The organism is Cupriavidus sp. GW821-FHT02F09, assembly GCF_059421605.1.
On the sequence record NZ_JBWKVH010000002.1, the window covers coordinates 57,672 to 173,014 of the forward strand.

Sequence of the window (115,343 nt, forward strand, 5' to 3'; positions counted from 1 at the left end):
CTTCTTGACAATGTACGCATCGGCCGCACCGACGCCAGCGACGAGGCGGTCATCGAGGCCTGCCGGCAAGCCTATTGCGAGGAATTCGCGCAGGCCCTGCCCGAGGGCTATCACACCCGCATCGGCGAAGGCGGGCAACGGCTCTCCGGCGGCGAGCGCCAGCGCCTGTCGATCGCGCGCGCCTTGCTGCGTGATGCCCCCGTCCTGCTGCTGGACGAAGCCACCGCCTCGGTGGACGCCGAAGCCCAGCACCGGATCCAGCAGGCGCTGTCGCGGCTGGCTCGGGGCAGGACAGTGATCATGATCGCCCACCGCCTCAACACCATACGCCACGCCGACCAGATCCTCGTGCTGGACCAAGGCCGGCTGGTCGAGTCCGGCTGCCACGACGCCCTGCTCGCCAAGCAGGGACTCTATGCGCGGCTCTGGCACGGCCAGCATGCCGAAGAGATCGACGCCGAGGTTGAGGATGCGCGTTGAGCGCCGCGGTGCACGCTGAGCCGCCCGCCGGCTTTCTGCAAGCCGATAGCGGCTTCGACGCTTTCGGGCCGGCCCACGTCGCTTTGCGCGCCACCCATTACGAGCTGCGGGCCTTTAGCGACGCGCTGTACCGCCATTACGGCATCGAGCAGCCGCCGGGTATCCGACGCGCCGTCGCAAAACGGCGTGCCGAATTCCTAGCCGGCCGCCTGTGCGTCGCCGACGCCATGGCCGCTCTCGGCGTGAATCCCGCGCCAGTGGCAATCGGCGCGCAGCGCGCGCCGGCATGGCCGCATGGGCTGGTCGGTTCGATCAGCCATGCCGAAGGCCTGGCCCTGGCTGCGGTTGCTCGCAACGATCAAGTCCATGCGCTCGGCATCGACTGCGAACGCTTGCTGTGCGCCGCTACGGTGGCCGAGGTGAGCGCCAGCGTGCTGCGCGCGGAAGAGAGGCGCTGGGCGGCAACGTTGGCGCCGTGCGCTCGGCAGCGGTTCGTCACCTTGGTGTTCTCAGCCAAGGAAAGCCTCTTCAAAGCACTCTATCCCAGCGTCAATGCCTATTTCGACTGCCAGGACGCCGAAGTCTTCGCCGTGGACGCAGACCGTTTCCAGGTCCGGCTAGCGCGCACCTTGAACGCAGGCTGGCGCCAAGGCCAGTGCTTCACCGGGCGTTATCGCACATGCGGCCAGCATATGACCACGCTGCTGGTGGTGAGCGCGGTCTGAAGCCGACAACGCGCACAGCGACAAAAACTCCCGATAGGAGCACTGACACGACGGTTTCGGGGAGTTCGCCCCAGGCCGTCGCTGCGACATTATGGGAATGATTCTTGTTTCTCATCATCTCAAAGCATGACCGCATGCCTATGACCAAGCCTACGTCAGCGCATCACGGCACAATGCCAGCCACCCGTAGCGCGCTGCAGCCGACCCTGATTGCCGTGGCGCTGGCCATCCTGCCGTCACTGGCATGGGCGCAGGCCAGCGTAGATCCCGTCACGCTGCCCGCCATCGAAATCACTGCCGAAAAGCGGAGCGCCAGAGCCCAGGACGTAGCCGTCAGCCTGTCGGTCAAAACCAGTGCCGACCTGGAAGATGCCGAGATCCGCTCCCTCGCCGAACTCTCAAGCCTGGTTCCGAATCTGAACCTCTTTTCCTGGGGCGGCCGGCGCGACACCAACGTCTTCATCCGCGGCATCGGCCCGGGACTGTTTACTGAACCCACGGTCGGCTTCTATGTCGATGGCGTCAACTACCTCGGCAACGGCTTGTTCGACCTCGACCTGCTTGACATCGAACGCATTGAAGTGTTGCGCGGCCCGCAGGGCACGCTCTATGGCGGTAACTCACTGGCCGGCGTAATCAACATCGTCACCCGTCCTCCTGCGGACACGCCGCAAGGCAAGTTGTCGGTGCAAGCCGACGATCGCGCCACGCGCGGCGTCAAAGGCGTGCTTGACGTGCCGCTGATCGCAGACACCTTGGCGTGGAACCTGGCCTTCGCCGGCACCGAGGGCGACGGCTACGTCAAGAGCGGCATCACCGGCAAGAAGCTCAACGCGCGCGAAGACTACTCGCTACGCTCCAAATTGCGCTGGACGGCAAGCCCTCGCCTGACGTTGAACTGGAGCCTGGACGCGGAGAGTTTCTCCGGCGGCTCCTATACCTACGGTCCGCTGGAGGATATGAAACGGGACCGCTACACCTCGACCACCGTCTTGAGCGGCAATGACCAGCGCGAGTCACTCGGCAGTACGCTGCATATCCGCTGGGCGGGTGATGATGTCGACCTCACCTCGGTGACCAGCTGGCGCGACTGGCGCTCCAACAACCGAATCGACCAGTTGAGTGCGTCCTACGGCTTCTACGACAGTCATAGCCGAGACACGCTGACGCAACTCACCCAGGAACTGCGCCTAGCCTCCAAGGGCGAACCGACATTGGGTTGGCTGGCCGGCCTATACGCTTATGACACCACGACCCGCTCCCGCTCGGTCAGCAACGCCGACTATACCGGCGTGGTGCTGGGCGGCCCGATCACTGACCGCTATGCCTACAACAAAGACAGTTTCGGCTACGCCCTGTTCGGGCAGATCAACTACCGGCTGACGGACACGCTCACCCTTAGCGGTGGCTTGCGCATGGATGACGAAACCCGCAAGCTTGACGCGCAAGTCAACCGCCAGAGCATGGGCACCGACTACCCACTGCAGGGGCGCCTGTCGTTCCGGAAGTGGCTACCCAAAGCCACGCTGTCGTATGCCCCCGCGAAGAACACACTGTGGTATGGCACTGTTGCCAAAGGCTACCGCGCGGGCGGCTTCGACACCTTGTACCTGGATCGTGAGCGTCCAACGTTCCGGCCCGAAGAGAGCACCAGCTACGAATTGGGCTACAAGGCTTCCTGGTTCGAACAGCGCGCCGAATTCAGCGCCGCGCTATTTCAGACCGACCTGAAAGACCAGCAAGTGCAGCGCATCATCCCCGGTGCCACCGCCTTCAATGTCGTCACCGACAATGCAGGCCGCGGCCGCAGCCGTGGGCTGGAAGCCGAAATCCGCGCGCTTCCCGCACGCGGCTGGATGCTCAGTGCAGGCGCCGCCTATACGCAGACGCGCTTTTTGCAGTACCAGTTCGACCAGGCCACCGACTATGCCGGCAATCGTTTCCCTTTCGCGCCGCAGTTCAGCGCCAACCTGGCGCTGCAGCACCGACGCCCGCTGAACGACGCCTTATACGTGCTGGCCCGGGTCGATCTGCAATACAAGGGCAAGCATTATTTCAACGCCGCCAACACCCTCAAACAGGACGCCTATACGTTGGTCAACCTCAAGCTCGGCGTTGAAGCACAAAGGTGGGATGCCTATCTCTGGGTGAAGAACCTGACCAACCGCTTTTACGCCACCGTGATCTCGCAGCAGGGACTGGTGCCGCTGGCCGAGATCGGCAGCCCTCGCACTATTGGCGCCACATTGACACTGCGCTACTGACGCGCCAAAACAGGGTTCCCCATGTTGAATCACGTTCACTCAGCTACCGTCACGCAACGCGCCGGCACGCCGGCCGCGCCCCTTACAGCGTGGTTGCGCTGTTGGCTACCACGCCCCCAGGCCCGGGTGCGCCTGCTCTGCCTGCCCCACGCCGGCGGCTCAGCCAGCTTCTTCCGCCCATGGAGCCTGGCATTGCCGGCGTGGATCGAAATGTCGGCTATCCAGTATCCGGGCCGCGAAGACCGCATCAACGAGGAACCCGCGCGTGACCTGCCAGCATTGGCCGCGCAGATCGCCCAGCAATTGCAGGCCGCGCCGCGATGGCTGGACCGGCCTTATCTGCTATTTGGCCACAGCATGGGCGCAGCGCTGGCATACGAGCTGAGCTTGGCCCTATGGCGCGCCGGCTGCCAGCTGCCGGGTCACCTGCTGCTATCGGCTAGTGAAGCGCCCAGCCGCCGACGGCCAAGCCGATTGCACGCCGGCCCGGATGCAGCGCTAATCCAGGAGGTGCTGCGACTAGGCGGCACCCGAGCCGCGGCGGGGTCCTCTCCCGAATTGGTCGCGCTGATCCTGCCAGCGTTGCGCGGGGATTACCAGGCCATCGAAACCTATGCGCCGCGCCCGGACCGCCCATGTCTGACGACGCCGATTACTGCACTAGTCGGTGACAGCGATACGGAACTGTTTCCTTGCGACGCCCAGGCTTGGGCCGAGGAGACCACTGGCGCCTTCACGCTGCGGCGTCTTCCTGGCGGCCATTTCTACCTGGTCCCGCAGCAAGCAGCGGTGCTCGCCACTGTGCTTGAGGCCGGTGTGTCGGTACCACAATCCGCGCCGTGGCCGAGCACACCTTAACTGGCCCGCCCGCATGCCCGCCGACATCGCCCTCTCCCGTCTGGACGCCTCGATGGCACGCTGCGGCGTGACCTTCGTCTGCGGCTACCGTTTCCACGGCGCCATTGACGCGGAGCGACTACATCAGAGCATCGCCGGCGTCCTTAGCCAAGTGTCCCGACTAGCGCGCTCGATCTGCAGCGATGCGCGCGGACGCGGACACTGGCAAGCGGCGCCAGCCGCCAGCGAGTACTTCTGGACCATGATGGTCTCCGACCTGGATGCCGGTTATCGCCAAGTATTCCGCGATGTCTTCGCCTTGAAGTCGCAGCGCCGCTGCGCCCCGATGTTCTTCATTCTGATGCGTACCGCGTTGTCGCCAGACGAGTTCATGATTCTCCAGTGCGGCGATCACAGCCATTGTGATGGCGGCAGTGTCGCGCTGCTCTTCAACCAGGTGATCCGCTACTACAATGCGCTATGCGCCGGGGATAGCCCGGTGATCGAAGGCATACAAGCTAGCCTGCGTCGATTGACCTCGCCTGCCCCCGACGCTATCTACGCCTTCGGTCGCGGCAAGACTTTGATCCGGCTTGGCCATGTCCGGCATCTCGCCAATCTCTGCCGGCTTGCCGCCTATCGCACGACAGACGCTGGCCAGTATGCCACCCCCTATCCAGCGATGGCCGGCCAGCTGGCACGGCACTCTCCGCAGATGGCGCAATGCGCGAGCGTAAGCTTCGATCTCTCCCGACTGATGCGCCAATGCCAGGGACAAGACCCTGACCTCACGCCTAACAGTTTGGTCTGTGCGTTGATTGCCAAGGCCTTGTATGAGCTGAACCACGGCTCGCGCAAGATCGCGCACACCGACACGATCAGTCTGCGAATCTTGATGGATATCCTGCCGCCCGCGCTGCGCCAATGCTGCATCGGCAATTACATCGCCTATCTGCCAGTAACGGTCGCCGGCGGACAAGCGCTGCACCAGATCGGACGGCAGATCCAGAACCTGCTGCTTGCCTGGCAAGCCATGGGCGCCCATCTCAGCCTGTACAAGATGCTTGAATTCGCCCTCGCCCGTGGCTTGGCCGGCGGTTTCAACGATACGACCTCGTGCACCCTGTCCAACTTTTCCAATTACCAACTGGACCGGCATCCAAACTGCCTTGCCGGCGCGCAGTGCCGCGACTATGTGGCGAGCGCCAACAGCAACCCCAAGGACCTGATCGGCGCACGGCTAAACAACCGGCCGGTCCTGTCCTTCCGCTTGTCGCCCGCCCATCGCCTGCAGCTCGGGTTTTTTCATACGCTGGGAGATCCCGGACTGAATCGGCAGGTCGCTGATCAGATAGATCGCATCATTCAACGCTAAACGCCGCAGCCGACGGCAGCGTGCTTGTTTCCGTTCTTTCTAAATATTCAAATGACCAGCACTCATGACAACAGCAAACATAAACTCTGCCCAACGCATTGTCATCATGGGCGGCAACGGGCGGGTCGGGCGCGAAACAGCACGTTATCTGCTCAAGCATACCCACCACGCTCTGGTCCTGGCGTCGCGACAGGGCGCTCCCGCAGATGACACCAGCTCGCTGCCGGTCTCGTCCCGGCTTTCCTGGATCCGGCTGGACGCGTTTGACCGCGAGGCGCTCAAAGCCATTTTGTGCGATGCCGCGCTGGTCGTCTCCTGCGTCGGCCCGTCCGGCCTGATTGGCGACCGCATCGCCAGCGTCTGCCGGGAAGTGGCGACTCCCTTGATCGACGCCGGGGGCTACGACCCCCTGCTCCAGGCCCTGGAGGCTGCCGAACCGTCGCCGGTTCCGCTGATCATCAGCGTCGGCCTGCTACCGGGGCTGTCGGGATTATTCCCCAAATACCTGATCGAGCGCAGCGCGCTTGGGCGCAGCCCGCTCAGCCTGCGCACCTACTGCATCGGCCGCGATGCATGGAGTTACAACTCGGCCTGGGACATCATTCATGGCCTCGGCGACTTCGGCCAGCGACGCGGTTTCCCCGAAATTCGCAATGGCAACCATCAACGGCTGCCATTGCACCGGGCTAGCCATCGAACCTGCTTCCCCAAGCCGGCGGGCCGGGTCACCACCCTGCTAATGCCGGCCGAGGAGCTAGCACGCTTGGCGCGTCAGCTGAACATCCCGCAGGCGCGCGCCTACGGCAGCAATATCGGGCCGCGCGCGGCCATGGTCTGCCTGCTGGCCAAGCTGTTCGCGCTCTATCGCCGCCATGAAACCATCGCGTGCGCCGCGAAATGGCTGGTCCGCGCCGCGCGGCAGGATATGCGGCATTTGCCGCCGGTATACGGCCTCAAAGCGGAAGTGCGCTACGAAGACGGCGAAAGCGCTAACGCGACGCTGATGATCTCTGACACCTACCGGGCCACTGGTGCCACCATCGCGATTGCCGCGCGCTGCTTGCTGGAAGGCCCCGCCATTCCCCCCGGCGTGTATCTATTGCATGAGGCCATGGACTGCCAGCGCTTCGTTGCGCTGTTGCAGGTCGAAGGGCTGATCGTCATCGATGGCTTGACGCAATCCGTAAGCCCCGTCAGGCAGGAGTCTGCGACATGAAGCCATTCTCGAACTTGCCGCCAGCCCGCATTGTCGTCATCGGCGGCAATGGCGAAACCGGTCGCCGCATCTTGCGCATGCTGCGCGCCCGGCACCCGACGCTAATCCTGACCAGCGCCTCGCGCCGCGCCGCCATTGGGGACCACCTTCCCCCTGACGTGCGGCACATCGCTATCGACATGCGCGACTCTGATAGTGCCATCGCAGTGCTACGCCAGTTCGATCTGGCCATCCTCGCTCTCGGCCCCATGAACGCGTTCGCCGCCACACCGCATGCGCTATGCCTGCAAGCGGGCATAGATTGCATTGACATCAACGACAACCTGGACGCCGCAGACGCGATCCTGGCCTTGGACAGCGAAGCAAGTCGCGCCGGCCGACGCATTCTCACGGGCATGGGGCTAGCACCCGGGCTATCGACACTATTGCTGATGCAGTTGGCGCGGGAACTGGCTTCGCCCAGCGGCACCTACCGCAGCCGCTTTTACGCCGGCGCGGCCTATGGCGGCGGCGAGTCCAGCCCCCATGCGATCCTGGACAGCTTCCGCTCCCAGCGCACCTGCTTGACACAGGGCCAGCGCTGCCAGGAAAGCACACCACGCCGCGATGCTCGGCATCAGTTCCATTTTCCCGGACAGCGCGAAGCGCTGCCCTTGATCCCCTACTCGAGCCCGGAAATCGCCGGGTTGGCCAGCGCGCGCGGCAGGACCGGCTGCGCCGCCATCGCCACGCTAGACGCGCGTTACCACATCCAGTTTCTGTCACCGGGCATGGCCAGCCTGTTCGCACGCCTCGACCGCGGGCGCGGTATGCGCCAGCGACTGGCACGCCTGTTCTACAGCAACGGACAGTCGATCAAACGACGCAAGAACGCCGACCCGGACTGCAGCCTATGGGTGTACCCCGACGACCGGCCGCAGGATGGCCTGTTAGTGCACGGCGGCATTTCGTCCTACGATTTCACCGCCGCGATGGCTTGCGCTGCCGTCGAAACGATGCTCGACCGCGCGCTCGATGTCCAAGCCGGGGCGCATGCGGTCGAACATTTGCCAGACACGGCGCATGCGGCGCTGAGCGCCGCGCTGCGCAGCCACGGCGTCACCTATCGGCGGGCCAGTGATCTCCAGTACCAACGCGATCCCTTGCATTTCGGCTGGTGCCAGATCGTCGCCGACAAGGGGGAAGATTGGCCGCACTATGCACAGTGCTGGTATGACATAGCCCTCCATCCGCGCATGAGCGCGTTGCAAACCCGCTACCTCACCGAGTCGGCATTGTGGCGTCAGCTCAAGGCCAGCCTGTCGCCGCTGGGCCTTGCCCGCTTCGTGGCTCGGGTGATGCTCCACTGGCGCCGCCATTACATCGCCCTGGCACCAATGCGCAAGCGGCACGCCACGCAAGCTGGGCATTGGGCACGCATTACGCGCGATATCAGCATGTTCACCGCCGGCTATAGCCAGGCTCGCGCGCTGCTGGGCCAGGAACAGGCGTTCACCCTGTACCGGCGCATGTTTCTCGACACTGGGCGCATGGAAATGCGCTGGCTCTGGCCAATGCCGGAAGTGGTCGCGGAAAGCGCGTCGCCAGAGGTCGGCATCCGGGCGTACTGGCAAGCTTTCGCCGAACGCTGTCGAGAACTCGGCCTGCTGTCTGGCAACAGCACCGCCCAAGGCTACGACGTCGCGTACTGCGCTTATGCAGACATGTTCGGCCAACTTGAGTGCCCCGAACTCGGCAATCTGGTCAGAGAGATGGAGTGCGAGGCGTTGACGTACATGGCATCGGCGTCGCGGGTGCGCATAGACTGGCGCCAGGAAGAGTACGGACGGGCCAGCATCCGCATCGAAACGGCCTCGCTTGCCGATACCGAAGCACGTGGGCGCACGACGGGCGAGGAAGCGTGTCCGCCGCCATGAACTGACCGTCACGCAACGCGCTGCTAAGGCACGAAGGGGGTGGAAATGCTGGTGACCGTTTGCCAACCTAGGCGTTGCGCACGGCGCTGGGCAACATACCGAAATGTTTGCGAAAAGCCGAACTGAAATGACTGACGTTGCTGTACCCCAGCATCATCGCCGTTTCCGTGACATTGTGCTTGCGCAAAAACTGCCTCGCTTGCCGCATACGCTCCGCCTGGAAACAGGCATAGATGCTACTAGCGAACAGACTCCTAAAGCCCTGTTTCAACTTGAATTGATTCAGTCCCACCTTGCGGGAGATTTCGGCGATGGTGGGCGGCGCACTGAGATCGTGCAAGAGATAGTCCCTCGCCTCCAGCAGTCTGCGGCGCTCCCGCAGGCAGATATCGCCATGCCCGCAGTCTGCGTGAAATGCCTGCAGATGCCAATAAAGAAATTCGAGCGAGGCGGAGGACAGCAAGAGCTTGGCATCGCGGGCCTGTTGAAAACAGTGGACCAGTTGTCCCGCCGCCGCGCTCACACGATGGCAGCCACGGCGGCTACGTGTAAAGAAGCGGTCGACGGTGATGTCGTCCACCAACGGACCGTCGCCACCGGCCAACTCCATGAGCAACTCGAAATCAACCATCAGTTCGACATCAAGCAAACTGCAGCAATGCGCTATGTCAAATCGTTCACCATTCGCGAACCCCACGTTCAAGTCGCCAGGCGACATCGCGATGGTCTGGCCCCTCACCTTGGCCTCGAACCGCCCTTGCATCAAGTAATTGAAGTGAATGTAGTCGCTCTGGTGTTGATAGGAAACCGCCTTCACAGGTTCGGACTGGCGGCTAGACGAAACGAGGTTGATGATCAGGCCGCGCTGCAACTCGACACACTCGGCCTTGATATCGAGTAGATCAATCTCCTGCTGCTCGCGATTCATGGTCTCACCCTTCCATTCAGATTGCTCCACATATGACATTGATGACGATCATCGCCCCGCTAATCCAACTGGAGACTCGACAAGCGCAGCAATACCCTCGCGCAAACGGTTCCACAGTCCAATATAATTGCTAATGCTTCTCATTACAATGCATATTCAATCCACTCGCTTCCGCCCTATCAGCTGCCTTCTCGTTTCCAACGAATGGATGCGAGGCCCGGAGCTGGGTGCTCATGCCGGCGCCCCAGCTAGTGGAGGGGCGCAGGCTATGCTGACGGCCAAGGCAGCGCTGGGGAGAACCAGGCTGCCGTGGTCCTCGCCCTCAAGCAAACGGAACTCGGCCCGCAATCCCTGCACGCCCTGCAGGCTCTGCGTGAGGGCGCGGGCAGAGCCGACCTGCTTGCGCGCCTGCTGGCGGCGCGCGCGTTCCGGATCCGCGTTCGGCACGCCTTCTTCGAGGCTGCCTGCCGTGATCAGCAAGCCGACGGGTGGCTCAAGCGGCGACGCCTGCCGCACGAAGTGGTCCCGGAATGGCAGGATGGCGCGATCGCCCCACCAGATCGACGGGCTGGCCGCAACGTAGTTCTGAAACATGCGGCTGCGGGTGAACAACGCGTACAAGGTCAGCAATCCGCCATAGGAATGGCCGAACAGAATCTGCCGTTGTGGGTCGATGGGAAGCTGCCGCGCCAGCCACGGCTGCACGTCATGCTCGATAAAGGCCAGGAAGCGATCTGCGCCGCTGCGGCTCGCTCCGGGCGTCGGGCCCGGCATCGCGGCCAGAGTGTAATCGTCGGTGCGCCCCTGCATGTCGTAAGGCCCGTCCGTCGCATATCCCAGCCCGACCACTACCGGTGTACTAGCCCGCGCTCCATCGGGGCGCGCCGCGCGGTTGCGCGCCAACTGCGCGAGCAGGGGAAACGACGCGTTACCGTCCAGCGCGTACAGGACGGGATATCCCTGCTGCGGCGCCGGCTCCGGCGGCAATGCGACGAAAATGCGCCGGCGTTGCCCGGCGATCGTCACGTCGAGCTGCCGGCTCGCAGGGACCTGAACGGGCGGCGAAGCGGCGAGGCTCGGCAAGTCACGGGACGAGGCGCCGGATCTCATGGCCGTGAGGCAGCCGGAGAGCGCGCCGCCCAGGCCCGCCAACAGCAGCGTGCGGCGCGTGATGGTTGCGGATATCGGCATGTCAAAGCCCGAGGCTCGTCCAGTATTCGCCCTGCAGCGCGACCGCGCAGAGCCGCAACAAAAATTTGCTTGTCTTTCTCACGCCGACTCCGATAATGCTAATGATTCTCATTTCATTTTATCCTGGAAAGGATGTGTGTTGTGGCGCCGTTTGTTTGGCAAAGCAACGAAATGGTTTGCGCTGCCCCGCCGGATAAGCAGTCGGCGCCGCCAAGCTCAAAGGGGTAGGCAGCATGGATGCGCGCGAAGACCGTCTTCTTGATCCCGGCAAGCCAGGATTGGCTACACACATCGCCAAGATCCGTGAGATGCGACCGGGCCTGCGCATGCACGCCGATGACGCGACGGACGAATTCAATGGCACCGTCTCCGGATGCTGCGCCCCCGGCCTGCACCTGGTGGTGCTGCTCGAGGGAAATCTGGACCTGTCGTATGGCAATCGGCGCGTGGTACTGACGACCGCCTGCCCACGCAACGCACACGAGCTATCCCAGCGGCCACCGGGCTACGCGAAGGCGTTCCTGATGAACGCCATCGAACCCGAAACCTTCAGCCGTCGATTCAGCAAAGGAACCTATGCGCGACGACTTAGTGCCGTCATCTCCGGCGAATGGCTGCAGCACCTCCAAGAGGCCAGTTGCGCAGCGATGCCCGCGCGCTTGCGCTCTCTGCTGTCTTCTCACCTGCTGGCGCAGCCCTGGCAGCCTACGCCACGCGCGATAGCCTTGGCCGAGCAGATCGTCCGACCGCCAGCCTTTGAACCGATCTTGCAGGCGATTTACCTGGAAAGCCGCATGCTGGACCTGCTGGCAGAGGCATTGGCACCGCCGCGGGGCAGCCAGAGCATCATCCACAATATCGCGCAGCCAAATGCGACAGGCCTTAGCTCAAGAGGGTATTGCCGCATGGCGGAGCTGCGGGCATTCCTTAGCGGCGCGGCAGCCAACCAGCTTTCGCTCGAGGATATGGCGCGCCAAATGGGCATGAACGCCAACACCATGCAGCGGCAATTCCGTACCGCCTACGGCACGACCATATTCGACTTTTTGCGCGAGAACTCCCTGCAGCGAGCCCGGCTGGCGCTGGAGCGCGACGCCCTCAGCATCAAGCAAGCTGCAGCACTAGCCGGCTATACCAGCCCTGCAAATTTCGCAACTGCCTACAAACGGCGCTTCGGGGTGACACCGAAACTTGCCCGGCGCAGCGGTCAGCGCTGAAGACAGTCGCGCAAACAAGTTCGTTTCTTGCACAAACACTTCACATGCCTTCAACGCAGATAATGAAAACGCGAATGACTCTCATTACCTAAATTGAAACCATGTCACATTCCTTACCCTGTTTTGTCCTCAAGTCCGCAGTGGCTGCCGGCGTCCTGGGGGCATCCGGTGCCTGGGCGCAGATACAGCCGGCGAAGCCATCAGATGGCGAGGTAACGCTGGAGGCCGTGGTCGTGACTGCCAGCCAGCGCGAGCAGGCCATCAAGGAGGCGCCGGCCAGCATTTCCGTGATCACGCGCAAGGACATCGAGGCCAGACCATACAACTCGCTGGCCGACATCCTGCGCTCCGTGGAAGGCGTCAGCGTGGTGGGCGCCGGGCCGAACGACCAAGACATCTCGATCCGCGGAATGCCAGGCGAATACACGCTGATACTGGTGGACGGCAAACGTCAGAATACCCGGGAGACGATGAATCGGAGCACGGCTGGCGTTCAAGGCAATCTGCTACCTCCGTTGAGCGCGATCGAGCGCATCGAGGTGGTGCGGGGCCCGATGTCGTCGTTGTACGGCGCGGATGCGATGGGTGGCGTGATCAACGTCATCACGCGCAAGGTCCCCGAGAAATGGGGCGGCACGGTCACCGTCGGCGGCGTGTTGCAGCAGGAGAAAAACCAGGGCGACACCCGGAGCGTCGATTTCTGGGTCGGCGGCCCGATCAAGAAGGATGTGGTCGGCTTGCAGGTGTCGGGCAAGGCGTTGCATCGCGGCGAGGACAATATCTATTACCCGCTCAATGGCACCAGCGGGGCAAATGGTCAACGCGACCTCAGCTTTGACATCAAGCTGGCGGTCAAGCCGGCGCGCAATCAGGATCTCAGCCTGAATGCGGGACGAGAGCAACTGACCTATCTCAGCACGCCTGGACGGAGTATCGCGGTCGCGACACCACGCAATGTGCCGACGACCATCGTTGAGACTCGCCATGCGCGCGAGTACTGGGGCGTCACGCACAATGGGCGATGGGACCTCGGCAACTCCACCTTGTCCCTGTATGGAGAGCGGGGCACGCAGGACCAGTGGACGGCATCGGGCCGGACTCCGGTCAAGCCGGCGATTACCGACACGGTGCTCGAAGGCAAACTTGAGGTGCCATGGGCAGGAGAGCGCAATATCCTGACCGCGGGTGGTCAGCATATCTGGTCCCGGCTGTCCGGCGTGGGAAGGCAGGATGCGGTGCCGAAGGGGCATGCGCCGAATTCGGACAGCATCAAGCGCGATGCCTGGGCCCTGTTCGGCGAGAACGATTATTTCGTCAATAGCAAATTCACGCTGACCACGGGCTTGCGGCTCGACCATGACGATCGGTATGGCAGCCATGTCAGCCCGCGCATCTACGGCGTATACAAACTCAGCCCGACATGGACGATGCGCGGCGGCGTGTCCTCCGGCTTCAAACCCCCTACCCTGCGTCAGAGCACTGCCGGCTATTGCATGACAACCGGCGGCGTGGCGGGCGCTGTCCCCGGCACCTTGTGCGGGAACGCGAACCTCAAGCCCGAAACCAGCCTCACGCAGGAGCTGGGCGTGCGTTACGACCAGGGCAAGAGTCAAGTCAGCCTCACCCTGTTCAACAACCTGTTCAAAAACAAAGTATCCAGTTATGACACGGGGGTCGCTGACCCCAGCTCCCCTGGCCGCAATATCTACGCGTACAACAATATCGACAAAGTCAAACTGTACGGCCTCGAACTTGGCGCCGGCACGCATCTGGCCACGCAATGGAAAATTTCCGGGTCGTACACGATGACCCAATCGCGACGCGAGGGCAAAGCGGAAAGAGCATTCGATGGCAGCTCGCTGAACGGTTACCCTTTGGATAAGACACCAAAACACAAGCTCAATATGCAGGTGGATTGGACACCCCTGCCCCAGCTGAATCTCTATGCCGACATCAACTACATCGGCAGGGAGCAATGGGCAGCATTCCGGAATGGCGCCCGGGGCGTACGCGAAAGACCCTCCACCACCACGTTCGATCTGGGCGGCAGGTATCGCATATCCAAGAATCTCGCACTCAATTTTGGCGTGCTGAACCTGACAAACAAGATGGTACCCGTGGACGACCGTAGTCGCGCCAACGGCTTGAGCGGCAACTGGATGGTGGATCAAGGCCGCCGCTTTGCGCTGAGCCTGACAGCTCAGATGTAAAGAGCTTCAATCGTACTCACGGCGCTACTTCCCATGAGTTCATTAATGATGCGGTCCATTTAGATTGTTCGCATGACGATTGGCTCGTTCGTCATTGCTTGGCCATGGCCAGCACAATGAAAAGCAGCCCATTGCGCATGGCCGGGATAGGTGAAAAGAAACATGGGGACCGGTATGCGAATCCTTCCACGTCAACCTAAGTTGGGGCAGAAAGAATGAATGCAATTCCTCGCGCGGAATCTTCGCTCACGACACAGATCCTCCTGGACCTATACCGACCAGATTCACGTCTTTTTCTCTCCAGCCCCAGTCATACGTTGCTGGCCCAGGATGTCATCGACGAAGTGCCTCATTCGGATGATCCGCTAGGACAGCGTGTACAGCTTGCGCTGAACCGAGCCAGCGACACGGGGCATCCGAACGCGGTGGCGGCCGGCGCGATCCCGTTCGATGTTGGCAAGCGCGCAGCGCTTGGTGTCGTCCGCGCGTTGCTGCGTGCCGGGCCCTTGACCGTTTCGCAGGCGCCGCTGCCCGCAGCCGAACGCTACGCGACGCGTGCAGTTCCCCCGGGCGACGCTTACGCGGCTGGGGTGGCGCAGGCCATAGCGAACATTCACGCCGGATATCTGGACAAGGTCGTGCTGGCGCGGGTGCTGGAATTGTCCGGCGAGCACCCGGTAGATGTGCGCGCATTGCTCACCCGTCTCGCGGCGCGTAATCCCCACGGCTACACCTTCTCGGTGAAGGTCGGCGAAGGACGCACGCTGCTCGGAGCCAGCCCCGAATTGCTGGTCAGCCGCTACCAAGGCGTAGTGCGGGCCAATCCGCTGGCTGGATCTGCCCCCCGCAGCAGCGACCCGCTTGAAGATCGCCGTCGCGCAGAAGCGCTGATGGAGTCCGCTAAGGATCTGGAAGAGCACCGCGTGGTTGTCGATGCGGTGAAGGAGAGCCTGGCTCCGCTGTGCAAGACGCTGAATGTGCCCGGGCGGCCAGCGCTGATGCATACCGAGACGATGTGGCATCTGTCGACTGAAATCGGTGGCACGACACAGGCCGATGCATTGACGCTGGCACTTGCATTGCATCCCACACCCGCGGTGTGCGGCTATCCGCGCAGTGCCGCGCGGGAACTGATTCTGCAAACCGAACCGTTCGATCGCGGCTTTTACGCCGGCATGCTGGGCTGGGTGGACGCGCGCGGCGACGGCGAGTGGATCGTCACCATCCGCTGCGCGGAAGTCGCCGCTAATACCTTGCGTCTGTTTGCCGGAGCTGGCGTGGTGAGGGATTCGCTGCCGGATGGGGAGCTGGCGGAAACGACGGCCAAGTTCCGCACGATGCTCGACGCAATGGGTGTGGCGCATGATGCCGCGAGCGGTGCGGCGACGGAGGTAGCGGCATGATGCAGGCTCATTGCACGCCCTGGCCGGATGCGGTCGCGAATGAGTATCGCAGGAAGGGATATTGGCAAGGTCAGTCCTTTCCACAGTGGTTGGCGCGACTGGCCGAGCAATATGGCACGCGTACCGCGTTGGTGCAGGGCGAGACGCGTTGGACATACCGCCAACTCGCGGATGAGGCACAGCGTCTGGCCGGCGGTTTCGTCACACTGGGGATTCGCCCGCGCGATCGCGTTGTGCTGCAGTTGCCGAATTGCGCTGCGTTCTTCGCCGTTGTCTTCGCGCTGTTCAGAATCGGTGCGCTGCCGGTCTTTGCACTGCCGGCCCACCGCAAGCAGGAGATCGGCTATTTTTGCCGGCATGCCGAAGCGGTGGCCTATATCGCGGCGGACCGTCATGCCGGATTCGACTACCGTGAACTGGCGAAGAGCGTGCAAGCGGAAGCGCCGACGCTCAAGCATGTGCTGATAGCCGGCGATGCAGGAGGTCACATCGCGCTGGACAGCTTGCCTGCACGCGTAGACGAATTGCCCGCGGCTCCCGCCGCCAGCGACGTCGCCCTTCTACAGTTGTCCGGCGGCAGCACCGGCACCCCGAAGCTGATCCCGCGCACGCATGACGACTATCTCTACAGCATTCGCGAAAGCGTGCGCATCTGCGGCCTGACCGAGGACAGCGTCTACCTGTGCGTTTTGCCCGTCGCGCACAACTATGCAATGAGTTCGCCCGGCACACTGGGCACGCTGCATGCGGGCGGTACCGTCGTGTTGAGCGACAGCGGCAACCCTGATGCGGCCTTTCTGTTGATTGCGCGGGAACGGGTGACCATCACCGCGCTGGTGCCGCCACTCGTACCGGTCTGGCTCTCGGCCGCCTGGCAGCGCCGGGATGCGCTGGCCAGTTTGCAGGTGGTGCAGGTCGGAGGCGCCCGGTTCGGCGGCACGCTGGCGCAGCGGCTGGAGATCGGGTTGGGCGCGAAGCTGCAGCAGGTGTTCGGGATGGCCGAAGGACTCGTCAACTATACGCGGCTCGATGACCCTGTTGATGTGGTGGTGCGCTCGCAAGGCCGCCCGATTTCGCCGGACGATGAAATCCGCATCGTGGATGACGAGGATCAGCCCGTCGCGCCGGGCGAGGTGGGGCATCTGCTGACCCGCGGCCCTTACACCATTCGCGGCTATTACAAGGCCGATGCGCATAACGCGCGCGCCTTTACGCCGGTCGGCTTTTACCGCACCGGCGACCGTGTGCGCATGACGGAAGCGGGCTATCTGGTGGTGGAAGGCCGCGCGAAGGATCAGATCAATCGCGGCGGAGAGAAGGTCTCGGCTGAAGAAGTGGAGCACTTTCTGATGGCACATCCCGAGGTCGTCGATGCGGCGCTCGTGCCGATGCCCGACGCCTATCTGGGCGAGAAAAGTTGCGCCTATGTGATCCGCGGCAATCCGGCGCTGCACGCGGCGGGCCTTTTGCGTTTTCTGCGCGCGCAAGGCATTGCCGCCTACAAGATTCCTGACCGGGTCGAGTTCGTCGACGTACTCCCGAAGACGGCCGTCGGAAAGACCGACAAGCAGGCATTGCGCCGGGACATTGCGAATCGGCTGGCTGCCGCTGAGGTGGCGGTCAGATAAATCACGGTGAATGAACAGCTTATAACGCGTCATTCATCGCATCAGGTAAACACTCTTATCGTTGATATGGCAATCCCAAAGATCTCCTCTTACACCATGCCTGCGGATTTTCCTGCCAATCGGGTGGCATGGCGTTTCGACGTCAGCCGCGCGGCTTTGCTGGTGCACGACATGCAGGACTATTTCCTGGATTTCTATGACCGTCAGGCGGCTCCCATTCCTGATCTGCTGGCGCACACACGGCGCCTGATCGATATCGCGCACGCCACCGGCATGCCGGTGTATTACACCGCGCAACTGCCGCAGCAGACGGCAACCGAACGAGGCCTGCTGACTGACATGTGGGGCCCGGGATTGACGGCGCAACCAACCCGCAGCGCCATTTGCCCGAGCCTGGCCCCCGCGCCTGGCGATCATATTCTCGACAAATGGCGCTACAGCGCGTTTCAGCGTTCAGAACTCGAATCCATGCTGCGCCATCAACAAAAGGACCAGCTTGCCATTTGCGGCGTCTATGCGCACATCGGCTGCTTGATGACAGCCTGCGAGGCGTTCATGAGAGACATCCAGCCGTTCTTTGTCGCCGATGCGCTGGCCGATTTTTCACCGGAGGCGCACCGTATGGCGCTTGACTATGTGGCGCAGCGCTGCGGCAAGGTCGTGCGCACGGAAGAACTGGCCGCCGGAGTCGCCGCGCGTGGCTTCGTCAAGCCGCCGTCGCTCGCCGCGCTGACGGCACAGGTCGCGCGCAGCCTGCAGATAGCGGAAACGGAACTACAGCCGCAAGACAACCTGATGGACTGGGGACTGGACTCGGTGCGCATCATGGCCTGGGTCGAGGAATTGCGCCAGGCTGGCGCGGACGTCAGCTTCGTGCAATTGGCGCAGGAGCCGACGCTCGCCGCCTGGTGGCGCTTGCTGCAAGGCGCCACCCACACGCGCGCATGAAGCGAGTGTTCCTATACACGTAACGCCCAATCTCACGAGCGAACGAGAACGCCATGCTTGTCAGTACCGCCGCAATCGCCTTGGCGCAAGCCGACAGAATCCTGTTCAAGATGTGCAAGCACTACGCCATCAAGGTGAGAGTCAAGTTTGACGAGAAGGCCGCCGCCATCGATTTTCCGTATGGCAGATGCCATATAACGCGCACGGATGACGTACTGAGCATGCGTTGCGAAGCCGAGTCAGCGGAAAAGCTGGAGAAGATTCAGGATGTCATGGACGAACATCTGGCGCTCATGGCACGCAACAAGCAACTCGTGATCGACTGGCAGCGTGCTTGATCCCCTGCCCGCTCTCTTCGCCGTCTATGCATTTCTCCCGTGGGACGCCACCTCATGCTGCAAACAAGTCAACGCATGCACACTACCTCCGCGCAATACGGCATCTGGGTAGCACAACAAGTCGATACCCACGATCCTGGCTATCTAACGGCGGAAACGATCGAACTCGGCGGCACCCTGGACATGGCTGCGTTCATGGCCAGCGTGCAAGAGGTGCTTGACCACTGCGATGCGCTGCACATGCGTTTCGAGTGGGATGACGACATCCTGTGGCAACGCCGCCAGCCGGCCTGCACGCAAGTGCCGCTGGTGGATTTCGGCGCGCAGGCCGATCCGGTGCGGGCTGCACAGGACTGGATGCAGACCTCCCTGTCCATCTGTTGCGACGTGACGTCGGACGCCTTGTATCGCACGGCGCTGTTCAGGCTCTCGGCGCAATGCCATTGGTGGTATTTGCAGGTACACCACATCGCACTCGACGGTTTCGGCTACAGCCTGATCCAGCAGGCCGTGGCTGCCCGCTACAACGCCCGCGTAACGCGCGCGCCCCTGCCGCCGTTGCCCGATTGGAAGCTGGACAACGTCGTGGCCGCGCAAGCGCATTACAGGCAAACAGGCAAGTACGACATCGACCGGGCATTTTGGCGTGAACACCTGCGTGAGGTGCCCTCTGCCGCACGATTGGCACCAGAGCAAGACTTCGGCAACACGGCGATCCGCCATACGTTGTTGCTGGATCCGGCGCACGTCAAGGTCTTGCGCGCCGCCGCCGAAGCCGCTCGGGCCGATTGGGCCGCATGGATACTCACGGCCATCGGCATGTGGCTCGGCAAGCAGGCAGGCCAGCGGCACCTGACGTTCGGCCTGCCGGTACTGAACCGGCTAGGCACGCCAGCGCTGAGTGTGCCGTGCATGGCGATGAATATCGTGCCGCTGAGCGCGCATGTGCGCGCCGAGGCGTCGCTGCAGGCGCTGGTGGCCGAAACTGTCGGCAGGCTGCGCGCGATCAAACCCCATCTGTACTATCGCTACGGATGGATACGCGGCGACCTGGGACTGCTGGAGAGCAACAAGTTCCTGTTCAACCAGGCCGTCAACCTGATGCCGTTCGATCGGCAGGTAGCCTTCGCTCATCTGTCCAGCGAAACGCGCCCCGTGAGCGGGGGGCCCGTCAAGGACTTGAACGTGACGCTGGCCGTGCGCAACGGCGCATGGCACGTGACACTGGAAGCCAATCCCAACGCCTATGACGTGACGCGGCTGACGGCGCTGGCCGGCAGTCTGTCCGAGTGGCTCTTTGCGCTGGCCAGCCACGCGCCCGATGCGGCCCTGGCGCCGTTGCTGGGCGATATGCCGTCGCTGTCGATCTGCCGGGGCGAGCCGCTGGCCAAGCCGGCACTCGACGTGATCGCGTTGCTGCAACGAATGGCGGCGCGCTACCCCAACCAGATCGCCATCGAATCGAACGGCGCTCGCCTGGACTACCAAAGCCTCCTGAAACAGGTCGAGGCGTTGGCTGCCGCGTTAGCGCAGCGCGGCATGAGCGAGCACTGCCGGATCGCGGTACTGGCACCGCGCTCGCCGGCCGCTATCGTCGCGATGCTGGCTGTCCTGTGGGTGGGCGCGGTATTCGTGCCGCTGAATCCCGAGGGGCCCGCGCAGCGCACGGCGAGCATCCTGGCCAACGCGGCGCCCGACTTGGTGCTGACGCGTATGCCGTGGCAAGGGCTGGCCGGATCGCTGCCCGTGCTGGATCTGGATCAGGCCGGCGTCGTGATCGACGGCCCCGCGCGTTGCTGTTCGCCGCAACCGCAACATCCGGCGTATCTGCTATACACGTCGGGCTCCACCGGCGAGCCCAATGGCGTGCTGGTCGGGCGCGGGGCGCTCGCGCATTTTGTGGCCAGCACCCGTGCGGTGTACGGCATCGAGCCGGCGGACCGGGTGTTGCAGTTCGCTCCGCTGCATTTCGACACCAGTCTTGAAGAGATCTTCATCACGCTTTGCCACGGCGCTACGCTAGTCATGCGCGACGATGCGATGCTCGATTCGGTGACGGTGTTCGCCGCGTCGGTGAAACGCCTCGGCATCACCGTACTCGATCTGCCCACCGCGTACTGGCATGTGCTGGCGCATGCCCTGGATCCAGACACGGCACGTAAGCTGGATCGCCTGCGCCTGACCATCATTGGCGGCGAAGCCGCCCTGCCCGAGCGGGTAGCGCGCTGGCGAGACCTGCTGCCCGGACAGGTGCTGCTGAACACCTACGGCCCGACCGAAACCACCATCATCGCGACCACCGCGCGGCTGTGCGGTCCGCAAGCCGCATGGGAGCCCGGCGATGCCGTGCCTATCGGCTTGCCTCGTCCCGGCGTCGAAGCGCGCATCGTGGACGATCGCCTGTATCCCGTGGCGGCAGGCGTGCCGGGCGAACTCGTGTTGAGCGGCGACGCGCTGGCGCTGCATTATCTGCACGACCCACAACTCACGGCCGCGCGCTTTGTCCGCTTGCCCGATTGCGGCCAGCGCGCCTATCGCACCGGCGATCTGGCGCAACTGCAAGGCGGGCAACTGCGCTTTCTGGGACGCATGGATCATCAGGTCAAGATCAGCGGACTGCGTATCGATCCACTGGAAATAGAAAACCTGCTGCTCGGCGCACCCGCTGTGCGCGAAGCGGCCGTGGTGCCGGTGCAGCGCGGGCCTGGCATATGCACGCTGGCAGCGTTTGTGGCGGGCACGGGCGACGTGCAGGCGCTGCGGGCGATGCTGGCCCAGTCATTGCCAGCGCCCGCGGTTCCGGACGCCTGGCATGTGCTCGAGCAATTGCCGCGCAACCCCAACGGCAAGACGGATCGCAAGGCCCTGTTGGCCCACGCCGCAGGCCGGATCGCGGACACGGATCTCGATGCGGACGGCGCGGGTGCGCTCGAGCGGCAGGTGATGCGGATCTGGCGTCAGGTGCTGGGCGACGTGCCGTTGACAACAGCATCGAATTTCTTCGATCTGGGCGGCAAGTCGTTGCAGGCGATGCAGACGGCCAGCCAGCTCGCGCTGGAGCTGCGCCGGGACGTGCCGGTGTCCATGCTGTTTCGCCACGGGACGGTGCAGGCGCTTGCCGACGCGCTGGCGGCGCCGCAGGCTTACCGGCCACAGGCCTTGCACGATGCCTTTGCGCCGTTGCTTCTCATCCAGACCGGCTCGTCCGCCGCCCCGGCGCTCTTCTGCCTGCATCCGGCCGACGGGCTCGCCTGGAGTTATCTGCGTTTGGCGCGCCACCTGCCCGATATGACGGTGCATGGCCTGCAGATGTCGATGGCGCAAACGCTGGAGGCGCAAGACTTCGACGCGTTGGTCGAGGGCTACATGCAGCGTGTGCGTGCGTTGCAGTCTGACGGGCCGTACCACCTGCTGGGATGGTCTCTGGGCGGCGCGCTGGCCCATGCCGTCGCCGCCAGGCTAGCGCGGCAGGGCCACGCGATTGGCTTGCTGGCGCTAATGGACAGCTATCCCGCCTCGGCCTGGGCGGGGCACCCGCAGCCTATCCTGCGCGACGCGTTGCAGATACTGCTCACCGTCAACGGCGATTTCGATACGGGAGGACTGGCGGACGAAACGCTGCGTCAGCGGCTGTTGCGCACGAATAGCCCGTTCGCCGCGCTGGGCCGGTCCGGGCTCGACGCGTTCGCGCGGCAGACGCTGCGCCAGATGCAGTTGTTCCGCGCGAGCCAGACGCCATCGTATGACGGTGATTTGCTGCTCTTCCGGGCCTCGCTTAATCCCGGCCACTTACCTGGCCCCGACAGCTGGCGGCCGCATCTGCGGCCAGGCCGCTTGCAATGCGTCGTGCTCGACTGCTCGCACGACGGCATGTCCGACCCAGCGCCCATGGCCGCCATCGGCGCAACGCTGGCTGCGCGCCTGGCATAGCCGGGCCGGCCGGCGACAGCTGCCGCATCCCCTCGTTCTACAGGAGTTTTATCGCATGGATAGCACCATCTCCGATTTCCCGGAATCCGTTGCCGTGGTAAGCGGCGCGGCCCAAGGCATAGGCGCGGCCGTGGTTCGCGCGCTCTGCGCGCGCGGCGTGACCGTCGCCGCGCTCGACATCCAGGCGGAAGTGCTGGAACAACTAGCGGCCGACGGTGCCGCAGCCGGGTATCGGATTCATCCTGTTAGGCTAGATATCGCCGATGGCGCCGCCGTGCGCGCTGCGGTGGATCGCATCGACGCGCAGATCGGCCCGATCGGCATGCTGGCCAACGTGGCGGGCATTTTGCGCGTCGCGAGCGTCGACGTCCTGCGCGACGAAGACTGGCACCGCAGCTTTGCCGTCAACATGCACGGCGTGTTCCACTTGTCGCGTGCAGTGGCGCAACGGATGATGCCGCGCCGAGCGGGCAGCATCGTCACGGTTGGCTCGAACGCGGCGTTCGTGCCACGCATGCAGATGGCAGCCTATGCGGCATCCAAGGCGGCTGCGCATCAGTTCACCAGATGTCTTGGCCTGGAGCTCGCCGAGCACGGCATTCGCTGCAACATCGTCGCGCCCGGCTCGACCGACACCCGGATGCAGCGCCAACTATGGACGGATAGGAACAGCAAGGAAGGCGTCATTGCGGGTTCGTTGCCCGCATATCGCACGGGCATCCCGCTGGGCCGCATTGCAGATCCCGAAGACATCGCGTCAGCCGTGCTGTTCCTGCTATCGAACGCATCTCGGCACGTCACGCTGCACAGTTTGTGCGTGGACGGCGGCGCCACGTTGGGCGTGTGACTCCAGCCGAATCTCGTCAGCGCCCCAGTCACTCAATCAAAACGTAGTGACTGACTTCGCTTGTTATCGCTCCCCCACCAGTACCTCTCCCTTCAGGACCGCCATGTCCACCAAATCTACCCAGACAACGTCCGCAGCCACTCTGCCCGTCGCAGAGTTGATGCCGCTATTGATCACCAATCTCACGACCATGGGCGGCAGCTACGCCTTTATCGCCGTGGCGGGCCCGATGGCCCGCCTGATGCATCTGCAGGCCTGGCATGTCGGCGCCATCATCGGCATGGTCGGTCTGGTTTGGATCGTAACCGCCCGCCTCTGGGGCCGAGCCGTGGATGCACGGGGCCGTGTGCCAGTGCTTCGCATGGCGATCGTCGGCTTCACCGTCTCCTACGTACTGTTGGCGTGTTACGTCTGGTGGGCACTGCAAGGTGGTACGCATCACGTTCCTGCCATGGGCTTGAATATTGCGGCGCTACTGCTCACGCGCGCGGCGATGGGTGGCTTCTTTGCCGGCCTGCCCGTAGCGGCCACCGCCTGGATCGCCGACCACACCGCAGCCGAGTCACGGGCTGCCGCCATAGCACGATTTGGCGCAGCTGGCGCCATTGGCATGGTATTCGCTCCGCCCTTGGCGGGTTGGATTGGTCAATACAACCTATCCGTTGCGCTGCTCGTCTTTGCGCTGCTCCCGCTCGCCGGACTGCCATGGTTGGGGCGTCTGCAAGACACGCACAAACCACAAGCTCTGCGCGCTCCGCAACGCCTGAAGATCACCGACATGCGCATCCGCCTGCCGTGGCTGAGTTCCTTTACGCTGTTCAGCGTCATCATGATGGCCAACAGCTCGCTGGGCTTTTTCGTTATCGACCGCCTGGACGTCCCGGCCCACCAAGCGGCCGCCGTTGCAGGCTATGCCCTGGGCTGCGCGGGGCTGGCCTTGATCCTGATGCAAGCGATTGTTGGCAGGCTGCCGCATGTCGCGCCCCAGCAATGGCTGCGATGGGGTGCATTGGCAGGTGCGGCGGGCTTTGCATCCGTCTTGCTGGTCGGACCAACGCAGCCGATGGCCGTGTGCCTGAGCTATTCCGTGGCCGCTCTGGGCATGGGCGCCGCGCTCCCGGCAGTTGCCGCGCTGGCTAGCAATGCTGTCTGCGCTTCCGAGCAAGGCGCTTGCGCCGGAGCCATGTCCGCCGCGCAAGGCTTAAGCATGGTGGTAGCGCCGCTACTCGGCACGGTGCTCTATGACCTGCTGCCGCACGCACCTTTTGCGTTGATCAGCATCCTGTTGCTGGTGCTGTTCGGCGCGACCTGGCGAGGCACACAGGAACATGTCGCGGCATGACGCTTGTCGCGTCCTGGTTCATTTCAGCAAGTGTGATTCCTCGCGCGTCGACAGCATGTCCATGGCAAGCCAGAATCTTTTTGAAATGGCCTCTAAATGGCGAGCATGAGCGGCGTTGCGATGGATCTCTCCATCAAGCAATCGCATGACCATCGCGCAAACGCCTTGCGCGACTCAGAATGCCCTCAGACGACAGACAGCGGCGAAGGCGCCAGATCGAGCATGATACGAAGCTCGACGTTGTCCGGATTGCGCGGCTGCCAAACGCGACCGATGACCACAAAGATGATTGGCTGTCCTGGGAACTGAATCAGGTCGCCGATCACGGGTGTTATCGCGCCGGTGTGGGGAGTCAGATCCAAGTCGATGTCTCTTGCCGCGGCTTGCGCGGCTGGGGTGAACTCAAGGGTGATCGTGAGTTTCATATGGACCCGTTCGTGGTTGAGAATATTGGATCATTGGATGCTTCCATTCTTCCACATTGCGCTGGCCCGCTCCTGCGCCACCGCGACCTGCTTGCGCGGCGCATGCGCTTTGCCGGCCTAGCTTTTCTGATTGGTGTGTTCGCCGTAGTAGAACATTGCCGAGCGGGCTGTGTGAGTTAGGAAGGATCGGCAGTCTTCGTCTCCGATGCAGATCTTGGAGCGTTCCGTCGCGGCGCCAAGCAATACCTCCTTCGCCGCGCTGTCGGCCCGATCAAGGGCGACGGCCCGTGCGCGCTGGTCGGTGAGATCGTCATCGACAAGGAAATAGCGCTTTGAGAGCAGATGCGAAAGCATGAAGTCACTCAGTGCCTCCTGTACCGATATCGACAAGCCAAACACTCTCTTCGGCATGTTTGCCGGATTAACGCCTCCCCAGTCATATGTCCCACCCTCTCGGTTTCGACGTGGGTTGACGGTGAATTTCGATGACATGGTACCGACCGCCATCACGTGAATGCGGTCTGTCGGTTGCCCCATGGACGACTGCGCTTCGTGGACCGCGAGCATGCCCGGCGCATTGGCGTACAGACCGCCGTCAACATATTGATTGTTGTTGAACGTATATCGTGGAAAGTATGCGGGCGCCGCGCTAGTCGCCATGGCGACATCTACCAGCCGGCATTTATGATCTCGCTTGAAATCCGGATGATGCGGCGTCTTGAAGATCTGCGGCCTGCCTGTCGAGTAATTGATCACCGGTATGATGACCGGATGCCTGCATGCTCCGAGGACTTGATCACCAAATATCATCTTGTCACGAAGCAGCGACTGCAAAGGTGCGGAAGAAAATGGTGCGCGCCAGATTCCCGCCAGAGACCAGCGCCGCTTGAAGATCAATCCCCCATGACTGGCGAGAAGTTCGACAATGCGCTGCGCAGGGATTTCCATCGCAATGGCCAATGCCAGGATGCCACCGATCGATGTGCCCGTGACAAGATCGAACCGAGTGGCGATTGGCGCGCCAATCTCTTCTTCGAAGTCAGCTAGCAATTTGGCCGTATAAAGGCCTCGGAAGCCTCCGCCTGACAGCGCCAGGATCTGAAACCGTCCGGAGTCTGCATTTGTCATTCGGGACCTCCTCGCCGGAATTTCGATGACACGTCTTTATCCCGTTGCGTCGCTGTGCAGCAAGAAGCATGATAATCACTTGTCGAAGCAGTTGTCAGCATTCAGAAATGCAGCCTGACGCTGGCGCCGCGCATGCAGATGGTCAACGAGGGCATGCAAGCCTAGGCCGGGGGGCGCAACAGATCAACCAAGCCCTGATAGGCATATTACGACTGCTATAGCAAGCTTATCGACGTGTATCTTGACATGCCCCCTGGATGCCGGACCATACGATATGATCGCCTTTCCGGGCGCAATGACACAAAAGCATACGTTATGCCTGCTATTCGAAGCACATCGACAGGCGATGAAATCGCTGCTGAAATCGGTGCCCGCCTGCGCTCCAAGCGCATAGAACGCAACGTCACGATCGAGGACCTGGCGAAACGCGCCGGGGTCGGCCGGACCGCTCTGGGCGACCTGGAGGCCGGACGGGATGTGCGCGTATCCACACTGGTAAAGGTGATGCGAGCGCTGAGCATGATCGGCAGCCTGGACGCAGCCTTCCCGGATACCTTGCCACCAAGCGAAGCGCTGTCTGCGCGAGGCGAAGTCCGCAAGCGCGCCTACAAGCCCAAGGAACGATAGTTTGGTGACGCAAGGGAAGCCGCGCTCGCCGCGGCGCGCCCGTCCGGTACAAGGCGTTCCCGCGAGCGCCCATGTCCTCATGCGCGGTCAGACCGTTGGCGCCGTTATAGTGGGGCGCAACATGGAGCCTGCCACCGGCCTATGACCTGACGTTCTCCGCAGGTGCGGGTTATGTGTTCAACGGCCGGGCGGCGCTGGCCCGGCTCTGGAAAGTGGCACCGAAGGAGATTGAGGCGCGCGCCGGGCGCCCGCGCATGTTTACACTCTGCGCGCGTAAGTGCAACCGTTGCCAAAGCGGCCCTGGTGCAAACCGGAGGGACGTACACGACGGTCGTGTCGCCGCGGGAGACCCGCTTCATCCACGGCGACACCTCACACCAGCTCAAGAGCGCCAGAGCGGCAGTTGCCGGGGACTTACATGCCAGCGGCTTCGAGCTCGCGGCCACGGGTTTCCGGCAGCGTCAGCGCGGCAATGATGAGCACGCCATAGGCCGCCGCGGCGAAGATGCCGATGCTGGCGCCGAGTCCATATTGCTTGGACAGCGCGCCGATCAGGAAGGGAAAGAGTGCGCCGACAGCCCGGCCGAAGTTGTAGCAAAAGCCCTGGCCGGAGCCACGCACCCGCGTCGGGAACAGTTCGGTCAGGAACGCGCCCATGCCGCTGAAAATGCCCGAAGCGAAGAACCCGAGCGGGAAGCCCAGCCAGAACATGGCGCCGTTGCTCAACGGCAGCATCGTGTAGCCAAAGGCAACCGTCATCGAACCCACCGCGAAGAGAATGAAGTTCGGCTTGCGGCCAAGCCTGTCGGTCAGATAGGAACTGACGAGGTAGCCGATCCACGAGCCGAAGATGATCATGGCCAGGTATCCCCCCGTCCCCATCACCGTCAGGTGACGCTCGGTCTTCAGGTACGTCGGCAGCCAGGTCGTGATCGCGTAGTACCCGCCTTGTGCGCCGGTCGCCAGCAGCGCCGCGCGCACCGTCGTCGACAGCAGCTTCGGGCTGAAGATCTCCGTGAAACGGGGACGATCGCTCGCCTTGCCTTGCGCCGCCTTCTCTTTTTCGTAGACGTCCGGCTCCTTCACGTAGCGGCGGATGACCACCACCAGCAGCGCCGGAAGCAGGCCGATGAGGAACAGCGCGCGCCACGCCAGTTCGGCCGGCAAGACCGAGAACAGCACGGAGTACAGGATGGCCGTCAGACCCCAGCCAATCGCCCAGCCCGATTGCACCAGGCCGACGGCCTTGCCGCGATCCTTGGCGCGGATCACCTCCCCGATCAGCACGGCGCCGGCGGTCCATTCGCCGCCGAAGCCGAAGCCCATCAGTGCGCGCGCGGCCAGCAGTTGCTCGTAGTTCTGCGCCAGCCCGCACAGGCCGGTAAAGACCGCGAACCACACCACCGTCAATTGCAGCGTCCGCACCCGGCCGATGCGGTCCGACAGGATGCCGGCGGCCCAGCCGCCCAGTGCCGAAGCCAGCAAGGTGAGCGTACCGATGAAGCCGGCGTCGGCCAGGCTGATACCCCAGGTAGCGACCAGCGTCGGAATGACGAAGGAGAGCATCTGCGTATCCATGCCGTCGAGCATGTAGCCGACCTTGCAGCTCCAGAAGGCGCGCTTCTGGCGAGACGATGCATCGCCGTACCAGGAGAACAGGTTGCCGCCGGCGTCGACAGACGCCGTTGGTGCAACGGAGGAAACCATTGCGGGATTGGCGGCGGCCGCCGCCGCGGGGGTCTTGTTGTCCATGAAACGCTCCTGGGCGCGTGGGTTGAACGGTCTTTCGCGCGGCTACCGGGGCCGGCCCATTGCCCATCGCCCATCGATGGATGAACGCAGCCCTCGGACTCGCGCGGATCTTTCGTTGGCCGCCGGTGGACTAGAACACGGCAAGCGAGGCGTTCTTGATATCGGTCACCAACATGTGGCCGGGCTTGTGCGCGATCGCCAGCGGCAACCTCGCGGCCATGATCGCGGTCTGAGGTGTGACGCCGCAGGCCCAGTAGACCGGCAGCTCTCCCGGCTTGATCGTGACGGGATCGCCGAACTCCGGCTTGGCCAGGTCTTCGATCCCCAGGTCAGCCGGGTCGCCGATGTGGATTGGCGCTCCATGGACGGCAGGGAAACGGCTGGTGATCTGCACGGCGCGAATCGCCTCGGCACCGCGCATGGGCCGCATCGACACCACCAGCTCGCCACCGAAAACGCCCGCGCGCCGGTTCGCAATCCTGGTGCGGTACATCGGCACGTTGCGGCCTTGCTCGACATGCCGCAAGGGGATGCCTTCCTGCGCCAGCATGTGCTCGAACGAGAACGAGCAGCCGATGGCGAACACCACGAAGTCGTTCTGCCACAGGTCGGCCAGCGATTCGGTCTCTTCGGCCAGCCGCCCGTCGCGATAGATGTTGTAAGCCGGCACATCGTTGCGGATGTCCACCTCGCGCCCGAGTACCGGCACATGCCATTGTCCGGGCTCACCGACGCCCAGCAACGGACACGGCTTCGGATTGGCCTGGCAGAAGCGCAGGAAATCGCTAGCGTACGCCGACGGCAGGATGGCCAGGTTGGCCTGGGCGTAGTCGCCGCAATAGCCTGCGGTGGGGCCACGGAACTGCCCGCTGCGCACGGTCCGGCGAAAGTCGAAAGGCATCAGGTCTTCGGGCATCTGCGTTCTCATGGCGTTATGACGTCGTCGTGGTTGCCTTGAACGATAGAGAGTAAAATTTTTTATCGCCAACGACTTTTTGTTGGCACCTATGTATAGAATTTCTTAACAACCTTACGGGTTTCCCCCTACCCGCACCGAGCTGGTGCCAAACCGGGATTAACGCCAACTGTCGGGATATCCCAAGCAATTTGGCGCCTTCTGCACCGATTCACTCCACAGCCGGATGAATACGCGATTCCTCGAAACCTTCGTCACGCTAGCCAAATTGCACAGCTTTCGTGCAACGGCAGCCGCGCTGCATGCGACGCCAGCTGCCATTTCCCAACGGATAAAGGCACTGGAAGATGAGCTGCAAACCGCGCTGGTCGACCGGGAGAGCCGCGAATTTCGATTGACACCCAATGGCGAGTACCTGCTCGGGTACGCAAAGGGAGTGGTAGAGGCCGCACGGCGGCTGCAGGCCGCCGCCTCTGGCGACAGCAAGATCCGCGGGCGCCTGCGCCTGGGCGTGATCGAGACCGTGGTGCACAGCTGGCTGCCGAACTACATGCGACGGCTCGCCGCGGACTACCCACAGCTGGAAGTCGAACTGACCGCCGACGTGAGCGTGGTGCTCCAGCGCAGGCTGATTGCCGACGAGCTCGATCTCATCATTCGCGTCGAAGGCAGTGACGAAAGCAACGTGGTGTGCAATGCGCTCGCCAACTATCCCGTGCACTGGGTGGCGCGCGCAGGCTTGCTGTCGCACACGCGCGGCTCGCTTGCCAGGCAGGTGCTGCAACATCCCATCCTGACGTTCGGCCGGGGGACCGCGCCGCATCGCGCGCTGGAGGACATCGTGGCCAAACTCGCGGGAGCCCACGGTGTGCCGCTTTCGGAAACCCGCATTACCGGGTCGCCGTCGATTGCCGTGATCGTGCAGCTCGTGCGCGATGGTTTCGGCGTGGCCGCGATTCCGCGCCTGTTCGTCGACAAGCTGATCGAGAGCGGCGAAGTCGTGGAGTTGCCGCTGCAGCCCGCGCCTCCGTCCATCGTGGTGTCGATGTCGCGGCGTGCCGACGCGCCGCTATTCGTGCACGGCGCAGCCACCTCGGCACGCGCAGCCTGCGCGGAATACTGCCGCAACAGCAACAGGCGGCTGGTTGAGCCGCTGTGACGGCACGTTGGCCAGCGCCCAGAGGCAGCCGACGGCCTTGCGGCTGGCGGCCTTCCCTGGTGCTTTCGCGCCCCGATTCAGCTCAGGGCTTCTTTGGCCGTACTGCGTCTGCCGTACCCTGGATGAAAGCCTGAATCTTCTCCACGTCCTGCGCGGTCAGCTTGCCGGTGAAATCCGGCATGCCCTGCTGCACGAAGGGACCGTTGAACACGATCTTGCCCAGGTTCTCGATCAGGCCGGACCCGACGTAAGCCAGATTGGGAATATTGCCGCCCTTGTCCACCCCCGGCACGCCATGACAGAACACGCAGTTGTTGACGTACAGCTTCTGCCCTTCCTGCACATGGGCGGGGTTGTACTTGACGCCGGACAACAACTCGGCCATCGGATATGCTGCCGCTTCGGCGGCCTTGGCCTTGCCGCCCACGGCAAACGTGTAGACCGTGCCGGGTGCCTTGCGGTCGGTGGCGCGTGCGCTCAGGCCGAACACGCCACCCCACCCTACCGCAATCGACACGTACTGCTTGCCGTCGACAAGGTAGGTGACCGGCGGGGCCACAACCCCCGTACCGACCGGCGCCTCCCATAGCTTTTCGCCATTAGCCGCGTTATAGGCGATGAAGCGGCCGTCCGCGGTGCCCTGGAACACCAGGTTGCCGGCCGTGGTCAGCGTGCCGCCGTTCCACGGCCCCGTATAGTCCTGGTGCCAGACCGCCTTCTGCGCGATCGGGTCCCATGCGATCAGCCTGCCAAACGGCTTGCTCGTCGGTGGCTCGGCATTGACCAGCATGCCGAGATTCCATCCTACCCCGCTGTGCGCTTCCTGAGAGTCCTTCTGGTTGCGCGCCCACGCCTTGTCGTCCGCCAGGGTCAGGGGCACGTGCTGCGCCGGAATATAGGCCAGGCCGGTGCGCGGGTTGAACGACATGGCATGCCAGTTGTGCGCGCCGAACGGGCCAGGCACCACGTCGACCGGCTTGAGGCTGGTATTGGCAAGCGGACTCTCGACCGGCCGCCCATCCTTGTCGTAGCCCGTGGCCCAGTTCACGTCGACGAAGTTCTTCGCCGAGATGAACTTGCCGTTGGTGCGGTCGATCACGAAGAAGAAGCCGTTCTTTGGCGCGTGCAGGATCACCTTGCGCGGCTGGCCGTCGATCTTGAGGTCGGCCAGGATGATGTCCTGCGTCGAGGTGTAGTCGGAATTGTCGCCCGGCGTTTCCTGGTAGTGCCAGACGTATTCGCCGGTATCGGGATTGAGCGCCACCACCGAGGCCAGGTAGAGATTGTCGCCGCCGCCGGGGCTGCGCAGCTTGCGGCTCCAGGGCGCGCCGTTGCCGGTGCCGATATACATCAGGTTCAGCTCGGGGTCGAAGGCCATGGTGTTCCACACGGTGCCGCCGCCGCCATTGAGCCAGTATTTGCCGCTCGGGTCCCAGGTGCCGGCCGCGCGGGCCATGGCCTCGTTCTCGAACGGCTTGGCGGGGTCTCCCGGCACCGTGAACCAGCGCCACCGCTGCGCACCGGTCTCGGCGTCGTAGGCGGTGATGTAGCCGCGCGCGCCGTACTCCGCCCCACCGTTGCCGATGATGACCTTGCCCTTGTACACGCGCGGCGCGCCGGTGATGGTGTAGGAGAACTTGTGATCCACCACGGTGTCCTGCTCCCACGCCTTCTTGCCGGTCGCGGCGTCGATGGCCACCAGCCGGCCGTCGAAGGCACCGACGAAGACCTTGCCCTTGTAGACCGCCACGCCGCGGTTCACCACGTCGCAGCAACCCTTGTAGCCGAGATTGCGCGGCACCTTGGGATCGTAGGTCCAGAGCCGCTTGCCGGTGCGCGCGTCGATGGCATGGACGACGCTCCACGGCGCCGTCACATACATCACGCCATCGACCACCAGCGGCGTGGCCTCGACCCCGCGCGTCGATTCCAGGTCATAGGACCAGGCCAGGCCCAGCTGCGCGGCGTTGCCGGTGTTGACTTGGTCGAGCTGGCTGAAACGCGTTTCCGCGTAGTCCAGCCCGTAGGAAGGCCAGTTGGCGGTGCCGCGCTCATTGGCGCGGATCGCCGCGCCGTCGATACCTGCGGTGATGGCACGCACCTTTTGCACAGTGAGTGCCCTGGCGGGCGCGGCGTCGGCGCCGAGCGCCGCGCCCGCCGGTGATGCCAGCGCAACCGCCGCGAACGTTCCCAGCCACAGCGCGGCTGCCCTGTCCTGCTTGCTCTTGCTCCTGCTTCTTCTCATCATGGTCTGCTTTCCTTGTCAGGTCCGGTCAAAATACTTTGAGCACGCGAAGATTGAAACGGCTGCCTTCCATCGGCCCGTTGCGCACCGAGATGTCCTGCCCATAGGTGCCCAGCACCTGTACGGTCGGCGTCGGGAACCACGCCATCCCCAGTGAAAACTTGGAACTATTGGTGTTGTCGTTGCGGGAGACGCCGTTCACCTTGCTTTCGCCGCCGGCCGTGTAGGACAGCCCGCCGCGGATGTCGAAGGTGTCGGTGACGTTGTAGCGCAGCCAGCCCTGGCCCTGGAACAGCGGGGCTTGCTTCAGGGTGGCCGAGGCCGCGCCAAACTTGTTGTTGTCGCCATAGAAGGTCACGTCGGCGATCAGGTCGAGGGTGAACTTGCCGACCAGGGGCGTGATGTAGCCCGCCTGCAAGGCAAACTTCCAGCGGTTCTCGCCAAGGTTGAGTGCCCGTTCCTTGTCGTAGCTGCCAACCGGCACGTAGAGGAACGGCGTCATGCCGAAGTACCGCTTCTGCTGCGGCTGGTTGACCAGCCATACGGTCGCGGCCAGGATCGGATCGCCCATGCCGCCACTGCTGCCGAGCCCGCTCAGCTGGTCGCGCCCGCGCAGGTTGCCGAACGGCAGCAGGATCTGCGGGTCGACGGTAAAACCGGCGATGTCCATGAAATGCACATAGCGCGCGATGCCGATATCCGAGTTCAGGTTGCCGCCGGCCACCTGCCTGCCGCTGGCGTAGACCTTGTCACGCTCCGCGTGCTGGTAGTAAAGCATGCCCAGGTTGGTGCCCGCCGGCAGCGCGGTATAGTCGCCGGCGTCCACGTCGATGGCGTGCGCGGGCGCTGCCGCCAGCAGCAGGGCCGCGATGACGCTGCCATGGCGCAGGGCCGAACGCGTCCTCCGGCGCATGGCCGGTCCTTGTTGTTGCATGTCTCCTCCATTTTTTGTTGTGCGCCCATGCCGCGGCACAGCCAGAGGGCCGTGCCGGGTCTGACGGGCAGGATGCCGCAGGCGCTCAGGCTGCCTGCTGGCGCGCGATATTGATCACGCTCAGTTGCGCATATTCGGCCAGGCCCTCGGCGGCGAACTCCACGCCCACGCCGGACTCCTTGGCGCCCACCAGGGGGATGTGCGGGCCGAAATGCAGGTGATGGTTGACCCACGCAGTGCCCACGTCGAGCCGCTGCGCCACGGCATAGGCACGCGCCTGGTCGGACGACCAGACCGAGCCGCCCAGGCCGTAGGGCGAGCCGTTTACGCGCGCCACGGCATCGTCCAGGTCTTCGTACCTGAGCACCGGCAGGATCGGCGCGAACTGTTCCTCGGCGACCAGCGCATTGGTGTCGGGCAGGTCGCGCACGATGGTGGGCGCGATGAAGTAGCCGTCGCCCTTGAGCGCGGCGCCGCCGGCCAGCACCTTGCCGTCGCGCCGGGCCGCGGCCAGGAAGCGGCCGGCCTTGTCGAACTGCATAGCGTTCTGCAACGGCCCGAGGGTCACGCCGGGCTCGGCGCCGTTGCCAACCACGGCCTGCCTGGCCAGTTCGGCCAGCGCATCGCAAAGCGCGTCATGGATGGAGGCATGCACGTACAGGCGCTTGAGCGCCAGGCATACCTGCCCGCAGTTGTAGAAGGCGCTGCCGAAGATCCTGGGCGCGATTTGCGCCACGTTGGCGTCGTCGAGCACGATCGCACCGTCGTTGCCGCCAAGCTCCAGCGTGATGCGCTTGAGGCGGGGCCCGGCGCTTTCCATCACTTTCTTGCCCGTCGCGGTGGAGCCGGTAAACGAGACCTTGGCCACGTCGGGATGCGACGTCAGCAGGCCGCCCAGATCGTTGAGATCGGTGATCACGTTGAGCACGCCTGCTGGGAAGATGCCGTTGGCGATGGCGCCGAGCTGCAGCGAAGCCAGCGGCGTGGTCGGCGCGGGCTTGAGCACCACGGTATTGCCCATCAGCAGCGCGGGCGCGATCTTGTAGGCGGCGATCAGCACCGGGAAATTCCACGCGGCAATGGCGGCGACCACGCCCAGCGGCTTGTGATGGACTTCGATGCGATGGGTCGCATCGTCCTGCACCACCGATACCGGCAGCTCCATGCCGGCGATATGGCGCACGAACGCCAGCGCGAACTGCAGCTCCTGGCGTGCCTCGGCCAGCGGCTTGCCCTGCTCCAGCACCAGCGACGCGGCAAGGTCTTCCGCGTTGGCCGCCATTTCGTCAGCGAAGCGCAGCAGCAAGGCCCGGCGCGCTGGCAGGCCGAGCGCCGCCCAGGCCGGCTGGGCCGCCTTGGCCGCCGCCACCGCCGCGTGCGCATCGCGCTCGGTCGCGCGGGATACCGTATTGAACACCTTGCCCGTGGCGGGATTGATCACGTCCAGCAGGGCCCCGCCCTCGACCAGCTTGCCGCCGATCACCAGTGCTGCATTGCTTGGCATATTGTCTGTCTCCTTTGTCTGTGCAGGCAGCGCTCATGCGCTCGTACTGCTAATTGCAAAGGCCGTGCCCAGCACACCGTGTGCGCGCTCGCCTGCCGCCGAATCCACGCCATCCCGCGCGTTGCGGCCGTTCCCCAAGCCGGATGGGCCCAGGTGTGCGTGCAAGCGGCGCCGTATTGCTGTCTCAAACTGCGCCGGTGTCTCGACACAACTGAGACATGCAGGGAAAAGAAAAAGCCCCCGATAACCGCGCACGCGATCATTGGGGGCCCTGAGAGAGGATGCTAGTCCGGCTGCGATCAGCCGGGGTTGTGGCGCGCCAGCTTGCGATACAGGGTGGCGCGCGAGATGCCCAGCGCGCGCGCAGCCTGCGAGCGATTGCCACTGAGCTGAGCCAGGGTCCTGTGGATCAGCTCGTTCTGCACATCCGCCATGACGGTGGAGTGGCCAAGGGCTGGCCGCGCCTCCAGCGCCGGTGTGCCGGCCGCCGCCGCCACCCAGCAGTCGTCGAAATGCTCGCGCCGCACGATTTCGCTATCGCCGGACAAGGCAATGGCTGCGCGCAGCACCTGGTGGAGTTCGCGCACATTGCCGGGCCAGTGGTGCGACACGACCAGGGCCATGGCATCGGCGTCGAGCCGCTTGGACCGCCCGCGCGCGAGCGACTGCAGCACGGACGCCACCAGCTCGGGCATGTCCGTGCGCTCGCGCAGGGCAGGCATGCGCACCGACATGCCATTCAGGCGGTAGAACAAGTCCTCCCGGAAGGTGCCCTCGCGCACCAGGTCGGGAAGATGGCGGTGGGTCGCGCAGATCACGGAGATATCGACCGGCACCGGCTTGCTGCTGCCGATCCGGGTCAGGCTGCGCTCCTGCAGCACGCTCAGCAGCCGGGTCTGCAGCGCCAGCGGCATATCGCCGATCTCATCGAGGAAGAGCGTGCCATGATTTGCCTGTTCTATCTTGCCCGCGCTGCCGCCCTTGCGGCTGCCGGTAAATGCACCGTCGGCATAGCCGAACAGTTCGGCTTCGGCCAGGCTTTCGGGAATCGCCGAGCAGTTGAGCGAGACGAAGGCTTCGCCCGGCCGGCTGGCCTCGTGCAGGGCGCGCGCCAGCATGCTCTTGCCGGTACCGGTCTCGCCCAGCACGATCACCGGCACCTGCTCGCGGATCACGGTCACGGCCTTCTCGACGGTGCGGGACAGCGCCGCATCGGCAATCACGCATGACCCGTTGTCGGCCGGCTTGGCGCCATCGCTGCCATGCTGCTGACGCCCGCGCCTGGGCGCCGTTGGCTGGTCAAGCGAAACAAAGAAGCGCTCGCCGCCGAGCGCGCTCAGCGATCCATGGCTGGATACCACCGTGCCATGCAGACCGCTGGCGAAGACCTGGCGCAACTCAGTACCGGCACCGCCAGCGCCGCGCAGTTTCAGCATCTGCCGCGCGGCACGGTTGGCGGCCACAATCACGTCATCGCCCGAGATCGCGACAATGCCCTCGGCCGGCGTGTGCAGCATGCGATGGTCATGATGCAGATGCAGGATGCGGCAGCCATGCAGCCTGGCGTACAGCCGGTTCTCGATCGACATGGCGGCCGACTGCACGAGGCTGAGCGCGTAGCTGGGCAGGTCCACGCCGAAACCGGTGATGTCGATCACGCCGATCAGCTGGTCGTGGCAGTCGTAGATCGGCGCCGCCGCGCATACCACGTCGACAAGCTCATTGAGATAATGCTCGCCGCGCCGAATCTCCACCGCCCCGCCGCCTTCGATCAGCACGCAGGCCGGCGCGTTGGTGCCGAGCGAACTCTCGCATACGCGCTTGCCGCCCCGGAGCACGGCCGCGGCAGCCGGGCCAATCCCGGCACGGGCGCCCGCGTTGGAGCTGACGATCATGCCGTCGGCGTTGGTGCAGAACACGAGCCAGTGCTGCGCGGGAAACGCGCGCGCCAGAATCTCCATGTCCTCGCCGGAGGCCTCGATCAGCACCCGATGTTCATCTTCGATCCACTGCAGCTGCGTGCGCGAGACAGCAGTGCTGAACAGCGCCTGATCCTCGGGCCGCATGCCAGCGTTAGAGGCGCGTTGCCAGCTCCTGGCAATCAGGTCGGATACGGTCCCGGGAGGAATGCGCTTCCCGTCGAAAAAATTCCGTCTCGCAAGCTGCACGTCTGTTGCCGGGCCAATCGATGCATGCCTCATTCAGTCGTCTCCGTACGGTCTTGTTCTGATGGCGCTAACTGCCGCTGCTGCCGCGGCGGGGGGCGCGCGCTGGAGAGGAACTGTAAGTGAGGCACCCCCCGTTTTCAAGCGCATGACGGTGCGGAACATGGTTTTCACCTAGCGCGCAAGCACGAGGCCGGCTCCCCGCCCACGAAACGAGCGGCACACCGTCTCAATTTGAGACAGTGCCGGCCAATGCGGGCCAATTTTGCCAGGAACACTACAGGTATGGCCGGCACCACTAGACCCGCTTTGCCAGCCGCCGTTGCGCCAGGCAGTCGCCATTTTTGACGTGGCCTCCTGGTTGGCCACGCAGGCCGGATCCACTTCAGGCAGCAAAAATGCATCCCAGCGCCTAGTCTTTCCTTGTGGCAGCAGCCAGGAGAGCGCAATGAACGAAGAAACCTTCAACCTCAGCATCCGCAAGTTCCTCAAAGTCGTCGGCGTGAGCTCGCAGCGGGAAATCGAGCTGGCGGTGTCCAAGGCGATCGCCGCCGGCACCATCACCGGAACCGAACGCTTCCCGGTCGTGGTCACGCTGGAACTGGCCGCCTTGCAGGTCAAGGTCCAGTTCGACGGCGAGATTCAGCTCGAGTGAAGTCGCTTGCCAATGCACTGGCGCCACCATCAGTTGGATGATCCCGCTCGACGGGCGAAGCCCATGCGTTGATGTCGATGGCCGTTGAGTGAGCGAACTGCGATCCACCATGCAGATCGCGGTCAATGCCGATACTACGGCTGGAGAACCTCACGGCGTTTGCAGCGACACCCCGTACTGCGCGAAGATCTGCTGCAGCTCGCCGCTGCGGCGGATCGCGTCCAGCGCGTTCTGCAGTGACTCGGCGAGTTCGCTCTCGTGCGCCTTGACCGCCATGCCAATGGCCCAGCCGCGCGCCGGCAGCAGCGGCGAGGCAACGTCCACCGCGGCGAAACGCGCGGCGGACTGGCCGGCCGCCTTGAGCGCGCTTTCGTATTGCGAGCGCGTGACCATTGCCGCGGCAATCTCGCCGGCAAACAGCGCGCGCAGCGTTTCGTCTGGCCCGGCATAGATCTTCACCTTGTCGCGCAGCGCGCCCTGCGCTCCGGACAACAGGGCATTGGCACCGGCGGAGCCCGCTTCCGCGCCGGTAGGCTGCCCGGCCAGATCCTCTAGCTGGCGGACCTCGGGGACGCGCTCACGGTCGTGTACCAGCACGAACATCTCGCGGTGATAGGGCGCAAAGATCAGCGCCTTGTCGTTCGCGCGCATGAACGCACGGTCCACCGGCACATGCAGCATCACATCCGCCGGGCCATAGCCCAGGTAATGGCCACGCCAGACCATGTTGCGCAGGTCGTCGGACATGTTCTCGTCAGCGTCAAACGGCAGCAGCGACACCGCCAGCCCCATCTGCTTGCTCAGGGCCTTCGCCAGCGCCACGTCGATGCCCGGCAACGGGTTGCCCGCCGCCGTGGAGAATGGCGGCAGGCTCTTATAGACGGCCACCTTCAAGGTCCCGCTCTGGCGGATCTTGGCCATATCGGCCAGCGACGGCTGGGCGCAGGCGAGCGCGGCAACCGCCAGCAGTGCGCCGGCCAGGCGACGGGGGCCAGCCGGGACTGGCATGGAGGGAGCGAGGCCGCGGAAAGAGCTGGCGCGCATGGGAGGTCTCCTGTTTTTTTGATCTTTGTGGTTGTGAATCCGGGGGTACGGGAATCCGGGCAAGCGCGGGCAGCCCCCCTCCTCCCCTTACTCGTGGCGCGATTCGAGGTAAGTCTTGATGGACCAGACGGCTTCCTGGCTCAGCACCCCGTCGAACGGCGGCATGTAGACCCGGCCGTCGCGCGTACGCCCCTTGCGCACGGTGGCGGTGAAGTATTGCGAGACCTCGCCCATGCATTCCTGCTTCTTCTTCGCGTTGGCCAGCGCCGTGCAATCGCCATCGAGCTTGCGCAGATCCGGCGCGATGCCGCCGGACACCGCTTCCAGCCCATGGCAGCGCGCGCAGTTCTGGTTGTAGGCCGAGGAGCCGATACGCAGTGCTTCCTGCTGCGCATCGCCGGTCCTGTATGGATTATCCGGACGCCATTCTTCACCGAGTTGCGGTAGTGTCTTGGTGTCCACAGCTTGCGGCGTGACGTCGCCATGAGCCGATGCGGCTTGGGGTAGCGCTGCGGCCAGGAGCGTGCAGATGGCAATCAGGGCAAGTGTGCGGCGTGGTGTTTTCATCAGTGTCACCTCCAGTTCCAGTTGTTGAACTCGTTTTGAAGGTGACTTCCGCAAAAGCCATACCAAGCGCAAAGTGGGCCAAAAACCGGGCCGGGCCCCGGCAAATGGTTAGCGTGTGACACAGCAGGCCAACACCAGTGCCCTGGAATGCAACACCCTGGCAAGCGTTTTGCTTCATGACGCAACACTTCCGGGCCATGTCGATCACGCCAGGACCCGGAACGACCCGCGCACAGATCGCGGGCGACTTCCACAGGAGACAGAAAAAATGACATTCCAAGCGGCCGCTGGCCCGCATGTGCCCGGCGTCTCGCCGGCGGTAACGGGCAACCCGGCGGAGGGCGACCGGCCCGGCCTGATCGCCCAGGCCCACCAGCGCTCCGAATCCTATGGCTTGCGGCCCTATGAATCGCCGGACTTCTGCCCGGTGCTCCAGAACGAGCTGAAAACCCAGATAGAGCGCAGCCAGTCGCTGTTTACCTACGCGCTGCCGGTCATGGAGACACTCTATGACCAGATCGTCAACACGCAGAGCATGGTGATCCTGACGGACGCTGCCGGCCTGATCCTGCACTCGCTGGGCGATGACGATTTCCTGGCCAAGGCCAGCAAGGTGGCCTTGCAGCCCGGCGCCCTGTGGTCCGAGGAAAGCCGGGGCACCAACGCCATCGGCACCGCGCTGGCCGAGAACAAGGCCACGCTGGTCCACGGCGCGGAGCATTTCCTGGAGGCCAACCGCTTCCTCACGTGCTCGTGCATGCCCATCCTCGATGCCTACGGCAAGACGGTCGGCGCGCTCGACGTGACGGGTGACCAGCGCGGGTTCCACAAGCACACCATGGCGCTGGTGCGGATGTCGGCGCAAATGATCGAGAACCAGCTGTTCGCCAATGCCTTCCAGGACATGGTGTGTGTCCGGTTCCACTCGCGCGCGGAGTTTATCGGCACCCTGGTCGAGGGCATCGCCTCCTTTACGCCGGGCGGACGCTTCCTGTCGGCCAACCGCAGCGCGCAGTTCCAGCTTGGGATGTCGGTCGGCGCCTTGCACGCGCACACCTTCTCCTCGCTGTTCGGCCTGTCGCTGTCGCAGTTGTTCGACGCCGAGCGCAAGGTCCAGGGGGGGGTCGTGCACTTGCCGCTGCCAAGCGGCGTCAAGGTCAGCGCACGCATCGAGTGGAAAGCGCCCGCCGCTTCCGTTCCGGCGGTGGCCATCGACCGTGGCAGCGCGCAGGCCCAATGCAGGCCTGAAGCCACCTCCCTGCCCCACCGTGCTGCCACGCAGCCAACCCAGCCCGGGCTGGACGACCTGGACACCGGCGACGCCCAGATCCAAGGTGTCATCACCAAGCTGCGCAAGGTGATCGGCAAGGATATTCCTATCATGGTGTTGGGGGAAACCGGCACCGGCAAGGAACTGCTGGCCCGCGCCATCCACGCCGACAGCCCGCGCCATGCCGGGCCCTTCATCGCGGTCAACTGCGCCTCGATACCCGAGACGCTGATCGAATCCGAACTGTTCGGCTACGAGGAAGGCGCCTTCACCGGCGCCCGCAAGAAGGGCGGCATCGGCAAGATGCTGCTGGCCAATGGCGGCACCCTCTTCCTCGATGAAATCGGCGATATGCCCTTGCACCTGCAGGCGCGCATGCTGCGAGCGCTGCAGGAGCGCGCGGTCACGCCGCTGGGCAGCAGCAAGGTGATCCACGTCGACGTGTCCGTGATCTGCGCCACCAATCGCAATATGCGGGAACAGGTCGCCAATGGCTTGTTCCGGGAAGACCTTTACTACCGCCTGAACGGCCTCGTGGTACGGCTGCCGGCATTGCGCGAGCGCAGCGACCTCGATGTGGTGGCCAACAAGCTGTTGCGCGAGGGCCAGGCCAGCGGGGGACCGCGCATCAAGGATGCGGTCATGGCAATGTTCCGCAGCTATCACTGGCCGGGTAATATCCGCCAGCTTGGCAACCTGCTGCGCACCGCGCGGCTGATGGCCGAAGGCGAGCCGGAGATCACCGAGGACCACCTGCCCGACGATTTCCTGGAAGACCGGCTGGCGCGCCAGGCCACCCACCCCACGCACGACGCCACGGTGGCGGCAGACGCCGCACCGGACGGCGAGCGCGCCGCGGGGGCAGCGCCCCGCGCCCAGCCCACCCGCCTGTCCGACGTCGAGGTGCTGACCATCGCCGCCGCGGTCAAGGCGCACCACGGCAATATTTCCGCGGCGGCCAAGGCGCTCGGCATCTCGCGCAATACGGTCTACCGGAAGCTGGACGAGGCCAACGCGCTGCCGCAGCAGGATGGCTGAGACGGCAGCCGTGCGCGCCGGCTGGCGCTCAGGCCAGCGGCTCGCCGTTCATCCACAGGTCTTCCAGTTCGCGCCAGGCGTGCTGCACATTCAAGGGATGGCGCGAAGCGAAATAGCGCCAATGGCGGTACGGCTCGGCGGCGGCAGGGCTGAGCACGCGCGCCGCATCGCCCCCTGCTTGCAGTGCGGCGGCAACACCGCCGGCCAACGCGTCCAGGTAAGCCAGCGTGGGCGCCAGCGTTTGCACAGGCGTGCCCGGCGCGGTGCCCACCACGATATCGGCGGGTAGCGCGGACACGGCGCGCAGCGCGCGCCGCCAGCCTTGCAGGGAAGCCTCCTGCATCTCCGGAACGCGCTCGCGGTAGGCCAGGCTGCCCACGCATAACAGCCGCCGCCGCGGCGCATACAGCACAGTATCCGAAGCGCTATGCGCCCCCGCGTGGACCTGCACCTCCCATGCGGTGGCGCCGGTCTGCAGGCGCGCGCCATGGCGCAAGCCGGGTTCAGGCAACACGATCTGCGTGCCACGCATCGCCGCTGGCCCCAGTTGCGCGGCCAGCCGGGCCAGGCACGCCTCGCAGCGCTGCCGCATCAGGCCAGCGGTGGCGGCAGAGGCCAGGAATGCGGGGCGCGGCCGCAAGCGTGCGAACGCCGCGTTGGCCAGCACGTTCTCGGGATGCGCATGGGTATTGACCACCCAGCGCACCGGCTCGGGCGTCACGGCCCGGATCGCCGCCAGCAGCCCGTTCCCCCAGGCCAGATGCGGGCCCGGGTCGACCACCAGCACCCCAGCTCCGGTCACATGGACCAGGGTCGGCACCACCTCTGCGGCATTGGCCCGCGCTACCTCGGCATTGGCCGCGCTGGCTACATACACACCAGGCTGCAACCTCACCAGCACCACGCGGCCAAATGCCGCGGCCGGCCCGGCGCCGCCGAGCGCCATCGCCAGCAGGCCGCCCATGAATCCGCGCCGGGTGGGATCCGTCACCGCTGCCGGCCCGCCGCGCGAATGGCGGCCCGCAGGGCCTCGGCCATGGCACCGACAGGCAAGTGTCCGCCAGGCACCCAGACCAGCCGCGCCTGGGGCATGACCGCCTGCAAACGCACGGCGTTGGCCGGCCGGCAGACCGCATCGGCACGGCCATGCAGCAACGTCACCGGCACGTCCCGCGCGCCGATCTGCGCCGCTGCCTTCAGCAGCGCCGGCTTGCCCAGCCCGGCGCGGCGGCGCAGGTAATGCGCCTGGACCCGGTATTTGTCCACCGTCGCCATGCGCTCGCGCCACGGCTGGCGCACCAGCTGCGTCCGGCCAAGACCCAGCATCCGCCGTTCGGCGCGCTGCCACTGTCCGGCAGTGTCCAGTTTTTGAACAGTCGTACCACTTTGCAACACTCGCGACACAGTGAGCAGGCGGGCCCGGGCATCGGACGACCGCTCGCCCCTTGCCATGACGCGCCGCAACATTGCGCCGCCGCGCGGAGAAAAAAGCCGATGGATATCGTCGCGGCCAGTCAGGAAAGCGCCCCGCAGGACCAGGGCCGCCACCGCGTCGGGATAGCGCGCGGCATAGGCCAGCGCCAGCGCTGCACCCCAGGATCCGCCCACCACGCTCCAGCGCTGGACGCCAAGCGCTCGGCGCAACTGCTCCAGGTCTGCCAGCAGCGCGCCCGCCGTATTCCGGCGCAGCGTCCCGGCGGGCCGCGAACGGCCCGCGCCACGCTGGTCAGGCATCACCACGCGGTGCCGCAACGGATCGAACCACGCCACCATCGACGGGCTGCAGCCGCTGCCCGGCCCGCCGTGAAGCACCAGCCAAGGATCACCCGTGGCCGGGCCAGCCTGTCGCACATGCATGCGATGGCCATCCCGCATACAGAGGAAAGAACAGTGGGACGGCGGCGGCGCTGCGGGCATGGATGTTGCCTCGGAAAGAACGCGGCGATCTCCGCCGCAAGACAACACAATGCATTCACTAACTATGCCACCCCTGAGGAGGAGACATGAACTGGACCACCCCCGCCTACAAAGAACTACGCCTGGGTTTCGAGATCACGATGTACATCGCCAACCGCTGAGCCTCTTTGCCTGAACGCGCCAACCTGGCAAGGCCCGCTCCCCGCGGGCCTTTTTTCTCGCTGGCGGGCTTTTTGCTCTTCGACTCTGTCACGAACCCTATCGATACGCGCCATGACAATACTCCGGGTCCTGGGATCGGCCGCAGGCGGTGGCTTTCCCCAGTGGAACTGCAACTGCCGCCAATGCGATGGCGTACGCAACGGCACGCTGCGCGCCACGCCACGCACGCAGTCGTCGATCGCCTTGAGCGACGCAGGGCAGGACTGGGTGCTGGTCAACGCCTCCCCTGACATCCTCGAGCAGCTGCGCCAGGCGCCAGCGCTGCAGCCGGCGCGCCAGCCGCGCGACACTGGCATTGCCGGGGTGGTGCTGATGGATGCGCAGATCGATCACGTGACCGGCCTCTTGATGTTGCGCGAGCATCGGCAAGCGCTGCCGGTCTACGCCACCGCGGCGGTCCTGCAGGATCTCGGCACAGCGTTCCCGCTGACACGCATGCTGTCGCACTACTGCGGGCTGGACACGCACACGCTGGCCCTGGACGACGCGCCCTTCACGGTGCCACCGCTCCATGGCGTGATGCTCACGGCGGTGCCGCTGGAGAGCAAGGCGCCGCCCTATTCCCCCAACCGCAACGCGCCGCAGCGTGGCGACAATATCGGGCTGCGCATTGTCGATGCCGCCACCGGCCGGCGCGCCTTCTATGCGCCCGGGCTGGGCCGCATCGAGCCGCGCGTGCTCGACGAACTGCAGCGCGCCGACGTGGTGCTGGTGGACGGCACCTGCTGGCGCGACGATGAGATGCAGCAGCTTGGCTTCTCCGCCAAGACCGCCGCGGACATGGGGCATCTCGCGCTGTCCGGCCCGGGCGGCATGATCGAGACGCTCGACCGCCTGCCCGCGGCGCGCAAGATCCTGATCCACATCAACAACACCAACCCGATCCTGGTGGACGACTCGCCGCAGCGCGGCCTGCTGGCGGACCACGGCATCGAGGTGGCCTACGACGGCATGGAAATCTCGCTATGACACAAGCCACGGCCTGGAGCCCCGCCGAATTCGAAGCGCGCCTGCGCGCGAAAGAGACGGGCTATCACATCCACCACCCGTTCAACCTGCGCATGGCGGCCGGGCAATGCACGCCGGCGCAGATTCGCGCGTGGGTGGCCAACCGCTTCTACTACCAGACCAGCATCCCGCTCAAGGACGCTGCCGTGCTCTCCAACTGCCCCGACCGCGCCACGCGCCGCGAGTGGGTTGTGCGCATCCTGGACCATGACGGCACAGACACCCAGGAAGGTGGCATCGAAGCCTGGCTGCGGCTGGGCCAGGCGGTGGGACTCACGCGGGATGCGCTGTGGTCGCACCGGCACGTGCTGCCCGGCGTGCGCTTCGCCGTCGACGCCTATGTGAACTTCGCGCGGCGCGCGCCCTGGCAGGAGGCCGTGTGCTCCTCGCTGACCGAGATGTTCGCCCCGGAAATCCACAAGGAGCGCCTGGCCGGCTGGCCCGGGCACTATCCGTGGATCGAAGCGCAAGGCCTGGATTATTTCCGCTCGCGCATTCCGCTTGCGCAGCGCGACGTCGATCACGGCCTGCGCGTGACGCTTGGCTACTTCCGCACGCCGGAGCAGCAGCAGCGCGCGCTGGACATCCTGCAATTCAAGCTCGACATCCTGTGGTCGATGCTCGACGCCATCCAACTCGCCCACCCATGACCCCGACCGAAGCCGACCTGACCAAGCCGACGCTGCACCGCACCTTTCGCCTGCAGTGGGAAGACGCCCAGCAGAGCTGGATCCTGCTGTATCCGGAAGGCATGGTCACGCTCAACGACAGCGCGGCTGCCATCCTGCAGCGCTGCGACGGCAGCCACACTCTCGACATGCTGATCGACGACCTGCAGTCCGCCTTCGGCGTGCAGGGCATCGCACCGGAGGTACACGCCTTTGTCAAACATGCCATCGAACGCGGCTGGCTGGTCTGAGCCGCCAGCAGCCATGGCGCCGCCGGGGCCGCCGGGGCCGCCGCTATGGCTGCTGGCGGAACTGACCTACCGCTGCCCGCTCCATTGCGCCTTCTGCTCAAACCCGGTGGACTATGCCCGGCATGATGCCGAGCTCGACACCGCCCAGTGGCGCGACGTCTTCACCCAAGCGCGCGCACTGGGCGCCGTGCAACTGGGCCTGTCGGGCGGCGAACCCCTGCTGCGCAAAGACCTGGAAACACTGGTCGAACATGCCCACGGGCTGGGCTTTTACACCAACCTCATCACCTCCGGCATCGGCCTCACGGATGCGCGGCTGGCCGCCTTGCGCGTCGCCGGGCTTGACCATATCCAGCTATCGTTCCAGGACTCCACGCGCGAACTCAACGATTTTCTCTCCAGCACCCGTACCTTCAACCTGAAGCAACGCGTGGCCCGCCTGATCAAGGCGCACGGCTATCCGATGGTGATGAACTGCGTGCTGCACCGGCATAACCTGCCCCATGTCGGCGCCATCATCGAGATGGCGCTGGAGATGGGCGCCGAATACCTGGAACTGGCCAACACCCAATATTACGGATGGGCCTGGGAGAACCGGCAGGCGTTGATGCCCACGCATGAGCAGCTGCGCGAAGCCGAAGCGGTCGTGAATGCATACCGCGCACGCATCGGCAACCGGTGCAAGATCCTGTTCGTGGTGCCCGATTACTTCGAGCAACGGCCCAAGAAATGCATGAACGGGTGGGGCACCACCTTCCTTGGCGTGGCGCCCGACGGCGTCGCGCTGCCCTGCCACGCGGCCCGCATGCTGCCCGGGCTCGACCTGCCGAACGTCACCACGCAATCGCTGCGTGAAATATGGCGCAACAGCGACGCCTTCCAGCGTTTTCGCGGCACGCACTGGCTGCCGGAGCCTTGCCGCTCCTGCGACTCGCAGGCGCAAGACCATGGCGGGTGCCGCTGCCAGGCGTTCCTGTTGACCGGCGATGCCGCCGCCACGGATCCGGTGTGCGATCGGTCGGGAGACCATGGGAAGGTCATGGAGATCGTGCTACAGGGCAGGCTGGCCGAGGCACAGGCGCGCGGCCGGGAGCACGGGATGGTCTTCCGCAGCGATGGGAATTCGCTCAGGCTAAGCAGCGAAGCGGACTGCGCTGGCAGTGAAAGAGGTAAATAGAAAATCGAGAACAGAAAAATCAAAGACGTTTCACACCGTGCCTGGGCAGCCATGCGGGCCGATGTGAAACGTCCTTGCGAATCCTTCCTTCGTCTCCGGTTTTTATCCGACCGTCAGGTCTGACACCGGTCTCCTCCAATGCTCATCCGATACTCAGAACCCACTCTGCCAGCTTCCTGGCATCCGTCTCACTGAGCTGATCGTGTGGCGGCATGGGAATCCGTCCCCAAACGCCTTTCCCGCCCTCACGGATCTTTTTCGCGAGCCGCTCGGGTGCTTCCCCGTCGCCCTTGTACTTGCCCGCTACCTCGGCAAAGCCTGGCCCGACTACCTTGGTCTTCATGCTGTGACAAGAAAAGCAGCCGCTCTTGTCGGCCAGCGCCTGCATATCGGGCGCCGCTTCGACCCGGGTGGCACACAGCACCATCGCCACCATCGCGACCGTGGCCGTGGCCGTCAACGGCAGGAATCCTTTCGCCTTCTGCATATCTACGTCCCAATGCTCTGATCATCGACCCGCCCTTGCGCGTGCCGGCGCCGGTGTGCGATGCCGGCACGCGCAGGGCAGCTACGCTACATGGTGTCCGGCAACATTCAGCTCTTGTGCAGCTTGAACACCCACACCGATCCGCCCTGCTCCAGGAAATTCACGCGCTTGGCGACTTCCCCGCCCCACAGCGGCACGGCGCCGCCCCAGCCCGACACCACCGCCACATACTGCTCGCCGCCCTCCTCCCAGGTAACCGGAGGCGCCACCACGCCGCTGCCCGTCTGGAACTTCCACAGTTCCTTGCCGGTCTTGGCATCCGCGGCCTTCAGGTAGCCCTCCGGCGTGCCCCAGAACACCAGCCCGCCGGCAGTGGTCATCACCCCGCCCCACAGCGGCGCGTAGTTCTTGACTTCCCACTCGATCTTGCCGGTCTTGGGGTTGATCGCGCGCAGCGAGCCGATGTAGTCCTCGTTGAGCGGATGGATGGTGAAGCCGGCGCCGAGGAAGGCGGCGCCCTTCTTGTAGCCCACGGGTTCGTTCCAGATATCCATGCCCCATTCATTGGCTGGCACATAGAACAGGCCGGTCTGCGGGCTGTAGGCCATCGGCTGCTGGTTCTTGCCCCCGAGGAAGCCCGGCGCGGCGAACACGGACTGGCCCTTCTTCGGATCGCTGCCCGCCGCCGGGTCGCCCGGCCGGCTTTCCGCGACCATGTTGGGTCGTCCGGTCTTAAGGTCGATGCTGCTGGCCCAGGTGATCTTCTTGACGAAGGGAAAGGCGTTCACCAGCTTGCCGCTGGTGGCGTCGTTGACGTAGAAGAAGCCGTTGCGGTCGGCCTTGCCGCCCAGGCGCTTGCCGTCCTGGTCGAAGGTCACGAACTCGTTGACGCCGTCAAAGTCCCAGCCATCGTTCGGGGTGTTCTGGTAGTGCCAGACAATCTTGCCGGTGGCGGGGTCGAGGGCAACGGTCGAGGCCGAATACAGGTTGTCGCCCTTGCGCATGTGGCTGTTCCACGGCCCCGGGTTGCCGGTGCCGAAGTAGGCAAGGCCGGTCTGCGGATCGTAGGTGCCGCCAAGCCAGGTGGCCGCGCCGCCGGTCTTCCAGGTCTCGCCGGGCCAGCTGGCGTTCTGGGTGCCGGTCACACCGTTCTCGGTCTTGTTGCCGTCCTTGTCATACTTGTAGCCCATATGGCCTTCCACCACTGGCCTGGACCACACCATCTGCCCGGTCTTGGCGTCGCGTGCCTCGACCCGTCCCACCACGCCGAACTCGCCGCCCGAGACGCCGGTCAGCACCATGCCTTTGACGATCAGGGGGGCCGCCGTGTAGGAGTATCCGGCGGCATAGTCTTCGATCTTCTCCTTCCACACCACCTTGCCGGTCTTCTGGTCCAGCGCCACCAGTTGCGCATCGAGCGTGCCGAAGATCACCAGGTTGTCGTACAGGGCCGCGCCACGGTTGACCACGTCGCAGCAGGGCATGATGCCCTCGGGCAGGCGGTGCTCATATTTCCACAGCTTGGCGCCTGTCTTCAGGTCGAGCGCGTAGATGCGGGAATAGGAGGCGGTCACGAACATCTTGCCGTCGTGGATCAACGGCTGCGCTTCCTGCCCGCGCTGCTTCTCGCCGCCGAAAGAGAACGACCAGGCCGGCACCAGCTGGCTGATGTTCTTGGTGTTGATGCGGTTCAGCGTGGAAAAGCGCTGGCCTTGCGGGCCCATCCCCCACGACAGCACGTCGCCCGGCGACTTCGCGTCGTTCTCGATCATGGCATCGGTCACCGCGGCCTGCGCCACCAGGCTCGCGGTTGTCGCCGCGAGCACCATCATCACGCGTAACGTCCTCATTGTCTGCTCCTCTCTCTTGTTGTCGATCTTCGCCGGTGTGCCACGCACACCAGACAGACTCTTGGCAATTCCCATGCCAATGGAAAACACCCGCATCCGGGCCCGCGGCAGCCTGCCAATGCCTGGATGGCGTACCAGCGCGGAACACTCCGCTGCCGTTGTTGCGGAATTGAACAGCACACCTGCCCTGACTCAGCGTCCCAACGCGGCGTCCTCATACGCCGGGTAGAGGTGCGTCACATTGCGCAGGTACTCCGCCGGCATGGCGCCCCAGCGTGCATATGCGTGCGGCACCGGCATGGCGATCACCTCGGCCAAGTCGCGCCCCTGGGCTGCCGCCTGGGTCATGCGGGTATCCAGCCACTGCAGGTAGCCGCGTGTCTGCGCGACGGCATCCGCGCTGCCGAGCGCCGGTCCGTGGCTGGGGATCAGCAGCCGCGCGCCGCTGTCGCGCAGCAGCACCTGCAATTGGTCCAGGCTGGCCAGCCAGCGCTTGAGATCCGCGTGGGGTGTGGTCGGCACGCGCTCGCGAAACGCCACGCCGCCCGCGAACACAATGCCGGCGCTGCGGTCCACGATCACCAGGTCGTCGGCGGTGTGGCCGTCCATCCGGATCAGATCGAAGGTGTGCCTGCCGATCGTGCGCCGGCCCGGGGTCAGCACGTGGCGCGGCGGCGCCGGTTCGGTGTCGCGCATCCAGTTGCCGCACAGGCGATAGAGGTTGTCGGCATAGGCAGGCCCTTCGCGCCGGGCGCCGTCGATGGTGCCGGCCAGCGCGCTGCCGCCCACGTCGACATAGGCCTGGTTGCCGAAGAAGTAGTCCGGATGCAGGTTCAGATTGAGCACCAGCCGTACCGGCGCCGCCGTGACCGAAGCAATGGCACGGCGCTGCTGCTCGCCATATTGGCGCGACGGCCCGGTATTGATCACCACCACGCCATCACCCGTGTCGATAAAGGCGGTGTTGATGATGTTGCAGCCGTTGTCCGGCGCGAAATCCGCATTCGCCCCTTCCAGCAGCCACACGTCGGCGGCGACCTGGCGTGGCGCCAGGCGATAGTCCCCTGCCTGCGCCAGCGCCGCCTGCGCTGCCAGCCATAGCAGGATGCCGAGCACGCGCTTCATGGCGTCACCTGCGCCGCGAACCGGTTGCCGTTGTTATCGCGCCCGGTCACCGTCATGCCGCGCTCGCTGGCCCCGCGCAGGTCGAAGGAGAAGATCGGGTTTTCAGCGACCGGTTCGTATAGCGTCAGCCGCAGCATCGCTTCCCGCGTGGCGTCGAGCAGGTTTAGCGACTCCACATGGAAGGCGGGGATACCGGCCACCAGCCCGGTGTCCATCGGGTGCATCACACGTAGCCGCACCCGGCCACCGGCGCCGCCGAGGCCGGGGAACACGCGCGATTCGACCCGGTTCAGCGTGGTGCTCCATGAGCCGTCGCGGCGTGTAGCGCCCGGCACCGTGCAGCCGCCGCCGCTGGCATCCACCATCACCCCGCCCACATGCCACACGCCGTCCGGCGTGCGGGCCGCCACGCGCACCGGCGAGGCCTGCTCCAGCTTGAAGCGGAACGACAGCGAGGGGCGCACCTTGAGCGGCTCGAACTCCAGCACCTTGCGGATCGGGTTGCGGTCCACCACCACCACGATGCGATCCACCTCGCCGAGCGCCGATGCATCGAAGGCGATCGGCACCCGCATCGGATCTTCGGCAAAGGCCGGCCCGGTGACCTTGACGCGGCTGTCGAACATGAACGGTGCCTGCTGCAGCGCTTCCTTGTGCACCAGCGGCCATTGCGGCGACTGCAACGGATCGCGGCTCTCCAATGCCCACGCGCCCGCTGCGGCCAAGGCCAGGCAAGCCGCCAGCGGCACGGCATGCCTCATGCCGCCCCCCCGGCCTGGCGCACGCGGCGCACCATCCCGCGCTGCGGGTCGTAGCCGAGCAGCGCCAAGGCGAAAAACACTGCCGTGCAACCGGCCACCACCGCGAGGCTGACTGGCGCGGCCTGCCCGTACAAGGCGAAGCGGATCGCTTCCACGGCATGGGTGAAGGGATTGAAGCGCGCGAGCTGGTAGACCACGGTGGCGCCGGACTCCTCCAGCTTCCAGAGCGGATACAGCGCCGAGCTGATGAAGAACATCGGGAAGATCACGAAATTCATGGTGCCGGCGAAGTTCTCCAGTTGCCGCACGTGCACCGACAGCAGCAAACCCAACGCCCCCAGCATCAGCGCGGCCAGCACCATCACCGCCAGCGCGCCGGGCAGGCATGCCGGCGCGAAGGTCACGTCGAAGGCCATGGCGACAAGCAAGAAGGCGATCATCTGCAGCAAGGAAAGCAAGGTGCCGGCGGCCAGCTTGCAGGCCAGCAGCCAGGCCCTGGGCAGCGGCGCGGTCAGCAGCAAGCGCATCACGCCCATCTCGCGGTCGTACACCATCGCCAGCGAGGACTGCATGCCGTTGAACAGCGCGATCATGCCAAGCAGGCCGGGCGTGACAAAGACCTTGTATTCGACATAGGTGTCATAGGGCGGCACGATGGCAACGCCGAGCGCGTTCTGGAAGCCGGCCGCGAAGACCAGCAGCCACAGCAGCGGCCGCACGAGGGACGAGAACAACCGTCCAGGCTGCCGGAAAAACTTGTGCAATTCGCGCCCGGCCACCGCGCGCAAGGCGCGCCAGGCGTGGATCAGGGTGGTAGTCATGGCTCGGGCGTCGCCTCCTTACTTGCCTGGCCGGCACGCGGTGTCGGCGGCGTCGGCGCCCAGCGTGTCGAGATTGTTCTTCGGATGCAGCACGCCCTCCACCGGGGCCACGCCGACCACGCCGTCGGGATGCGCCAGCAGGACCGGCTGGCGCAGCTGGCGGTCCCAGCGCCGGAAGGACAGCGGCGGCCCCTTGAAGCCATCCACCACCACCGCTTCGGTGACCAGGGCCTCGGCTTGCCCGGCAAAGCCGCCCTTGGGCTGCCGCGCCACGCTTTCGGCGATCGCCTTCACAGCCACCCATGCGGCCCAGTCGTATCCGGTCATGGGACGGCCCGTTGCCTTGATAAAACGCCGGTTCAACTGCGGCCCGCCGTTGCGCTCCCAGGCCCAGTGCCAGGCCTGAGCGGTCAGGCCGCTGGCACCCACCACCGGGCGCGGCAACTGGGTGGCGTAGGGCACGCTGCGTGCGAACTCGCCGTCGGCATCGGCCACCACCACCACGTCGTAGTCCACGCCGGTGGTCAGCAGGCTGAGATTGCCCAGCTCGCGCTCGCGCGGATCGTTCGACAGCTTGAACGCGCGCTGCGCCGACCACGTAATGCCAAAGCGGCGGGCTGCCTGCGTGAGCACGGCGCGCTGCGCCGCGTCTTGCGGCGACGGCCCGCTCAGCAACAGCGCACGGCGCCACTTTCGCAGTGCCAGGTATTGCATCAGCGCATCCGCCTGCATGCGCTGGCTGGGCAGCGTGTGGAGCAGGTGCGCAGCGCAGCCGGCGCCGCGCAGTTCATCGTCGGCGGCGGAAACGTTGAACAGCAGCGCTTCGCCGGGCTTGACCGCGCGCGCCGCCAGCCTGACCGCCGGAGCCGGCAGGTCGAGCAGGATAAAGCGCGTGCCCTGGCGCGCCAGCGCGGCTACCATCGGCCCCACCTCGGCTTCGCTGCCGGCTTCCTGCGCATCGAGCCGCAAGACCTGCCCGGCGGCTTCCAGCGCAAAGCGCGATTCCGCCGCTGCCACGCGCGCGCCGTCCACGGGACGGCCTTGCTGCTGGCCGGGATAGCGTTGCTCCATCCGCCTGGGCGCATAGCGCGCATCGTCGGCCATGGAAACCACGGCCACCCGTACGTCAGCCGCGTGCGCGGTGGCCGCCAGCCACGCGAACACGGCCAGCCAGCGCAGCCCGGTCGCCGGGCTAGTCATCGATCGCCACCGAATGCGGCACCCTGCCCGCCTTGAGCGTGGTCACGGCCTTGCGGCTTGCGGTGTCGACCACGCTGACGTCATCCGACAGCCCGTTGGCCACGTAGAGCAAGGCGTTATCGCGTGTCAGCGCCAGGCCCCAGGCGCGGCGGCCCACCAGCATGTAGTCCAGCACCCGGCGCGAAGCCACATCGACCACGGCCACGTGATTGGCGCGGCCCAGCCCGATATAGGCGCGCTTGCCATCGCTGCTGGCGACCAGCCCGACCGGGGTCACGTCCTCGGCCCGGAAGCCCTTTGGCGTGAAGGCGATGGTCTGCACCACTTCCAGCGTATCGGTGCGGATCACGCTGACGCTGGCGGCCAGTTCGTTGGTCACCCACAGCTCCTTGCCGTCCATGGCCAGCAGCAGGCGGCGCGGGCGGTTGCCGACCTGGATATTCCTGATCAGCTTGCGCGATGCCACGTCGATCACATGGACCAGATTGGCCACTTCCGAGGTGACGTACACCCGCTTGCCATCCGCGCTGGCCTTCACGCCCTCGGGCTCTTCACCCACCTTGATGGCAAACACCTTCTTGCCGGATGCGATGTCGTAGGCCGACAGCAATCCGTCCTCCTCGTTGGAGACGTAGAGCGTGCGGCCGTCGGGACTGAGGTCGAACAGTTCCGGATCGTCGCCGACCGGCAGCGAGGCCACGGTCTTGCGGCTCGCCACGTCGACCACGTCCACCCGGTTATCGTCGCTGCAGGCCACGTAAAGGCGCCGCCGGTCCGGCGACAGCTGCAGGTGGCGCGGGCGCTTGCATTGCCGCCAGACGGCGATCAGTTGCCTGCTGGCGGCGCTATAGGCGGCCACGGCATCGTCTTTTTCGCTGGAGACGAAGACCTGCCCGGTGGCATTGCGGCTTTCGGCGGCACCGGCCACGCCGGCGGCAATCAGCAGCAGCATGGCGGCCACGGTGGCGCAGGCGATAAAGCCAAGGGTGGGCGGCTTGTTCATGCGGGGATGCGCTCGGTGGCTCGCTCGGTGGCACGGACAGGCGATGCGGGGAAGGTAGTCAGGGCCAGGAAGGCCTGCTCCAGGCTGTCGCGCTCGGCTGCGCCGCGCAGCGCGGCCGGGGTGCCATCGAAGCGCACCGCGCCGCGATGCAACACGATCACGCGATCCGCCTGCTCCACCTCCTGCACCAGGTGCGTGGCCCACAGCACGCCGGCTTGCGCCCGCGCGGCAAGCCGGCGCGCATCGGCAACGAGCTGCGCGCGCGAGGCCGGATCGAGCCCGACAGTGGGCTCGTCCATCAGCAGCACGGCAGGCTCGTGCAACAGCGCGCGCGCCAGCTCCACCTTGCGCCGGTTGCCGCCCGAGAGCTCGCGCACGGCCGCCCCGGCCCGCTCGGCCAGGCCGAAATCCTCCAGCAGCCGGGCAATCCGCCCGGCGGCAACGCGGCGCGGCAGCCCGTGCAGGCCAGCATGGAAATGCAGGTTGGACAGCACCGACAAGTCCAGGTCGATGGCCGGCTGCTGGAACACGATGCCGAGCCGGGCCAGCGCGCGCACCGGGTGGCGCCGCATATCCATCCCCATGACCGTGACCCGCCCCGCGTCGGCCACGAACAAGCCGCTGAGGATCTGGAACAGCGTGGTCTTGCCTGCGCCGTTGGGGCCCAGCAGCGCAACGAATTCGCCGCGCCGCACGTCGAGCGAAACGCCGTCCAGCGCATGCTGGTTGCCAAAGCGCTTGCGCACGGCCTCACAGCGCAGCGCCAGCTGGGATTCCGGGGCCATCACAGGTGCTCCTTCGGCAGCGCCGTGCCCACCCTCTCGGCAAAGCGCCGCTCAACGTCCCAGGCGCGCTGCAGGTAGGCTTCGTACCGGGCGGTGTTCAGGTAGGTCAGTTCCTGGTCGTACCTGGCCAGCTCGGCCACGTGGCGAGGCTGGTACATGGCGATGCGGAACGCGTCGTGCAGGCGGCTGACGATCAGCGGGTCGGTTCCGCGCGGCACGCCGATGCCATAGGGCGAGTTGTGGATCGCGTGGTCGAAGCCCAGCTCGCTGACGGTCGGCACCTCGGGCCAGCGCGCCGAGCGCTGCGCGCTGAACACGGCCAGCAGGCGCATCCGAGCGCTGTCCACGAAGGGCGCGAAGCCGGTCGAGTTCACGCCCGCCATCAGCGAGCCATTGGCCACCGCCAGCATCTGGTCCGCGGTGCCGCGGTAAGGCACGTGCACATAGCGCACGCCGCTGCGCCCGAGCACATCCTCCATGGCGAGGTGCGCGGTGGTGCCGATGCCGGTGGAACCCACCGTCAGCGCCCCGGGATGGGCACGGCCCCAGGCAATCAGGTCATCCAGCGTGTGGAAGGGGCTGTCCGCGGGCACCACGATGCCGAACGTGTAGCCGGAGATCATCAGCACCGGCTGGATGTCGCGCAGCGGCTGCCATGCGGTTTTCTGCTGATGCGGGAAGCGATAGACCGTCAGCGGCAACTGGCCGATGGTGTAGCCATCCGGCCGCGCGGCGGCAAGCGCGCCGCCCACCAGCGTGCCGCCGGCGCCCGGTTTGTTCTCTACCACGATGGGCTGGCCGAGCTCGCGCCCGGCCAGCTCCGCCAGCACACGCATCGAGATATCGGTGGCACCGCCCGCCGGCCATGGCACGATCAACGTGATCGGGCGCACCGGAAAGCGTTGCGCGTCCTCCGCCGGCGCGGCCAGCGCATTGGCCAGCCCATGGGACAACCCCAGGCAGAGCAGCAGCGCGAAAGCAAGGCGACGAAGCATGGCGTGGCAGGAGGTGGAAGTGTTCATGCCGGTTAGAGGAGCAAGGCCGATACCATCTGCGGTGCAGCATGAGCGCTGTGCGCCGCCAGGCCTTCTCCCGCATCGTCCTGGAGGGCACCTGCCAATCAAGCAGGGACGCGCGTTGTGCAGTGCGCTGGCGAGCGTTGTACCGCCACGGAACACGGCTTGCGCGCGCGGGGCAGCGCTGTCCCGTTTTGACACAGAGGCTCAGCCGAAGCCGTGCTCCACCGCATAGCGATGCATTTCGACCCGGTTGGCCAGGCCCATCTTCTTGCGGATCAGCGTCTGGTAGTTCGCCACCGTCTTGGTGCTGAGGTAGAGCTGCGCGGCCACTTCCTCGATCGCCGTGCCGCGCGCAAACAGGCGGAACAGGTCGAACTCGCGCGGCGACAAGGCCAGGTGGGGCGGCAGCTGACTGCCGGCATCGACCAGGCCAGCGACATCGTCGGACAGCGCCTGCCGCCCGTTGGCCACCTTGCGCACCGCATCCACCAAGGCCTCCGGCGCGCTGCTCTTGGTCAGGTAGCCGGCGGCGCCGGCCCGCATGGCCTGGCTAACGATGGCGGCGCTGTCGTGCATGCTGAACACCAGGATCCGCAATGCGGGCACCCGCGCGCCCAGCCGCTGCAGCACTTCCATGCCGCCGCGTCCGGGCATCGACAAGTCCAGGATCAGCACGTCGGCGGGATGCTGCGCCAGCCAGGCGTAGGCGGCATCGCTATCGCCGAACTCGGCCACGACGCGCACCCCTTCCTCGAGTTCGAGCAAGCGCCGGTATCCGGTGCGCACTACCGCGTGATCATCGGCAAGGACGACGTCGATCGTTTTCATTCGCTCTGGCTCCCATGCGGTTGAACCGGTTGAACCGGCTTGGCACAGGCCTGCGGCACCAGCGGAAAGCTCGCACTCAGGCGGCAGCCGGGTGTGGCGAGGGCCGCAGCGCAGGCAGGTTCGATGTGCAGCGTGCCGAGATGGGCCCATGCACGCTCCTGCATGCCCCGCAGGCCATGACTGCGCTGCAGGGCCGCGGCGACGTCGGCAATGCCCTGGCCGTCGTCCTCCACGCTCCAGCGCACCGCTTGCCCGGCGGCCGTGGCAGCAATGCGGATCGCCACGCGGCGTGCGCCGGCATGGCGCATCACGTTGGTCAGTGCTTCCTGCGTCATGCGGTACAGCGTCAGGATCAGGTCCGGGCCCGGCGCCACGCCGCCAAGCGCCACCGCATAGTCCACCTGCACCTGCTGGCCCGGCTGGTCGCGCCAGGCCTGCACCAGGTCCTGCAGCAGACGCTCCACCGAAGCCAGCCGGCCGTCGGGCTGCACGCCGTGCGGCCGCAGCCGGTGCAGCAGATGGCGTACCTCGTGCTGGATCCTGGCGCAATGCCCGGCCAGGTCGTTGGCAACGAGTTGCAGCACGGGCTCATGGACGCTCTTGCGCACCAGGTAGGCCGCATCGGCGCGCATCGCAGTGAGCACCTGGCCGAACTCGTCGTGCAGTTCTCGCGCCAGGCGCGCGCGCTCGCTTTCCTGGGCGGTCAGCAGCTTGCGGCTCAACGCGCGGCGCTCTGCCTGGGTTTCGTCCAGCGTGCCGGCCAGGTGGTTGAGCGCGCGGCGGAGCTGGTCCATCTCGCGCGTGCGCATGGGCGGCAGGCGGGCACTGTAGTCCTTGTCTTCGTAGCCCCGGATAGCCGCCAGGATCTGTTGCAGGGGCGCGAGGGCCCGTCCCAGGGCCCAGTGGATGCCAAGCAGTAGCAGCGCGCCATAGACCGCCAGCACGGCGAGGTTGGCGGCCATGTCGCCGCTGGCTTCCCGGATTTCGCTCTGCGGATTCCAGCGCAAGGCGGCGCGGTAGGTGGCGCCGTCGCGGGTGTGGATCTGCCAGCTGCTTTCCAGCCGCGCCGCATCGGCACCCAAACCCGGAAGCGCAAGCAGGCCGCCCAAGGGGGAGCTATCCCGTGGCTGCGGCGCGCTCACCAGCACCTGGCCCGTTGCATCCTCCAGATGCAGCCACAAATGGCGCATTTGCGCCGATGCGTTGATGGTGCGCAGGGCGGCAAGATGCGCCTCGCGTTCGGCCGGCGCCGCCGTCTGCAAGGCCGACAGGCGCGGAATCAGCTGCGCCATGGCGTGCGCGCCACGCCGCTCGTCGTCGATGGCGCGCACCGCGAGCCATAGCGCCACCACCAGCGCGCAGCACAGGCAGGCCGCGCAGATCCAGATGGCGCGGCTTAACAGATAGCGAGACATCGTCATGGCAATGACGCCCCCGGGAGGTTGCAGTGGACGGTAGAGATGGCCTGCGGATCGGGAGGTTTTCCCGAAGCCCGAGGTACGGAACCTGCTCCCCGTCCCTCAAGTTGTTTCCCCCAAGCCGGCACCCAACGCAGGTGCCCCGGCCAATCATTCCGAGGAGATGCAAGATGCCAGCCAACCTACCCCCACCCAGGCGCAGGACCCCGCCGGGACGCGCGACCCTGCGCCGCGGCGCGCCACGGCGCGGCGCGGCCACTGCCATCGCACTGGCCGTGGCATTGCTGGCCGCCCTGCCCGCTGTTGCACAACAGGACAGTGGTGTGCAATCCGGGGACAGTGCCACGCTGCCCGAAGTCATGGTGGTAGCCACCGCACCGCTGCCGGGCATTGGCGTGGACCGCGACCTGGTGCCGTACACGGTGCAGACGGTCAGTGGCGACGACCTGAACGGCACGCGCACCGGCACCCTCGCCGAATACCTGGCGCGTAACTTCACCGGCGTCAACGTCAACGACATCCAGGGCAGCCCCTTCCAGACCGATGTCACCTACCGCGGCTTTCGCGCCTCGTCGATCCCGGGTGTGCCGCAAGGGCTATCTATCTACCTGGACGGGATCCGCGTCAACGAGCCCTTCGGCGATGTGGTGAGCTGGGACATGATTCCCGAAGCCGCCCTGGAAAGCGTCTCGCTGGTTTCCAGCGCCAACCCCGCCTACGGCCTCAACACGCTCGGCGGCGCGCTGGCCATGACCACCCGCTCTGGCCTCACTTCCCCCGGTTTCACCGCCGATCTCTCCTATGGCAGCGGCAACCGCAAGCGCGCCGACCTGTCGGGCGGCATCCGCAGCGACAGCGGCTGGCACGCCTTCGCCGCCGGCACCCTGTTCCAGGAACACGGCTGGCGCGATCATTCCGAAGGCCGGCTCGGCAACCTGTTCCTCAAGGCCGGGTTTGAGGGCGAGACCAACAGCTGGGACGTCTCCATGCTGCACGGGCGCAGCACCCTGATCGGCAACGGCCTGGTGCCCAGCTACCGCGCTAGCGGCAATGCCATGCTGCCCGGGCTCTACGAGAGCAATCGCGGCGCCGTCTATACCTATCCCGACAAAACCGAGAACATGGTCACCCAGGCCGCCTTCAACGGCCGCCACTGGTTCGACGACAAGACCAGCGCCGCCGTGCTCGCCTATGTGCGCACCAGCCGCCGCGATACCACCAACGGGGACGTGAACCCGGTCTACGACGCCTACGCGGAAGACTGCGAAGATGGCTTCAAGGCCGACGGCAGCCCGCGCAAGTCCCGCTGCGGCTACACCCGGAGCGAAGGCGCGGCGCTGGATCCGGCGGTGCTGAACACCACGCACATGTGGCAGCAGTCCGTCGGCATGGCGTTCAGCTTCGCCAAGGAGACGGAAAAGCACCTGCTCAACGCCGGGCTGACGTTCGACCGCAGCCGTCTGACTTACTCGCAGTATGAGCAGCTAGGCACCTTTACCGACGACCGCGGCGTGATCGCGGACCCGAATGCACCGAACGAACTGTTCTCCGGCGTCAGCGGCACCTCGCGCGCGATTGGCGTGTACCTGTCGGACACCTGGGCCGTGACGCCCAGCACCTTCGTGACGGGTTCGGCCCGCTGGAACCACGTGGCCGTGAACAATACGCTGCGCAACAGCGACGGCAGCGAGCAGCCGAGCGAGAGCTTCACCTACCGCCGGCTCAACCCCGCGCTTGGCATGACGCAGAAGCTGGGCGCCGGGGTCTCGCTATTTGGCGGCTATGCCCAGAACAACCGCGTGCCGACGGTGCTGGAGCTGGGTTGCGCCGATCCCGCCCAGCCCTGCCGCCTGCCCGCCGGCCTGCAGGCCGACCCTTACCTCAAGCAGGTCGTCTCGCACTCCTATGAGGTGGGCGCGCGCTGGCGGCCCTCGAAGGACACGGAAGTATCCGGCTCGTTCTACCGCATTGATAACCACGATGACATCCTCTTCTTGCGCGCACCCAACACGCAGCAGGGCTACTTCGCCAACTTCGACCGGACCCGCAACCAGGGCTTCGACCTGTCCGCCCGGCAGCGTTTTGGCAATGTCACGCTGCGCCTCGGCTACAGCTATCTCGAAGCCACCTACCAGGCCACCGGGCAGCTCGCGGTGGGCGAACGGACCATCGACGTCAAGCCGGGCATGCGCATGGCCGGCCTGCCGCGCCACACCATCAAGCTGGGCGCGGACTGGCAGGCACTGCCCGAACTGACCTTGGGCGTCGACCTGGTTGGCGTGTCAAGCAGCGTGACCAGCGGCAACGAAGACGGCCTGCGCGCCGACCCGCAGCCCGGCAAGGCGCCCAAGTACGCGGACTGGAGCACGCCCGGATACGCCACGGTGAACCTGCGGGCGTCCTACCGCGTCAACAAGCATTTCGAGATCTACGCGCGCGTGGCCAACCTGTTCGACCGCCGTTACGAGACCTATGGCCAGATCTCTAACGATCTGTTTCCCAACGGCAACTTGCTGCGTCCGCACGTGACGCCGCAAGACAACGCCAGCGCACTGTTCGTCGCGCCCGGCGCGCCGCGCAGCGCCTGGGTCGGCGTGGTCTACCGCATGTAATCCGACGATGGGAGCGCACCTGGCTACGGTCAATGGGCGATGCCGGCTTCAGGCCATTGGCGGTTAGCCGGGGCGTCTGCGCGCAGACTTCGACCACATGGAGGCTGGCCGTGACGCCCGCCCGGCGGCATCGGGCGGATCACGGCGCGGGTCAGACCAGATGCAGTTCAACCTGGACGTTGCCGCGCGTGGCTTTCGAATACGGACAGATCTGATGCGCCGCTTCAACCACCGCCTGCGCCACCTCCTGGTCGAGACCCGGCAGGCTGACGTTCAGGCGGGCCTGCAGGAAAAAGGCGCCATCGGTGGTGCCGAGGTCCACCTCGGTATCCAGTGCAAGGTCCGCTGGCAGCTTGATCTTCATCTGGCTGGCGGCGCGGCCCATTGCCCCGATAAAGCAAGCCGACCATCCCGCGGCAAACAGCTGCTCAGGGTTTGTGCCGGCGCCGCTGCTGCCCGGTGAGGACAGCGTCAGATTCAGCCGGCCATCGTCGCTATGGGCTTGGCCATCGCGGCCGCCGGTGACGTGGACTTTGCCGGTGTACAGGACGTTCTCGATGCGGGTCATGATGTTTTCCTTGAGATGGGTTTGCGCTGGGCATTGCGCGGCCGGAGATCGCTTCGCATGTGCTCGGCATCGGGCCACGGAACGTATTAAAGGCGGTCGACGTATCAGGCACGTAGCACGTCGCGGCCGGTTCTGTCTGGCTATGTATCCCGATTGCCGCGTGATACAGACGCATACAAAAAACCTGCGCCAGGTAGCGCAGACGCGACACGGGACCGCGATGCGTGATGTGGCTTTGTATCGCTCTGTATCCGGCGGCCTGCCGCATACGCAACGTTTCAAATCAGAGGGTTCGGGAAACAGGCGCGATACGTCGGTCGCCGATGCTTCCCATCGGCAGCATTCCCAATGGAGAGAACCATGTCCGAACCGATCAATCAAAAACGGCGCCGCCTGTTTGGCTCGGCCGCGCTCACGCTGGCCGCCGCGCCATTTGGCTTATCTGACCTGGCGCACGCGCAATCCAGCAAGACGGCAGCACGCCTGCCAACCGCGCGGCCGGGTACGCATGCCCGATTCACGACGATCAAGCAGGTGACTGCCGGCGAACTCGATATCGGCTACGCCGAAGAAGGTCCTGCCGATGGGCCTGCCGTCATCCTCCTGCATGGCTGGCCGTATGACATTCACAGCTTTGTCGACGTCGCGCCGGCGCTGGCGGCGGCGGGGTACCGCGTGATCGTGCCGTACGCACGCGGCTATGGCAGCACACGCTTCATTTCCGATGCGACGTTTCGCAATGGCGAGCAGGTGGCGCTCGCGCTCGACACCCTCGCCCTGATGGACGCGCTGGGCATCGGCAAGGCGATCCTCGCCGGCTACGATTGGGGCGCGCGGACGGCGTGCATCATCGCGGCGCTCTGGCCGGAGCGCTGCAAGGCGCTGGTTTCCGTCAGCGGCTACCTGATCGGCAGTGTCGAGGGCAACCGAAAGCCGCTTGCGCCGCAGGCCGAGCTCCAATGGTGGTATCAGTTCTATTTCGCCACCGAGCGCGGGCGGATCGGCTATGAGCAGCACCGGCACGCGTTCACGAAGCTGATCTGGCAACTCGCCTCGCCGACATGGAAATTCGATGACCGCACGTTCGATCGTAGCGCCGTGGCTTTCGACAACCCGGACCACGTGAGCATCGTGATCCACAACTACCGCTGGCGGCTCGGCCTTGCCGAGGGCGAAGCCCGATACGCCGATCTGGAACGGCGGCTTGCTGCGTTTCCGAGCATCGGTGTGCCAACCATCACGATGGAAGGTGACGCCAATGGCGCGCCGCACCCGGAACCGAGTGCCTACGCCAGCAAGTTCTCAGGCAAGTATCAGCATCGGCTCATCACAGGCGGTATTGGCCACAACTTGCCGCAGGAAGCGCCGCAGGACTTTGTCAGCGCCGTGATCGACGCAGGCCAGCTCTGACGGCAGGTTGCCTGGTCAGGCACGTTGCCGCGAGCGTGGCCAGGCTGCTTAGAGGTGGACAGCGACACATGGAAACCGGGGCCCCGCCGAGCCACCGAGCAGGCCTGCCCCCTCTCCTTTGATCAGCCTAGCCTGACGATCGCTGCCAGCCCGCCCCCTTCACGGTTGCATAACTTGAGCGAGCCGCCGATGGCCACCGCAAGCTGATGGGCAATCGCGAGGCCCAGGCCGGAGCCGCCGGTCTCGCGGCTGCGCGAGCTTTCCAGCCGGACGAATGGCTGCAGCACGGCTTCGAGCTTGTCTTCCGGGATGCCCGAGCCGCGATCGAGCACCTCGATGATCACGGTGTCGTGCTCGTGGTCCACGCGCAGTTCCGCCGCGCCGCCAAACTTGATCGCGTTGTCGATCAGGTTGGTCAGGATCCGGCGCAGCGCATGGGGGCGCGTCACGATGGCGCCGCCGATGTTCTGCAGGATGCTCACTGTCTTACCGGTGTCCTGATAATCGTAGGCCAGGCTCTCGATGAACGATCCGAGGTCGATTCGCGATGGCTTCTCGCCATCGCCATGCGTGGCGCGCGCGTAAGCCAGCCCTTCCTGCACGAGCCTTTCGATCTCGGCCAGGTCCTGCACCATCTTGCGCTTGCCCTCGGAGTCCTCCGCCAGCTCGGCGCGCAGTTTCATGCGCGTGATCGGCGTCTGCAGATCGTGCGAGATGGCCGCCAGGATCTGCACGCGCTCCTCGATGAACTGGGCGATGCGCTCGCGCATGGCATTGAACGCCCGCGCGGCGCGCGTCAGCTCGGTGGGGCCTGTTTCAGCCAGCGGCGGTGACTTCATGTTGGGATTGAGCGTATCAGCGGCATCGGCCAGTGCCACCAGCGGCCGAATCGACACGCGTACGGCGAACCAGCAGCACACAACCAGCAACAACAGCTGGATCACCAGCACATATGGCAGCCACTGCGCGATCGGGAGCATGCGCGGATGCACGTCGATGGTCAGGGCGCTGCCATCGCTCAGCGTCAGGTGCGCCTGCAGCTGCTTGCCGTCGCCCGGGATCGACTCCACCGTGACGGGAAAGCGGCCTTCGCTGGCTTGGGTGATCCGCTCGGCAATATCCTTGCCGCGTGGCGTCATCTCGGGCACGCCAGGTGAGCCCGGCCCCAATATGTATTGATAGTTGCCGCGATTCACGCGCGGCAGCCATTGCGCACGCTCGGCGGCGGGAACGCGGTCGAGGATGGCAATCGAGGTGGCCACATCGGTCTCCAGCGTGCCGAGCATGACTTCGCGCGCTGTCATGTATCGCTCGGAGAACAGCACGCCAAACGACAAACCATGCGCGACCACCAGCCCGGCAAGCAAGATCAGGAACAGGCGCGAACCCAGCGAGCGCGGCCAAGGCCAAAAGCGCGTGCTCGTTGTGCTCATTGGCGGGCCTCCTTGATCTGCACCGGCATCGCAAGAACGTAGCCCTCGCTGCGCACGGTCTTGATATAGCTGGGTTCGCGTGCGTCGTCTCTCAGGCGCTGGCGCAGGCGGCTGACCAGCAGGTCGATGGAGCGCTCGAACATGTCCGCCTCGCGGCCCTGCGTGAGGTTGAGGAGCTGGTCGCGGTTGAGCACGCGCTGCGGATGGTCGACGAACACGCGCAGCAGCCGGTACTCCGCGCCGCTCAGCGTGACGATGGTGCCGTCGCTGTCGATCAGGTGGCGCGCGGTAGTATCCAGTTGCCAGTGACCAAACGCGAGCATCTGCCCTGCTTCGGTAATCTGCAGATTGGGCGGCAGCATCCTGGTGCGGCGTAGCACAGCCTTGATGCGCGCCAGCAGCTCGCGCGCGGCAAAGGGCTTGGCGAGGTAATCATCCGCGCCCATTTCGAGGCCGATGATGCGATCCGTTTCATCGTCGCGCGCGGTCAGCATCAGCACGGGCGTGGCCTTGTGCTTTCCGGATCGCAATTCGCGGCACAGCACCAGGCCGTCATCGCCGGGCAGCATCAGATCGAGCACGATCAGGTCGACGGTATTGGCCTCCAGGAACGACCGCATGTGGCGGCCATCCGGCGCCACCGTCACGCGCAAGCCGTTCTTGGTGAGATAGGCCGAGACGAGTTCACGGATTTCCCGGTCGTCATCGACGATCAAGATATGGTCGATGTGCGCTTCCATCGGGTTCACCTCGGCAGGATTGGGCGTGTTCGGCCAGTCGGTTTCGTCGCCATTGTATGGCGGCCTTCGGCCCCGCGTGTATCGCCATGTATCCGGCCGCCGCACTGGCACACAGAGGTACATACCCGCTTGTTTGCCACACATCCAGGCGATGTCCGCGGTGCCTGATGGAGGGCTTGCCCAGCCGCACCTCCCGAAGCCGGTTGAGCGCGTGATGGATTCCCAAGCCCCGATCTCTCCGCCCAAGGCGGCTTATCGGCTGTCCTGCGCACCGGGGACTGAAGCGGGATTCGACTGCTTGCGAATCTCGGTGGTCGTGCGGCCCCCGAAACCCCAGTTGTCGGTATCCACCTCCTCGATCGCGATGTGCGTCCATTCGGGCGGTTTGTGCAGCACGCGCTCCAGGGTCTCGGTCACTTCCTTGATGACCTGGGCTTTCTGCTCGGCGGTGGTTCCCTCGCGGGTAATGCGAATGCTGACAAAAGGCATGGCGGCCTCCTGCATGGATTGACGTTTCGAGATGAGCGCGATGGATTCCGGGCCGCGGCAGGACACACGTCCGGCCGCGGCTGCCGGCTTCAGCGGCCTGCGCTGAAGCCGCCGTCCACCGGCAGCACGGTGCCGGAGACAAAGTCGGCCTTGGCCAGGTAGAGCACGGCGTCGCTGATCTCGGCGATGTTGGCGATGCGGCCCAGCGGGTGCAGGCTGCCGAGTGCGGCATGGGTTTCGGCGGCATGCATCGGGGTGTCCACGACGCCCGGGGCGACCGCGTTGACCGTCACGCCGTGGGGCGCCAGTTCCAGCGCAAGCGCGCGCGTGGCCTGGTTGATGCCGCCCTTGAGGGCCACGGCCAGCAGCGCTGGCACGCCGCCGTGCGGCTGAAGCGCCAGAGACGCGGTGATGTTGATAATCTTGCCGCGCTTGCGTTCGCTCATGTGCCTGGCCGCTTCCTGGGACGGATACAGCACGCCCTTCAGGTTGGTGGAGATCTGCTCCTCCACTTCGTCCGGCGTGAACTGCACGAAGGGCTTGGCCGTGAAGATGCCCGCGTTGTTCACCAGCACGTCGACCTTGCCGTACTTGGCAATGGCCTGCGCGAAGACCTGGCGCGCCGATTCGGGCTTGCCGACGTCGCCCGCGACACCCAGGAAGCGCTCGCCGGCATTCAGCCGTTCAGCGGTGGCTTGCAGGCGCTCGGTGGAACGGCCGGTGCCGACGACGTTGTAGCCCGCCTTGAGGAAGGCTTCGGCCAAGCCCAGGCCGATGCCGCTGGTGGCGCCGGTGATGATGACGGTGTTGTCGGTGTTGTCGGTGTTGCTCATGATGGTCCTCCGATGGATCCAAATTCAGGTTCAGATTCAGGTTCAGGGTCCGGTGCCGGACTCCAGAGCCGTCACCGGTGTGGAGGGACTATATTGCTGCTGTTGAGCGCAATAAACGGGGTTTGCTACACTTGTCCTATTACATGACGTAAAGAATATGCATCGGCAATTCGACGACATCCTGCTCGGCAGCATCGAGCTCTTTTGCCTGGCCGCCGAGGCCGGCAGCTTCACGGCGGCTGCCAATACCGCAGGCGTCACGCCTGCCGCCGTCAGCCGCTCGATCTCGCGCCTGGAAAAGCGCCTGGGCGTGCGCCTGTTCGTGCGCTCCACGCGCAGCATCCGGCTGACCGAAGGTGGCAAGGAATACTTCGAGCAATGCCGCGCCGCGCTCAATCAGCTGGTCGAAGCCGAGCGCAAGGTCACCGGCGAGCAGGTGCAGCCCTCGGGCACGATCCGCATCAGCGCGCCGACCACCTATGGGCACCATCGGCTGTTGCCGCTCCTGCCCGCGTTTCGCGCCAAGTACCCGCTGATCAAGGTGGAAGCCCACATCAGCAACCGCAACGTCGATTTCCATGAGGAGAACTTCGACGTGGCGATCCGCTTGCGTGCGCAGCCGGACTCGATGATGGTCTCCCGGCACCTTGAAGACGCGGCACTGGTGGTGGTCGCGAGCCCCGCCTATCTGAAGCGCGCCGGGGTACCTAGAATGCTGTCGGACCTGGACCAGCACGAGTGCATCCAGTTCGATCTACCGAGCAGCGGGCGGCAGATCTCCTGGCTGTTCAAGGAAGGTGAGCACGAGAAGGAGATCTTCTCGACGGGCAACTACATGTGCGCGGAAGACGTGCTGGCCGGCGTGACGCTGGCCAAGGCGGGCGCGGGGCTGTTCCAGACCTACCAATTCGTCGTCGAGCGGGACCTGGCGCAAGGCGATCTGGTCGAGGTACTGCAAGCTTTTGCCGGGCGCATGCGCCCCGTCAGCCTGATGTATCCGCACGGCCGTTTGCTGCCATCGCGCGTGCGTGCGTTCGTCGATTTCATGATGGAACAGGCGCGTCCGCCGACGGCTGATCAACACGGGGCTTGATGACGTTGGCAGCCGTATTGAGCATGATTTTCGGTGCATCGGTCGCGCCTTTTTGCTCACATTCCGCAGCGAATCACCCAAACGCCACAATCCTCGCGCCCAACGATCCCAGCCCCCCACAGGGGCGTAAGGAAATGTATCCAGCGTTGCGAGCTTGTGCGTCTCGATAGAAAGTGTGTTGGCATTTCCATGACGCAGCCGCTGGCTGTAAAGCAAGCAGCCCATCCCCTTCGCCGGAGACGAAGATGCTCAGCCCACATGAAATCGCCGCCTTGATGATACTCAAGAGTGCAAACGAGAATCTTGATTTAGACCCCGCTGACCTCAAGACTCTTGAGCGACAGCGGCTTGTAAAACGGCATCGAGCCGCGCAAGACCTGGGACAAGTTCGCCTCACGAACGAGGGGCGAGACTATCTGGACACGGTCGCCAAAATGTGTTGACGCGTGGCCTGTGCGGGCCACGCCCACTCGCCCGTCAGAATATCGTCTAGGAACAGAGGACGGCCTGGCCGATCCGGCGGCCTACTGCCAGCAACCGGGCGCCCACCTCACCGCGCTCGCGCCCGATCGACCACGGCGGCGCGCCATCGCGCGCCCGTGGCTGGTGGTCGAGAAGATCCTCGCAGAGAAGGAGACGCTGCGCGCGGACCGGCGTGCCCGACCGCTACCAGGGCGCCGAGGACCGGGATCTCAGCCTGGTCGATCCCAACAACCGCCGTCCCGTGGATTTCGAGTCGCTGCGCGCCCGGCTGGTTGACACATCTGGGTGGCCCGAATGGCTTGCCAACTGGCAGAACGGCCGCGTCAAGCTGCAGTTGATCCGCAGCGGCTTGGCCGCATGGCAGGCACATGCGGGGTTGTTTGTCGCCGGCGACTATGACCCCATCGCGCTGGCCGGCCTGCTCGCCGCGCACGCGCTTGCATTCATGCGCCGTCGTGGGCAAGAGCAGGCATTGGTGGCCGGCACCCGACTGGCCGCCCGGTTGGCCGAGAGCGACCGGTCCATTCTCGCGCCAGCACAATGGCGCGACACCGTCCTGCGAGTCGGACACGGGGACGACAGTCATTGGGTGGATGTCCTGACCAGCCGCCCGCTGGACACGCGCGCCGGCCGCTTGGCCTTGGCCAAGGTGCTGGAGATGCTGCCAGTGGCGCTACTGTTGCGCACCCGGTGACGCGCATCTGATCTGCGGCATTGGGAAAATGCCGCATGGCCCTTGCGACGTCGGCCGGCTACCAATTCAAATGCACGTTCCGATCACCCATCCGCAATTGGGTGTGCTTTTCTACGCCATTGTAGGTTGCCACGACCTGATAAGTCGCCCTTGGTGCTTTGATGAGGCAGCGCGGCCCACTCGAACGGAAGGATGCAACCTCGACTCCGTTGCGCGAAAGGGTGATTGCCACATCGGATAGATACTCACCGCGCGCGCCCTCAGTGAATAACAGTCCCATATCAAAATCCTTCGATTCCGATTTGATTGCCTGCTGCTCGTCCTCACCAACACCTCCGCAAACGTAGCTGACCGGGCCTATGGTCTGGCGCGCAAGATCGGTTGCGTGTGCGCCAGGGCTCGCCAACAAGGCAACAAGTGCGCCGGCAGTAAGCGCGCAGAGGCTGTTCTGCTTGAGCGTCGGCCTGCCCATAGGGAACAGGCGGCGCCATACATGAATATGACGAATGGCTTGCATGGAGTATCTCCAACTATATCCATACAAATTTGACGACTTTACATTGGAATTGTTCTTCCTTATTTTAAATTACTTAATTCTATTAAGTACATTAACCAATAGATAATAATTATACTTAATCATGTGTGTTTCGTTGTCAAAAATCGACAAGCTGACCCGAACCGACAGATTATAAAATAGTGGAATATCCACTCGTTGACAAATCGATGCACGCCGCCGATCGCTCCCCGAATCGAAGGCATGGCGAGCGGCGGGTTCCCGATCATGTTGGTGCCACACCCCGGGAGTTTCCCCGGGGCGGGCCGGTTGCGGACTAGCGCGATAACACCTTCAGCTCGTCGTTCACCGAACTCACCCCCTCGACATTACGCGTAGCATCGATTGCGATCTGGTGCTGTTCCTTCGTCGGCACCGAGCCGCTCAGGTTGACCGTGCCGTTTTTGGTCTTCACGTGAATGCCCGTGGACTTCAAGTCCTTGGTGGCAAGCAGCTTAGTCTTCACCTTGGTTGTAATGGCGCTGTCGCTGACGGATTGCTCGGCCTTCTCTGCGCTCATTTCAGTAGCGGCCACAAGCCGCTGGTCGCGGTCACCCTCGGCCTGGCCCGGCATGACAGGGGCCGGGCTGGGTGGCGCAGCCATGGTGGTGTCGGTGGCGACGCGCATGATGCCGCCCGTATCGAGCGCGAACGCGCCGCCAGCAGCTGCCGCCATCGCTGCAGCGACACAAGTCATACGCAGGGTAAGTGCCGGAATCTTCATCGCTCTCTCCTGATGGTGTGGTCACACGGTTCGTCATGAGGACTCGCGGGAGATGCATGCATCGAAACCACCAGTTCTCGTGAGCCGCAAGAACATGAACCGCAAGGAGCATACCTGCCGACAGGCGCGGGAAGCCGCGGCGACCTGCTGCGTTTGCCACGCTCGGGCCACGCCGCTATGTGTAATTTGGAGCCGGATTTTGTAATTTCGGCCAACACATAAGCGAAACCAACACCGCTTCTGCACGCCGAGGATTGCTATCCCAGGCACCAGAGGAGCGACATTTACGTGGCGCCCCGGCCGGGTTTCGGTAACCGCCCGGCAGGGTTAAATAGGAGTGCCGTCCGGGCCACGGTATGCGCTGTCAAGGGGCGGAGCGATGTCGGAGCTATTCGCCGAAGGCGACGCCGTCGCAGTCCTATGCGAGCAGGGTGTTGACTAGTGCGAGCGGCTTGCCTCCTTGTTTGTCAAGCGCGTTCGCGCGGCCTTGCGGGCCGCTTCGGAGCGTACAGCCGGCCCCTTGGTGCTAGCGGCCTTTTTGGCGGAAGCTGAACGATCAGCAGCAGTGCGGGTGCTTGCCGCGCGCTTGGCCTGGGCGGACAGCGCCTGACGTGACACGCCTGCTGTGCCCTCGCGCTTGAGCGCCTTGATGGCAGCGCGCGCGCGCGTGGCCTTGCTTTCTGAGCTGGCCCGTCGCGGCGTCACCTTGCCGTTGCCACCCTTGCCGGCGGATTTGGGCGCTGAACTGGTGCCTGCGGGCTTGGCCTGCGTCCTTGTAGCGCCCTTCTTCGGCGGCACCTCAATGCCAGCGCGGCGTGCCTCCGACAACCCGATCGCTATGGCCTGCTTTGCCGAGCGCACGCCGTGCTTACCCCGGCGCACTGCTTCGATCGCATCGTGAACGAAATGGCCTGCCTGCGTGGTCGGTGCCTTGCCCGCTCGCTGGTCTGCTCTGGCCTTGGCTATGCTTGATGCTCTGGGCATGGTCGTCTCCATGACTGTCCGCGGTCATCCGGCAACGGGTCATGGCAGATGCGACGTCCGCGGCGCCGATATCGGAGCCCGCCATCTGCCAGCGGGCTAAGAATGCTCGACGCAATTGCCGTTCCAGGCTCGCATCCGTGGGACCGCTGGGAAGCACTGCGTCCGCAGCACAGCAATTGTGTTCCCTGGCAGCATAGGTCGCCGGGCACTCCGAGAATCTTGCCGATCTCACTGCCTTCCCGGCACAGAGCCCCTCGCTGCCTCCCGCTCAGCCATGGTGGGCCGCCGGCAAGAGACCAGGCGAGTGCTGACAACTAGGTAGGACGGTGTCCGATGGCGAGTTTTTACCGCCTTTCCTACCCTGTAGTTACCGTCTCCAGAGGAGTTCAGATGCGAAGAGACATTATGGTTTGTGCCGTGCGCGCCGGTTGGATCTTGAAAACCTGTGGTGCGGCCACCGCAATCTTGGAATTCGAAGGCAAAGACGAAGCAATCCACATTGGTCAGTCCCTGGCATCACGCTACGGCGTGAATCTCATCATCGAAGAATCGCACGGTACGTTGCAGTTCGCTCGCCCGGCTTTGGAATTGGCGGCGTGAGCGATGTCCTGTAGAAGCCTCCCCCGCGTGGGCAGGTCCGCATGATCCTGCCAGCGATTTCGCCCCGTCGTCCCATCCCTGCGTCGGCGGGGCGCTTTTCCTGTGAAGGGTACGCCCTGATATCTGCGATGGCTATTTCTCGACCTCCAGGCCGTCCACCACGGATTGCACGCCCTCCACTGCACGGATGGCGTTCAAAGCTGTCAGCTTCTCTGAATCGTTTCGAACCTTGCCATCGAGATGCACAACACCGTTTTCGGTTCTCACTCGGATCGCGGTGGGCCGGAGTCCCTTCGTGGCAAGGAGCTCGGCTTTGACTTTCGTCGTGATCGCGTTGTCACTGAGCTTCGTCGCTAACTCGGTAGGCGGTGCCATGCTGTCAGACTCGGTGCGCACCGGCGTTCCAGGCGAGCTGTTCATGAGCAAAGCGCCATCCGTTGCGGCTAGAGTTCCGGCACCCGCCAAACTAGTAGCAGCCGAAGCGGCAAGCAAGCCGGCAACACTAGCAAAGCATATCCTTTGAATTGATTTCATCACTGTCTCCTGCTGTTATTCGCGCAGGCCGCGACACATATCCCCCGGGCAACGCGCCCCTGCAATTGCTCCTTCTCCTATATAAAAGGGACCATCCAGAAAAACAGTGAGTTCCGCAGTGACGTGGCTACGTTACACACGGAAATAGGTATTGCGATTCGGTCACAATGGAAGGCTCTAAGACGCGTGAAAAAGTGTATTGGCTGGAGCCTCTAACCTGGCGTGATCGCTGCCGTCGATCTGGATCAGTTCGCTGAGACACGTCCGACGGTTGCGCGGCTGGTGAAGCTTGGGCGGGCGCTGCCTGTGCAGTACCCCGAAGCCTGCGTCGACCATGATCCGCTGCACCGTCTCGTTGTCCAAGTGGACGCCGTGTCGCTCGCGCAGCTTAACGCAGGGCCAGCGCCGGGCCAAAAATCGGCGGAGCGATCATCAGTGCGACATGTTTTTGTATGCCGTGAGTCACTTGGCAACATGTGGCCGGCCCGACACGACTGAGTCTTCTTAGCGTGGCGAAGGCCCGGCACCGGCCGCAAGCCGCGGTACGGCGCATTCGCCGATAGCCGTCGTCGCAAAGCGACCGGGCTAGCCACGGCCCCGGGGTAACCAGAAATGCTGCAACCCTGCGAATGTCCTATTATGCACTACAGTGAATTCGGAATTTTTCGGGTACTTCTGCCGGTTATCAAACCTTGGGATATTTGCCTTTCTTCCCTTTTGGAGCGGACCCTACGAGAACAATGACGTGCAGGGAACTCGGCGGAAAATGCGACCAAAAGCTGTCGGCCAGTTCTTGGGATGAGATGATCAAGGTCATGACGAGACACGTCCTGGAGAAGCACCCGGACGTAGCAAAAATGATGGAGAAAATGCATAACGAAGATCCTACGAAATGGGGCAAGGAAATGAGGAAAAAATGGGATGCGGCTCCGGAAACCTAATGCGGATAATATCGCCCAGACTTTGCCAAAAATCCTTGCTGCTTGACACAGCGCGGGACTTTTTCCACGGGTTGCTAAGATAAGACATAGGAGATATGTCAATGAAAACGCCAAAAAACATCGACGTGCTTTTCGTCGCCGGTTTTGGCCCGATCGTTCGCGACCCGGCCGCAAGCCGAAAATTCTATTCCGAGGCATTGGGACTGTCGTTCCAGGAAGATGCCAACGGCTATCTGCATACGGGAGGGCTAGATGGCGTGAAGCATTTTGCCCTGTGGCCGTTGGCGCAGGCGGCTGAATCCTGTTTTGGCACGGATCAATGGCCTGGCAATCTTCCCGTGCCACAAGCGTGGATCGAATTTGACGTGGCGGATATCGAAAATGGCACAGCGGAACTGAAGTCGCAGGGCTACACACTGCTGGTTGCGACGCGAGCGGAACCCTGGGGTCAGACCGTCACGCGGCTGCTGGGACCGGAAGGTCTGCTGGTGGGCATAACCCATACGCCCTCGATGCGCAAGTGAACTCGTGCGCCCTCACTCTCCGAGTCCATTCCAGAGCGATCATGCCCGAGATGCCATCTCGAGCGAACAGCAGGCTTTTGGTGCGTTCCCATTGCGTTTCCGGACGTGTAGCGTCCGCCGCGCCGCAACAAGACCCACTCGGCATGCCCAACCACGGAGTACCGTTCATGCGACATCACCTCGGGTTCGGCGTGGGCCGATGGGGCGGCCGGCATCACCTGTTGCATCTTGCACTTTGCATGGCCTTGCTAGTGGGCATCGCCCATGCGGCCCATGCCCAGGAGATTTACGTGCTTGGCGGGCTGCAGCAAACGCCGTCGCTGGGAGAGAAAACATACGGCTACACTTACGAGTACGCCCATAACCTGACCGACAACGTCTACGCCTCCTTCTCGTACCTGAACGAGGGCCACGTCACCAACCATCATCGTGACGGACATAGCGCGCAGTTATGGGGACGATTGCTGTCGACGGACCGGCGGTTTGCCTTCTCGCTTGGGGTCGGTCCCTACCGCTATTTCGATACCACGGTGAGAACGGCCGAAGGCGGTGTCAATGACCAGCATGGCTGGGGAATCCTGATCAGCGCGGCGGCCAACTGGTATATCAACGGCGGCCCTTGGATCGTCCAGGCCCGATACAACCGGGCGCAGGCATTTGGCAGCATCGACACCAACACCTTCCTGATTGGCGTGGGCTATCAGCTCGATCGAGGGAGCAGGGATGGCCCGGTGGTGCCACCGCCTTCGTACACCCTCAACACGACCAGCAACGAGCTCACGGTCTTCGGCGGCACCACCATTATCAACAACTTCGATTCACCCAGCGGCACCGCTTTCGCGGTGGAGTACCGCCGCGGCATCCTGCCCTATGTAGACCTCACTGCCACCTATCTGAACGAGGGCGATGCCCGGGTTGTACGCCGGCAGGGTGTCGCAGCGCAGGCCTGGCTGGTGCGGCCGTTCTTCAATGACCGTCTGACGCTGGGGATCGGACTGGGCCCTTATGTGGCGCGGGACCGGGACGAGGGCGGCGGCATCACGCACACGCTCGGCCTATTCACCATGTCGGCGAGCTATCGCATCAGCCGGTCCTGGACCACCCGCTTCTCCTGGCACCGCACCGTCACGACCAATAGCCGCGATTCCGATGTGATGGTGCTCGGCCTAGGCTATCGGTTCTAAGATCCCGGCTGATCAATCAAGGATGGGCGATATAGACTGACTAGACTGACGATCGCTGTACGTTGACGGGCTTGTATGAGGTTGATTGTGCCTCAACGGTATGTCACTTCACGATGCCGGGACCATGCGGGCTGTGGAAGACGGCTAAAGACTGGTGAACACTATGGAAAGCTTCCTGGTACGGCAGGCCACGCGCAGACAAGCAATGCTTGCCGGTATCACTGCGCTACTTATCCTGTGCGTCTTCGCGATCGCCGTCCCTCGGGCAACCCAGGTGCTACCCGCGGTTCCCACCTTCATGCCGATGTGCGCGCTGACGGTATTCACCACCGCCTGTATCGCCAGTTTTTTACTCGGCGCGCAATTTACGGTGACCCGGCAGCCGATCCTTGGAGCACTGGGTGGGGCATACGCGTTTACCGCATTGGCGGTGGCTTTGCAGCTGCTAACGTTTCCCGGTGTTTTCACCCCTGGGGGCCTCTTTGGCGCCGGTCCGAATAGCGCCGCGTGGATGTGGGTCTTCTGGCATGGCGGCTTTCCGTTTTTTGTGATTCTCGCAGTGGCGGTGCGCAGTTTATCCATGAAAGAGCTGATCCGCCCCAAGAATGTCAGCCTATGGGCATGGGGGCTAGTCGGTGGGCCCGTCGCAATTGGTGTGGTGTTGTGTGGGCTGGCTCTATACGGTGATCTGCCATCCGCCCTGAACGCAGCGGGAGACGCCGGGGCCTACGAGAAAAATGCAACCGCGCTGGCGATATGGTCGCTCAATGTCGTTGCCATTGCTATCGTGTTGCTGAGCGGTCGCCTGCGGGCCGTACTTGACATATGGCTATCGATTGCCTTGCTCGCTTGCCTCATCGATACCAGCTTGAACCTGCTGAGTGCCACCAGGTTCAGCGTGGGCTGGTATCTCGCCAGGATTTTCAGCATGTTTGCCCCGGGTGTACTCGTGTGCGTTCTAGTATGGGAGGTCACCGTTCTGTACCAGCGTCTATTTGCGGCCCATGCCAGCCTGCTGCAAACATCTGTCCATGACGGGTTGACGGGGATCTATAACCGGAGCTATTTCAATGAGCACTTCACCAAGGAATTCGACCGTGCGAAGCGCAAGAACTTGCCACTATCGCTAATCATGATCGATGTCGATCATTTCAAGCTCTACAACGACACCTTGGGCCACCTAAAAGGGGATGCTTGCCTTGTCGCAGTGGCGACTGCTCTTGCTGGGGTCGTTCGCCGGCCGGCGGACCTAGTCTGCCGTTACGGCGGAGAGGAATTTGTGATAGTTCTCCCGGATACAGACCGTCGTGGCGCTTCCGAGGTCGCGGCGCAAGCGCTCCAGATGGTGACGCAGTTAAAGCTCGACGCTCCGACTCCGGTTGGCTATGTCACAGTCAGCGCCGGCTGCGCAACCCTTCGGCAAGAACGCTTCCCCGACGAGCTTGTCGAGGCGGCCGATGCTGCGCTGTACAGAGCGAAAGGCGCTGGGCGAAATCGTGTTTATCTCGCGAAGACTGAATGAATGTTCCTCCGTGCCCTGTCGCATTGGTCGCTTCACATTGATGGGTGAATGCGTTTAGGCGCAGCCTCTAAATACGCGCCACGCGCGGCAGTGGATTCAAGATCGCGACCGTAAAAGAGCACAATAGTAACGACGCGCCTGCGCCAGGCATCGATCTTTGGCTAGAGACCGGATAGCACGCCATCTGCACAACCATATCCGGTGTCTTGCCGATCGCATGTGGAAAGCCTCGGCAAACCTATCTCCTCCTGTCACCAGCCTCCCCGGTCGGGGGGATTGTTTGCCGACGATAAAACGCTACCATATGAGGATCACAACAACGCCAACATCATCTTGCATGCCGGCATGACAAGGATCTCTTTCAGATTGCGACGCATTGCACAGTGGGTTGCCGCGAGCATCGCGATTGTTGTCGTGGTCGTTATCAATGACCGAAACTCTGTCGATATTCACGCGGGTACCTCTGACGATGAACAACCAGGTTCCATTGGCGACCTCTGGCATCTGACCGTCGCGAAGGCAGAGTCGAATGACCCGGCAGCGCGTGAATATTTTTCCTTTACTAGCCAGCACGAGTGCGAGAAGCTTCGGCGAGAACTGCAGCTAGAGAATGCTGGCATAGTATCGGTATGTAGGATCAGCACCATGCGGAATATTTAACGGGGTTTCTAGCCGGTCACGCTTGTCTGATGCCTGGCCGTGGTCGGGCTCCCGTATGGCTTGGCAAAAATCGGGATAAATACTCGATCGTTGAGGCCTGACCTGGCAACTCGAGCGTGCAGTTTCTTTGGTCGACCCCGGGGAGCGCAGCGGCGTCTGTCTCAGGCTTGGTTCCCCTCATTACCACGAGCTTCAGGCCCCAGTTATCGAGTCAGCGCCTCGCGTGCTTGGCGGACCTTCCGGCGCGCCCTCCTTTTCGGCTAGCGTACAATTTGCACTCGCGTGCGTGGCTGTGTAACGGCCCAAGAATCATCCCGATGGCCTTGGCCTACGACAGACAAGTGATTTTAAAGTACCCCAACCTTTTCATGACAGCCAGCGTTGGCCTTGCTATGGCCATCGCCACCATTGGAGCCGGGGCGCTCGTTGAGATGCGCCAGGACGCATTTGCGCGCGCGCAAGAAGCATCCTCCAACCTCTCACTCATCCTTGAGCGAGATATTGCCCGCAATCTGGAGATCTTTGAGCTGTCGATGCACTCCGTGATCGACGGCGTCAAGGATCCGGAAATTCTCCGGTTGAATCCCGCCATCCGCCAATTGGTGCTGTTTGACCGCTCGACGAACGCAACCGACATGGGCTCCCTGTTGGTGACGGACGAGCAAGGCAATCTCGTTCTCGATTCACGCTCCACCCCTCCCCGCCCCGTCAATGTCGCTGACCGCGACTACTTCAAAGTGCATCACGATTCGGCAACGGCTGGGTTGTTTATCAGCCAGCCGTTCCAGCCTCGCTTGACGGAGCAAGCCCAATCGATCGGTTTGAGCCGGCGGTTGTCACATGCGGACGGTAGCTTTGCCGGCATCGTCGTCGGCACGCTGCGCCTCAACTATTTCAAGAGGCTCTTCGAGGGGACGAAGCTCGGCCCTGGGGGCACCATCACATTGCTGCGTGACGATGGCATCGTGTTGATGCGCCGTCCGTATGACCCTGCCACCATCGGCCGTAGCATTGCCGCCAGCGCATCCTTCGCGCCGGTTGCGCAGGCACAGGAAGGATCATTTGTCGGCATTGCCGCGCTGGACGGTAACGAACGGTTATACGATTTCCGCCACGTTGCCGGTTTCCCCCTCGTGGTTGTTATTGGCCTGTCGACCGACGATATTTACGCGGAATGGCGAAAAAGGGCATGGCTGCTCGGCGGACTGATTCTTACGCTAGACATCGCGATCCTTATCCTCTCCATCCTGATTTCCCGGCAGTTCAAGCGCAGGCAAGCGATGGAAGAGCACCTTCGACTGATGGTCAACACGGACGGGCTGACAGGCATCGGAAGCCGGCGTGCCCTGGACGAGGCCGCGGACATCGAATGGCGCCGGGCATGGCGCAGCCAGCAGCCCTTGTCGTTGCTGATGATCGACGTGGATCATTTCAAGAATTTCAATGACCGTTACGGGCACGCGGGCGGAGATGATGCGCTGGCTGCGGTCGCCCGATGCATTGCCAGCAACATCCGCAGGCCGGGCGATTATGCGGCCCGCTACGGTGGCGAGGAGTTTGCTGTGCTGCTACCCAACACGGGTTTGGACGGAGCTATTGCGGTTGCCGAGAAGATCCGGTCGGCCGTCGAGGATCTGGTTATCCCGAATGCGGGAAGCGCTAACCGGATACTCACGGTCAGTATGGGCGTGGCTTGTGCGGACGGCCGTGCACGTTTCCCTAGTCTGCGGTTTTTCTTCAATGCAAGTGACGAGGCGCTATACAAGGCAAAATCATCCGGACGCAACCGGGTAGCTGTCGCAGAAACGCGGCCGGAGATTCAAGCCCACCGCGAGATCCCGGAGCACTAGGGCCACGGGAAACCACGCGGTCCGCCGGGCGGCCTCGGACAACCGCATCAGCGCCTGGTTGTTCTGTTCGGCGCCGCCGGCCTGCGCCTGCATGCCCTCCTGGCTATTTGCACCCGCGGAGCCAGCGACTGCACCTGGCCGATGAGCATGGGCCGCTCGTAGGGATGGAGGCGGCTGCGCCATCTGCATCATGATGGCGCTGCCCTACCTCGGCGATCCGCCCGGTCAGCCGCTTCAACTCGTCACTGCGGCAGCGCCGGATCAGGAATGCCACCGATTCTGGCATCGACTTGAGGATCAGCGGGATCAGCAACACGGGGAGTCCCGCGGCGATGAATACGGATTGCCATCCGTAGGTCTCGAACAGACCCTTGCCTAGCAGGGCGGCGAGCATGCTCCCGATCGAGTAGCCGCTGAACATCAACGCCACCATCGTGCTGCGCACGCGCTGCGGTGCGTACTCGGTCATCTGCGCGATCACGTTTGGCATGACGCCGCCGATGCCAAGCCCGGCCAGGAAGCGCGCCGCGCCGAACGAGACCGCCGGCATGCCATTTTTATTCCCGGAACCGCGACCTGAAATGGATCCCGTGCTGATTCCGCATGGCAAGCGCCGGCCGTGTGGCCAGTGCACCTCCCATGGCAATCGTCTTCACGGGCAATCGTGTGCGGCAGGAAGATGAGTGAGTGTGGGAACGGGAATATCTGGCAACGGAGGGACGTCTACGCATTGCATACTAGAGAAGATGGCCTGCGTCCGACTGCCGGGTTAGCCGTTCGGCAGCCGCTGTGCCAGAAGTTCTCTCCATGTTGAGCATCAAGGGGAAGGAAAGTGCAATCAATCATGCGCCGCTTGCAACTCGGATCGGGTGTGGTGCTGCTGATCTATCTCTTTCTCCATCTGGCCAATCATGCACTCGGGATCTGGTCGCTGGATCTTGCCGGGCGCGGTCTCACGCTGGCTCTGCGGCTCTGGCATAGCGTGCCCGGAACGATCCTGCTGTACGGTTCGGCCTCCCTGCATTTTGTACTGGCGCTGCGCACAGTCTATGGGCGCCATCACTGGGTGCTGCCGCCCACCGAATGGATCCGCCTCTGGGCGGGACTCAGCCTCCCTCTATTACTTATCCGCCATGCGGTGGCGACCCGGCTTGCCGCCTCTCTCTACGGCTTCGAACCGAACTATGAGCGGATCGTGATTATGCTGATCACGAGCGGCACGCAGGGCCTGCAGGTTGCGTTGCTTGCCCCGGGCTGGGTACATGGTTGCCTGGGGCTGTGGATCCGCTTGCGCCACTACGCGATAGTGCGCCGCGCCAAGCCTGCACTGCTCGCTCTGCTCGTGTTCGTGCCACTCCTGTCGGCGGCCGGCCTTGTCCGGATGACCCAAGCCGTCGTGGCGAGTCGAGCAAGCCTCCCGGCGCCCGATCCGAAACTGGCTGCGCACCAGCTCGCTCTCGATGCGTGGCGTCACAATCTCCTAATCCTCTACTTGCTGCTGATCATCAGCGCCTTTGTGGCCGGCCAGCTGCGCAATCGACTTGAACGTCGAAAGATCGCGCGAAACATCGCTCAACGCTTGATTCACAGCCCTGAAGAAAACGCGCATACGGTCGAATGATAGGCACTATGTCCACCCTTGAATTTTCTTCCGTGGGCATTAGTTCACCTATAGGTAGTAAAAGAAGACCGATGATAGTGACGCCAACGGCGTTCCGAAACGTGAACTGGTCGCACTTCTTGACCCCACCCGATCCGGATTGGTACATCGCAAAAAAACCGTTCAACTGCCCCCGCCAACCGCATCTTCTTTCGAGAGGCCGTATGGGACCTGCGCGCGTAGTCAAGGCACCTGCTTCGCTCGCCGCCCTAGCCTAGTCGTCCGGCATCCCCTCGACCGCTGACGGCAACACCCATATCGCCGGGCCGCGCGATCCTTACACGGATGGCGCGAAAGCAGGCAAGTTCCACGTTCATTCCGACGGCGCAAAAATCACGGATCGGCACGATCCGTTCACCGACGGCGCGCACAGCTAAGACGCTGCCAGATCCTCCGGCGCGGCTGCGGCCCGTCCGCAACGTGAGTATTTCGGGGCGCATGATCAGCAACGTAATCGCCGTGCTCATACGCAGTTGCCCTTTGGGTGCATCAGGTAGGGTTATCCGGGGATTGCCTGGCTCCTTCCAGGTAATCCCATGCTCAACCGGCAGCCATCGTATCGTTAAACTCGTTGACCCAGGCGTGTTCGTTTGGTCCCGGATTGGCGCGCATGCTCACGGCGGAGCCCACCAGTATTTCGTTGGCTTCTGTGCCCAGTTGTTCGATCGCGCCCGCGATGAATGCTTCGAGAGGCATCGCGCGCTCCTCCTCGCTGCTGTTCATCAGCTCGGTACGGACCCAGGGTGGCGCGATCTCGATGACCGAGACCTTGCTGTCCCGAAGCAGGTAACGTTGGGAGAGCGTGTATGAATGCAAGGCCGCCTTGGTCGCGCTGTACACGGCCGTGATGGCCATGGGCACAAAGCCAAGTACCGAGGTGACATTGGCCACGACGGCACCCTCTCGCGTCTTCAGGTGCTCGATTAGCGCCGAGGTCATGCGTATCGGCCCGAGCAGATTCGTCTCGACGGTGGAGGTCAGCAGGTCGTCGCCGACCGGGCCGCCAGCGCCATCGGGCAGCATGATGCCTGCGTTGTTGATCAGCACGTTGAGCCCGGGATAATCGGCAATCAACCTGGCAGCGACCTTTGCGACATTCGCCGGATCGGTGATGTCGAGCGATACCGCCTGCATGCCGGGGTTCGCATCGATCGTCGCTTGCAGACGGTCCGCGCGTCGGCCGGAGATGATGACCTGGTTGCCAAGCTTGTGGAGCGCTTGCGCGAGACCGCGGCCAATGCCCGAACCGCCGCCGGTGATAAATACGGTGTTACCTGTGAGATTCATGATGCCTCCGATGGAGATGACGGTTGGAGTCAGCGCGGAAAGCTGTTCCCGAACATGGGCAGGCCGCTTCTCGATTCAGCCTCGGTTGCCTCATCCTGCAGCACGTCCCAATGCTCGGCGAGCACGCCATCGGCAAGCCGCAGGATGTCGGCGGCAATCCAGGCGACGGGACGGCCATTGCCGGAAAAGCGCCCGTGAATAATCACGTAATCGCCATCCGCCACGATCACACCGGGTTCGTATCGCAATGTTGGAGGCAGGGTCTTGATCAGGTTGAACAGACCGTCGCGGCCCGGTTCGATATGGGCGCTGTGCTGGATATAGTCGGGCGACCAGAATCGTTCGGCGGCGGCGTAGTCGCGTTGATTGAAGAGCGTGTCGAATGCTTCGAGCACGAGAGCCTTGTTGGCGGCTTCGGTGGTAGTGATCAAGTGACTCTCCTGAGGGGCGGGTGGCGTGGCTGCGCGTCATGCCCGCACAGCCTGAATGGCGGGATAGTCGGTACGTGCGGGCGGGCCGGTGCAAGTTCCGGATTCGCCGCACGCATGCGCGTCAGCGGCGCCATGGCGATGCGGTTTGGCAACTCCAGGCCCCCGAGCCGGATCGCCTTGAGCAAGCGTTGGTGACTTTCGATGTACATCGATATCTCCTACGAGACGGGCTCGCTCAAACACAATTGTGATTGACATTGAGTTTTGTTGACCGAGCCATAGAAGTCAAGGTCAATCACCATTGTCTTTCTCGAGGGCGGCTATACTTGAGGCGACAACCGCACAGAGGAGCATTGAGCGATGGGGGTCTCAAAACAGCAGGCGGCAGAGAACCGCAAAACCATCATCGCGGCATCAGAGAAGCTATTCCGCGAGCACGGAATCGATGGTGTCGGCCTGAGCGCGCTGATGAAGGCCGCAGGCTTTACCCAGGGTGGCTTCTACAACCACTTCGAATCGAAGGAGGCGCTAGCGGCCGAAGTCGTGGCGACTGCGATGGACAAAGCCAACCACGATCTGAAGGAAGCCATCGCAGCGCCAATTGCACCTGGCGGCAACCGTTTGAGGCGACAGGTCGACTTTTATCTGTCCAGCACGCATTGCAGTGATATCGAGCAGGGTTGCGCGGTAGCCGGTCTCACCGCGGACGTCCGCCGGCTAGGCCACGAGGCGCAAGCGCGCTTTGCGAATGGCTTGCAGGAGATGATCGAAACCTTGACGGGACTCGTCGCGGAGCAGCGTGCCGAAGGCAGAGACAGCCAGGAAGCGCGCCGGGAGGCAATCGCGTTCTACAGCGAGATGGTAGGCGCGCTCATCCTTTCGCGCGCGGTAGCCGGCGCCAATCCCAGGCTCGGGCAGGAAATACTGAACGCAAGCCGGCAAATGCTTCTCAGGGATTTCGCACTGGAGCTGACGGAGGGCAAGCGGTAGAAGATGCCATGCCTTGACCGGCTTGCGGGCGATGACGTCAGGCAGCGTAAGCGTCGGCCCGCGCGAAACGACGCCGACGCCCAATCGCACCGGCGGTTCGCCCGGCCCGGCCTGCGATCCGTTCCAGTACCTGCTCAAGCTCGCGGCGATCTGCCTCTCAGGCAAGGTGATCTGATAGGTCGGTTGCAGGCATCCGCCGGGCACCAGCGCGCGCTTGCACCGGCCCAGATCGACACCTTGGAGCGGCACATGCGACAGCCACACATGCCGATGGCGTTCGGCCAAGGCCAGGAACAAACGCTTGGCCTTGATACTGCGGCAATGGCGCAGCAGCATGCCGGCCCGTTACGGATGCAGCGTGGTCATCGCCTGCATCAAGGCATCGGCCTCGGCTTCCTCAACACCACCCTGCCGAGGCGTAGTGAAGTTTTTCCAAGGGAGAAAGCGCCACCCATTTCCCTCAAGCGGTTGAAGCGCCGCTTGCCCACCGAGCCAAGAATTCCGCAACCTTTTCTTCGATGTGGCTCTCTACGGTTTGCAATCGGAGCAAGGGGATTTCGCTTTTTCTCAGGATGCTGTCTTTCAACGCATCCCGCTCGGCCTGCGGTGCCTCGCCATGAGACCCACCATCGACCTCGATCACGCCCAGCGGCGTTTTCCCCACCTTGAAATACAGCACAAAATCGCAACTGGCACGGTTTCTCATGAAATCCCGCTCCCGCGACGTCATTGCCTCGTTGGCCGATGAGACCAACTGGATCAGGGCGATCTGGGCGTGGAACGTCATCGCCCGATAGGCCTCCTGGGACAACGCATCACGCAGTATCTGCGCCACGATCTGCTCGGACTTGTATCGCGAATCGCCTGAGCGCAACCTGGCATTGAGCCTTTCCAGAGATTGATCGTATTCCGTGTAGAGCAGGTCGAAGGCCGACACGACGGGGGCGCGATGGATCAGCTTTTCATCCGCGTAGTATTCGATGTAACGCACCAAGGCGGCAATATGCCCGTTGTTCGCGGCAAAGACGTCGTCGCCCGTCACCAGGGTGAATTTGCTCCTGGCCCGCGATACTGCCACATTGACCAAGTGGGGATCATCCACAAAGGTCAGGCCTCGCTGGCTACTGCGCTTCTTGTCCAGCACGGTGGAAAAGACAATCTCGTCGCACTCCCGGCCCTGAAACTTGTGCACTGTGTCCTTGACGAAATCAGGCGGCAAATGCGCGCGAGAAAGCGCGACCTGAGCGTTGTAAGGGGCAATGAATCCCCGGCCATTCTCGCTGTCCCAGTCGCTCTCTCCATCCCATTTGAGCGTCTCGAGCAGTGAATCCAGCTCTCTCCGATTCGAGTTATTTCGCGTGTGGTTTCCCTTGGCAGTGACGAGCAGCTTCAGCGACTTTTCGCCAGCGTCTTGCGTCATTGGAACGAGCCGGTTGTCGTAAAACTGCTGGTTGCAGAACTGGATGATTCTGGGGTGGCACCGGTAATGCTCTTTCAGCAGCGTCACCGGGATCGAGTCATTGAAAACGCCGACGCACGAATCGAGCAGGCTGTATTTGTCGCAATCGTAGAATTCAGCGGGCGGTGCGATGCCCAGATTCGCCGGAATGTGCGGGAGCTGCTTTCTGTCGCCAACGATGATCAGGTTTCTGGCGCAGCCCAGCGCCAGTATCCCCGGGACGATATCCTGCTGCGAAGCCTCGTCGATGATGACATAGTCGAGCATCGCACCGCGGCCGATCGAGTTGACGATGGAATGCGTACTGCTACCGATAATTGGAAAACGCTTCACAAACTCACCGAACTTCGCGCGGTAATTTTCCGAATCGAATTCTTCCTGACGCGGGACATACTGATGAAGATGGTGTTTAAGATGTGCCATCGACCCGGCGGCGAGATCATTCAGCAACGCCTTGAAGTTGCCACGCTCCAACGCCTCCCGATAAGCTGCCAATGCCGATTCCTTATCCCGCAGCGCATTCTCGTAGTAGTGAAGCTGCAAGGCATAGATCATGGATTTTCGCTTTTCCCAATCATCGAAGGGTTTCGTACGCAGGATCTTGAAATTCAACAACAAATCGATCCTGTCCTTGAGCCTGATGCGATTCGTGGCAAGATAGGCCAAATAAGCCATCAGGTCCGAGGATTTTCGTGGGGACAGACTGTACTTCGCCAGAGGGACTGGCGCCACCACCATGTTTTCGCGCTGCCATTGCAGCAGATAGCGCTGCTCTATGGTCAATTCATCGATCTCGGCCTGTAGCCGTGCCACCGCGTCCTGGGCATGAAGATGCTGCTTCAGCTTCTGCAGAACGGCTTGAATATGATCCATGGAGGGCGCAGGTGCCGGGGTTTCTGAGGGCACGGCCGGTACGTCTTTGAAGAAGTCCGCTCGAATCTGCTTACTGCCCAGCTTGGCGACCACATAGTCCAGCCCAACCTTGCCTAGTTTTTCATAAACGTTTCCCACAGCAGCATTGTTATTGGACAGGATAGCGACGGAGTTTCCCCGCAACACGATATTGGCGATAATGTTCAATATCGTTTGCGTCTTCCCCGTACCAGGGGGTCCTTCGATCAGACTGATTTGGGAGGTGAAGGCCTGCTCCACTGCGTTGAGCTGGCTTTCGTTGACGCCGAAAGGGTAAATAAAACTACCCGGCCGCTCCCGCGGTCGGTTCTGTCCTGTGCAGTAAGCGTGCAGCGCGGTGTCCTCGTGAGGAAGCACCATCTCCAGTTGAAGCCGCACATTCTTGGAAATGGGCTTGTCCTGCTGATTGGCCTGCTCTTCCCGGGCTTTTGCCACGACGCCGAAGTAGCGGAATATGGGCTCGTCCTTGATCGTCGTCTCCGGGCAGAACGCAATACGATCCGCGTTCATTACGTAGATTTTTTGCTTCCCGCGATACTGAACGGCGGCATACTTCCCGCCATAGATCACCGCCCTGTCGATGGCACTGAATACCGCGCCTCCTTTTTTTGACAGGAGCTTTCCTTGCACCACCTCGGTAGGTTCAATTTTGCAACTGCTGAGCGGACTGTCGTAAGACTTGCCGGAGGGAAAACGGCAAGTCAGCATCAACTCCCCCTGTTGAGAGTTCCACCATATCTTCCAGTCGCTGATTTGCCTGGTTTTGTCTTTACCGTTCACACAGATGGAAACCATATGCCCCTTATGCAAGAGTTACTCCAAGCATAAAAACATCAAATGTTTTCCATTCTAAACGCCACCCAACCCAAAAGACCCGCCGGCATGTACATCCCCACCTGCTAAGGCGAGCTAGTACACGCTTCATAAGACGAGCGGGCCTTGCCCGTAGGCGCCCCTCAAAGATACGACTGTAGATTGAGACCGGCGTACACGTAGCTTGCTGGAAGCTATCCTCTGCCACCGCGATCCAACGCCGGCCCCCTGCCTACAGGCACGTTTTTGCAACGTCAACTAGTACTTGAAACTAGCAAAGCCCTGGATTGTCAATGGCGCACTGCTGAAATGCCTGCAGGGCTAACGCGCCAGGCGGGGCGGCAGTGCGCCCGCCTCACCGCTTCCCGCACTCCCACCGCGCCACCACCGCAAACGCATCGTCTTCCACCTCCGGCAGCAAAGCCAGCACTGCCTGCGCGGTCTCGTCGCTGATCATCTTCGCCGCCTCATCATCGGGTTCCGGCAAGGCATCGGCAAGCACGCGCTCCAGTCCGGCCCGCATCGCCTCGGGCAGATACCCCCGCAAGGCCTCGATGTTCGCCGCCACGCACTGTACCGCCTCGGCGGGGCTGTAATCGTCGTCGAGCAGATGCGAGAAGTCCGCCGCGCTGCGCACCAGGGCCTCATAGACGAAGGCCGCGAATGAGACGGCTTCGATCCGGCTTGTGCCGCGGTCGTGCCAGACCAGCGCCACGCCGATGTCGCCGTTGGCTAGCGGCGTCAAGCAGTAGGCATCGCCCGCCCCGGTCTGCGCGAACGGCAGGAAGCGCCTGCCGTGCTGGAAGGCCGGATTCAGCCATTTGGCGATGAACTCCCCGGCCTGCTTCGCGTCGATCCACTCCAGATCATAGACGCAGGAAAGCACCGGTTGCGCAGCCAGCGTATGGGCCTTCCAGTCGGTGCGCCAGGCCTCGATGTCGGCGCTGTAGTCGGTGCGCCCTGTGTCAATCAGTTGCCTCAGGATAGCTGGCAAGGTGATGCCGCTGGCGTCCGCTAGTGCTGAAAAAGTGTCCATCCGTGATCTCTCCGTGGGATGCTGCCGGTCGATGCCAGATATCTGGATGCGCCCAGACGTAACTAAGCCCGCGGAATCGCGGGCTTAGCTCACTGACTGCCTCTTATTGCAAGGTGTTGCACTTCAGATTTGAGGCCGCCGGGAAAAAAAGATTGCCCTAGCCTTTATCCAGCCATGACGCATAACCCTAACTGGCTGAAGCCGCCGCATTGGCCCGCGCCTTATGCAGTTTTTTGTAACTGTCGATCAGGCGGTGGTGCCTATCGAGGCCCTCCAGTTTCATACTCGTTGGCGTCAACCCGAAGAAGCGCACGCTGCCGTCCACTGACCCCATTACGGCGTCCATCCGAGCGTCGCCAAACATCCGACGGAAATTGACCGCGTAGTCGTCTAGTTCCAGGTCGTCGTCGAGCAGCACCTCCAGCACCACATTCAAGGCCTGGTAGAACAATCCACGCTCGACCGTATTGTCGTTGTATTGCAGGAAGGCGCCCACCAGTTCTTGCGCCTCCTCAAATTGCCGCAAGGCGAGATGAATCAGCAGCTTCAACTCGAGAACTGTTAGCTTCCCCCAGTCCGTATTCTCGTCAAATTCGATGCCGATCAAAGTGGCAATATCGGAGTACTCATCCAGCTCACTGTTCTCCAGCCGCTCAAGCAGATCTGCCAGGCCGGCATCGTCCAGGCGATGCACATTCAGAATATCGGCGCGGAACAACAGTGCCTTGTTTGTGTTATCCCAGATCAAGTCCTCCACCGGGTAAACTTCCGAATAACCGGGCACTAAAATGCGGCAGGCCACGGCGCCCAACTGGTCATACACCGCCATGTATACCTCCTTGCCCATGTCTTCGAGAATGCCGAACAACGTGGCGGCTTCCTCGGCATTGGAGTTTTCACCTTGGCCAGAAAAATCCCACTCCACAAAGTCGAAATTCGCCTTGGCGCTGAAAAAGCGCCACGACACCACACCACTGGAGTCAATGAAGTGCTCAACAAAATTATTTGATTCAGTCACGGCGTTACTGACAAAGGTGGGCTGAGGTAAATCATTCAGGCCCTCAAAACTGCGCCCCTGCAGCAATTCCGTCAGACTCCGTTCCAGCGCCACCTCGAAGCTTGGGTGCGCGCCGAACGAGGCAAAGACACCGCCTGTCCGCGGGTTCATCAAGGTGACGCACATCACCGGATAGGTCCCACCCAGCGACGCGTCCTTTACCAGCACCGGAAAGCCCTGCTCTTCCAACCCCTGAATCCCGGCCAGAATGCCAGGGTATTTCGCCAGCACTTCGTGCGGCACATCAGGCAATGTGATTTCACCTTCCAGAATTTCGCGCTTTACCGCCCGTTCGAAAATTTCGGACAGGCATTGCACCTGCGCTTCAGCCAGCGTATTACCGGCACTCATGCCATTGCTGACGAACAGGTTTTCGACCAGGTTGGACGGAAAATACACCATTTCGCCGTCCGACTGCCGCACATACGGCAGCGAACAGATACCGCGCTGCACATTGCCGGAGTTAGTGTCGTACAGATGCGAGCCATACAACTCGCCATCGGGATTATAAATTTGCAGGCAGTACGCATCCAGAATTTCGGCCGGCAGCGCATCTTCAGGGCCAGGCTTGAACCAGCGCTCGTTCGGGTAGTGAACAAACGCCGCATTGGCGATGTCTTCACCCCAAAACGTACCACCATAGAAATGGTTGCAATTCAGGCGCTCGATAAACTCCCCCAACGCCGATGCCAGTGCGCTTTCCTTGGTCGCACCCTTGCCATTGGTAAAACACATCGGCGAGTGCGCATCGCGGATATGCAGCGACCACACATTGGGAACGATATTGCGCCATGAAGCGATTTCAATCTTCATGCCCAGATCCGCCAAAATGCCCGACATATTGGCGATGGTTTGCTCCAACGGCAGATCCTTGCCCGCAATATAGGTGCTGGCGTCAGATGCCGGCGTCAACATCAGCAACGACTGAGCATCGGCATCCAGGTTCTCTACTTCTTCGATGACAAACTCGGGGCCGGCTTGCACCACTTTTTTCACCGTACAACGCTCGATAGAGCGCAAAATACCTCGACGGTCCGCCTCCGAGATATCCGCCGGCAACTCAACCTGAATCTTGAAAATCTGTTGGTAACGATTTTCCGGATCAACAATATTATTCTGCGACAGGCGGATATTCTCGGTAGGAATATTGCGGGTTACGCAGTACAACTTCACGAAGTAAGCGGCACACAAGGCCGATGAGGCCAGAAAATAATCAAAAGGACCAGGCGCCGAGCCGTCGCCCTTATAACGGATAGGCTGGTCGGCCACTACGGTGAAGTCATCGAACTTAGCTTCAAGACGTAGCTTATCGAGAAAGTTGACTTTAATTTCCATGGGGGAATTCTGAAAATGGTGCACAAAATGACGTAGCCACTACTATCCGCCGCCACGCTGGTGCCGTGCAATGCATCGAAGCTTTCGCAAACGCTGCCGCATACGGATAATTTTTCAGGCGAACGCCATGGCGCAGGACATGGCTGGGATCGGCGAGCTTCCATGTGCCACGCCGACCTCCACGGCAGCGCCAAGTGCCGTTGTACCAAACTGAATCGCCACGAGTTCCTCCAACACTCTCCAGAATGCGAGAACTACCAGGCGACAATCCGAAATATAAAGCCCTGTGAAAACAGGGCTTTAATAGTCAATCAACTAGCGAATCATGTTTCCCAACGGGAATTCCACCCCCACTCCATCATCAACAGGCCGCCCAGACCCGCGTGGTTAGGGGATTGGCAGCGATTAGCATGGGACTTTATCGTCGCTTTTACCGTCGGCCGCGCTGAACTTTTGCTGGTGCGGGAGATGGAGCGATTTGCGGGGCGACGACGCTGGCCACGCCATTATAAATCAACCCAGAGGATACAAAAGGTGCCGTGCCCTGCCCGCCCTCCGCCGACCTGCTGGGCTACGCCAATCGGGGGACACAGATACGGTCTGATCACGATCGTGGTATCGACGGCACGCCAAGAGTGGCATCACCTATTTCCGGAGAAGGCGGCCCGAGTTTTGAAGACGAAGTCGCGGTGAGTGCCGAGGCCACAGGCCAAGTCGGCCTGCCCCGGGAAAGTCCGTGGATTCGTCGCCAAGTAGTCTCGCAGATGCGCTTCCATCACGAACAGGCTGGATCCGTATGGGTCCGGACTCGCATCCATGGCCTCTCCTTGAGTGGTAAATGTGGGGATCGAATTGACGGCTCGTCATATCCCCGTGCGTTTGCACTCAACCCTTGGGTATGTTTAGCCTGCCGCGTACGAGGCCAAGCCCTCAGCAAAACGCCCCATCTGCCTGTCCGGTAGAACTTTCCTACTACACCTGCACTACGACGTCCATTCTCCGAACTGGTCGACGGTGGTGGGAGCCTCCTCCTACCTCTTTGCAACAAGCCGAGATCCACCAATCAACGCACGAATCAACGTCGGAGGCAGCTTGCCTTCCGCCCACTCCCGACCCGGCGACTTACCGTCCATCATGAATGTCCATCACGACGAGTGATCGCTTGGAGCTCCACCTGCAAGCTCACGCGCCCCAACTTCACCGCACTTGCAAGACGATACTGGCAGAGCCGCGCTCTCATTGCAGCGGAGTGATCTTGCTAATCGCACAGTTGCCAGCATCGGCCACGTAGACGTTGCCGCCGGCGTCGATCGAAGTACCAAAAGAGGCTTTAAACGAAGCGGCGGTACCGGTACCATCGGCCGACCCAGATGTTGTCGAACCCTCCAGGGTCGTGACTATGCATTCGGATGTCCGGTCCGCAGCAGACACGCGACGGTTCGCCGGCCCGGCCGCCGTTATACTTCGGTTTGCGCAGCCGTTTCGAGCGCGTCGTCCACTTCGATACCAAGGTAGGCCTCGCTAACCGGCTCCGCGGCGAGTCACTGGGCATGCGCGATTTGGGCTGGGGCAAATCCCAATCGCGCCAGTCATCTTTGTGAAAAAGTGCTTCTTCGATAATTCGCGTATGGGAACCGAAGGGGCTATATGCACCTGACTTTCGATGTGGGCACCATTATTCTTCTGCACAACACCTCGTTGATTGCAGGCGCCGCGGCGATATTGCATAGCCGCAAGCGTTCGTCCCGGCCCACGGGTCTAGGGCGTCTCGCCGTTGCTTTGATTGCCTTGGCAATCGGTGCAGTGCTGGCTGCGTTTGGGGAGCGGGCCGCCTTACCGCTTTGGCTGTGGACGCATTTGAGTCTTCTTTTAGGGACGATCGCCTATCCGCTGCTCTGGGACGGCATACGGCGCCTAAGTGGTCGCCGCCGGAGCCATTACTGGATTGTCATACTCGTGCCGGCGGTGTGGTTCATATTTGGCATAGTGTCGGGATTCCCGCTTGTGAATTCTCAGCGGGCGAGCGTCTTTCACCTGACCGCGGTAATGTCCCTGGCGGCTTCGGCAGTCGAGATATGGCTGGACCGACATAGCGAGCCACTGCCTGCGCGTCGTCCGTTGGCTGCGTGCCTCCTGGTGAGTGCGCTGATCTATGCGGTTCGCCTCGTTTGCATCGTTCTCGATATTCCATCGGAATTTGACTTTTCGGCTGCCTTTTTTCTTCAGATATTCTTCAATTTCTGGATTGCGCTGCTGGTTGTGACGCTCGTCAGGGAGCGGCGCGAGGCGGGTCTTCAGCTTGCAGCGGACACCGATGCACTGACCGGCGTCGGTAACCGCCGCTGGTTCCTGGGGCGCCTTCCCCCAGCGCCGCTCGCAAACAGCGCTCTCGCAATCCTGGATGTGGACCACTTCAAGCAGATCAACGACAGATTCGGACATCCTGTGGGGGACCTCGTACTGGCGTCGGTGGCTACAGCTGTCCGAGATGGATTGCGGGAGGGAGACGTCCTTGCGCGATACGGGGGCGAGGAGTTCGCGCTCTTTCTTCCGAACGTCGACGAGCAAGATGCCAGAGCGGTCGCTGAACGGCTTCGCAAGCGAATCGAAGCAATGTCCATTGTGATCGACGGCGGGCGCGTTAGCGTTAGCGTTACCGCGAGCATCGGTGTGGCCTGGAGCGACCGGAATGGCGGGGCGTGGGAAGCCTGGATAAAGACAGCAGACAGTGCTTGTTATGCGGCGAAGGGCGGCGGGCGCAACCTCGTAAAGACGAGCGCCGTGTAGATCCAGCCACCCCAAGCCGAGGTCGGGAGCGGCATCGAGACGTCTTAACGACGCCACTCATCGCGAGATGCAATGCGCGATCTTGCCGTCCGGGTGCGTGATATCGACAATGTAGCCGAGTCCGATGAATGCAGTGTTTGTCATGGTCTGTGTCGAACCGTTGCGGTGAGGTGGCCAGCATGGTCTCTGGCCACCTGAGATGTCAAAGCGGCTCTTCTACGGCCAAAACCCAGGGACGCGCCTCACGCAGCGCCGCCTGGTACGCCTCGATCTCGGCCCGGCGCTTCAAAGTCAGGCCAATGGCATCGAGCCCTTCGAGCAGCAGGGTGCGTTCGCTCGGGGGTACGATGAACGGCAAGCAGCGGCCCTGCGGGTGCTGCACCGTGCAGGACTCAAGATCGACGGTCAGCTCCAGCACCTCCCGCTCGGCTTCGGCGGCCAGCACGGCAATTTCATTCGCGGGCAGCACCACCGGCAGCACGCCATTGCGGTAGCAGTTGCTCTGGAAGATCGCGCCGAACGACGGCGCGATGACGCAGCGAAGGCCAAACTGCCGCACCGCCCAGACGGCGGCCTCGCGCGAGGATCCGCTGCCGAAGTTCTCGCCGGTCAGCAGGATCGTCGCCCGGCGGTAGGGTTCGCGATTGAGCACAAAGTCGGGGCGCTCGACGCGCTGTCCGTTCCCGCTCCCGCTGGCTTCATAGCGCCAAGGCGCGAGCAGCTTCTCACCATAGCCATCTCGCCCGGGTGAGTTGATCTCGCGCGAGGGAATGAGAAGGTCGGTATCGATGTTGGCTCGCATCAGCGCAGCGGCGATTCCCTTCAGTTGGATGAACTGTTCCATGTGATGCTCCCTAGCGCAGCAGCGGGCGTGGATCGGCGATGCAGCCGGCGACGGCTGAGGCGGCCACCGTTGCCGGGCTAGCCAGGTGAGAGCGCACGCCCGGGCCCTGCCTGCCCTCGAAGTTGCGGTTGGTGCTGGTGATCACGCGGCGCCCCGGCTTGCCAGGCTGGTCGAAGTTATCGCCGCCGGCGAAGAAGCACAACGAGCAGCCGCTTTCGCGCCACTCGAAGCCAGCTTCCGTGAACACGCGATCCAGGCCCTCGCTTTCTGCGGCATGCTTCACACTGGTCGATCCGGGCACCACGATGGCCTTTACGCCAGGGCGCACGCGTCGTCCTCGCACCACCTGCGCGGCGGCGCGCAGGTCGGGCAGGCGGCTATTGGTGCAGGAGCCGATGAAAGCCGCATCGATGGGAGTCCCCAGCATCGGCTGCCCGGGGTGCAGCTCCATATAGCGCAGCGCGCGCTCGGCATCCGCGTCGGCGGGAGGCGGCACTGTGCCGGTGATGCCCACGACCTGGCCGGGATGGGTTCCCCAGCTCACCTGGGGAACGAGCTCCGCGCAGTCCAGCTCCAGTTCCTTGTCCCAGTGCGCGTCGTCGTCCGAGCGCAGCGCGAGCCAATCCGAAACCGCTGCATCCCAGGCGGCACCTGAAGGGGCGAAGGGTCGCCCCGCCAGCCATTCGACGGTACGCACGTCTGGCGCCACCAGACCAGTCCAGGCGCCGAACTCGACGGCCATATTACATAGGGTCAGCCGCCCCTCAACGTCCAGCGTCCGCACTGCCTCGCCCGAAAATTCGATGGCATGCCCGTCGCCACCGCTGACGCCGAACTTGCCGATCAAGGCCAGCACCATGTCCTTGGCCGACACCGCCGGCCCGAGGCTGCCGTGGAACGATACCCGCATCGTCCGTGGCTTGCTTCGCACCAGACACTGCGTGGCGACAGCGTGCTCGCCTTCGGTAGTGCCGATGCCCCATGCCAGCGCGCCAATGCCCCCAACAGTGCAGGTATGGCTGTCGCAGCAGACCAGGGTGGTGCCCGGCAAGGCGATGCCCAGTTCCGGAGAGATCACGTGCGCGATGCCCTGACGTGGAGTGCCCAGGTCGAACAGGCGGATGCCCGAGCGCCGCGTGGCGGCGCGAAAGGCCTCAATGAAGCTGCGCCCGCCCCGAACCAGCGTGTCGTCGCCCCGGCCCGGCTGAGTGTCGACGATGTGGTCCATGGTGCCGAACACAAGGCTCGGATGCGCCACGCGATGCCCCCCCTCCTCCAGGCCGGCCAGCACGCGCGGCCCGGCGCGGTCGTGCAGGAAGACCCGGTCGACATGTAGCAGCGCCTGCTCGCCCTCCAGCTGGCCCACAACGTGCTGGTCCCAGATCTTCTCGATGATGTTGCGCGGTGATGCATACATAATGCTCACCTCACCGTGCGGTGCCGGGATGCTGCAGCCCGGCCAAATAGCGCTGCTCCAGCGCGAACACCTCCTTGAAGCCGACCAGCTCGAGCTGCTCGCGAAAGTCCGCCAACCGCGCGCCGGGACCACCGGCGTAACCGTTGGCACGCAGCGCCGCCAGCGCGTCGCGCATGCCCTGGATGGCCGCCAGCATCAGCGTGGCGGGCAGGCTCACGCGCGCGATGCCGATGCCCTGCATCTCCTCGAACGTGAAGGCTTCGGGCGACTTGCCGCCTTCGACCACATTGATCGCCACTGGCCCGCGAATTCCCTGCACGGCCTGCCGCGCCAGCTCCTTGGACGTCATGCCGTCCACGAAGATCATGGTCGCCCCCGCCTCCAGGTAGGCATTGCCGCGACGGATCACTTCCTCGATGCCGCCTACGGCAAGCGCGTCCGTACGCGCGTTGATCACGAAATCCGGATCCGTGCGCGCCTCGGCGCAAGCGCGAATCTTCTGCACTGCTTCGTCCAGCGGCACGATGGATTTGCCCTCCAGGTGGCCGCAGCGCTTGGGCATGACCTGGTCCTCGATATTGACGCCCGCGCAGCCAATGCGCTCAAAGGCCTTGACCGCATACCAAGCGTTGACGGCATTGCCGAAGCCGGTATCGCCGTCGGCCATGACCGGCAGGTCGATGGCGTCGACTATCTGCTGCGTGGCCGCGACCATATCGGACAGCGAGAGGAAGCTGTAGTCCGGCAGTCCCAGCCGGCTCACGGAAATGCCGAAGCCGGAGCACTGCACCGCGGGAAAACCCGCCTCCTGCGCGATGCGGGCGGACAGGGGGTCAAAGGCACCGGGCATGACAAGGAGTTCCGGCGCGTGGATCAGTTTCTGGAGTAATGCAGTCTTTCGCATGATGAGTCTTGGTGGTCGTGGTTCGCACAGTATGTATGCATGTTTTTATATTTTCAAGAAATAAAGTAATCATGAAGCATTAATTACGATAACATGCATACATACAGAAGAAAGGAGACCTGCACATGCCAAGCCTGAAATCCCTACGCCGGACTCGCCCCGTCCTGCTGCTCACGCTCGTCGGCACCATCTGCCCCGCCTGCTGGGCGCACGCCGAAACGAGCGTTGCATGGCCCGCGCGACCGCTCTCGCTGGTCGTGCCATTCCCTGCCGGCGGGACCACCGACACGATCGCCCGCCTGCTGTCGAAGAACCTGTCCCGGCAGTTGGGCCAATCCGTGGTGGTGGAGAACAAGAGCGGCGCCAGCGGCACGCTGGGTGCCGCGCAGGTCTTGCGCGCGCCGGCGGACGGCTATTCCCTGCTGCTGGGGACGCCCGCCGAGCAGATCAACGCGCCCTTGCTGATGGCGCGCCCGCCCTACGATCCGGCGCGCGACTTCACGCCGGTCGGCTGCGTCAGCCGCGGCCCGAACGTGCTCGTCGTCAATGCGGCATCGAAGGCGAAGACCTTGGCGGACCTGCTGCGCATGGCACGGGCGCAGCCCGGGCAGATCAATTTCGGCAGCGCGGGCAATGGCAACACTTCACACCTGTCTGGCGAACTGTTCGCGCAGGCGGCCGGCGTCGTGCTCACGCACATCCCCTATCGCGGCAATGCTCCGGCCATCGCGGACACCATCGGCGGCCAGGTGCAGATGATGTTTTCCAATCCGGCCACCGTGCTGCCCCATATCCGCAGCGGCACGCTGCGGCCGCTCGCGGTGACGTCGCGCGCGCGGATCGCGTCGCTGCCGGACGTGCCCACGCTGACGGAGGCGGGCATCCCGGTGGAGATCTATAGCTGGACCTGCCTGTTCACGCGGGCCGAAACGCCGAAGGAGATCGTCGGCAAGCTGCATGGCGCTCTCGCGCAGGCGCTCGATGACGGGCAGCTCGCCCAGGCGATCGAGGCCAGCGGAGCAGAGAAATTCCCCTCGACACCCGAGCAGACCAGCCGGTTCCTTGCCGGCGAGCGGACAATGTGGGGTAATCTCATCCGCAGCCGACACATCCACACCGACTGAATCCTAAATCCAGAACGATGTCTTCACCCGAAACTTCCCGGACCCGCGCGCTATCAGTCGCGGATACCCTGCGCAACCGCATCTTCGACGGCGAGATTCCGCCCGGGTCCCACTTGATGGAGGTCACACTGGCCCAGGAGTTGGGCGTCTCCCGCACGCCGGTGCGCGATGCGCTGGCCCGGCTCGCCGACGAGGGCTTGCTGGTCTACCAGCCCAATCGCGGCTTCCTGGTCCGCCGCTTCCAGCCCAAGGACATCAAGGACGCCTTCACCGTGCGGGCCACGCTCGAGGGCTTGGGCTGCCGGCTGATCGGCGAGCGCGGCTTGCTGCATGCCGAACAGGAGCGCCTGGGCGGCCTCCTGGCGGCTCAGCGGCGGGTGCTGCACGAGCAAGAGTGGAACGACCAGCAGGCCCTGCAGTGGCAGAACATGAATCTCGACTTTCACTACGCGCTGCTGGAGTTGGCGGACAACAGCTGGCTGACCGACGCCGTGCGCCGCGCGCGGCAGTTGCCCATCATCTTCGACAGCAAATCGCATCCCCACGACCATGACGCCCTGATGCTGCTGTACCAGCGCGACCACAGTCGGCAGGCGCTCGCGGAGCACTACCGCATCGTGGACGCGCTGGCGCTGCGCGAGGTCGGCCGCGCCGAGGCACTGATGCGCGAGCACATCCTGACCAATCGTGACGTGCTGATCCGCGCCCTGGGGACGAACAGGCTGGGCGCAGCGGCGCAGGTGCCCGGCAGCGGCTCCGATCAAGCCGTGTGCGGCACATAGCACGCCAATCGCCGAAGGAACATTTGTCCGTCTATGTCGTTCACACTTATTCGACCGGGCATAAGGAATGGGCGGTATCCACAAGCGCGGAGTACGCTCCGGTTGGCGCCTCCTTTTCCGATGCATAGGCACCGCAGTCCCTCCTTCTCGCGTGCAGTAACGCGCGCCGCGGCGTGTTGACACCCCCGACGGCGCGCCGCCCGGTCTGCGTCGCACAGTAGTCCAGGGTCTGACGCAGCACCGTATCCACGCTGCGCAGCGAAATGCCATGGCGTGCAGCCACTTCCTCGCGGGTCAGTTCCTCCAGGCGCAAGCCCACCAGCACGCGCCGGTGGCGGCCCGGAACGTTCTCCAGCGCGCGATCGAGCGCCGCCAGATCCGAGCGCGCTTCCACGACGGCTTCCGGCCCCGGTCCTTGGTCGGCAAGATGCTCGAACACGGTGTCTGCATCGAGCGGCGATGGCCAAATGCGACGGTCACGCAACTGATCCGTCGCGAGGTTGCAAGCGACGCGATACACGTAAGCCTCGGCGCTACGTACCGCGTCAGGAAGTGTCGCGCTCCCCAGGCGCAGCCACGCCTCCTGCAGGCTGTCGCGCGCCGTATCGGGGCAACCAACATGGCGCGTCAGACGTCGACGGAGCTGGTCATAGTTCGATACCAGGAAGTCGCGCAGGACGACCCCGGACTCACCGGCATGGGAGGCCACACCGGCCGCGCCGCCAGTTGTCCCGAGCGCCTTGACGCAATGCGCAATGCTCGTATCCATGAGACGTCTATCTCCGTGTTCCACTACGAAGTCCTCAACCGCACAGGTGATTCCAGCGCGAACGCTCCCGCCTCGACGACGCAATGCCGAACGCTGAGAGGAGTTGGAGAAGGCGATGCCACGATAGACGCGCATGCCGCTCGATTGGCTGCTACCGGATCTGTTTCAGATTGCGGCGCTCGTCGTCGGTCAGTCGCTCCAGCTGGGCAGGATTGAACCGCCCGCCCAGGCCGACGAACTGCACTGGACTCGCCGGATCGTATGGCACGCTGGATTGGAGGCCGCCAGCAGGCACCTTCTTGCTCTCGCCGTCAGCGGGCGACGACGACTCCGTGCCAGCGTCGAGCATGCGCACCGTGAAGATCGAAGGCAGGTTTTGCCGCTGCGCCGCGCGATCCCGCGACATCGCATCCTGCGCAGCGGCGGCAGCTTGCGACGCCGTTGAACTGGCATTGGTCATCGCCCCCACATTCACGGTGGCGACCACCGGCAGCCCTGTCGATTTCCCCTGAACCTGCACGTTGGCCGCGTTTACCACCTGCAGCGCCGCGAAGTTGACATTGCCCGAGACCCGGATGCCCGCCTCACCGGCATCGATGGTGCCCAGCGGCGCCACCAGGTCCACGTCGCCGGGCGGCACCTCAGGAATCGGGCTCAGCGTGGCGATGCCGGCGCCCGAGGACGGCACGTTCGGCGACACCGTGACATTGCCCAGCGCGTCGTAGACCCGCTTGGGCGGGGTGTACACCACCGTGGTCTTGGAGCCCCGGCCGGCGTTGATGTCGCCTTCCGACGACCAGCCCTGGATGCTGCCGCCAAAGGTCGTCATGATGCGCGACAGGCCCAGCAGGATGCTGCCCTTCGCGTAGAGCGCGATGTCCCCCGCACCCTGCGTCAGCAGGCCGGCGCCGGCTCCCGCCGGCACGCCCTCCACGCCGACCAGCGTCTTGCCGCCCGGGTTGAGCATCTGGATGTCGCCGCCGAAGTTGGTATGCACGCCGGCGTCGGTAATGACTGGCACCGTCTGCCCGTTGACGGTGGTGGAACCCGTGATACTGCTGAACATGGTGATGTCGCCCTGGTAGGCGATCGCCTTGCCGCGCGCATCCGTGGCCGGGAACAGCGCCGCGATCGCCTCGCGCCCGCGCAGGTAGCTGCCATAGCGCGAACTCGCCGGATCGTTGTACTCGCGCCCGCCGAGCAGCAGTTCCTGGAAGTAGGCCTGCCGCGCGAAGACGCCCTGCTGCTCGCCGGGCAGCGCCAGGAAGTACGCCAGCGCATCGGCCGCCGCGCCCTTGTAGCCGAAACGCTGCCGCAGCCAGGCCAGCAGCTCTGCGTCGTAGGCATGCGCCACCTTGCCGCTGCCCGCCAGCGGCGTGCCTGCGTTCAGCTGGTTCGCCGCGTCGAAGTAGAGCCTGGCGAAGCCCGCGTAGTCGGGGCCGTTCGCGCCGGCACCGGCCAGCACCGTGATGCCGGCCCCGCCCGACTTGTTCGACGGGTTGACGATGTCGCCCACACTCGTCAGCGCGCCGTAGTAGCTCTGATTGAGGTTGCGTCCGGCCTGGGCCTGCAGCAGGCCGGGGCCGGCGACATTGACCGACTGATAGAAGATGTCGCGGCCCGCCTGCATCACGGTGATGTCGTTCGCCCCCACGTTGAGGAACACGCTCGGCGTCGGGCCCGTCCCCACGATGTCGCGGCCCGCGAGCACTTCGAACGGCTTGGCCGCGACATACCACGTGCGGTGCGTCGGCATGAACTGGCTCGAGGGCGACCAGTTCCGTGACAGCGCTTGTCCGATCTGCAGGTCATCGATATCGATGCCCGCATAGACCAGGGCCGGGCGCGGATCCTGGGCATGCAGGTTGCTCGTGGGGTTGTCTTCGCCGAAGGCGATCGGGTTGGATGCGTTCACGCGCACCGCGCCATCGGCGGCCGCATTGCTGGGGCCGCCCGGGCCCGAGGTGGTTTGAAAGAGCGGTCGCGCGGGGGTCGCCAGGCTGGCCATGTCGGCGCCCGACATCGACACGGTAGAGCCCGAGCCATAGATCGACCCTGCCGCCAGCAGCTCCAGCTGGCCGGTGGGCGACGGAATCAGCTCGATGACACCTGGCAGGGCACCCGCGGAGTCCGTGTCGCGTAGCCGGATGTCACCGTTGGCCGCGGCAACGGACAGGCTGCCGGGAAAGAAGCCATTGCCGTTCTGACTGCCGCTGCCCGACAAGGCGCCGTTCAACGGCGCGACATCGCCGCCCGCGGCAAGCAGGCGGATCGCCGTCGAAGGCCGCCACAAGGTGAACTGCGCATTGGCGCCCTTGACGATCGCGCCAGGCACCGTGTAGTACATCCCGGCGCTGTCCGCGAGCGCCGTCATCCCGGCATCGCCGGCGCCGCCCAGCACCAGGTCGCCGCGCGTGGACACCATCACGATGCCGTCGCCCGGCACGACCGTCGGACCGGGCGTCTGCATCGAGCGCTTGATCGTCGAGACATCCAGCACGCGGGGATCGTACGACGTCCAGTACGACGGTCCCGTATTCTGCGCGATCACGCCCACCGCCCCGGCATCGATGGCGATGTCGCCCCTCAGCGCGGTCACCGAGCCGAAATAGTCCGTGGAATAGCCGTTGGAACCCTGGGCCTGGCGGCCATTGAGGACGCCCCCCACCTTGACGGTCAGGTCACCGCCGCCGGTCTGCACCAGGGTGCCATCCGCCATGACCCGGCCGGTGGAGGCGACGGCGAGATCGAGACCGGTCGAGCTGAAGCTGGCGCCGTCCGTCGTCACGCCGGCATGGCGTCCCGCGACCACCGTCAGGTTGCCGCCACCCAGTGTCCCGATGCCCTGGAAGCCGATCAGCCCCAAGGCGGAACTGTTGGCATTGGTCTTCGCCATGGATCCGAAGTTGATCCACCATGCGGCAGGATCGGGGCTGACCCCTCCGCCGCCCTGGCGCCACAGCCAGTTGCTGGTCAGGTTGCTGTCGACGAAGCGCAACGTGCCGTCGGCGAGCTGGATGTTGCCGGTCACGTCCTGTTGCGCCGTCAGCAGCAGGTCGCCGCCGTGCTCGGGGTACCACGCCTGGGACACGCCGCCGGTGACGGTCGCTGCAAGATCGTAGGGGTTGCGGCCGTCGGCCGTCCTGAGCGGCGCCGACTGCGTACCGGCGGTATAGACGCCGTAAGGCGTGGCCTCGCTGAAGCTGCCGCCGGCCAGCAGGTCGAGGCTGCCGGTGCCTGTGCGCAGCACGCTGAAGAAGGTTCCCGTCAGGTCGGCGTTGTAGGCCGGGTCGTTGAGCGTGAGGTTGCCGCTGCCGCCGAGCGCTTGCGTCGCCTGCAGTGCGCGCTGGTCAGCCGCTGTGGTATCCGCGCCAGCGACCAGGCGCAGCGACGCCGACAGCGAACCGGCCGCCAGCATGTTCGCCCGCGCCGAGGTCGCGGCAGCCGCGGGGCTGCCCGGATCCGTCTGCAGCGACAAGCCCGTGACCTTGCTCTCCAGGCCGACCGCAATATAGAGGCGCTTGAGTTGCGTGCCATTCGGGATGACGGTTCCCGAAGCATAGGTGGTACCGTCGAGCGCTTGCGGCCGGAAAGACATCGGCAGGCCCGCGCCGGTGGCGAGCGTGGGCACGGTCCAGCCCCCTGCCGCGGTCACCGCCACGGTGTTACCGGCGACCAGGCGCCACAGCAGGGCGCCCTGCGCGGCGAAGTGGACCTTATCCGTGGACAGGGAAGACGGCAGGATGGCGGCAAAAGTGGGCGCGATGGATGCGCCGGCCTGGAATCCGTCCGAGATGCTGCCGCCGATGGTCAGGTTGCCGCCCGCGCGGACCACGAGGGCCATCGGTTCACCGGCGCCGTAGGTCGGCGATGCCGGGCCGCGATCCGCGCCCTGTCCGTAGCGATACCCGGCCAGGTCGATATCCCCCGAGGTCGAAAGATCGCCGCTGGAAGCGATCTCGATGCCCGGCCGCAGGTGGAAGGCGCCGCCAAGGGCCGACAGGCCCGCCATGCGTGAAGCGAGTGCGGCATTGCCGAGCGCGGTGTGGATGAAGTCCGTGCTGGCCGCGTCGTAGCCGTCGAGCGTTGCCTGCGAAATGGTACTGCCGCCCGGCAGGTTGTAGGTCCAGAAGGCATTGAGCGCGAGGCTGTTCGCGCCCTTGATGGCGAGCGGACCGCCCGCGCTGATGGCAATGTCGCCCGAGGTCTCGCCGGCGCGCCGCGCATTCAGCACGATATCGCCATGGGCCACGCCATCCGGAGTGGACAGGTCGATGGTGGCGCCCGGCTGCAGCGTCAGGGTACCTCCGGCGGCGGTGAGTTCGACATGCCCGCGGTTCTTCGCCTCGATCGGCTGGCCGTAGCTGTCGACCTGCAGCACGGTGCCGTGCGCATCGAGCACGGCGCTCGATGCCAGCGTCAGCCCGTGGGCGGCCGACAGCCGGATCGTGCCCGGCGCCGCGCCCGATGCGTCGATGGTGCCGCTCACGGTCAGCTGCCCGCCGTCCGTTGCGATCGACACCTGGTGCGCCTTCACACCGTCGCCGACCACCAGGTCCCCCTGCCTGGCGGTGAAGCTGCGGGCATCGAAGAAGCCGCCCCGGGTCAGCGCAGCGTTGAGCCCGGCAAAGTCGGCGAACGCTCCTGCCCGGGCACTGAAGTCGCCGCTGGCCTGGCCGTCGGTCGCGCCACCGTTCAGCGTACCGTTCAGCGCGACCTGCCCGTTGCCGGCATCGATCGTGATCTCGCCGGCGTTCGCATGGATCGCCGAGACGTCGATCAGCGAGCCGCCAGCCTGCACCACGCCGCCCTGCGCGCTGTGGAAGCTGGCCGTGCCGCCGAAGCCATAAACCGTAGCCCGCTGGATGGTCGACGGCTGGCCGCTCAGGTCAATGCGGCTGCCCGCGTCCAGCGCGATGTCGTGGGTGGCGTTCACCACCAGCTTGCCACTCGGCAGCAGGATGGTGCTGCCGATGGCGACGCTGTCGCCGCCCAGGTCGATCTGCGCGCCTGCGATGGTCGAGCTAGCCTGGCTCGGCGCCTGGCCTTGCGGCGCCACCACGTTCAGCGCCCCACCCGCCGTATAGGCCATGATCGACTTCTGCATGCCGGTCAGCAGCGGCGTTGCCAGTGTCAGGTTGCCACCCGTGCCGCTCCGGCCGAACACGGCCGCCGGATCCGCGCTGGGCGCCTGATAGACAAAGAGCGAGCCGTTTCCGGCCGACACGATCTTCTCGCTGGCCGTCAGGTTGACGTTGCCGAAGCCATAGACCGTGCGGCTGGCCTTGCTATTGTCCAGCGACAAGAACTGGCCGAGGTCGATCTCCCTGGCCACCAGGTCCAGCGTGCCCGTGCCGGTGCCCGGGCCGCCCGCGCCCAAGGCCGCCGGCGAGGTGCCTGGCACCACGCTCCAGGCGATCCTGTCCGCGGCGAAGGTCGCGCGGTCGCCGGCGTTGCCATAGCCGTAGATAGCGGGCGTCGCCAACTGCAGGTCGACACCGGAACCTGTGGCATCCAGCCCCGTGGTACCGAAGGTGTTGATGGCGTTGGCCGCGCTCAGGGTGAAGCGCTGCAGCGCGGGCGCGCCATGGTCCGGGTCGCCGTGCAGCAGCGTGTTGAACAGCGCCTGGTCGATCAGCAGGCCTGCGCCCGCGCCCGCCGCCGCGACGGCGCTGCCGGCGCCCACATTGAGCGTGCCCACAGCCAGCGTGATGTTGCGCGCGCCGAAATGGGCGCTCGGATCGAGGCTCGACTGCCCGTTGGTGGCAAAGGCCAGGGTGCCTTCGGCGTACAGCGACGATCCGGCGCCGACCGCGATCGAGCCGTTGCTGTTGGCGGAGCCGACCAGGTTCACGTTTCCGTTCGACAGGGCGAGCACGGTCACCGGGTCTGCCAGGTAGCGCAGTCCCGTCGAATCGGAGTCGAACGGCACTGCACCCCGGCCGACCGTCGACAGCGTGACCCCGCTGCCGACCGCGATGTTCCCGCCCACCAGGAACATCTCGCCCGCCTTGAGGGTCACGCCGTCGCGGATGAAGAGATCTGCGCCATTGTTGCCGAAGAACTGCAGCGAGCCGTTGGCCGGCGCCAGGAAGGCGTTAACGGTCAGGCGCGGCGCGCCGATGGCGTTGATGCTGCCGGCGCTCACCGAAATGCCGGAGAACCCGGCGGTCGGTGCCTCGTTGAACACCTCGCCGACATTGCGCAGGGCCACCTGGCCGCTGACGCCGCCTTGCGAGGGGGCAAACAGCACCGTCCCGCCGAAGTTCAGCGCGGACGGCGCCGGCGTGGGCGACGGCATCGGCATGTCGCTGGCCGCATTGAACTGCACGTCCAGGACCTTGCCATCGATGGGCAACAGCGGGCGCAGGCTGCCGGAGAGCGCGGCTTGCGCCGTCAGGAAGTCGCTGTAGCCCTGTTCGCTGTAGTGGGAATACGAGCGCACGGCCGTGCCCGGGGTCACCAGCACGGTGGTGGGCAGCTGGCTGCGGATGCCGGTGTTGGCGATCCCCGTGACGCCGGAGGTGAGATAGCTGCCGCCGCCGATGGCCGTCGCGCCGCCCGCCACCTTGGCGCCCCTCGCGCCGAGTTCAACGCGGTAGGCGCCGGGCAGCAGCGCGTAGTTGGAGGGCAGCAGCGTATAGGTGCCCGCGGGCAGGCCGGGCACGCCGGCCGCCAGCGTGATCTGCTGGCCGATGTCCGGGTCGCCCGCGCCGTTCTCGGGCGCCACCGGCGCGTAGCCGGAGGCATAGCCCGGCAGGATGGCGTAGACCTTGTCGCCCGCCTTGCTGAACCGGTTGGCCGGGTTGGCATTGATCAGCGGCGTGCCGAGGATGTTGACCGAGCCGCCCCGCCCGGAGACGAAGCCTGCGCCGGTCAGCGTGCCGCCGCCGGACAGGTCGATGAGCGCGCCGTCCCGGACATTCACGTTCTGGCTTTGAAGCTGTACGCCGGACTGGATGCCGTTCATGTTATACCCGGTCAGACTCGAGCCCAGGACCGCGTTGCCGTTGTAGTTGTATGTGACGCCGTCGATCGTCCCGCCGTAGGGAATCGTCAATCCGGCCATCGATACCGACGTCACACTGCCGGGCAGCAGATCGACCGTCTGCGCGAGGATCGAGTACGGATTCCCTCCGATATCGATACGCCCGAACGGAGCACGGACGATCCCGCCTTGTTCGATGATGGGGGCAACCAGGCTGAGATGACCGAAGACCGACAGCGGAGCGTCCGGCACCGTGGCCGTGGTGCGGCCGATCCTCAGCGTGGCGGCATAGCCGTTATTGCTCTGGCCGGCGATGACGCTGGCGACCGCATTGGTGGCCGGATAGACCTGAGCCGCTTCCAGGTCCAGGTCCCATGCCGATGCCAGCGTCGTGCCCTGCTGGACCGTGGTGGGCAGGAAACGGATATCGCCCTGGCTGACCAGCTTCGCCGAACGGAAACCGGGGGCCGGAGAGTTGAGATAAGTATTCTGCGCGGGATCGTAGTAGCTGTTGCGGGCCGAGAAGACGACCAGGCCCTGGACATCGATCTGGTTCGCGTCCACCGCCAGGGTCGCCGTGGTCGGCGAAGGAGCGGCCCCCGGGTTGTAGATGGTGCCGCTCCGGCTGCCGTCGCGGACGACGACCGGCGTGCCACTGAGCATGACATACGGCGCCGCCAGGCGGACGGCGCCACTGCCTGGCGTCAGCGCCGGGTCGGTGCCCGGAACCCGCGGTCCGGAGGTGAACGCTCCGGCATTGAGCTTGAGACTCCTGTCCAAGGATAGGGCGACGTCGCCGGAAAAGACGATGTAGTCGCCGGAGGACAGGGACAGGGCGCTGAAGCCGCCCTGCTTGACCATGTCGGCGCTCACCGTCGCCTGCCCGAACGGCAGCGTGGCCACCGGGGCGCCCGGCTCGGACAAAGCTGCCGCAGCCACACGCGCTTGCGTTACCGTCATCACGCTGGGCACCAGCACGCTGAACGGGATCTGCGCCAGCAGATCGGGGAAGGCGGGCGTGATCAGCGCAACGGACAGCTCCCCGCCCGCGACCCCCTTTCCGCCCGCTGCGGCATGCAAGTTGCCGCCCAGGTCCAGGCCGCTCATCGAGGACAGCGCGATGCCGCCCCCATTGCCCGCCAGCGTGATCGTGCCGGCGCTGGATTGGCCCGGAACGGTCGAGGCATCGACGGTCACGGCGCGGCCATCCGCGTTCAGCTCGGCGCCAGGACGGATCACCACAAAGGCCGTGCCGCCGCCCAGCTTGATGGTGCCGCCATCCGTGACCGCGCCATAGCTGCGGCCCAGGGCATCCACCGCCGTGTAGGCCTGGCCCGAGACATCGAGCCTGCCGTGCGGACCGACCCAGACCGACACGCCGCGGTTCGCCCCGGCCGCATCGAAGTTGCGCGCCAGATCCGTGCTGCCGTCCGTTTCATTGGTCAGGCTGATGCTGCCGCCGCGCGCGGTCAGACTGCCATCGACCGTCACCTGGCCGAAGGCATCGAGCCGGATGCTCTGCCCCGCATCGACGGCGATGCTGGCATTGCTGCCGATCACGATGGCGCCGCCCGAGGGGTCCCCGCTCGCGGACTTGGCCAGCGAGCGCAGCGCCAGGCTGGCACCCCCGCGCTGGCTCAGCGTTGCGCTTTGCGGGTGTTCGGCGAATAGCGGCGGGAGCCACGAGGACATCGCCGAAGAGGGATTGCTGCCCGCGCGTACATTGAGGCTGTCGGACGTGAACCGGTACACGGGCATGGCCGGCGCGATGGCCGCCCCATCCGTCATCAGCACGCCGCGGCCGCCGTTGATATCGTAGTTGGAGAAGCCGGCGCGGAAGAAGGCGCCATCGAGCGAGGGCAGCGGCACGACCGACACGGTCTGGCCCAAGGCCACGCCGACCGGGATCACGGTACCGGCCTGGTAGGTCATGTCCCGGCTCTGGACCGAGCCCGCAGCATAGACGAGATGGTAAGGGTTGATGGCAATGCCATTCGGGAAGACGCTCGAGGGGATAACGGTGCCGGCCGGGATATGGTCGGGGCCACCAACGATGCGCGTCCCGGCCGGCACCACGTCACCGGGACTGTAGTAGACCAGCAGGCCATCGATCCCTTTGGAGGACAGGTCCACACCGTCCGGGACGACCCAGTCCGCGGCGGTCGGCGCACTGGGCCAGTTCACCAGGGAGATGACGGTGGGAGCAGGGACATCCAGCGTCAGCTTGGCAAACGTCTGCGTCTGCGTGAAAGGCAACGGTTGCCCCGCCCGGATCGTCAGCGGCTGGCTCAGCCTCAGCGGCGTCGAAGCCGGCGTGCCGCTTGCCAGCACGCCACCGCTGAGCATCGCGTTCTCGCCGATCAGGACACTGTCCGGCGATGAGACGGTCAGCGTGCCGCCGCCGTTGACACCGTAGGCGCGGATTTCGCCCTTGATCGCCAGCGTCCCGTCGCTGCTTTGGTTGATCGAGTCGCCGGCGATCAGGGTGACGTTGCCGCCCTTGCCGCCCATGGTCTTGCCGCTGGCGAGGATCGCGCCACCGGACGACACGTCGATCAGGCTGCCATCGCCCAGCATGAGGTCGCCCGACGAATCGAAGGTGACGTTGCCACCGTTAAGATAGGCGAGGCCCGTGAGCGTATCCGGATCGGTGCGCGCGTTGACCCACACCCCGCGCGCATCGATCGTCGCCCCCGGCGCCAAGGCAAGTGCGGAGGAACCGTCGGCCGCCGTCAGCGTGATCGGGGTCTTCGCTCCGGCCTGCAGGAACAGGTTCGACACGTTCACCGTGCCGCCGTGCGCCGTGATATTGGCATTGACGTCGACATTGGGCGCCACCAGGCTCAGCTGGCCGCCATCGGCGAGCACCAGCGGCTGGCTCACCACGATGCGCCCGCCGCTGGCCAGGTCCAGCGCGCCGAGCTGGAAACCGTTCAACATGCCTGCGTCCAGCCACACCGTGTTCTGCCGCTGCGGGTCGAGCGCGTCCGCCGCCCCCATGCCCGGCGTCACGCCCACCTCCGTGCCGATCTTCACCTCGCTGGTGAACACCCCCGTGCGCCCCGGCCCCGTGTACTGCCCCAGTGCCAGCCCGCCCGCCTGTGCCACGGCGTACTGCCCCTGCTTGTAGCCGTCGGCGAGACCGGCCGCGCGCGCCTGCGTCTGCTGCGCCCCGTTGAAGACCCGGGCTACCACCTCGCCTTCGAGTACCGCCGTCGGTGCGCTCACCTGCAGGCGACCCGCGTCGCGGCCCACCGTGTAGCCGTTCTGCAGCACCTGCTGCGGCGCGATCAGCGGGCTCGCATACGACTGCGTCGCCGTCTTGCCCCAGCGCGGGTGCTCGTCGTCGAAGCCGGTGTAGACCCCCGTGTACAACACCCCCGCCTGCGCGTTATTGGCGTTGCTCAGCGTCCCGTCCGCCCCCTTGAACCACGTCTGCCTCAGGTATCCCGTCTGCACGTCCAGGCTGCCGCCCGACAGGTTGATCGACGAGCCCGCCTGCGTCACCACCTCCTTGCCGCCCAGCGTCACCGTGCCGCCCTGCGCCGCCCACTCGCCGATCCGGTGTCCCTGGTTGCCCAGGTAGCCGCCCACCTCCAGCAGCCCGCCCCCCGTGTACCAGCGCTCGGTCGCGTAGCCGCCCACGCCCGCCGGCACGTACACCAGCCGGCGCCGGTCGATCCACACGTTCGCATTGAGCAGGTTCCCGCTGTCGCGGTTGCCCGGCGCATCGCGCTGTTCGTTGCCCTGCACATTGACCCTCACGTTGTTCGTGTCCATCGCCAGCGCCACGCCCACCGCCCCCGACACATCCAGCTGCGCCCGGTTGGCCACGAAGCTACGCCCCGTCGCGCTCACCGCGATCTGCCCGCCCGTGGCCAGCGTCAGTGAATCGCCCTGGAACAGCACGTCGCCCCCGCTGACGATCTCCACCCGCGACTGGTCGCGCCGGTCCGACAGCCTCGACAGGTTGTCGAACAGCCCCGATGCCGCCCCCCCGCGCAGCAGGTCCTGCGCCGCCGAGTCCTGGATCAGCGCGTCACGCTGGCTGTCCAGCGCCGTGGTCTTGCCGTCATCGTCGATCAGCACCGCCGTCACCGCGCCCGGCCCCAGCGTCACCCGCCCCTGCGTGTCCGCCGCCGAGTTCAGCAGGTGCACCGTGCCGCGCGTGTTGACCGTAGTGGTCGCCACCGCCACCCCGAGCTGCTGCACGTCGCGCCCGGCCAGCGTCACGTCGCCCTCCGTGGCCAGGATCAGCCCGCTGTTGGCCACCTTGCCCGCCCTGCCTGCACTACTAGCGCCGGCCGCGAACCGCGGCGAGATCTCGTTGCCGCGCGTGGTCGACGCGGTGTTGCCGTCGGTGCCCACCCCCCGCCGGATCACAAAGCTGTCGCCCGCGGCCAGCGCCGCCTGCCCGCGCGGCGTGGCGATCGTGCCCGCATTGCCGACCTCCGCGCCCAGCAGCAGCACATAGCCCCCGCCCTGCGTCACCGTGGCCGGCGTGCGCGTAGCAATCCGCGCGCCGGCCTGCACCTCCACCTTGCCCAGGGCATCGGTGAAGCTTGGCGTCGTGCCATTGAGCCCGTAGATGCCGTTGCTCGTGAACTGGCTGTCGCTGATGCGCGCGGCGGCCGCCACCAGGTTGCGCGTGTCGACCTGGCTGGTGCCGCTGAAGATGACGCCATTGCGGTTGACGATCATCACCGTGCCATCACCCCGGATCTGCCCCTGGATCTGGCTCGGCCGTGCCTGCGGGTCGTTGACGCGGTTCAGCACCGCCCAGTCCGCCTGCTGCTTGAAATCCACCGTGGTGTTGCGCCCGACGTTGAAGGTCTCCCAGTTCAGCACCGCGCGGTCCGCGGTCTGCTGGATGGCCACCGTCGTCTTGCCGTCGGCCACCGTCTGCGCCGGCGCGTTGGCGTTGACCCAGCCCTGCGTAAGGCTGTTGGTGTCGATCTTCAGGCCGCCCTCGGCCAGCCCGTCCGGCACCGTGGCGTTCGCCGCCGCGGCGGCCGCGCGCGCGCTGGCCTGCGCCGCCTGCATCGCCGCGATGCCCTGTGCGGCCGTGCCCAGGTTGGCCAGCGAGCGCTGCAGCTCGGCGTTGGCCTGTTGCTGCTGCGCCGAGGGGCTGGCCAGCGCCGACACCGGCATGCCGTTGGGCAGGCGCCCGGTCTGCTGCGCCGCGCTCTGCGCCGCGCCCTTGGACGCAAACCATGCACTGCTGAACGCCTGCTGCGCCTGCGCCGTGCCCCAAACCCCGCCAGTGGCAAGCAGCATGGCAACGGCCCGGGTCAGCGGCGCCGTGCGCAATGGCCATGCCGCCGGTGCCAGGTGTCGTGATTTCGCTATTGCGCACTTGCGCCCGCGTGTGCTCATCTGAAGTCCTGCCCAATAGTTGAGTCGATTCCGCTACGGCAGCCCGCCCGGTGCCGGGCTGCCACGTCCTTCGAGTTTTGTTTGGTTCCGCTTCGCAGTAAGCGGCAACAGGAACTCGCTGAGACAAGACGAATGGCTACCGCCAGATCCCTCAACTATTTTTTGACTTTGCACTTTCTCGCCGGGCTACAGCGGCGAACCTCGTGAGGCGGTGGGCATTCCACACCCGATGCACTTTGCGCAGTGCGAAGGCCAGCCCTCGTGCCGGAAAGATCAACTCAGGACCAGCAGTCCTCCTGGCAAGGACGTGGCTTCAAGCTTGTAGGTACGCTCGATTTGCCATAACACCGCGTCGAGAGACGTAACCAGGAATCGACCGCTCACCAGATGGGCGCGAACAGCGGCGTTCACCAGCACGACACGGCCGGGGCGATAGCGGTTGATTTCTTCGACCACCTCGGCAAGCGGCGTATTGCGGAATACCATTTCTCCGGTGCGCCAAGCCGACACTTCCTGCGGATCAGCGCCGGCGACGGGGCTGACGATACGATCGTCGTAGATTGCTTGCTGCCGAGCCAGGAGTGCGCGAATCCCCGAGGGATGCTCCACGCGTGCGGCGCCCTCAAGACAGGTGACACAGACCTTGCCGTTGAGAGACTTTACGTCGAGGCGTCCCGATTCGGCTACGCTTCGGCCGGCTCCCGCCGTCACGACGAAGCGCTGGCCGTCCCGGGACAGGTCGACGGCGGCCTGTCCATTGATAAGTTCCAGGCCGACCATTTCGCCATGGTCCATCTGTCGTCGAACGCTGGTCCGCGTGTTGAGCGTAACCAGAACACTGCCGGCACGCCCGATTTCCTGCCGCTCGCCGGCGGCGGTACGGTAGTCCGCCCCCCACTCCGTGATTGCTGGCCAGGCCCCGAGGGGTGGGTACACCGCGGCAACGGCCGCTACGGCCGCAGCACTCACCGCCGCGCCCATGAATGCACGACGGCCCGACTGCATGGGGCGTCGTGCATGGCTGTGTGCGGCGGCGATCCCCGGATTGGCACGCAGCAATTCCCCTGCCGCCGGCTTCATCGCAGTCCAGAGCCGCCTGGCTTCGTTGAACGCTTCCTTATTGGCCGGGCTGCTCTGCAGCCAGCGTTGAAATCCTTGCGCATCCCATGCATTGACTTCGCGCGAGGTGAGCAAGCGCACCCAGGCCCGCGCTTCCTCCTGGAGCACGTCGTTGGAGACGGCATGTAGGTCGATGGGTTTCTTCACGATATCGAATCAAGCCACCATGACGACACGCGCTGGATAGAGTCGGCGAGCGGCGCGCAGCTTCGGCGCGGATTGCGTTTCACGAGTAAAGACGAATGACAATGCTCAAATCCCTCAACTATTTTTGTCTGCTCGACATTTGGGCACAGAAATCGTGCGCGCGCTTCAATTCATTCTCGACCGTGCGTATCGAAACCCCCAGTCGCTCGGCCACTTCCTTTTGCGGCAATCCTTCCCAGCGGACCAGCAGCAAAATTTGCCGCCGGCGCTCTGGCAAGCGCGCCATGATTCTGCTCAAGGCCTCAAGCTCGGCACGGTCTTCAACCACCTGCGCCGGACCGGGTGCGGGATCGGACAGCGCCATGAGAGCGTCAACGTCGTCTGTCGACAAGTTGCGGCTCTGCCTGCGCTGGATATCGACGGCGATATTGACCGCCATGCGCAGCAGATAGGCACTCGGGCTCAGGATCGGCCCGCGGCTCTCCTGGCGCTGCAACCTCAGATAGGTATCGTGCAAAGCATCGCCGGCCAGATCATCGCTGCCCAGCACCCGCACGAGACTGCGCTTAAGTTTGGCGTAGCGATTGGCCAAATGGTCCAACAAGGCCGGCTGCACGTCGTCGGACATAGCTAGGATGCCCCCCTGCCGCAGCGAAGCGTGCCATTCTGATCCCCGGGGACTATCAACATAATTAACGGTTGTTGCACCATATCCAGCGGCGGCGGAGGGACCTGAATCGTTCTCAAGGTCTCCATCAGCGCCACGTCACGTTGGGGCTCCCCCGTCGAACCCAGCAAGCGCACCCCTTGGATGCGGCCATCGGCGCTCAATTGAAAGCGCATCAGCGCGCGGTAAGTCCCGGGGGCGGTCCGTGGGGTGCTACAGAGCGCCTGCCAGATGCGGGATTGAACCTGGCCAGGATACCGTCGATCACTGACCAGATTGTCGATCCCGGCATAGGGTGCCGGTGCAGCGTGCTCATCGGCTTGCATCAAGACAAAGGCACTGCCGCCTCCCCCTGCATCGTCTCGTTCTGCGACGAGGCCGGTGCCCTTGAGTAGCTGGTTCAGCGCGACTTCGGGCAAGAAGCGCCCCTGCACAGCTGACGACATGCGCCCGGTCACGAGTTCGCTTCGAAAAAGCACCGGCCGTCTGGACTGCGCCGCATAGCGGTCAAGTGCGGAATCCAAGGGTAGCGCGGGTATGTCGAAATCGAAAAACCTTTCATTTCTCCCCGCCGCGAGGCTGATGGCCGGCGCATCCGCCAACGGCAATGTGGCAGCGGTGGCCTGTCCATGCAGAGGCATGTCCGACCGTGATGGCCCGCCCGACGTACCCGTCGACTGCGCACGCACCATCCCAGTCGCAATCAGGAGCCCCAAGCCACTCAAGAATCCTGTCAGCGCAAGCACGCTGACCGATGCCGAGTTGCCTGTCATTTCAAACGCATGAGTCGCCGGAGTTTTTGGAAATAGCGGGGTGGATGCTTCGCCAGCAATGTCGTCGAATTTTGTGAATATTTCATGACGAACGCCTATTTTTCCGTGCGGCTTCCATCTACACAGAAAGGAAGTGCGCCCTGCTGGACGCAAAAAAAACTATGCCGAACGGCCGGGCCAAGAATCCCGGTTAGGTTAGCAATAGCACCGGCGGTTCACCCGGCCCGGCCTGCGATTCGCTCCAGTGTCTGCTCAAGCTCGCGGCGATCTGCCTCGCGCTTGGCCGCGGCACGCTGGGCCAGGTTATGCAACTTCCGCCGAACACCCGGCAACTGACTCGCATGAGAAAGCCCGAGAATGCCGAAGTCTGGCTTCTCGTCTTCTACTGACCGAAGAAATGCGCACGAAGGCTTGTCCAGCCACCCTGCCCCGCGTGCCAGCAATCGCTCACGGCTCTCCCGCAAGGCCTCCGCGCTGATTGGCTCGGCCGTCAACCGTGGCAGATCGTGTTCGATCAGGTTGATCGCCCTCTCACCATGCAGGCTGGCGACGGCATAGACCTGTTTCACGATGTCGCGGACATGCACCGCGGTGGCGGGCGCACCGCGCACCTTCACCTTACCGCACAGGGCGCGCAGGTCATCAGCGGTGATTTCATTGAGCATCCGGTTCTGGAAGGCCGGCAGAATGTCCCGATCGACGATGCTCTTGCACATCGCCTCGGTGCTGTCGGCAATCCGGGCATCCACCAGCCACTTGTCGGTCACGTCGCCAAAGGTCTTGGCGGCGGTCAGTCGGCGCTTTTCGCGCTGCTTCTCGTGGGCTGGGGACTTGCCTTGGGCGACGGCCTTCTTGGCGTCGAGCAGCTCTTCTCGAACCATCGCCAGCGAGATGCCGGACGGCCCGTGGCGGCCAATGGTCAGCGTCTCGCGCCGGCCATTGAGACGGTAAACCTAGCGGAAGGTGACGGTACCGGTGGGCGATACCGTCACATACATGCCATCGCGGTCGGAAGCCTTGTATGTCTTGGATTTAGGCTTGAGATTGCGCAGTGCGGTGTCGGTAAGCATCGAGGTTTTTCCTCCTGTTCATGACGGCTTTTACCGTCAGGGGCCAGGAGACCTGCTGATGCCGGGAAAACCGCATAAAGCCAGCTTTCCCGAAGAGACTTTTACCGTCAAAGACCGATTTGGTCTGGATAGTAAGCGGGAGGGCCTTAATCCGGCCTCCTGGTTCTACTGCCACTTCTACCGCCAACCAGTTCCGCTGGCCGGCGATGGTGACCGATAGCCGTCGCAACCCATTTCTTTTTAAATCAATACGTTACGACGATTTTTCGATAGCTGGCGATAGTCCCCGAAGGACCCGATTTCACTCCCACTCGATCGTTGCCGGCGGCTTGCCCGACACGTCATACACCACGCGATTCAACCCCCGAACCTCATTGATGATGCGGTTCGAGCAGCGGCCC

General features: G+C 64.2%; 90 protein-coding genes and 4 pseudogenes (2 of these 94 cut by a window edge). 41 read left to right on the forward strand and 53 right to left on the reverse strand.

Going from position 1 to position 115,343, the window contains the following annotated elements:
* From AC07XB_RS03045 to AC07XB_RS03075, 7 genes are all read left to right on the forward strand, one after another.
* Positions 1–480: the 3' end of an ABC transporter ATP-binding protein gene (locus tag AC07XB_RS03045; RefSeq protein ID WP_492826263.1), read on the forward strand. Its footprint begins 1,353 nt before the window's first position; the window shows 480 of its 1,833 coding nt (coding positions 1,354–1,833); the start codon falls outside the window, past its left edge; the stop codon is at positions 478–480.
* The gene (locus AC07XB_RS03050; RefSeq protein WP_492826265.1) at positions 477–1,205 is read left to right on the forward strand and encodes a 4'-phosphopantetheinyl transferase family protein; all 729 of its coding nucleotides are present in this window, start codon (positions 477–479) and stop codon (positions 1,203–1,205) included. Before AC07XB_RS03045 ends, AC07XB_RS03050 begins: the two co-directional genes overlap by 4 nt.
* 215 nt (positions 1,206–1,420) lie before the next feature.
* A complete protein-coding gene (locus AC07XB_RS03055; protein WP_492826267.1) occupies positions 1,421–3,469 on the forward strand; it encodes a TonB-dependent receptor in 2,049 nt (682 codons plus the stop codon).
* A gap of 21 nt (positions 3,470–3,490) precedes the next feature.
* On the forward strand, positions 3,491–4,327 hold the full coding sequence (locus AC07XB_RS03060) for a thioesterase II family protein (RefSeq protein WP_492826269.1): 837 nt from the start codon (positions 3,491–3,493) through the stop codon (positions 4,325–4,327).
* Between the two features lie 13 nt (positions 4,328–4,340).
* A complete protein-coding gene (locus AC07XB_RS03065; protein ID WP_492372520.1) occupies positions 4,341–5,681 on the forward strand; it encodes a hypothetical protein in 1,341 nt (446 codons plus the stop codon).
* Positions 5,682–5,745: 64 nt separating this feature from the next.
* On the forward strand, positions 5,746–6,897 hold the full coding sequence (locus tag AC07XB_RS03070; protein WP_492826271.1) for a saccharopine dehydrogenase NADP-binding domain-containing protein: 1,152 nt from the start codon (positions 5,746–5,748) through the stop codon (positions 6,895–6,897).
* Complete coding sequence (locus AC07XB_RS03075) at positions 6,894–8,813, forward strand: saccharopine dehydrogenase NADP-binding domain-containing protein (protein WP_492826273.1); 1,920 nt, start codon at positions 6,894–6,896, stop codon at positions 8,811–8,813. The genes AC07XB_RS03070 and AC07XB_RS03075 overlap by 4 nt, the downstream gene beginning before the upstream one ends.
* Positions 8,814–8,880: 67 nt before the next feature.
* Here the strand turns inward: AC07XB_RS03075 and AC07XB_RS03080 are convergent, their stop codons facing one another.
* On the reverse strand, positions 8,881–9,741 hold the full coding sequence (locus AC07XB_RS03080) for a helix-turn-helix transcriptional regulator (protein ID WP_492808484.1): 861 nt from the start codon (positions 9,739–9,741) through the stop codon (positions 8,881–8,883).
* Between the two features lie 231 nt (positions 9,742–9,972).
* Positions 9,973–10,932 carry an alpha/beta hydrolase gene (locus AC07XB_RS03085; RefSeq protein ID WP_492372516.1) on the reverse strand — a complete coding sequence of 320 codons (960 nt, stop codon included), beginning with the start codon at positions 10,930–10,932 and terminating at the stop codon, positions 9,973–9,975.
* A gap of 308 nt (positions 10,933–11,240) precedes the next feature.
* On the opposite strand from AC07XB_RS03085, the gene AC07XB_RS03090 reads away from it, so the two are divergent.
* The 9 genes from AC07XB_RS03090 to AC07XB_RS03130 all read left to right on the forward strand — a co-directional run bounded on the left by AC07XB_RS03090 (position 11,241) and on the right by AC07XB_RS03130 (position 24,795).
* A complete protein-coding gene (locus tag AC07XB_RS03090; protein ID WP_492826497.1) occupies positions 11,241–12,149 on the forward strand; it encodes a helix-turn-helix transcriptional regulator in 909 nt (302 codons plus the stop codon).
* A 101-nt stretch (positions 12,150–12,250) separates the two neighbouring features.
* Positions 12,251–14,359 (forward strand): TonB-dependent receptor domain-containing protein, encoded by a 2,109-nt coding sequence (locus AC07XB_RS03095; protein ID WP_492826275.1) that lies wholly within the window; start codon positions 12,251–12,253, stop codon positions 14,357–14,359.
* Positions 14,360–14,574: 215 nt separating this feature from the next.
* The gene (locus tag AC07XB_RS03100; protein WP_492372514.1) at positions 14,575–15,762 is read left to right on the forward strand and encodes an isochorismate synthase; all 1,188 of its coding nucleotides are present in this window, start codon (positions 14,575–14,577) and stop codon (positions 15,760–15,762) included.
* The gene (locus tag AC07XB_RS03105; protein WP_492826499.1) at positions 15,762–17,390 is read left to right on the forward strand and encodes a (2,3-dihydroxybenzoyl)adenylate synthase; all 1,629 of its coding nucleotides are present in this window, start codon (positions 15,762–15,764) and stop codon (positions 17,388–17,390) included. Before AC07XB_RS03100 ends, AC07XB_RS03105 begins: the two co-directional genes overlap by 1 nt.
* Before the next feature lie 96 nt (positions 17,391–17,486).
* A complete protein-coding gene (locus AC07XB_RS03110; protein WP_493688048.1) occupies positions 17,487–18,338 on the forward strand; it encodes an isochorismatase family protein in 852 nt (283 codons plus the stop codon).
* 53 nt (positions 18,339–18,391) lie between these two features.
* Positions 18,392–18,676: a DUF2218 domain-containing protein gene (locus AC07XB_RS03115; protein WP_492372512.1), complete on the forward strand. Its 285-nt coding sequence runs from the start codon at positions 18,392–18,394 to the stop codon at positions 18,674–18,676.
* A 75-nt stretch (positions 18,677–18,751) separates the two neighbouring features.
* On the forward strand, positions 18,752–22,606 hold the full coding sequence (locus AC07XB_RS03120; RefSeq protein WP_492826277.1) for an amino acid adenylation domain-containing protein: 3,855 nt from the start codon (positions 18,752–18,754) through the stop codon (positions 22,604–22,606).
* 55 nt (positions 22,607–22,661) lie between these two features.
* Positions 22,662–23,453, forward strand: coding sequence for a 2,3-dihydro-2,3-dihydroxybenzoate dehydrogenase (locus AC07XB_RS03125; RefSeq protein ID WP_492808491.1), 792 nt, complete (start codon positions 22,662–22,664; stop codon positions 23,451–23,453).
* A gap of 160 nt (positions 23,454–23,613) precedes the next feature.
* Positions 23,614–24,795, forward strand: a complete 1,182-nt coding sequence (locus AC07XB_RS03130) for an MFS transporter (RefSeq protein WP_492826501.1) — start codon at positions 23,614–23,616, stop codon at positions 24,793–24,795.
* A 185-nt stretch (positions 24,796–24,980) separates the two neighbouring features.
* Here AC07XB_RS03130 and AC07XB_RS03135 read toward each other — a convergent pair whose 3' ends face one another.
* Both AC07XB_RS03135 and AC07XB_RS03140 read right to left on the reverse strand, forming a co-directional pair.
* On the reverse strand, positions 24,981–25,220 hold the full coding sequence (locus tag AC07XB_RS03135) for a hypothetical protein (RefSeq protein WP_492808495.1): 240 nt from the start codon (positions 25,218–25,220) through the stop codon (positions 24,981–24,983).
* Between the two features lie 117 nt (positions 25,221–25,337).
* A complete protein-coding gene (locus AC07XB_RS03140; protein ID WP_492372507.1) occupies positions 25,338–26,348 on the reverse strand; it encodes a CBASS cGAMP-activated phospholipase in 1,011 nt (336 codons plus the stop codon).
* A 315-nt stretch (positions 26,349–26,663) separates the two neighbouring features.
* Here AC07XB_RS03140 and AC07XB_RS03145 point away from each other — a divergent pair, with 315 nt between their 5' ends.
* Positions 26,664–26,975: a helix-turn-helix domain-containing protein gene (locus AC07XB_RS03145; protein ID WP_492372506.1), complete on the forward strand. Its 312-nt coding sequence runs from the start codon at positions 26,664–26,666 to the stop codon at positions 26,973–26,975.
* Positions 26,976–27,389: 414 nt separating this feature from the next.
* Here the strand turns inward: AC07XB_RS03145 and AC07XB_RS03150 are convergent, their stop codons facing one another.
* Together AC07XB_RS03150 and AC07XB_RS03155 are read right to left on the reverse strand one after the other, a co-directional pair.
* Entirely contained in the window at positions 27,390–28,682 is a 1,293-nt protein-coding gene (locus AC07XB_RS03150) for an MFS transporter (protein ID WP_492372533.1), read from the reverse strand.
* A gap of 175 nt (positions 28,683–28,857) precedes the next feature.
* A complete protein-coding gene (locus AC07XB_RS03155) occupies positions 28,858–29,631 on the reverse strand; it encodes a putative hydro-lyase (protein WP_492808677.1) in 774 nt (257 codons plus the stop codon).
* Between the two features lie 238 nt (positions 29,632–29,869).
* On the opposite strand from AC07XB_RS03155, the gene AC07XB_RS03160 reads away from it, so the two are divergent.
* On the forward strand, positions 29,870–30,802 hold the full coding sequence (locus tag AC07XB_RS03160; protein WP_492808498.1) for a LysR family transcriptional regulator: 933 nt from the start codon (positions 29,870–29,872) through the stop codon (positions 30,800–30,802).
* Positions 30,803–30,884: 82 nt separating this feature from the next.
* On the opposite strand, the gene AC07XB_RS03165 is transcribed toward AC07XB_RS03160, so the two are convergent.
* From AC07XB_RS03165 to AC07XB_RS03180, 4 genes are all read right to left on the reverse strand, one after another.
* Positions 30,885–33,050 carry a PQQ-dependent dehydrogenase, methanol/ethanol family gene (locus AC07XB_RS03165; protein ID WP_492826279.1) on the reverse strand — a complete coding sequence of 722 codons (2,166 nt, stop codon included), beginning with the start codon at positions 33,048–33,050 and terminating at the stop codon, positions 30,885–30,887.
* 25 nt (positions 33,051–33,075) lie between these two features.
* Complete coding sequence (locus AC07XB_RS03170) at positions 33,076–33,981, reverse strand: transporter (RefSeq protein WP_492372504.1); 906 nt, start codon at positions 33,979–33,981, stop codon at positions 33,076–33,078.
* Between the two features lie 85 nt (positions 33,982–34,066).
* Positions 34,067–35,485 (reverse strand): aldehyde dehydrogenase family protein, encoded by a 1,419-nt coding sequence (locus AC07XB_RS03175; RefSeq protein ID WP_492808504.1) that lies wholly within the window; start codon positions 35,483–35,485, stop codon positions 34,067–34,069.
* A 299-nt stretch (positions 35,486–35,784) separates the two neighbouring features.
* On the reverse strand, positions 35,785–37,686 hold the full coding sequence (locus AC07XB_RS03180) for a sigma-54-dependent Fis family transcriptional regulator (protein WP_492826282.1): 1,902 nt from the start codon (positions 37,684–37,686) through the stop codon (positions 35,785–35,787).
* Between the two features lie 412 nt (positions 37,687–38,098).
* On the opposite strand from AC07XB_RS03180, the gene AC07XB_RS03185 reads away from it, so the two are divergent.
* On the forward strand, positions 38,099–38,305 hold the full coding sequence (locus tag AC07XB_RS03185; RefSeq protein WP_416048726.1) for a DUF6494 family protein: 207 nt from the start codon (positions 38,099–38,101) through the stop codon (positions 38,303–38,305).
* A gap of 150 nt (positions 38,306–38,455) precedes the next feature.
* Here the strand turns inward: AC07XB_RS03185 and AC07XB_RS03190 are convergent, their stop codons facing one another.
* Together AC07XB_RS03190 and pedF are read right to left on the reverse strand one after the other, a co-directional pair.
* Entirely contained in the window at positions 38,456–39,349 is an 894-nt protein-coding gene (locus tag AC07XB_RS03190) for a substrate-binding periplasmic protein (protein ID WP_492826284.1), read from the reverse strand.
* Between the two features lie 87 nt (positions 39,350–39,436).
* The gene (gene pedF / locus AC07XB_RS03195; protein ID WP_492372500.1) at positions 39,437–39,916 is read right to left on the reverse strand and encodes a cytochrome c-550 PedF; all 480 of its coding nucleotides are present in this window, start codon (positions 39,914–39,916) and stop codon (positions 39,437–39,439) included.
* 268 nt (positions 39,917–40,184) lie between these two features.
* Between pedF and AC07XB_RS03200 the strand changes: the two genes are divergently transcribed.
* A complete protein-coding gene (locus AC07XB_RS03200; RefSeq protein WP_492372499.1) occupies positions 40,185–42,224 on the forward strand; it encodes a sigma-54-dependent Fis family transcriptional regulator in 2,040 nt (679 codons plus the stop codon).
* Positions 42,225–42,252: 28 nt separating this feature from the next.
* Here AC07XB_RS03200 and AC07XB_RS03205 read toward each other — a convergent pair whose 3' ends face one another.
* Positions 42,253–43,188, reverse strand: a complete 936-nt coding sequence (locus AC07XB_RS03205; RefSeq protein ID WP_492826286.1) for an MBL fold metallo-hydrolase — start codon at positions 43,186–43,188, stop codon at positions 42,253–42,255.
* 23 nt (positions 43,189–43,211) lie between these two features.
* Positions 43,212–44,141 (reverse strand): alpha/beta fold hydrolase, encoded by a 930-nt coding sequence (locus AC07XB_RS03210; protein WP_492826288.1) that lies wholly within the window; start codon positions 44,139–44,141, stop codon positions 43,212–43,214.
* Between the two features lie 86 nt (positions 44,142–44,227).
* On the opposite strand from AC07XB_RS03210, the gene pqqA reads away from it, so the two are divergent.
* From pqqA to pqqE, 5 genes are all read left to right on the forward strand, one after another.
* Positions 44,228–44,302 carry a pyrroloquinoline quinone precursor peptide PqqA gene (gene pqqA / locus AC07XB_RS03215; protein WP_006161450.1) on the forward strand — a complete coding sequence of 25 codons (75 nt, stop codon included), beginning with the start codon at positions 44,228–44,230 and terminating at the stop codon, positions 44,300–44,302.
* Between the two features lie 112 nt (positions 44,303–44,414).
* The gene (pqqB, locus tag AC07XB_RS03220) at positions 44,415–45,332 is read left to right on the forward strand and encodes a pyrroloquinoline quinone biosynthesis protein PqqB (protein WP_492826290.1); all 918 of its coding nucleotides are present in this window, start codon (positions 44,415–44,417) and stop codon (positions 45,330–45,332) included.
* Positions 45,329–46,021, forward strand: coding sequence for a pyrroloquinoline-quinone synthase PqqC (gene pqqC, locus AC07XB_RS03225; protein ID WP_492826292.1), 693 nt, complete (start codon positions 45,329–45,331; stop codon positions 46,019–46,021). The genes pqqB and pqqC overlap by 4 nt, the downstream gene beginning before the upstream one ends.
* Positions 46,018–46,290 (forward strand): pyrroloquinoline quinone biosynthesis peptide chaperone PqqD, encoded by a 273-nt coding sequence (gene pqqD / locus AC07XB_RS03230; RefSeq protein ID WP_035862268.1) that lies wholly within the window; start codon positions 46,018–46,020, stop codon positions 46,288–46,290. Before pqqC ends, pqqD begins: the two co-directional genes overlap by 4 nt.
* Positions 46,262–47,467, forward strand: a complete 1,206-nt coding sequence (gene pqqE / locus AC07XB_RS03235; RefSeq protein WP_492826294.1) for a pyrroloquinoline quinone biosynthesis protein PqqE — start codon at positions 46,262–46,264, stop codon at positions 47,465–47,467. Before pqqD ends, pqqE begins: the two co-directional genes overlap by 29 nt.
* A gap of 142 nt (positions 47,468–47,609) precedes the next feature.
* Here pqqE and AC07XB_RS03240 read toward each other — a convergent pair whose 3' ends face one another.
* The 11 genes from AC07XB_RS03240 to AC07XB_RS03290 form a co-directional block, all read right to left on the reverse strand.
* Positions 47,610–47,903, reverse strand: a complete 294-nt coding sequence (locus AC07XB_RS03240; protein ID WP_492372530.1) for a c-type cytochrome — start codon at positions 47,901–47,903, stop codon at positions 47,610–47,612.
* Positions 47,904–48,061: 158 nt separating this feature from the next.
* Positions 48,062–49,804, reverse strand: coding sequence for a PQQ-dependent methanol/ethanol family dehydrogenase (locus tag AC07XB_RS03245; protein ID WP_492826296.1), 1,743 nt, complete (start codon positions 49,802–49,804; stop codon positions 48,062–48,064).
* Positions 49,805–49,996: 192 nt separating this feature from the next.
* Positions 49,997–50,929 carry a quinoprotein relay system zinc metallohydrolase 1 gene (locus AC07XB_RS03250; protein WP_492826298.1) on the reverse strand — a complete coding sequence of 311 codons (933 nt, stop codon included), beginning with the start codon at positions 50,927–50,929 and terminating at the stop codon, positions 49,997–49,999.
* Positions 50,926–51,690 (reverse strand): quinoprotein dehydrogenase-associated SoxYZ-like carrier, encoded by a 765-nt coding sequence (locus AC07XB_RS03255; protein WP_492372491.1) that lies wholly within the window; start codon positions 51,688–51,690, stop codon positions 50,926–50,928. Before AC07XB_RS03255 ends, AC07XB_RS03250 begins: the two co-directional genes overlap by 4 nt.
* Positions 51,687–52,511, reverse strand: coding sequence for an ABC transporter permease (locus AC07XB_RS03260; RefSeq protein WP_492826300.1), 825 nt, complete (start codon positions 52,509–52,511; stop codon positions 51,687–51,689). The genes AC07XB_RS03255 and AC07XB_RS03260 overlap by 4 nt, the downstream gene beginning before the upstream one ends.
* An 18-nt stretch (positions 52,512–52,529) precedes the next feature.
* Positions 52,530–53,711: an ABC transporter substrate-binding protein gene (locus AC07XB_RS03265; protein ID WP_492372489.1), complete on the reverse strand. Its 1,182-nt coding sequence runs from the start codon at positions 53,709–53,711 to the stop codon at positions 52,530–52,532.
* On the reverse strand, positions 53,704–54,714 hold the full coding sequence (locus tag AC07XB_RS03270; protein ID WP_492372488.1) for a PQQ-dependent catabolism-associated beta-propeller protein: 1,011 nt from the start codon (positions 54,712–54,714) through the stop codon (positions 53,704–53,706). Before AC07XB_RS03270 ends, AC07XB_RS03265 begins: the two co-directional genes overlap by 8 nt.
* Positions 54,711–55,499 (reverse strand): ABC transporter ATP-binding protein, encoded by a 789-nt coding sequence (locus AC07XB_RS03275; RefSeq protein ID WP_492826303.1) that lies wholly within the window; start codon positions 55,497–55,499, stop codon positions 54,711–54,713. The genes AC07XB_RS03270 and AC07XB_RS03275 overlap by 4 nt, the downstream gene beginning before the upstream one ends.
* Entirely contained in the window at positions 55,499–56,494 is a 996-nt protein-coding gene (locus tag AC07XB_RS03280; RefSeq protein WP_492826503.1) for a tripartite tricarboxylate transporter substrate binding protein, read from the reverse strand. Before AC07XB_RS03280 ends, AC07XB_RS03275 begins: the two co-directional genes overlap by 1 nt.
* A 228-nt stretch (positions 56,495–56,722) precedes the next feature.
* The gene (locus AC07XB_RS03285; RefSeq protein WP_492372485.1) at positions 56,723–57,346 is read right to left on the reverse strand and encodes a response regulator; all 624 of its coding nucleotides are present in this window, start codon (positions 57,344–57,346) and stop codon (positions 56,723–56,725) included.
* Complete coding sequence (locus tag AC07XB_RS03290) at positions 57,343–58,767, reverse strand: histidine kinase (RefSeq protein WP_492826305.1); 1,425 nt, start codon at positions 58,765–58,767, stop codon at positions 57,343–57,345. The genes AC07XB_RS03285 and AC07XB_RS03290 overlap by 4 nt, the downstream gene beginning before the upstream one ends.
* A 167-nt stretch (positions 58,768–58,934) precedes the next feature.
* Here AC07XB_RS03290 and AC07XB_RS03295 point away from each other — a divergent pair, with 167 nt between their 5' ends.
* Positions 58,935–61,376, forward strand: a complete 2,442-nt coding sequence (locus AC07XB_RS03295) for a TonB-dependent receptor (protein WP_492826307.1) — start codon at positions 58,935–58,937, stop codon at positions 61,374–61,376.
* 151 nt (positions 61,377–61,527) lie between these two features.
* On the opposite strand, the gene AC07XB_RS03300 is transcribed toward AC07XB_RS03295, so the two are convergent.
* Entirely contained in the window at positions 61,528–61,944 is a 417-nt protein-coding gene (locus AC07XB_RS03300) for an organic hydroperoxide resistance protein (RefSeq protein WP_492372482.1), read from the reverse strand.
* Between the two features lie 360 nt (positions 61,945–62,304).
* Here AC07XB_RS03300 and AC07XB_RS03305 point away from each other — a divergent pair, with 360 nt between their 5' ends.
* Positions 62,305–63,354 carry an alpha/beta hydrolase gene (locus AC07XB_RS03305; protein ID WP_492826309.1) on the forward strand — a complete coding sequence of 350 codons (1,050 nt, stop codon included), beginning with the start codon at positions 62,305–62,307 and terminating at the stop codon, positions 63,352–63,354.
* Positions 63,355–63,476: 122 nt separating this feature from the next.
* Here AC07XB_RS03305 and AC07XB_RS03310 read toward each other — a convergent pair whose 3' ends face one another.
* From AC07XB_RS03310 to AC07XB_RS03325, 4 genes are all read right to left on the reverse strand, one after another.
* The gene (locus AC07XB_RS03310; protein ID WP_492826311.1) at positions 63,477–64,787 is read right to left on the reverse strand and encodes an ATP-binding protein; all 1,311 of its coding nucleotides are present in this window, start codon (positions 64,785–64,787) and stop codon (positions 63,477–63,479) included.
* Entirely contained in the window at positions 64,784–65,527 is a 744-nt protein-coding gene (locus AC07XB_RS03315; protein WP_492372480.1) for a response regulator, read from the reverse strand. Before AC07XB_RS03315 ends, AC07XB_RS03310 begins: the two co-directional genes overlap by 4 nt.
* 252 nt (positions 65,528–65,779) lie before the next feature.
* A complete protein-coding gene (locus AC07XB_RS03320; RefSeq protein WP_492372479.1) occupies positions 65,780–66,016 on the reverse strand; it encodes a tautomerase family protein in 237 nt (78 codons plus the stop codon).
* An 89-nt stretch (positions 66,017–66,105) separates the two neighbouring features.
* Positions 66,106–66,849, reverse strand: a complete 744-nt coding sequence (locus tag AC07XB_RS03325) for an SDR family NAD(P)-dependent oxidoreductase (RefSeq protein WP_492372478.1) — start codon at positions 66,847–66,849, stop codon at positions 66,106–66,108.
* Positions 66,850–67,006: 157 nt separating this feature from the next.
* Here AC07XB_RS03325 and AC07XB_RS03330 point away from each other — a divergent pair, with 157 nt between their 5' ends.
* Complete coding sequence (locus AC07XB_RS03330) at positions 67,007–67,942, forward strand: LysR family transcriptional regulator (protein WP_492826314.1); 936 nt, start codon at positions 67,007–67,009, stop codon at positions 67,940–67,942.
* A 655-nt stretch (positions 67,943–68,597) separates the two neighbouring features.
* Positions 68,598–69,119: a hypothetical protein gene (locus tag AC07XB_RS03335; RefSeq protein WP_492826316.1), complete on the forward strand. Its 522-nt coding sequence runs from the start codon at positions 68,598–68,600 to the stop codon at positions 69,117–69,119.
* A 58-nt stretch (positions 69,120–69,177) separates the two neighbouring features.
* On the opposite strand, the gene AC07XB_RS03340 is transcribed toward AC07XB_RS03335, so the two are convergent.
* The 3 genes from AC07XB_RS03340 to AC07XB_RS03350 all read right to left on the reverse strand — a co-directional run bounded on the left by AC07XB_RS03340 (position 69,178) and on the right by AC07XB_RS03350 (position 71,380).
* The gene (locus AC07XB_RS03340; protein ID WP_492826505.1) at positions 69,178–69,591 is read right to left on the reverse strand and encodes a hypothetical protein; all 414 of its coding nucleotides are present in this window, start codon (positions 69,589–69,591) and stop codon (positions 69,178–69,180) included.
* Between the two features lie 358 nt (positions 69,592–69,949).
* A complete protein-coding gene (locus AC07XB_RS03345; protein ID WP_492826317.1) occupies positions 69,950–70,396 on the reverse strand; it encodes a BON domain-containing protein in 447 nt (148 codons plus the stop codon).
* A 438-nt stretch (positions 70,397–70,834) separates the two neighbouring features.
* Complete coding sequence (locus AC07XB_RS03350) at positions 70,835–71,380, reverse strand: DUF6496 domain-containing protein (protein ID WP_492826507.1); 546 nt, start codon at positions 71,378–71,380, stop codon at positions 70,835–70,837.
* A 390-nt stretch (positions 71,381–71,770) separates the two neighbouring features.
* Between AC07XB_RS03350 and AC07XB_RS03355 the strand changes: the two genes are divergently transcribed.
* Complete coding sequence (locus tag AC07XB_RS03355; RefSeq protein WP_492372473.1) at positions 71,771–71,980, forward strand: DUF2188 domain-containing protein; 210 nt, start codon at positions 71,771–71,773, stop codon at positions 71,978–71,980.
* A 132-nt stretch (positions 71,981–72,112) separates the two neighbouring features.
* Here the strand turns inward: AC07XB_RS03355 and AC07XB_RS03360 are convergent, their stop codons facing one another.
* Entirely contained in the window at positions 72,113–72,514 is a 402-nt protein-coding gene (locus tag AC07XB_RS03360) for a BON domain-containing protein (protein WP_492826319.1), read from the reverse strand.
* Between the two features lie 1,042 nt (positions 72,515–73,556).
* On the opposite strand from AC07XB_RS03360, the gene AC07XB_RS03365 reads away from it, so the two are divergent.
* The 5 genes from AC07XB_RS03365 (at position 73,557) to AC07XB_RS03385 (ending at position 79,195) form a co-directional block, all read left to right on the forward strand.
* Positions 73,557–73,979, forward strand: coding sequence for a VOC family protein (locus tag AC07XB_RS03365; protein WP_492372470.1), 423 nt, complete (start codon positions 73,557–73,559; stop codon positions 73,977–73,979).
* 167 nt (positions 73,980–74,146) lie between these two features.
* Positions 74,147–75,163, forward strand: coding sequence for a TonB-dependent receptor (locus AC07XB_RS03370; RefSeq protein ID WP_492826321.1), 1,017 nt, complete (start codon positions 74,147–74,149; stop codon positions 75,161–75,163).
* Between the two features lie 163 nt (positions 75,164–75,326).
* Positions 75,327–76,685 carry a sensor domain-containing diguanylate cyclase gene (locus tag AC07XB_RS03375; protein WP_492826323.1) on the forward strand — a complete coding sequence of 453 codons (1,359 nt, stop codon included), beginning with the start codon at positions 75,327–75,329 and terminating at the stop codon, positions 76,683–76,685.
* A gap of 219 nt (positions 76,686–76,904) precedes the next feature.
* Positions 76,905–77,345 carry a hypothetical protein gene (locus tag AC07XB_RS03380; RefSeq protein ID WP_492372467.1) on the forward strand — a complete coding sequence of 147 codons (441 nt, stop codon included), beginning with the start codon at positions 76,905–76,907 and terminating at the stop codon, positions 77,343–77,345.
* A gap of 317 nt (positions 77,346–77,662) precedes the next feature.
* Positions 77,663–79,195 (forward strand): sensor domain-containing diguanylate cyclase, encoded by a 1,533-nt coding sequence (locus tag AC07XB_RS03385; protein WP_492826325.1) that lies wholly within the window; start codon positions 77,663–77,665, stop codon positions 79,193–79,195.
* Here the strand turns inward: AC07XB_RS03385 and AC07XB_RS03390 are convergent.
* Together AC07XB_RS03390 and AC07XB_RS03395 are read right to left on the reverse strand one after the other, a co-directional pair.
* Positions 79,118–79,341: pseudogene (locus tag AC07XB_RS03390) on the reverse strand (hypothetical protein); the annotation flags it as partial. The gene AC07XB_RS03385 and the pseudogene AC07XB_RS03390 overlap by 78 nt on opposite strands.
* A pseudogene (locus tag AC07XB_RS03395) lies at positions 79,320–79,736 on the reverse strand (MFS transporter); the annotation flags it as partial. The pseudogenes AC07XB_RS03395 and AC07XB_RS03390, both read right to left, overlap by 22 nt.
* Before the next feature lie 303 nt (positions 79,737–80,039).
* Here AC07XB_RS03395 and AC07XB_RS03400 point away from each other — a divergent pair.
* Positions 80,040–80,816 (forward strand): hypothetical protein, encoded by a 777-nt coding sequence (locus tag AC07XB_RS03400; RefSeq protein WP_492372465.1) that lies wholly within the window; start codon positions 80,040–80,042, stop codon positions 80,814–80,816.
* A gap of 579 nt (positions 80,817–81,395) precedes the next feature.
* On the opposite strand, the gene AC07XB_RS03405 is transcribed toward AC07XB_RS03400, so the two are convergent.
* The 3 genes from AC07XB_RS03405 to AC07XB_RS03415 are packed head-to-tail and all read right to left on the reverse strand — an operon-like array spanning position 81,396 to position 82,782.
* Positions 81,396–82,142, reverse strand: coding sequence for an SDR family oxidoreductase (locus AC07XB_RS03405; RefSeq protein WP_492826327.1), 747 nt, complete (start codon positions 82,140–82,142; stop codon positions 81,396–81,398).
* Positions 82,143–82,171: 29 nt separating this feature from the next.
* A complete protein-coding gene (locus AC07XB_RS03410; RefSeq protein WP_492826329.1) occupies positions 82,172–82,573 on the reverse strand; it encodes a nuclear transport factor 2 family protein in 402 nt (133 codons plus the stop codon).
* A complete protein-coding gene (locus AC07XB_RS03415; protein WP_492826331.1) occupies positions 82,570–82,782 on the reverse strand; it encodes a hypothetical protein in 213 nt (70 codons plus the stop codon). Before AC07XB_RS03415 ends, AC07XB_RS03410 begins: the two co-directional genes overlap by 4 nt.
* A gap of 151 nt (positions 82,783–82,933) precedes the next feature.
* Between AC07XB_RS03415 and AC07XB_RS03420 the strand changes: the two genes are divergently transcribed.
* Both AC07XB_RS03420 and AC07XB_RS03425 read left to right on the forward strand, forming a co-directional pair.
* Complete coding sequence (locus tag AC07XB_RS03420; RefSeq protein WP_492826333.1) at positions 82,934–83,563, forward strand: TetR/AcrR family transcriptional regulator; 630 nt, start codon at positions 82,934–82,936, stop codon at positions 83,561–83,563.
* Between the two features lie 13 nt (positions 83,564–83,576).
* On the forward strand, positions 83,577–83,738 hold the full coding sequence (locus tag AC07XB_RS03425; protein ID WP_492826515.1) for a hypothetical protein: 162 nt from the start codon (positions 83,577–83,579) through the stop codon (positions 83,736–83,738).
* Here AC07XB_RS03425 and AC07XB_RS03430 read toward each other — a convergent pair.
* The 4 genes and pseudogenes from AC07XB_RS03430 to AC07XB_RS03445 form a co-directional block, all read right to left on the reverse strand.
* Positions 83,723–83,953 (reverse strand): annotated as a pseudogene (locus AC07XB_RS03430) (type IV toxin-antitoxin system AbiEi family antitoxin domain-containing protein); the annotation flags it as partial. The gene AC07XB_RS03425 and the pseudogene AC07XB_RS03430 overlap by 16 nt on opposite strands.
* Before the next feature lie 70 nt (positions 83,954–84,023).
* On the reverse strand, positions 84,024–86,714 hold the full coding sequence (locus tag AC07XB_RS03435; protein ID WP_494752784.1) for an AAA domain-containing protein: 2,691 nt from the start codon (positions 86,712–86,714) through the stop codon (positions 84,024–84,026).
* 388 nt (positions 86,715–87,102) lie between these two features.
* Positions 87,103–87,783, reverse strand: a complete 681-nt coding sequence (locus AC07XB_RS03440) for an SMI1/KNR4 family protein (protein ID WP_492826337.1) — start codon at positions 87,781–87,783, stop codon at positions 87,103–87,105.
* 187 nt (positions 87,784–87,970) lie between these two features.
* On the reverse strand, positions 87,971–90,175 hold the full coding sequence (locus tag AC07XB_RS03445; protein ID WP_492826339.1) for an OsmC domain/YcaO domain-containing protein: 2,205 nt from the start codon (positions 90,173–90,175) through the stop codon (positions 87,971–87,973).
* 1,647 nt (positions 90,176–91,822) lie between these two features.
* Here AC07XB_RS03445 and AC07XB_RS03450 point away from each other — a divergent pair.
* The gene (locus AC07XB_RS03450; RefSeq protein ID WP_492372460.1) at positions 91,823–92,962 is read left to right on the forward strand and encodes a GGDEF domain-containing protein; all 1,140 of its coding nucleotides are present in this window, start codon (positions 91,823–91,825) and stop codon (positions 92,960–92,962) included.
* Between the two features lie 202 nt (positions 92,963–93,164).
* On the opposite strand, the gene leuD is transcribed toward AC07XB_RS03450, so the two are convergent.
* From leuD to AC07XB_RS03465, 3 genes are read right to left on the reverse strand one after another with little or no spacing between them, the layout of a single operon-like run.
* Positions 93,165–93,806: a 3-isopropylmalate dehydratase small subunit gene (gene leuD, locus AC07XB_RS03455; protein ID WP_492372459.1), complete on the reverse strand. Its 642-nt coding sequence runs from the start codon at positions 93,804–93,806 to the stop codon at positions 93,165–93,167.
* A 10-nt stretch (positions 93,807–93,816) separates the two neighbouring features.
* On the reverse strand, positions 93,817–95,223 hold the full coding sequence (locus AC07XB_RS03460; RefSeq protein ID WP_492826341.1) for a 3-isopropylmalate dehydratase large subunit: 1,407 nt from the start codon (positions 95,221–95,223) through the stop codon (positions 93,817–93,819).
* Between the two features lie 10 nt (positions 95,224–95,233).
* Entirely contained in the window at positions 95,234–96,127 is an 894-nt protein-coding gene (locus tag AC07XB_RS03465; protein ID WP_492808568.1) for an isocitrate lyase/PEP mutase family protein, read from the reverse strand.
* A 125-nt stretch (positions 96,128–96,252) separates the two neighbouring features.
* Between AC07XB_RS03465 and AC07XB_RS03470 the strand changes: the two genes are divergently transcribed.
* Together AC07XB_RS03470 and AC07XB_RS03475 are read left to right on the forward strand one after the other, a co-directional pair.
* On the forward strand, positions 96,253–97,251 hold the full coding sequence (locus AC07XB_RS03470) for a Bug family tripartite tricarboxylate transporter substrate binding protein (protein WP_492372456.1): 999 nt from the start codon (positions 96,253–96,255) through the stop codon (positions 97,249–97,251).
* Between the two features lie 17 nt (positions 97,252–97,268).
* Complete coding sequence (locus AC07XB_RS03475) at positions 97,269–98,033, forward strand: GntR family transcriptional regulator (protein ID WP_492372455.1); 765 nt, start codon at positions 97,269–97,271, stop codon at positions 98,031–98,033.
* Between the two features lie 46 nt (positions 98,034–98,079).
* Here AC07XB_RS03475 and AC07XB_RS03480 read toward each other — a convergent pair whose 3' ends face one another.
* The 7 genes and pseudogenes from AC07XB_RS03480 to guaA all read right to left on the reverse strand — a co-directional run.
* Entirely contained in the window at positions 98,080–98,802 is a 723-nt protein-coding gene (locus AC07XB_RS03480; RefSeq protein ID WP_492826344.1) for an RNA polymerase sigma factor, read from the reverse strand.
* Positions 98,803–98,953: 151 nt separating this feature from the next.
* Complete coding sequence (locus AC07XB_RS03485) at positions 98,954–111,166, reverse strand: filamentous hemagglutinin family protein (RefSeq protein ID WP_492826346.1); 12,213 nt, start codon at positions 111,164–111,166, stop codon at positions 98,954–98,956.
* A 273-nt stretch (positions 111,167–111,439) separates the two neighbouring features.
* The gene (locus tag AC07XB_RS03490; RefSeq protein WP_492826348.1) at positions 111,440–112,432 is read right to left on the reverse strand and encodes a FecR family protein; all 993 of its coding nucleotides are present in this window, start codon (positions 112,430–112,432) and stop codon (positions 111,440–111,442) included.
* A gap of 118 nt (positions 112,433–112,550) precedes the next feature.
* Positions 112,551–113,060: an RNA polymerase sigma factor gene (locus tag AC07XB_RS03495; protein ID WP_253927749.1), complete on the reverse strand. Its 510-nt coding sequence runs from the start codon at positions 113,058–113,060 to the stop codon at positions 112,551–112,553.
* Positions 113,061–113,062: 2 nt separating this feature from the next.
* Positions 113,063–113,872 (reverse strand): TonB C-terminal domain-containing protein, encoded by an 810-nt coding sequence (locus AC07XB_RS03500; protein WP_492826350.1) that lies wholly within the window; start codon positions 113,870–113,872, stop codon positions 113,063–113,065.
* Between the two features lie 518 nt (positions 113,873–114,390).
* Positions 114,391–114,942, reverse strand: a pseudogene (locus AC07XB_RS03505) (tyrosine-type recombinase/integrase); the annotation flags it as partial.
* 301 nt (positions 114,943–115,243) lie between these two features.
* On the reverse strand, positions 115,244–115,343 hold the final stretch of the coding sequence (guaA, locus tag AC07XB_RS03510; RefSeq protein ID WP_043346901.1) for a glutamine-hydrolyzing GMP synthase. The gene runs 1,520 nt beyond the window's last position; the window shows 100 of its 1,620 coding nt (coding positions 1,521–1,620); its start codon lies beyond the right edge, outside the window; its stop codon occupies positions 115,244–115,246.

Coding starts and splice junctions, on each gene's coding strand:
- AC07XB_RS03060 (WP_492826269.1), top strand. CDS start 3,491: ATGTTGAATCACGTTCACTCAGCTACCGTCACGCAACGCGCCGGCACG.
- AC07XB_RS03065 (WP_492372520.1), top strand. CDS start 4,341: ATGCCCGCCGACATCGCCCTCTCCCGTCTGGACGCCTCGATGGCACGC.
- AC07XB_RS03070 (WP_492826271.1), top strand. CDS start 5,746: ATGACAACAGCAAACATAAACTCTGCCCAACGCATTGTCATCATGGGC.
- AC07XB_RS03075 (WP_492826273.1), top strand. CDS start 6,894: ATGAAGCCATTCTCGAACTTGCCGCCAGCCCGCATTGTCGTCATCGGC.
- AC07XB_RS03080 (WP_492808484.1), bottom strand. CDS start 9,741: ATGAATCGCGAGCAGCAGGAGATTGATCTACTCGATATCAAGGCCGAG.
- AC07XB_RS03085 (WP_492372516.1), bottom strand. CDS start 10,932: ATGCCGATATCCGCAACCATCACGCGCCGCACGCTGCTGTTGGCGGGC.
- AC07XB_RS03090 (WP_492826497.1), top strand. CDS start 11,241: ATGCGACCGGGCCTGCGCATGCACGCCGATGACGCGACGGACGAATTC.
- AC07XB_RS03095 (WP_492826275.1), top strand. CDS start 12,251: ATGTCACATTCCTTACCCTGTTTTGTCCTCAAGTCCGCAGTGGCTGCC.
- AC07XB_RS03100 (WP_492372514.1), top strand. CDS start 14,575: ATGAATGCAATTCCTCGCGCGGAATCTTCGCTCACGACACAGATCCTC.
- AC07XB_RS03105 (WP_492826499.1), top strand. CDS start 15,762: ATGCAGGCTCATTGCACGCCCTGGCCGGATGCGGTCGCGAATGAGTAT.
- AC07XB_RS03110 (WP_493688048.1), top strand. CDS start 17,487: ATGCCTGCGGATTTTCCTGCCAATCGGGTGGCATGGCGTTTCGACGTC.
- AC07XB_RS03115 (WP_492372512.1), top strand. CDS start 18,392: ATGCTTGTCAGTACCGCCGCAATCGCCTTGGCGCAAGCCGACAGAATC.
- AC07XB_RS03120 (WP_492826277.1), top strand. CDS start 18,752: ATGCACACTACCTCCGCGCAATACGGCATCTGGGTAGCACAACAAGTC.
- AC07XB_RS03125 (WP_492808491.1), top strand. CDS start 22,662: ATGGATAGCACCATCTCCGATTTCCCGGAATCCGTTGCCGTGGTAAGC.
- AC07XB_RS03130 (WP_492826501.1), top strand. CDS start 23,614: ATGCCGCTATTGATCACCAATCTCACGACCATGGGCGGCAGCTACGCC.
- AC07XB_RS03135 (WP_492808495.1), bottom strand. CDS start 25,220: ATGAAACTCACGATCACCCTTGAGTTCACCCCAGCCGCGCAAGCCGCG.
- AC07XB_RS03140 (WP_492372507.1), bottom strand. CDS start 26,348: ATGACAAATGCAGACTCCGGACGGTTTCAGATCCTGGCGCTGTCAGGC.
- AC07XB_RS03145 (WP_492372506.1), top strand. CDS start 26,664: ATGCCTGCTATTCGAAGCACATCGACAGGCGATGAAATCGCTGCTGAA.
- AC07XB_RS03150 (WP_492372533.1), bottom strand. CDS start 28,682: ATGGTTTCCTCCGTTGCACCAACGGCGTCTGTCGACGCCGGCGGCAAC.
- AC07XB_RS03160 (WP_492808498.1), top strand. CDS start 29,870: ATGAATACGCGATTCCTCGAAACCTTCGTCACGCTAGCCAAATTGCAC.
- AC07XB_RS03165 (WP_492826279.1), bottom strand. CDS start 33,050: ATGATGAGAAGAAGCAGGAGCAAGAGCAAGCAGGACAGGGCAGCCGCG.
- AC07XB_RS03170 (WP_492372504.1), bottom strand. CDS start 33,981: ATGCAACAACAAGGACCGGCCATGCGCCGGAGGACGCGTTCGGCCCTG.
- AC07XB_RS03175 (WP_492808504.1), bottom strand. CDS start 35,485: ATGCCAAGCAATGCAGCACTGGTGATCGGCGGCAAGCTGGTCGAGGGC.
- AC07XB_RS03180 (WP_492826282.1), bottom strand. CDS start 37,686: ATGAGGCATGCATCGATTGGCCCGGCAACAGACGTGCAGCTTGCGAGA.
- AC07XB_RS03185 (WP_416048726.1), top strand. CDS start 38,099: ATGAACGAAGAAACCTTCAACCTCAGCATCCGCAAGTTCCTCAAAGTC.
- AC07XB_RS03190 (WP_492826284.1), bottom strand. CDS start 39,349: ATGCGCGCCAGCTCTTTCCGCGGCCTCGCTCCCTCCATGCCAGTCCCG.
- pedF (WP_492372500.1), bottom strand. CDS start 39,916: ATGAAAACACCACGCCGCACACTTGCCCTGATTGCCATCTGCACGCTC.
- AC07XB_RS03200 (WP_492372499.1), top strand. CDS start 40,185: ATGACATTCCAAGCGGCCGCTGGCCCGCATGTGCCCGGCGTCTCGCCG.
- AC07XB_RS03205 (WP_492826286.1), bottom strand. CDS start 43,188: ATGGGCGGCCTGCTGGCGATGGCGCTCGGCGGCGCCGGGCCGGCCGCG.
- AC07XB_RS03210 (WP_492826288.1), bottom strand. CDS start 44,141: ATGCCCGCAGCGCCGCCGCCGTCCCACTGTTCTTTCCTCTGTATGCGG.
- pqqB (WP_492826290.1), top strand. CDS start 44,415: ATGACAATACTCCGGGTCCTGGGATCGGCCGCAGGCGGTGGCTTTCCC.
- pqqC (WP_492826292.1), top strand. CDS start 45,329: ATGACACAAGCCACGGCCTGGAGCCCCGCCGAATTCGAAGCGCGCCTG.
- pqqD (WP_035862268.1), top strand. CDS start 46,018: ATGACCCCGACCGAAGCCGACCTGACCAAGCCGACGCTGCACCGCACC.
- pqqE (WP_492826294.1), top strand. CDS start 46,262: ATGCCATCGAACGCGGCTGGCTGGTCTGAGCCGCCAGCAGCCATGGCG.
- AC07XB_RS03240 (WP_492372530.1), bottom strand. CDS start 47,903: ATGGTGGCGATGGTGCTGTGTGCCACCCGGGTCGAAGCGGCGCCCGAT.
- AC07XB_RS03245 (WP_492826296.1), bottom strand. CDS start 49,804: ATGAGGACGTTACGCGTGATGATGGTGCTCGCGGCGACAACCGCGAGC.
- AC07XB_RS03250 (WP_492826298.1), bottom strand. CDS start 50,929: ATGAAGCGCGTGCTCGGCATCCTGCTATGGCTGGCAGCGCAGGCGGCG.
- AC07XB_RS03255 (WP_492372491.1), bottom strand. CDS start 51,690: ATGAGGCATGCCGTGCCGCTGGCGGCTTGCCTGGCCTTGGCCGCAGCG.
- AC07XB_RS03260 (WP_492826300.1), bottom strand. CDS start 52,511: ATGACTACCACCCTGATCCACGCCTGGCGCGCCTTGCGCGCGGTGGCC.
- AC07XB_RS03265 (WP_492372489.1), bottom strand. CDS start 53,711: ATGACTAGCCCGGCGACCGGGCTGCGCTGGCTGGCCGTGTTCGCGTGG.
- AC07XB_RS03270 (WP_492372488.1), bottom strand. CDS start 54,714: ATGAACAAGCCGCCCACCCTTGGCTTTATCGCCTGCGCCACCGTGGCC.
- AC07XB_RS03275 (WP_492826303.1), bottom strand. CDS start 55,499: ATGGCCCCGGAATCCCAGCTGGCGCTGCGCTGTGAGGCCGTGCGCAAG.
- AC07XB_RS03280 (WP_492826503.1), bottom strand. CDS start 56,494: ATGCTTCGTCGCCTTGCTTTCGCGCTGCTGCTCTGCCTGGGGTTGTCC.
- AC07XB_RS03285 (WP_492372485.1), bottom strand. CDS start 57,346: ATGAAAACGATCGACGTCGTCCTTGCCGATGATCACGCGGTAGTGCGC.
- AC07XB_RS03290 (WP_492826305.1), bottom strand. CDS start 58,767: ATGACGATGTCTCGCTATCTGTTAAGCCGCGCCATCTGGATCTGCGCG.
- AC07XB_RS03295 (WP_492826307.1), top strand. CDS start 58,935: ATGCCAGCCAACCTACCCCCACCCAGGCGCAGGACCCCGCCGGGACGC.
- AC07XB_RS03300 (WP_492372482.1), bottom strand. CDS start 61,944: ATGACCCGCATCGAGAACGTCCTGTACACCGGCAAAGTCCACGTCACC.
- AC07XB_RS03305 (WP_492826309.1), top strand. CDS start 62,305: ATGTCCGAACCGATCAATCAAAAACGGCGCCGCCTGTTTGGCTCGGCC.
- AC07XB_RS03310 (WP_492826311.1), bottom strand. CDS start 64,787: ATGAGCACAACGAGCACGCGCTTTTGGCCTTGGCCGCGCTCGCTGGGT.
- AC07XB_RS03315 (WP_492372480.1), bottom strand. CDS start 65,527: ATGGAAGCGCACATCGACCATATCTTGATCGTCGATGACGACCGGGAA.
- AC07XB_RS03320 (WP_492372479.1), bottom strand. CDS start 66,016: ATGCCTTTTGTCAGCATTCGCATTACCCGCGAGGGAACCACCGCCGAG.
- AC07XB_RS03325 (WP_492372478.1), bottom strand. CDS start 66,849: ATGAGCAACACCGACAACACCGACAACACCGTCATCATCACCGGCGCC.
- AC07XB_RS03330 (WP_492826314.1), top strand. CDS start 67,007: ATGCATCGGCAATTCGACGACATCCTGCTCGGCAGCATCGAGCTCTTT.
- AC07XB_RS03340 (WP_492826505.1), bottom strand. CDS start 69,591: ATGGGCAGGCCGACGCTCAAGCAGAACAGCCTCTGCGCGCTTACTGCC.
- AC07XB_RS03345 (WP_492826317.1), bottom strand. CDS start 70,396: ATGAAGATTCCGGCACTTACCCTGCGTATGACTTGTGTCGCTGCAGCG.
- AC07XB_RS03350 (WP_492826507.1), bottom strand. CDS start 71,380: ATGCCCAGAGCATCAAGCATAGCCAAGGCCAGAGCAGACCAGCGAGCG.
- AC07XB_RS03355 (WP_492372473.1), top strand. CDS start 71,771: ATGCGAAGAGACATTATGGTTTGTGCCGTGCGCGCCGGTTGGATCTTG.
- AC07XB_RS03360 (WP_492826319.1), bottom strand. CDS start 72,514: ATGAAATCAATTCAAAGGATATGCTTTGCTAGTGTTGCCGGCTTGCTT.
- AC07XB_RS03365 (WP_492372470.1), top strand. CDS start 73,557: ATGAAAACGCCAAAAAACATCGACGTGCTTTTCGTCGCCGGTTTTGGC.
- AC07XB_RS03370 (WP_492826321.1), top strand. CDS start 74,147: ATGCGACATCACCTCGGGTTCGGCGTGGGCCGATGGGGCGGCCGGCAT.
- AC07XB_RS03375 (WP_492826323.1), top strand. CDS start 75,327: ATGGAAAGCTTCCTGGTACGGCAGGCCACGCGCAGACAAGCAATGCTT.
- AC07XB_RS03385 (WP_492826325.1), top strand. CDS start 77,663: ATGGCCTTGGCCTACGACAGACAAGTGATTTTAAAGTACCCCAACCTT.
- AC07XB_RS03400 (WP_492372465.1), top strand. CDS start 80,040: ATGCGCCGCTTGCAACTCGGATCGGGTGTGGTGCTGCTGATCTATCTC.
- AC07XB_RS03405 (WP_492826327.1), bottom strand. CDS start 82,142: ATGAATCTCACAGGTAACACCGTATTTATCACCGGCGGCGGTTCGGGC.
- AC07XB_RS03415 (WP_492826331.1), bottom strand. CDS start 82,782: ATGTACATCGAAAGTCACCAACGCTTGCTCAAGGCGATCCGGCTCGGG.
- AC07XB_RS03420 (WP_492826333.1), top strand. CDS start 82,934: ATGGGGGTCTCAAAACAGCAGGCGGCAGAGAACCGCAAAACCATCATC.
- AC07XB_RS03440 (WP_492826337.1), bottom strand. CDS start 87,783: ATGGACACTTTTTCAGCACTAGCGGACGCCAGCGGCATCACCTTGCCA.
- AC07XB_RS03445 (WP_492826339.1), bottom strand. CDS start 90,175: ATGGAAATTAAAGTCAACTTTCTCGATAAGCTACGTCTTGAAGCTAAG.
- AC07XB_RS03450 (WP_492372460.1), top strand. CDS start 91,823: ATGCACCTGACTTTCGATGTGGGCACCATTATTCTTCTGCACAACACC.
- leuD (WP_492372459.1), bottom strand. CDS start 93,806: ATGGAACAGTTCATCCAACTGAAGGGAATCGCCGCTGCGCTGATGCGA.
- AC07XB_RS03460 (WP_492826341.1), bottom strand. CDS start 95,223: ATGTATGCATCACCGCGCAACATCATCGAGAAGATCTGGGACCAGCAC.
- AC07XB_RS03465 (WP_492808568.1), bottom strand. CDS start 96,127: ATGCGAAAGACTGCATTACTCCAGAAACTGATCCACGCGCCGGAACTC.
- AC07XB_RS03470 (WP_492372456.1), top strand. CDS start 96,253: ATGCCAAGCCTGAAATCCCTACGCCGGACTCGCCCCGTCCTGCTGCTC.
- AC07XB_RS03475 (WP_492372455.1), top strand. CDS start 97,269: ATGTCTTCACCCGAAACTTCCCGGACCCGCGCGCTATCAGTCGCGGAT.
- AC07XB_RS03480 (WP_492826344.1), bottom strand. CDS start 98,802: ATGGATACGAGCATTGCGCATTGCGTCAAGGCGCTCGGGACAACTGGC.
- AC07XB_RS03485 (WP_492826346.1), bottom strand. CDS start 111,166: ATGAGCACACGCGGGCGCAAGTGCGCAATAGCGAAATCACGACACCTG.
- AC07XB_RS03495 (WP_253927749.1), bottom strand. CDS start 113,060: ATGTCCGACGACGTGCAGCCGGCCTTGTTGGACCATTTGGCCAATCGC.
- AC07XB_RS03500 (WP_492826350.1), bottom strand. CDS start 113,872: ATGACAGGCAACTCGGCATCGGTCAGCGTGCTTGCGCTGACAGGATTC.